This is a genomic window from Mesorhizobium sp. WSM4871 (assembly GCF_055811295.1).
This window is the reverse complement of record NZ_JBVVPU010000002.1, coordinates 114,146-227,156: the sequence shown is the minus strand read 5'-3', so window position 1 is coordinate 227,156 and position 113,011 is coordinate 114,146. Positions and strand designations below refer to the sequence as shown.

The 113,011-nt window shown below is 63.2% G+C and carries 105 protein-coding genes and 1 tRNA gene (1 of these 106 only partly in view); 47 read left to right on the top strand and 59 right to left on the bottom strand.

Going from position 1 to position 113,011, the window contains the following annotated elements; genetic code table 11:
- From AC0L2H_RS04495 to AC0L2H_RS04460, 8 genes are all read left to right on the top strand, one after another.
- Window positions 1–310, top strand: the 3' end of a protein-coding gene (locus AC0L2H_RS04495; protein WP_473589076.1) for a putative bifunctional diguanylate cyclase/phosphodiesterase. Its footprint begins 2,003 nt before the window's first position; 310 of the gene's 2,313 nt are visible here — the last part of the coding sequence; the start codon falls outside the window, past its left edge; it ends in the stop codon at window positions 308–310.
- A gap of 146 nt (window positions 311–456) precedes the next feature.
- The gene (locus tag AC0L2H_RS04490; protein ID WP_473589075.1) at window positions 457–1,236 is read left to right on the top strand and encodes an N-acyl amino acid synthase FeeM domain-containing protein; all 780 of its coding nucleotides are present in this window, start codon (window positions 457–459) and stop codon (window positions 1,234–1,236) included.
- Window positions 1,237–1,365: 129 nt separating this feature from the next.
- Entirely contained in the window at window positions 1,366–1,515 is a 150-nt protein-coding gene (locus tag AC0L2H_RS04485) for a DUF3096 domain-containing protein (RefSeq protein ID WP_097574483.1), read from the top strand.
- A gap of 146 nt (window positions 1,516–1,661) precedes the next feature.
- Complete coding sequence (locus tag AC0L2H_RS04480) at window positions 1,662–1,886, top strand: aa3-type cytochrome c oxidase subunit IV (protein ID WP_097574484.1); 225 nt, start codon at window positions 1,662–1,664, stop codon at window positions 1,884–1,886.
- Between the two features lie 84 nt (window positions 1,887–1,970).
- Window positions 1,971–3,254 carry a Re/Si-specific NAD(P)(+) transhydrogenase subunit alpha gene (locus tag AC0L2H_RS04475; RefSeq protein ID WP_473589074.1) on the top strand — a complete coding sequence of 428 codons (1,284 nt, stop codon included), beginning with the start codon at window positions 1,971–1,973 and terminating at the stop codon, window positions 3,252–3,254.
- Complete coding sequence (locus AC0L2H_RS04470) at window positions 3,254–3,679, top strand: proton-translocating transhydrogenase family protein (RefSeq protein WP_473589073.1); 426 nt, start codon at window positions 3,254–3,256, stop codon at window positions 3,677–3,679. Before AC0L2H_RS04475 ends, AC0L2H_RS04470 begins: the two co-directional genes overlap by 1 nt.
- Before the next feature lie 7 nt (window positions 3,680–3,686).
- The gene (locus tag AC0L2H_RS04465; RefSeq protein ID WP_473589072.1) at window positions 3,687–5,084 is read left to right on the top strand and encodes an NAD(P)(+) transhydrogenase (Re/Si-specific) subunit beta; all 1,398 of its coding nucleotides are present in this window, start codon (window positions 3,687–3,689) and stop codon (window positions 5,082–5,084) included.
- A 126-nt stretch (window positions 5,085–5,210) separates the two neighbouring features.
- Entirely contained in the window at window positions 5,211–6,710 is a 1,500-nt protein-coding gene (locus AC0L2H_RS04460) for a hypothetical protein (protein ID WP_473589071.1), read from the top strand.
- Between the two features lie 98 nt (window positions 6,711–6,808).
- Here AC0L2H_RS04460 and AC0L2H_RS04455 read toward each other — a convergent pair whose 3' ends face one another.
- On the bottom strand, window positions 6,809–7,726 hold the full coding sequence (locus tag AC0L2H_RS04455) for a hypothetical protein (RefSeq protein ID WP_473589070.1): 918 nt from the start codon (window positions 7,724–7,726) through the stop codon (window positions 6,809–6,811).
- Window positions 7,727–7,955: 229 nt separating this feature from the next.
- On the bottom strand, window positions 7,956–10,427 hold the full coding sequence (gyrB, locus tag AC0L2H_RS04450; protein WP_473589069.1) for a DNA topoisomerase (ATP-hydrolyzing) subunit B: 2,472 nt from the start codon (window positions 10,425–10,427) through the stop codon (window positions 7,956–7,958).
- 249 nt (window positions 10,428–10,676) lie between these two features.
- On the opposite strand from gyrB, the gene AC0L2H_RS04445 reads away from it, so the two are divergent.
- On the top strand, window positions 10,677–12,050 hold the full coding sequence (locus tag AC0L2H_RS04445) for a cytochrome P450 (RefSeq protein WP_473589068.1): 1,374 nt from the start codon (window positions 10,677–10,679) through the stop codon (window positions 12,048–12,050).
- A gap of 19 nt (window positions 12,051–12,069) precedes the next feature.
- Here AC0L2H_RS04445 and AC0L2H_RS04440 read toward each other — a convergent pair whose 3' ends face one another.
- From AC0L2H_RS04440 to AC0L2H_RS04410, 7 genes are all read right to left on the bottom strand, one after another.
- On the bottom strand, window positions 12,070–13,044 hold the full coding sequence (locus tag AC0L2H_RS04440; RefSeq protein WP_473589067.1) for a complex I NDUFA9 subunit family protein: 975 nt from the start codon (window positions 13,042–13,044) through the stop codon (window positions 12,070–12,072).
- 112 nt (window positions 13,045–13,156) lie between these two features.
- Complete coding sequence (locus tag AC0L2H_RS04435; RefSeq protein ID WP_473589066.1) at window positions 13,157–13,609, bottom strand: DoxX family protein; 453 nt, start codon at window positions 13,607–13,609, stop codon at window positions 13,157–13,159.
- A gap of 364 nt (window positions 13,610–13,973) precedes the next feature.
- Window positions 13,974–14,975: an Ldh family oxidoreductase gene (locus AC0L2H_RS04430; protein ID WP_473589065.1), complete on the bottom strand. Its 1,002-nt coding sequence runs from the start codon at window positions 14,973–14,975 to the stop codon at window positions 13,974–13,976.
- A gap of 92 nt (window positions 14,976–15,067) precedes the next feature.
- Entirely contained in the window at window positions 15,068–15,877 is an 810-nt protein-coding gene (locus AC0L2H_RS04425) for an ABC transporter permease (RefSeq protein WP_473589064.1), read from the bottom strand.
- Window positions 15,877–16,542: an ABC transporter permease gene (locus AC0L2H_RS04420; RefSeq protein ID WP_473589063.1), complete on the bottom strand. Its 666-nt coding sequence runs from the start codon at window positions 16,540–16,542 to the stop codon at window positions 15,877–15,879. The genes AC0L2H_RS04425 and AC0L2H_RS04420 overlap by 1 nt, the downstream gene beginning before the upstream one ends.
- Window positions 16,543–16,749: 207 nt before the next feature.
- Complete coding sequence (locus tag AC0L2H_RS04415; RefSeq protein ID WP_473589062.1) at window positions 16,750–17,544, bottom strand: transporter substrate-binding domain-containing protein; 795 nt, start codon at window positions 17,542–17,544, stop codon at window positions 16,750–16,752.
- Between the two features lie 50 nt (window positions 17,545–17,594).
- Window positions 17,595–18,407 carry an ABC transporter ATP-binding protein gene (locus tag AC0L2H_RS04410; protein WP_473589061.1) on the bottom strand — a complete coding sequence of 271 codons (813 nt, stop codon included), beginning with the start codon at window positions 18,405–18,407 and terminating at the stop codon, window positions 17,595–17,597.
- Between the two features lie 229 nt (window positions 18,408–18,636).
- Here AC0L2H_RS04410 and AC0L2H_RS04405 point away from each other — a divergent pair, with 229 nt between their 5' ends.
- Window positions 18,637–20,214 carry a 5-guanidino-2-oxopentanoate decarboxylase gene (locus tag AC0L2H_RS04405; RefSeq protein WP_473589060.1) on the top strand — a complete coding sequence of 526 codons (1,578 nt, stop codon included), beginning with the start codon at window positions 18,637–18,639 and terminating at the stop codon, window positions 20,212–20,214.
- A 175-nt stretch (window positions 20,215–20,389) separates the two neighbouring features.
- Window positions 20,390–21,097, top strand: coding sequence for an SDR family NAD(P)-dependent oxidoreductase (locus AC0L2H_RS04400; RefSeq protein WP_107649167.1), 708 nt, complete (start codon window positions 20,390–20,392; stop codon window positions 21,095–21,097).
- Between the two features lie 77 nt (window positions 21,098–21,174).
- Here the strand turns inward: AC0L2H_RS04400 and rpsA are convergent, their stop codons facing one another.
- The 3 genes from rpsA to aroA all read right to left on the bottom strand — a co-directional run bounded on the left by rpsA (window position 21,175) and on the right by aroA (window position 25,338).
- Window positions 21,175–22,872 (bottom strand): 30S ribosomal protein S1, encoded by a 1,698-nt coding sequence (gene rpsA, locus AC0L2H_RS04395; protein ID WP_097576628.1) that lies wholly within the window; start codon window positions 22,870–22,872, stop codon window positions 21,175–21,177.
- 207 nt (window positions 22,873–23,079) lie between these two features.
- Window positions 23,080–23,730 (bottom strand): (d)CMP kinase, encoded by a 651-nt coding sequence (gene cmk / locus AC0L2H_RS04390; RefSeq protein WP_473589059.1) that lies wholly within the window; start codon window positions 23,728–23,730, stop codon window positions 23,080–23,082.
- Between the two features lie 249 nt (window positions 23,731–23,979).
- On the bottom strand, window positions 23,980–25,338 hold the full coding sequence (gene aroA / locus AC0L2H_RS04385) for a 3-phosphoshikimate 1-carboxyvinyltransferase (protein WP_473589058.1): 1,359 nt from the start codon (window positions 25,336–25,338) through the stop codon (window positions 23,980–23,982).
- Window positions 25,339–25,531: 193 nt separating this feature from the next.
- Between aroA and AC0L2H_RS04380 the strand changes: the two genes are divergently transcribed.
- Both AC0L2H_RS04380 and AC0L2H_RS04375 read left to right on the top strand, forming a co-directional pair.
- A complete protein-coding gene (locus AC0L2H_RS04380) occupies window positions 25,532–25,924 on the top strand; it encodes a TIGR02300 family protein (protein ID WP_473589057.1) in 393 nt (130 codons plus the stop codon).
- Window positions 25,925–26,107: 183 nt separating this feature from the next.
- Window positions 26,108–26,183: transfer RNA gene (locus AC0L2H_RS04375), tRNA-Ala, on the top strand.
- 80 nt (window positions 26,184–26,263) lie between these two features.
- On the opposite strand, the gene AC0L2H_RS04370 is transcribed toward AC0L2H_RS04375, so the two are convergent.
- On the bottom strand, window positions 26,264–26,518 hold the full coding sequence (locus AC0L2H_RS04370) for a hypothetical protein (RefSeq protein ID WP_473589056.1): 255 nt from the start codon (window positions 26,516–26,518) through the stop codon (window positions 26,264–26,266).
- Window positions 26,519–26,968: 450 nt separating this feature from the next.
- On the opposite strand from AC0L2H_RS04370, the gene AC0L2H_RS04365 reads away from it, so the two are divergent.
- Window positions 26,969–28,222, top strand: coding sequence for a hypothetical protein (locus AC0L2H_RS04365; RefSeq protein ID WP_473589055.1), 1,254 nt, complete (start codon window positions 26,969–26,971; stop codon window positions 28,220–28,222).
- On the opposite strand, the gene AC0L2H_RS04360 is transcribed toward AC0L2H_RS04365, so the two are convergent.
- The 10 genes from AC0L2H_RS04360 to AC0L2H_RS04315 form a co-directional block, all read right to left on the bottom strand.
- On the bottom strand, window positions 28,197–28,757 hold the full coding sequence (locus tag AC0L2H_RS04360) for a hypothetical protein (protein WP_473589054.1): 561 nt from the start codon (window positions 28,755–28,757) through the stop codon (window positions 28,197–28,199). The genes AC0L2H_RS04365 and AC0L2H_RS04360 overlap by 26 nt on opposite strands.
- On the bottom strand, window positions 28,733–29,326 hold the full coding sequence (locus tag AC0L2H_RS04355; protein ID WP_473589053.1) for a hypothetical protein: 594 nt from the start codon (window positions 29,324–29,326) through the stop codon (window positions 28,733–28,735). Before AC0L2H_RS04355 ends, AC0L2H_RS04360 begins: the two co-directional genes overlap by 25 nt.
- Window positions 29,323–29,871, bottom strand: coding sequence for a hypothetical protein (locus tag AC0L2H_RS04350; RefSeq protein ID WP_473589052.1), 549 nt, complete (start codon window positions 29,869–29,871; stop codon window positions 29,323–29,325). Before AC0L2H_RS04350 ends, AC0L2H_RS04355 begins: the two co-directional genes overlap by 4 nt.
- Before the next feature lie 219 nt (window positions 29,872–30,090).
- Complete coding sequence (locus AC0L2H_RS04345) at window positions 30,091–30,882, bottom strand: sugar isomerase domain-containing protein (RefSeq protein WP_473589051.1); 792 nt, start codon at window positions 30,880–30,882, stop codon at window positions 30,091–30,093.
- A gap of 20 nt (window positions 30,883–30,902) precedes the next feature.
- Entirely contained in the window at window positions 30,903–31,673 is a 771-nt protein-coding gene (locus AC0L2H_RS04340) for a GntR family transcriptional regulator (RefSeq protein WP_473589050.1), read from the bottom strand.
- Window positions 31,670–32,545, bottom strand: a complete 876-nt coding sequence (locus tag AC0L2H_RS04335; RefSeq protein WP_473589049.1) for an ROK family protein — start codon at window positions 32,543–32,545, stop codon at window positions 31,670–31,672. The genes AC0L2H_RS04340 and AC0L2H_RS04335 overlap by 4 nt, the downstream gene beginning before the upstream one ends.
- Window positions 32,542–33,282, bottom strand: a complete 741-nt coding sequence (locus tag AC0L2H_RS04330; RefSeq protein WP_473589048.1) for a PIG-L deacetylase family protein — start codon at window positions 33,280–33,282, stop codon at window positions 32,542–32,544. Before AC0L2H_RS04330 ends, AC0L2H_RS04335 begins: the two co-directional genes overlap by 4 nt.
- Window positions 33,279–34,148 (bottom strand): carbohydrate ABC transporter permease, encoded by an 870-nt coding sequence (locus AC0L2H_RS04325; RefSeq protein ID WP_473589047.1) that lies wholly within the window; start codon window positions 34,146–34,148, stop codon window positions 33,279–33,281. Before AC0L2H_RS04325 ends, AC0L2H_RS04330 begins: the two co-directional genes overlap by 4 nt.
- Window positions 34,145–35,077: a carbohydrate ABC transporter permease gene (locus tag AC0L2H_RS04320; RefSeq protein WP_473589046.1), complete on the bottom strand. Its 933-nt coding sequence runs from the start codon at window positions 35,075–35,077 to the stop codon at window positions 34,145–34,147. The genes AC0L2H_RS04325 and AC0L2H_RS04320 overlap by 4 nt, the downstream gene beginning before the upstream one ends.
- 25 nt (window positions 35,078–35,102) lie before the next feature.
- Window positions 35,103–36,374 (bottom strand): extracellular solute-binding protein, encoded by a 1,272-nt coding sequence (locus tag AC0L2H_RS04315; RefSeq protein ID WP_473589045.1) that lies wholly within the window; start codon window positions 36,372–36,374, stop codon window positions 35,103–35,105.
- A 316-nt stretch (window positions 36,375–36,690) separates the two neighbouring features.
- Between AC0L2H_RS04315 and AC0L2H_RS04310 the strand changes: the two genes are divergently transcribed.
- From AC0L2H_RS04310 to AC0L2H_RS04300, 3 genes are read left to right on the top strand one after another with little or no spacing between them, the layout of a single operon-like run.
- On the top strand, window positions 36,691–37,983 hold the full coding sequence (locus tag AC0L2H_RS04310; RefSeq protein ID WP_473589044.1) for an ABC transporter substrate-binding protein: 1,293 nt from the start codon (window positions 36,691–36,693) through the stop codon (window positions 37,981–37,983).
- Window positions 37,984–38,041: 58 nt separating this feature from the next.
- Window positions 38,042–38,932, top strand: a complete 891-nt coding sequence (locus AC0L2H_RS04305) for a carbohydrate ABC transporter permease (RefSeq protein WP_473589043.1) — start codon at window positions 38,042–38,044, stop codon at window positions 38,930–38,932.
- Entirely contained in the window at window positions 38,929–39,795 is an 867-nt protein-coding gene (locus AC0L2H_RS04300; RefSeq protein WP_473589042.1) for a carbohydrate ABC transporter permease, read from the top strand. The genes AC0L2H_RS04305 and AC0L2H_RS04300 overlap by 4 nt, the downstream gene beginning before the upstream one ends.
- A gap of 24 nt (window positions 39,796–39,819) precedes the next feature.
- On the opposite strand, the gene AC0L2H_RS04295 is transcribed toward AC0L2H_RS04300, so the two are convergent.
- Window positions 39,820–40,344 (bottom strand): MgtC/SapB family protein, encoded by a 525-nt coding sequence (locus AC0L2H_RS04295; protein WP_473589041.1) that lies wholly within the window; start codon window positions 40,342–40,344, stop codon window positions 39,820–39,822.
- Between the two features lie 206 nt (window positions 40,345–40,550).
- Between AC0L2H_RS04295 and AC0L2H_RS04290 the strand changes: the two genes are divergently transcribed.
- The 12 genes from AC0L2H_RS04290 to AC0L2H_RS04235 all read left to right on the top strand — a co-directional run bounded on the left by AC0L2H_RS04290 (window position 40,551) and on the right by AC0L2H_RS04235 (window position 55,022).
- Window positions 40,551–41,984 (top strand): aldehyde dehydrogenase family protein, encoded by a 1,434-nt coding sequence (locus AC0L2H_RS04290; protein WP_473589040.1) that lies wholly within the window; start codon window positions 40,551–40,553, stop codon window positions 41,982–41,984.
- A 98-nt stretch (window positions 41,985–42,082) separates the two neighbouring features.
- Complete coding sequence (locus AC0L2H_RS04285) at window positions 42,083–42,391, top strand: type II toxin-antitoxin system TacA family antitoxin (RefSeq protein ID WP_473589039.1); 309 nt, start codon at window positions 42,083–42,085, stop codon at window positions 42,389–42,391.
- The gene (locus tag AC0L2H_RS04280; RefSeq protein WP_473589038.1) at window positions 42,388–42,936 is read left to right on the top strand and encodes a GNAT family N-acetyltransferase; all 549 of its coding nucleotides are present in this window, start codon (window positions 42,388–42,390) and stop codon (window positions 42,934–42,936) included. Before AC0L2H_RS04285 ends, AC0L2H_RS04280 begins: the two co-directional genes overlap by 4 nt.
- A gap of 130 nt (window positions 42,937–43,066) precedes the next feature.
- The gene (locus tag AC0L2H_RS04275) at window positions 43,067–43,669 is read left to right on the top strand and encodes an ANTAR domain-containing response regulator (protein ID WP_473589037.1); all 603 of its coding nucleotides are present in this window, start codon (window positions 43,067–43,069) and stop codon (window positions 43,667–43,669) included.
- Window positions 43,666–44,904: a CmpA/NrtA family ABC transporter substrate-binding protein gene (locus AC0L2H_RS04270; protein ID WP_473589036.1), complete on the top strand. Its 1,239-nt coding sequence runs from the start codon at window positions 43,666–43,668 to the stop codon at window positions 44,902–44,904. The genes AC0L2H_RS04275 and AC0L2H_RS04270 overlap by 4 nt, the downstream gene beginning before the upstream one ends.
- A 357-nt stretch (window positions 44,905–45,261) precedes the next feature.
- A complete protein-coding gene (locus AC0L2H_RS04265) occupies window positions 45,262–45,441 on the top strand; it encodes a hypothetical protein (protein ID WP_473589035.1) in 180 nt (59 codons plus the stop codon).
- 46 nt (window positions 45,442–45,487) lie between these two features.
- Window positions 45,488–46,789: an MFS transporter gene (locus AC0L2H_RS04260; RefSeq protein ID WP_473589034.1), complete on the top strand. Its 1,302-nt coding sequence runs from the start codon at window positions 45,488–45,490 to the stop codon at window positions 46,787–46,789.
- Window positions 46,790–46,809: 20 nt separating this feature from the next.
- Window positions 46,810–49,260, top strand: coding sequence for a nitrite reductase large subunit NirB (gene nirB / locus AC0L2H_RS04255; RefSeq protein ID WP_473589033.1), 2,451 nt, complete (start codon window positions 46,810–46,812; stop codon window positions 49,258–49,260).
- A gap of 214 nt (window positions 49,261–49,474) precedes the next feature.
- A complete protein-coding gene (nirD, locus tag AC0L2H_RS04250) occupies window positions 49,475–49,804 on the top strand; it encodes a nitrite reductase small subunit NirD (RefSeq protein ID WP_473589032.1) in 330 nt (109 codons plus the stop codon).
- A gap of 2 nt (window positions 49,805–49,806) precedes the next feature.
- Window positions 49,807–52,764, top strand: coding sequence for a nitrate reductase (locus AC0L2H_RS04245; protein ID WP_473589031.1), 2,958 nt, complete (start codon window positions 49,807–49,809; stop codon window positions 52,762–52,764).
- Window positions 52,765–52,984: 220 nt separating this feature from the next.
- On the top strand, window positions 52,985–53,470 hold the full coding sequence (locus AC0L2H_RS04240) for a hypothetical protein (protein ID WP_473589030.1): 486 nt from the start codon (window positions 52,985–52,987) through the stop codon (window positions 53,468–53,470).
- A 112-nt stretch (window positions 53,471–53,582) separates the two neighbouring features.
- Window positions 53,583–55,022 carry an aldehyde dehydrogenase family protein gene (locus AC0L2H_RS04235; RefSeq protein ID WP_473589029.1) on the top strand — a complete coding sequence of 480 codons (1,440 nt, stop codon included), beginning with the start codon at window positions 53,583–53,585 and terminating at the stop codon, window positions 55,020–55,022.
- A 116-nt stretch (window positions 55,023–55,138) separates the two neighbouring features.
- On the opposite strand, the gene AC0L2H_RS04230 is transcribed toward AC0L2H_RS04235, so the two are convergent.
- The 5 genes from AC0L2H_RS04230 to AC0L2H_RS04210 form a co-directional block, all read right to left on the bottom strand.
- Window positions 55,139–56,707, bottom strand: coding sequence for a glycosyltransferase (locus tag AC0L2H_RS04230; protein WP_473589028.1), 1,569 nt, complete (start codon window positions 56,705–56,707; stop codon window positions 55,139–55,141).
- A 33-nt stretch (window positions 56,708–56,740) separates the two neighbouring features.
- Entirely contained in the window at window positions 56,741–58,870 is a 2,130-nt protein-coding gene (locus AC0L2H_RS04225; RefSeq protein WP_473589027.1) for a glycosyltransferase, read from the bottom strand.
- Window positions 58,871–58,890: 20 nt separating this feature from the next.
- Window positions 58,891–59,541 (bottom strand): bifunctional DNA primase/polymerase, encoded by a 651-nt coding sequence (locus AC0L2H_RS04220; RefSeq protein WP_473589026.1) that lies wholly within the window; start codon window positions 59,539–59,541, stop codon window positions 58,891–58,893.
- A 160-nt stretch (window positions 59,542–59,701) separates the two neighbouring features.
- The gene (locus AC0L2H_RS04215) at window positions 59,702–61,045 is read right to left on the bottom strand and encodes a glucoamylase family protein (protein ID WP_473589025.1); all 1,344 of its coding nucleotides are present in this window, start codon (window positions 61,043–61,045) and stop codon (window positions 59,702–59,704) included.
- Between the two features lie 58 nt (window positions 61,046–61,103).
- Window positions 61,104–61,856, bottom strand: a complete 753-nt coding sequence (locus AC0L2H_RS04210; protein ID WP_473589024.1) for an SDR family NAD(P)-dependent oxidoreductase — start codon at window positions 61,854–61,856, stop codon at window positions 61,104–61,106.
- A 246-nt stretch (window positions 61,857–62,102) separates the two neighbouring features.
- On the opposite strand from AC0L2H_RS04210, the gene AC0L2H_RS04205 reads away from it, so the two are divergent.
- Window positions 62,103–63,380 carry an O-antigen ligase family protein gene (locus AC0L2H_RS04205; RefSeq protein ID WP_473589023.1) on the top strand — a complete coding sequence of 426 codons (1,278 nt, stop codon included), beginning with the start codon at window positions 62,103–62,105 and terminating at the stop codon, window positions 63,378–63,380.
- A gap of 249 nt (window positions 63,381–63,629) precedes the next feature.
- Here the strand turns inward: AC0L2H_RS04205 and AC0L2H_RS04200 are convergent, their stop codons facing one another.
- The 3 genes from AC0L2H_RS04200 to AC0L2H_RS04190 all read right to left on the bottom strand — a co-directional run bounded on the left by AC0L2H_RS04200 (window position 63,630) and on the right by AC0L2H_RS04190 (window position 66,473).
- Window positions 63,630–64,388, bottom strand: a complete 759-nt coding sequence (locus AC0L2H_RS04200; RefSeq protein ID WP_473589022.1) for a class I SAM-dependent methyltransferase — start codon at window positions 64,386–64,388, stop codon at window positions 63,630–63,632.
- 31 nt (window positions 64,389–64,419) lie between these two features.
- Window positions 64,420–65,628, bottom strand: coding sequence for a polysaccharide biosynthesis/export family protein (locus AC0L2H_RS04195; protein WP_473589021.1), 1,209 nt, complete (start codon window positions 65,626–65,628; stop codon window positions 64,420–64,422).
- Between the two features lie 167 nt (window positions 65,629–65,795).
- Window positions 65,796–66,473, bottom strand: a complete 678-nt coding sequence (locus AC0L2H_RS04190) for a sugar transferase (protein ID WP_473589020.1) — start codon at window positions 66,471–66,473, stop codon at window positions 65,796–65,798.
- 535 nt (window positions 66,474–67,008) lie between these two features.
- On the opposite strand from AC0L2H_RS04190, the gene AC0L2H_RS04185 reads away from it, so the two are divergent.
- Window positions 67,009–67,350 carry an exopolysaccharide production repressor exox gene (locus AC0L2H_RS04185; protein ID WP_473589019.1) on the top strand — a complete coding sequence of 114 codons (342 nt, stop codon included), beginning with the start codon at window positions 67,009–67,011 and terminating at the stop codon, window positions 67,348–67,350.
- Between the two features lie 7 nt (window positions 67,351–67,357).
- Here the strand turns inward: AC0L2H_RS04185 and AC0L2H_RS04180 are convergent, their stop codons facing one another.
- The 6 genes from AC0L2H_RS04180 to AC0L2H_RS04155 form a co-directional block, all read right to left on the bottom strand.
- Entirely contained in the window at window positions 67,358–69,238 is a 1,881-nt protein-coding gene (locus AC0L2H_RS04180) for an ABC transporter ATP-binding protein (RefSeq protein WP_473589018.1), read from the bottom strand.
- A 7-nt stretch (window positions 69,239–69,245) separates the two neighbouring features.
- Entirely contained in the window at window positions 69,246–70,250 is a 1,005-nt protein-coding gene (locus AC0L2H_RS04175) for a phosphoenolpyruvate carboxykinase (ATP) (RefSeq protein ID WP_473589017.1), read from the bottom strand.
- Window positions 70,250–72,172 (bottom strand): lasso peptide isopeptide bond-forming cyclase, encoded by a 1,923-nt coding sequence (locus tag AC0L2H_RS04170; protein WP_473589016.1) that lies wholly within the window; start codon window positions 72,170–72,172, stop codon window positions 70,250–70,252. Before AC0L2H_RS04170 ends, AC0L2H_RS04175 begins: the two co-directional genes overlap by 1 nt.
- A 3-nt stretch (window positions 72,173–72,175) precedes the next feature.
- Window positions 72,176–72,550 carry a lasso peptide biosynthesis B2 protein gene (locus AC0L2H_RS04165; protein ID WP_473589015.1) on the bottom strand — a complete coding sequence of 125 codons (375 nt, stop codon included), beginning with the start codon at window positions 72,548–72,550 and terminating at the stop codon, window positions 72,176–72,178.
- Window positions 72,551–72,678: 128 nt separating this feature from the next.
- Window positions 72,679–72,978 (bottom strand): PqqD family protein, encoded by a 300-nt coding sequence (locus tag AC0L2H_RS04160; RefSeq protein WP_473589014.1) that lies wholly within the window; start codon window positions 72,976–72,978, stop codon window positions 72,679–72,681.
- A 168-nt stretch (window positions 72,979–73,146) separates the two neighbouring features.
- Entirely contained in the window at window positions 73,147–73,299 is a 153-nt protein-coding gene (locus tag AC0L2H_RS04155) for a lasso RiPP family leader peptide-containing protein (protein ID WP_473589013.1), read from the bottom strand.
- 478 nt (window positions 73,300–73,777) lie between these two features.
- Between AC0L2H_RS04155 and AC0L2H_RS04150 the strand changes: the two genes are divergently transcribed.
- The 5 genes from AC0L2H_RS04150 to AC0L2H_RS04130 all read left to right on the top strand — a co-directional run bounded on the left by AC0L2H_RS04150 (window position 73,778) and on the right by AC0L2H_RS04130 (window position 79,233).
- On the top strand, window positions 73,778–74,947 hold the full coding sequence (locus tag AC0L2H_RS04150) for a nucleotidyltransferase family protein (RefSeq protein ID WP_473589012.1): 1,170 nt from the start codon (window positions 73,778–73,780) through the stop codon (window positions 74,945–74,947).
- A gap of 99 nt (window positions 74,948–75,046) precedes the next feature.
- Window positions 75,047–76,060 (top strand): glycosyltransferase family 2 protein, encoded by a 1,014-nt coding sequence (locus AC0L2H_RS04145; protein WP_473589011.1) that lies wholly within the window; start codon window positions 75,047–75,049, stop codon window positions 76,058–76,060.
- 311 nt (window positions 76,061–76,371) lie between these two features.
- Window positions 76,372–76,770, top strand: a complete 399-nt coding sequence (locus AC0L2H_RS04140) for a single stranded DNA-binding domain-containing protein (RefSeq protein ID WP_473589010.1) — start codon at window positions 76,372–76,374, stop codon at window positions 76,768–76,770.
- Between the two features lie 228 nt (window positions 76,771–76,998).
- Complete coding sequence (gene exoK / locus AC0L2H_RS04135; RefSeq protein WP_473589009.1) at window positions 76,999–77,820, top strand: endo-1,3-1,4-beta-glycanase ExoK; 822 nt, start codon at window positions 76,999–77,001, stop codon at window positions 77,818–77,820.
- A gap of 81 nt (window positions 77,821–77,901) precedes the next feature.
- Entirely contained in the window at window positions 77,902–79,233 is a 1,332-nt protein-coding gene (locus tag AC0L2H_RS04130) for a UDP-glucose dehydrogenase family protein (protein WP_473589008.1), read from the top strand.
- A 135-nt stretch (window positions 79,234–79,368) separates the two neighbouring features.
- Here the strand turns inward: AC0L2H_RS04130 and AC0L2H_RS04125 are convergent, their stop codons facing one another.
- The 5 genes from AC0L2H_RS04125 to AC0L2H_RS04105 form a co-directional block, all read right to left on the bottom strand.
- Window positions 79,369–79,818, bottom strand: a complete 450-nt coding sequence (locus AC0L2H_RS04125) for a hypothetical protein (RefSeq protein WP_473589007.1) — start codon at window positions 79,816–79,818, stop codon at window positions 79,369–79,371.
- A 13-nt stretch (window positions 79,819–79,831) separates the two neighbouring features.
- Window positions 79,832–81,274, bottom strand: coding sequence for a GMC oxidoreductase (locus AC0L2H_RS04120; RefSeq protein ID WP_473589462.1), 1,443 nt, complete (start codon window positions 81,272–81,274; stop codon window positions 79,832–79,834).
- Between the two features lie 96 nt (window positions 81,275–81,370).
- Window positions 81,371–82,450: a glycosyltransferase gene (locus AC0L2H_RS04115; protein WP_473589006.1), complete on the bottom strand. Its 1,080-nt coding sequence runs from the start codon at window positions 82,448–82,450 to the stop codon at window positions 81,371–81,373.
- A gap of 40 nt (window positions 82,451–82,490) precedes the next feature.
- On the bottom strand, window positions 82,491–83,513 hold the full coding sequence (locus AC0L2H_RS04110; RefSeq protein WP_473589005.1) for a phosphoribosyltransferase: 1,023 nt from the start codon (window positions 83,511–83,513) through the stop codon (window positions 82,491–82,493).
- 37 nt (window positions 83,514–83,550) lie between these two features.
- Complete coding sequence (locus AC0L2H_RS04105; RefSeq protein WP_473589004.1) at window positions 83,551–85,047, bottom strand: lipopolysaccharide biosynthesis protein; 1,497 nt, start codon at window positions 85,045–85,047, stop codon at window positions 83,551–83,553.
- A 164-nt stretch (window positions 85,048–85,211) separates the two neighbouring features.
- Between AC0L2H_RS04105 and AC0L2H_RS04100 the strand changes: the two genes are divergently transcribed.
- The 6 genes from AC0L2H_RS04100 (at window position 85,212) to AC0L2H_RS04075 (ending at window position 92,797) form a co-directional block, all read left to right on the top strand.
- Window positions 85,212–86,384, top strand: coding sequence for a glycosyltransferase (locus tag AC0L2H_RS04100; protein ID WP_473589003.1), 1,173 nt, complete (start codon window positions 85,212–85,214; stop codon window positions 86,382–86,384).
- 25 nt (window positions 86,385–86,409) lie between these two features.
- A complete protein-coding gene (locus AC0L2H_RS04095; protein ID WP_473589002.1) occupies window positions 86,410–87,405 on the top strand; it encodes a glycosyltransferase family 2 protein in 996 nt (331 codons plus the stop codon).
- Complete coding sequence (locus tag AC0L2H_RS04090; RefSeq protein WP_473589001.1) at window positions 87,405–88,355, top strand: glycosyltransferase family 2 protein; 951 nt, start codon at window positions 87,405–87,407, stop codon at window positions 88,353–88,355. The genes AC0L2H_RS04095 and AC0L2H_RS04090 overlap by 1 nt, the downstream gene beginning before the upstream one ends.
- Window positions 88,345–89,313, top strand: coding sequence for a glycosyltransferase family 2 protein (locus tag AC0L2H_RS04085; protein WP_473589000.1), 969 nt, complete (start codon window positions 88,345–88,347; stop codon window positions 89,311–89,313). Before AC0L2H_RS04090 ends, AC0L2H_RS04085 begins: the two co-directional genes overlap by 11 nt.
- A 58-nt stretch (window positions 89,314–89,371) precedes the next feature.
- Window positions 89,372–90,268, top strand: coding sequence for a UTP--glucose-1-phosphate uridylyltransferase (locus AC0L2H_RS04080; RefSeq protein WP_473588999.1), 897 nt, complete (start codon window positions 89,372–89,374; stop codon window positions 90,266–90,268).
- Between the two features lie 150 nt (window positions 90,269–90,418).
- Window positions 90,419–92,797 (top strand): GNVR domain-containing protein, encoded by a 2,379-nt coding sequence (locus AC0L2H_RS04075; protein ID WP_473588998.1) that lies wholly within the window; start codon window positions 90,419–90,421, stop codon window positions 92,795–92,797.
- A gap of 56 nt (window positions 92,798–92,853) precedes the next feature.
- Here the strand turns inward: AC0L2H_RS04075 and AC0L2H_RS04070 are convergent, their stop codons facing one another.
- Window positions 92,854–93,936, bottom strand: coding sequence for an acyltransferase family protein (locus AC0L2H_RS04070; RefSeq protein ID WP_473588997.1), 1,083 nt, complete (start codon window positions 93,934–93,936; stop codon window positions 92,854–92,856).
- Window positions 93,937–94,068: 132 nt separating this feature from the next.
- Complete coding sequence (locus tag AC0L2H_RS04065; RefSeq protein WP_473588996.1) at window positions 94,069–95,976, bottom strand: propionyl-CoA synthetase; 1,908 nt, start codon at window positions 95,974–95,976, stop codon at window positions 94,069–94,071.
- Window positions 95,977–96,494: 518 nt separating this feature from the next.
- On the opposite strand from AC0L2H_RS04065, the gene AC0L2H_RS04060 reads away from it, so the two are divergent.
- From AC0L2H_RS04060 to AC0L2H_RS04050, 3 genes are read left to right on the top strand one after another with little or no spacing between them, the layout of a single operon-like run.
- The gene (locus tag AC0L2H_RS04060) at window positions 96,495–96,782 is read left to right on the top strand and encodes a PqqD family protein (RefSeq protein WP_473588995.1); all 288 of its coding nucleotides are present in this window, start codon (window positions 96,495–96,497) and stop codon (window positions 96,780–96,782) included.
- Window positions 96,782–97,216 (top strand): lasso peptide biosynthesis B2 protein, encoded by a 435-nt coding sequence (locus AC0L2H_RS04055; protein ID WP_473588994.1) that lies wholly within the window; start codon window positions 96,782–96,784, stop codon window positions 97,214–97,216. The genes AC0L2H_RS04060 and AC0L2H_RS04055 overlap by 1 nt, the downstream gene beginning before the upstream one ends.
- Window positions 97,213–98,202: a serine kinase gene (locus AC0L2H_RS04050; protein WP_473588993.1), complete on the top strand. Its 990-nt coding sequence runs from the start codon at window positions 97,213–97,215 to the stop codon at window positions 98,200–98,202. The genes AC0L2H_RS04055 and AC0L2H_RS04050 overlap by 4 nt, the downstream gene beginning before the upstream one ends.
- 26 nt (window positions 98,203–98,228) lie before the next feature.
- On the opposite strand, the gene AC0L2H_RS04045 is transcribed toward AC0L2H_RS04050, so the two are convergent.
- The 14 genes from AC0L2H_RS04045 to AC0L2H_RS03980 form a co-directional block, all read right to left on the bottom strand.
- A complete protein-coding gene (locus AC0L2H_RS04045) occupies window positions 98,229–99,248 on the bottom strand; it encodes a nucleotidyltransferase family protein (protein ID WP_473588992.1) in 1,020 nt (339 codons plus the stop codon).
- A 67-nt stretch (window positions 99,249–99,315) separates the two neighbouring features.
- Window positions 99,316–100,302, bottom strand: coding sequence for a dihydroxyacetone kinase subunit DhaK (dhaK, locus tag AC0L2H_RS04040; RefSeq protein ID WP_473588991.1), 987 nt, complete (start codon window positions 100,300–100,302; stop codon window positions 99,316–99,318).
- A gap of 34 nt (window positions 100,303–100,336) precedes the next feature.
- Entirely contained in the window at window positions 100,337–100,762 is a 426-nt protein-coding gene (locus AC0L2H_RS04035) for a hypothetical protein (RefSeq protein ID WP_473588990.1), read from the bottom strand.
- A 9-nt stretch (window positions 100,763–100,771) separates the two neighbouring features.
- Window positions 100,772–102,373: a phosphoenolpyruvate--protein phosphotransferase gene (gene ptsP, locus AC0L2H_RS04030; protein WP_473588989.1), complete on the bottom strand. Its 1,602-nt coding sequence runs from the start codon at window positions 102,371–102,373 to the stop codon at window positions 100,772–100,774.
- Entirely contained in the window at window positions 102,357–102,659 is a 303-nt protein-coding gene (locus AC0L2H_RS04025) for an HPr family phosphocarrier protein (protein ID WP_473588988.1), read from the bottom strand. The genes ptsP and AC0L2H_RS04025 overlap by 17 nt, the downstream gene beginning before the upstream one ends.
- Before the next feature lie 21 nt (window positions 102,660–102,680).
- Window positions 102,681–103,070, bottom strand: a complete 390-nt coding sequence (dhaM, locus tag AC0L2H_RS04020; RefSeq protein ID WP_006325214.1) for a dihydroxyacetone kinase phosphoryl donor subunit DhaM — start codon at window positions 103,068–103,070, stop codon at window positions 102,681–102,683.
- Window positions 103,067–103,669: a dihydroxyacetone kinase subunit DhaL gene (gene dhaL, locus AC0L2H_RS04015; RefSeq protein WP_473589461.1), complete on the bottom strand. Its 603-nt coding sequence runs from the start codon at window positions 103,667–103,669 to the stop codon at window positions 103,067–103,069. Before dhaL ends, dhaM begins: the two co-directional genes overlap by 4 nt.
- A 29-nt stretch (window positions 103,670–103,698) precedes the next feature.
- Window positions 103,699–104,718 (bottom strand): ABC transporter ATP-binding protein, encoded by a 1,020-nt coding sequence (locus AC0L2H_RS04010; protein WP_473588987.1) that lies wholly within the window; start codon window positions 104,716–104,718, stop codon window positions 103,699–103,701.
- Entirely contained in the window at window positions 104,711–105,817 is a 1,107-nt protein-coding gene (locus tag AC0L2H_RS04005) for an ABC transporter ATP-binding protein (protein ID WP_473588986.1), read from the bottom strand. The genes AC0L2H_RS04010 and AC0L2H_RS04005 overlap by 8 nt, the downstream gene beginning before the upstream one ends.
- 3 nt (window positions 105,818–105,820) lie before the next feature.
- Window positions 105,821–106,027, bottom strand: coding sequence for a hypothetical protein (locus tag AC0L2H_RS04000; protein ID WP_473588985.1), 207 nt, complete (start codon window positions 106,025–106,027; stop codon window positions 105,821–105,823).
- Complete coding sequence (locus tag AC0L2H_RS03995) at window positions 106,024–106,974, bottom strand: carbohydrate ABC transporter permease (protein ID WP_107649268.1); 951 nt, start codon at window positions 106,972–106,974, stop codon at window positions 106,024–106,026. Before AC0L2H_RS03995 ends, AC0L2H_RS04000 begins: the two co-directional genes overlap by 4 nt.
- On the bottom strand, window positions 106,971–107,918 hold the full coding sequence (locus tag AC0L2H_RS03990; protein ID WP_473589460.1) for a carbohydrate ABC transporter permease: 948 nt from the start codon (window positions 107,916–107,918) through the stop codon (window positions 106,971–106,973). The genes AC0L2H_RS03995 and AC0L2H_RS03990 overlap by 4 nt, the downstream gene beginning before the upstream one ends.
- 231 nt (window positions 107,919–108,149) lie before the next feature.
- Window positions 108,150–109,481: an ABC transporter substrate-binding protein gene (locus tag AC0L2H_RS03985; protein ID WP_107649269.1), complete on the bottom strand. Its 1,332-nt coding sequence runs from the start codon at window positions 109,479–109,481 to the stop codon at window positions 108,150–108,152.
- Between the two features lie 230 nt (window positions 109,482–109,711).
- Window positions 109,712–110,401, bottom strand: coding sequence for a PIG-L deacetylase family protein (locus AC0L2H_RS03980; protein ID WP_473588984.1), 690 nt, complete (start codon window positions 110,399–110,401; stop codon window positions 109,712–109,714).
- Between the two features lie 26 nt (window positions 110,402–110,427).
- On the opposite strand from AC0L2H_RS03980, the gene AC0L2H_RS03975 reads away from it, so the two are divergent.
- Complete coding sequence (locus AC0L2H_RS03975; protein ID WP_473588983.1) at window positions 110,428–111,318, top strand: DMT family transporter; 891 nt, start codon at window positions 110,428–110,430, stop codon at window positions 111,316–111,318.
- 49 nt (window positions 111,319–111,367) lie between these two features.
- Window positions 111,368–113,011: ATP-dependent helicase HrpB (gene hrpB, locus AC0L2H_RS03970; RefSeq protein WP_473588982.1), on the top strand; the 1,644-nt coding region annotated here is incomplete at its 3' end.

Here is a 113,011-nt window from a genome sequence, read left to right as displayed (position 1 = left end):
CCACAAGCTGCCGCTCGACAAGATCAAGATCGACCGTTCGTTCCTGATGGATGTCACCCAGAGCACCCGTTCGCTCGAGCTGCTCAAGGGCATCGTCAACCTGTCGCGGCCGCTGGGGCTTTCGGTGACCGTCGAGGGTGTCGAAACCTTCGAACAGCTCAAGATCCTGGCACTGCAAGTCAAGCCCGATCTGGTTCAGGGCTTCCTGTTCGGCTCGGCGCTCAGCGCCTCCGGCATCGAGACCATGTCGAGCACGGTCTGGCCTTTCGCCAAGGATATCAAGACGGCCAGGAAGGCGACGCGTCGCTGATTTTCCCAAAAAACCTCATATTTTAGTCTAATTTTACCGATTGTTAACCTTAATGACCGGTAAACAGCTTCCTACTTATTTTCACCTTTACATCTTTTGACCCTGTCGTAGTGTCTTATGGCGGCGGCAGTACGGGGATTGAGTTCATGAGTGCCCAGTTGACTTCGCTCGGCCATGCGTCGAGCGCGGACGGGAGTGATGCGTCCGACACCATGTCCAGCTTCGCCAGGAATGTTTCGGCGATGCTGGAGCGAACGGAATACCGTCGCTGCGACAAGGGCGAAGACCTCGAGGACATCTATCGCCTGCGCTACAAATCATATCGCTCCAACGATATGGTGCCCGACAACGAGAACCACACCATTCACGACGAGCTGGACGAAGTGCCGAATGTTTTTCGCTTCGGCGTCTACATCGACCAGGAGCTTGTCAGCACGCTGCGCATTCATCACGTCACGGTGGCAACGCCCAAGTCGCCTTCCACCAAGGCCTTCGGTGATATCGTCCTGCCGATGCTGGCCGAAGGGCAGAGCTTCATCTGCCCCAGCCGCTTCGCCTCCGACCCCGAATGGTCGCGCGTCTATCCGCAAATACCTTATCTGACGCTGCGGCTTGCCGGCATGGCATGTTTCCATTTCAACGCGCCTTATTGCCTGTCGACCATTCGCGAGGATCACGCCGGCTTCTACAAGCGGATCTACTATTCCGAGAAGATCAGCGAGGCCCGCGCCTATCCCGGCGTCTTCAACAAGGTCGTGCTCTACCGCGCCGACGTCAACGCCATCCGCGAACGTTCGCTCTCCCGGTTTCCGTTCTTCCGCTCGACGCCGATGGAGCAGCGCATGCTGTTCGACACGCCTCATCTCGGAGAATTGGCGCCGCTGACCATCCTGCCCACGGCCAAATATTTTCGCGAAGCCGCCTGAGGCCCTTCACGGTTTTTTGCGGCGCGGTCGCGGAGCCTTCCGGCTGCTACGGCGTTCTGGCTGGCGCGCCGATGGCACGATGGATGACGTCAATGCCCGTTTCGCGCCAATCGATCGAAAGGATCACACATGACAATCTCCACGCTCGCGTTGACCCCGCTGATTTCCCTGATCGCCGGCGTGCTGATCCTGATCATGCCGCGGCTGTTGAACTATATCGTCGCCCTCTATCTGATCGTCGTCGGCCTGCTCGGCCTGTTTCCGCATCTCGCCGGTTGAGACACCGGGCCTTCGCGGACATCTTTTGCCTGACGACTTCAACTTTCCCTTGAGGCTGTTGTCGCCGGCGATGCGGCAATAGCGCCATTGCCCTCGGCCCGGCTTTTCGCTATGTGCCTGAAAGATGTCTTCGAAGGGGTATTCCTATGGCTGATCACACGCCGACCGGTCCTGTCGAACTGGGCGCGAAGATGGACTATGCCGAGCACGACCGCACCTATGCCGGCTTTGTCATGCTCGCCAAATACGGGTCGCTGTTCTGCGCCGCCGTGCTTGTGGCGATGGCCTTCGGTTTCTTTGCGGGCGGCTTCTTCTCGGCGACCATCCTGTTCATTCTGATCCTCGCCGTCGGCGCCTTTATTCTCCGGTAGATTTTTCCAAAACCCTTGCCGTGACGCCGCCGGCAACCGGCCGGCATCTTTGCGCAAACAGGTTCCAGCCGAAAGGATCATGCGGTGGGACAGACGGTTTTCATCCCTCGTGAGCTCGATGCGAACGAGCCGCGTGTTGCTGCCTCGCCCGATACGGTGAAGCGGCTGGCGGGGCTGGGCTTTGAGGTGGTTGTCGAAAGCGGCGCCGGCACCGCCTCGCGCATTCCCGACGAGGAATTCGCCAGGGCGGGTGCGGCGATCGGCAAGGCCGGCGATGCCGCCAAGGCCGATGTGGTGCTGAAGGTACGCCGCCCGACGGACGCCGAGCTGAAGGGCTATAGGTCGGGTGCGGCCGTCATCGCCATCATGGATCCCTACGGCAACGATGCCGCCGTCGCGGCACTGGCCAAGGCCGGCGTCACCGCCTTCTCGATGGAATTCATGCCGCGCATCACCCGCGCGCAGTCGATGGACGTCTTGTCCTCGCAGGCCAACCTCGCCGGCTACCAGGCGGTGATCGATGCTGCCGCCGAATATGATCGGGCGTTGCCGATGATGATGACGGCGGCCGGCACGGTTCCAGCGGCGAAAGCCTTCATCATGGGCGTCGGCGTCGCCGGCCTGCAGGCGATCGCCACGGCAAGGCGGCTTGGCGCGGTCGTCACCGCCACCGATGTGCGTCCGGCGGTGAAGGAACAGGTGCAGTCGCTCGGCGCCAAGTTCCTGGCGGTCGAGGACGAGGAGTTCAAGGCGGCCGAGACCGCTGGCGGCTACGCCAAGGAAATGTCGAAGGAATATCAGGCCAAGCAGGCGGCGCTGACATCAGAGCATATCGCCAAGCAGGATATCGTCATCACCACGGCGCTGATCCCCGGCCGGCCGGCGCCGAAGCTGGTCTCGGCGGCCATGGTCGCGTCGATGAAGCCGGGTTCGGTCATCGTCGACCTCGCGGTCGAGCGCGGCGGCAATGTCGAGGGCGCCGTGCCGGGTCAGGTGGTGACCACGGCCAACGGGGTGAAAATCGTCGGCCATCTCAACGTGCCTGGCCGTGTCGCGGCCTCCGCTTCGCTGCTTTATGCCAGGAACCTGTTTGCCTTCCTCGAGACGCTGGTCGACAAGACGACGAAGCAGCTCGCCATCAACCGCGACGACGAATTGGTCAAGGCAACGATGCTGACCCACGGCGGCAAGGTCGTGCATCCGGCCTTCGCCAAGGCCGACCAGCAGCCTCATGTCGAGCCGGCCGCGATCCCCGCCACGACCATGGTCGCCGACGCTTCAGGTAAACCCGCAGCTGCAAAGAAGGCCTCGCCCAAGAAGGCGGCCGCACCCAAATCGCCCTCGTCGAAGCCGAAAGGGATCGCGTGATGGACCAGACCTTGCAGAAAGCCCTCGACCAGCTCGACCAGGCCTCCGCCTCCGTTCGTCTCGCGGTGCAAAACCTCGCCACCGGGCCCGGTGGTGCCGACGCGGCGGGTGACGCCGCACATGCGCTGTCCGGCGGCGCCATCGATCCCTTCGTCTTCCGCTTCGCCATTTTCGTGCTGGCGATCTTCGTCGGCTATTATGTGGTCTGGTCGGTGACGCCGGCGCTGCACACGCCGCTGATGGCCGTCACCAACGCCATCTCCTCGGTCATTGTCGTCGGCGCGCTGCTTGCCGTCGGCATCGCGGCCTCCGGCATTGCCGCCGGCTTCGGTTTCGTCGCCCTGATGCTGGTCTCGGTCAACATCTTCGGCGGCTTCCTCGTCACCCAGCGCATGCTGGCCATGTACAAGAAGAAGGACAAGTAAGAGCGCCATGAACGCCAACTTCGCCTCCTTCCTCTATCTGGTCTCCGGTATCCTGTTCATCCTGGCGCTGCGCGGCCTGTCGCATCCGACCACCAGCCGCCAGGGCAACATGTACGGCATGATCGGCATGGGTATTGCTCTTTGCACCACGCTGGCGCTGGCGACCCCTTCCGCAGGCCGCTTCGGCTTGATCGTGCTCGGTCTCGCCATCGGCGGCGGCGTCGGCGCTGTCACCGCGCGACGCATCGCCATGACCTCGATGCCGCAATTGGTCGCCGCCTTCCACTCGCTGGTCGGCCTTGCCGCCGTCATGGTGGCCGCGGCCGCCATCTATGCGCCGGAAAGTTTTGGCATCGGCACCGCGGGCGACATCCATGCCCAGGCGCTGATCGAGATGAGCCTCGGTGTCGCCATCGGCGCCATCACCTTCACCGGATCGGTCATTGCTTTTTTGAAGCTCGACGGTCGCATGTCGGGCAAGCCGATCATGATCGGTGGCCGCCACTTCATCAATGCCGCCCTTGGCGTCGCGCTCATCGTGCTGATCGTGCTGCTGGTCACCACGGAATCGAAGCTGATCTTCTGGCTGATCGTGGCGGCGTCGCTGCTGCTCGGCATCCTCTTGATCATCCCGATCGGCGGCGCCGACATGCCGGTGGTCGTGTCGATGCTCAATTCCTATTCGGGCTGGGCGGCGGCCGCACTTGGCTTCACGCTCGGCAATCTGGCGCTGATCATCACCGGCGCGCTGGTCGGCTCGTCGGGCGCCATCCTGTCCTACATCATGTGCAAGGGCATGAACCGCTCCTTCATCTCCGTCATCCTCGGCGGCTTCGGTGGTGAGACGGCAGCGGCGGCCGATGACGGCATCGAACGCACGGTCAAGCAGGGCTCGGCCGACGATGCCGCCTATCTGATGATGAACGCACAGAAGGTCATCATCGTGCCGGGCTACGGCATGGCGGTCGCCCAGGCGCAGCATGCGCTGCGCGAAATGGCCGACAAGCTCAAGGCCAATGGCGTCGACGTCAAATACGCCATCCACCCGGTCGCCGGCCGCATGCCCGGCCACATGAACGTGCTGCTCGCCGAAGCCAACGTGCCCTATGACGAAGTGTTCGAGCTGGAGGACATCAATTCGGAGTTCGCGCAGGCCGATGTCGCCTATGTGATCGGCGCCAACGATGTCACCAACCCGTCCGCGCGTGACGACAAGTCGTCGCCCATCTACGGCATGCCGATCCTCGACGTCGACAAGGCGCGCACCTGCCTGTTCGTCAAGCGCTCGCTCGGCTCCGGCTATGCCGGCATCGACAACACGCTGTTCTACAAGGACGGCACGATGATGCTGCTCGGCGACGCCAAGAAGATGACCGAGGAAATCGTCAAGGCCATGGATCACTGAGCCGGAATTAGATCCATCCCATCGAAGAACAAGCCCGGCCCCGCGCTGGGCTTTTTCTTGGCCTGTCGCGGGTTTTGAAGCTACAATGACAAGTTCTCGTCGATAGCATCATCGATGGAGGTGCCGGTGCCCGACCCCCGCCCTGCCGCATCGCCGGTCACCAATCCGCCGGCTTCCGCAAAGGCGCCGCGCAAGCCCAGCCAGGCGGTGGTGGTCGTGCATGGCATGGGCGAACAGCGGCCCATGGACACGCTGAGAGCGTTTGCCCAAGGTGTCTGGAGCCATGACTCCGCCCGCGTGCCGTTTTATGCCCAGGTCGCCGATCCGGACGACCCTTCCGGGGCGAAGGTCAACCGGAGTTGGATCACGCCCGACAGCCGGACCAATTCGCACGAACTTCGCCGCATCACCACGCCTTACGACGTCGAAGGTCGCCGTACCGATTTCTACGAGCTGTACTGGGCCGACATCACGCAAGGCACGACGCGGGGCCGGCTTGTGGCCTGGGTGACGGCCTTGTTGTGGCGCAAGCCCGGGGATATTCCGCGCGATGCCCGCAAGCTTTACGTGGTCACGCTTTTGGTCGTCATCATTGTCCTCGCGGCCGCGCTGACGCTCGCGGTGTCGGCCTGGCAAAAGTATATTTCCTGGACTGCCGGCGTGCTGGTCACCATTGCGGCCTCATTGATCATCTGGGCGGTGGATCGCTTTGGCCTGCCCTATTTCGGCGATGTCGCGGCCTATGTGCGTGCCGAAGCGGCAACGGTCGAGAAGCGGGCGCTTGTCCGCGATCGTGGCCTGACGCTGCTGAAGCGCCTGATGATGGACGATGCCTACGACCGCATCGTGCTGGTCTCGCACAGCTTGGGATCGATCATCGCCTATGATCTGCTGCAGATATTGTGGGCCGACTTCAGGCCGCGAAAGCTGGAAGCTGCCCGCGACAAGGCGAGGCTGAAGGCGATCCACGCGATCGACAAGGCCACGCTCAAGTCGGACGGTTCCGCATGGCCCGACCGGCTGGATGCCTTGCCGGCATTCCGGCGCGACCAGTGGCAACTCTATCGGCAGCTTCGCGCCAAGAGTGCCGACCATCCGCTGCCGTGGAAGATCAGCGATTTCGTCACCCTTGGCAGTCCGCTGACGCACAGCGAATTTCTGGTGACCCACAATCTCGCCGAATTCAGGCGCGGCATTGCCGAGCGGCTGTTTTCGGCGTGTCCGCCTGTCGGCGAAGGCGCGGCGGGTACCGTGCTCTATGAGGAAGGGCACAGCCGTTCGGGCAAGCGGCAGCGCGCGGTGCATCATGGCGCTGTATTTGCCGCGACGCGCTGGACCAACATCTTCGACAGGGGCAATGGCTGGCTGACAGGCGACCCGATCTCCGGACCGATGACGGAGAATTTCGGCCCGGGCGTGGAGAATATCCAGGTCGAGCTGCGCGGCTCGCTCGGCCGCGTCTTCACGCACACGCTCTACTGGTCGATGGCGGCGGCCGGGGTTGAGGTCGGTGCATCAGCCGGCACTCAGCCGCGCTCGCATCTCGCCGTGTTGCGCGACGCCGTCGATCTCGGGCGCAAGCTGGAGCCCAGCCAAGCGGCGCCGATGATTGCTGCTGCAAAATAGAGCCGTCCGTTTGGATAATCGGTGCGCGTAATTCACGGCCGCCACGCCAACTGCGTCGATGCCGGGTGCGTTGCCCGGCATCGAGCCTGTCAATCCGATCAGCGGTTGGTCAGGAAGACAGCTTCCTCGTCGTCGCGCTGCCTGCCGCCAAGGGCTGCCGCGGCGCTAGCGATGAAAGCCCCGACGACCAGCGACAACGCGCCCAGCAGAGCGAAGCTGGCGCTCGCCTTCCTGGCGGTATCGGCGGCCTGCTGGGCCTTGACCTTCGCGTCCTGCGCTCGGGCGATCACCGCATCGACGCGAGCCTTGGCGTCGGGTTCCGACAGGCCGGTTCGGGCAGCGACGAGTTGTGAGAGGTAGGTCTTGTCGTCGGCCGACACTTCGCCCGCTGCCGCGCTCGCGATCAGGATGCGCGAAGCTTGCGCGGTTGCCGCCGCGTCGCTTTCCGGGCCGGCGGCAGCGAGCCTGCCAGCATCGGCGGGACGAAACAGCGTGTCGACGAAATAGGACGTCGCATCGTCGACCGAGGCGCCGCCGGCGTTCGCGGAGACGCCAGCGGAAGCACCCATGGCGGCGCCCGACGCAACGGTCGAGGCTGCCTGGACCCCGGTTCCGAGCGCTGCGGAAAGCGCCGAGCCGAGCACGCCGGCAACGAGCAGCGTGGCCAACGCCCAGGCGAGGAAGCCATGAGCGGTATCGCGGAAAAAGACCTCATCGGTGTGGATGCCGACCCATTTGGTGCGCAAGCGGCCGGCAAGATAGCCGCCGACGCCCGATGACAACCACTGCACCACGATCAGCCAGATCGCGGTGGAAACCGCGAAGGTGGTGACTGAAGCGCCCGAGCCTGACCACGGCGAAACCATGCTCAGCCCGAGTCCGGAACCAAGCAGCATCAGGATGAACGTCAGCGTCGAGGCTGCGAAAGCGCCGGCGATGATTGGACCCCAACTGACGGCGGGAGAAGAGGACTCCGTCGGTCCGGAAACGTCGACAGCCGATAGGGTGGCCTGCATCGACGCCTCCTATCGCACGAAAAGCATGATGAGAATGATGATTGGAATCGGAATTCCAAGCAACCAGAGCAAAATACCGCGTCCCATGAAATCCTCCTGTGAGACATTGTGATCGATAGTGTCACAATGTCCCGGAAGGCCTTCTGTTCCGGTCGTTCTCAACTGATTTTCTTGTGGTTCGAACGAGTTGGCACGCCGCAGCGTGCCAATGTCTCAAACAAGGGCAGGTTCAGATATCCAGATTGGCCACCGACAGCGCGTTGTCTTGGATGAATTCGCGCCTGGGTTCGACTTCATCGCCCATCAGCCGCGAGAACAGACTGTCCGCATCCGTTGCGTCATTGACCTTGACCTGCAGCAGCGAGCGCACATTCGGGTCGAGCGTGGTTTCCCAGAGCTGCTCGGCATTCATTTCGCCGAGGCCCTTGTAGCGTTGCATGGTCAGGCCCTTGCGGCCGGTGGCAAAGACGGCATTGAGCAGCGCCAGCGGCCCCGAGATGGTTTCCGTCACATCCTTGCGGCGCAACACCGGCGGCGTCCCGTACACCTCGCTCAGCCGCGGTGCATAGCGGTCGAGCTGGCGGGCGTCGGCCGAGTTGATCAGCCCGAGATCGAGCTGCGCGAACTCCTTGACGCTGCGCACCGTGCGCTCGAACACATAGCCGCCGACGCCTTCGTTCGAAGTCGACATGCGGCCGATCCAGCCGCGCTCGGTGTCCTCGGCGATGATGTCGAGGCGCTTGGCGACACGGTCGGCCATGGCGTTGGCGCGGCCGAGGTCGGCAAGCACATCCGGGTTGAGCGCGCCGGCAATCGCCGCCTGCTCGACCACGCCCCTGTTATAGCGCGTGTGCAACCCGTTGATCAGCTGCCGCACTGCCAGCGCGTCGTCGATGGCGGCGCGCAGATCCTGCCCGGTCCGCACCTCGCCGGAGCCAAGCGACAGCGAGGCTTCTTCCAGCCCTGAACTGATCAGGAACTCCTCGAAGGCGCCCTCGTCCTTGATGTATTGCGAGCTCTTGCCACGCGTCACTTTGTAGAGCGGCGGCTGGGCGATGTAGAGGTGGCCGCGCTCGATCAGTTCCGGCATCTGCCGGAAGAAGAAGGTGAGCAGCAGGGTGCGGATGTGGGCGCCGTCGACGTCGGCGTCGGTCATCAGGATGATCTTGTGGTAGCGCAATTTGTCGGCGTTGAATTCGTCCTTGCCGATCGAGGTGCCGAGCGCGGTGATCAGCGTGCCGATCATGTCGGAGCCGAGCATGCGGTCGAAACGCGCGCGTTCGACATTGAGGATTTTGCCGCGCAGCGGGAGGATGGCCTGGTTCTGCCGCGAACGGCCGCCCTTGGCCGAGCCGCCGGCGCTATCGCCCTCGACGATGAAGATTTCGGACTTCGCCGGGTCGCGTTCCTGGCAGTCGGCCAGCTTGCCGGGCAGCGAGGTGACACCGAGCGAGCTCTTGCGGGTGATGTCGCGCGCCTTGCGCGCGGCCTCGCGCGCTGCCGCCGCCTGGATAACCTTCTCGATCACCACCTTGCCCTCGGTCGGGTGTTCTTCGAGCCAGGTGCCGAGCGCCTCGTTGACCAGCCCTTCCACCACCGGGCGAACCTCGGACGAGACCAGCTTGTCCTTGGTCTGCGAGGAGAATTTCGGATCGGGAACCTTGACCGAGAGCACTGCCGTCAGGCCCTCGCGGCAGTCGTCGCCGATCAGCGATACCTTTTCCTTCTTGGTCAGGCCCGAGGACTCGCCATAGCCGGTGATCTGGCGGGTCAGCGCGCCGCGAAAGCCGGCCAGATGCGTGCCGCCATCGCGCTGCGGGATGTTGTTGGTGAAGGCCAGCACATTCTCGTGGTAGCTGTCGTTCCACCACATCGCCACCTCGACGGTGATGCCGTCGCGCTCGGCCTTGATGGCGACCGGCTTTTCGATCAGCGGCTTCTTGACCCGGTCGAGATATTTGACGAACTCCTCCAGCCCGCCATCGTAGTGCAGCTCGTGGCGCACGATGTCGGCATGGCGCGCATCGGTCAGCACGATGCGCACGCCCGAATTCAGGAAGGCGAGTTCGCGCAGCCGGTGCTCCAGCGTGGCGAGGTCGAACTCGACCATGGTGAAGGTTTCGGCCGACGGAAAGAAGGTGATCTCGCTGCCGCTGCGCCCGTCATAGGTGCCTGGACGCTTGTCCTGTTCGTAGCTGCCGGTGACTTTCAGCGGCGCGTCGGCATTGCCATGCGTAAAGCTCATCTCGAAAATCTGGCCGTTGCGGCGGATCTTCAGCCGCAGCCAGGCCGACAGCGCGTTGACCACCGAGACGCCGACGCCATGCAAGCCCCCGGACACCTTGTAGGAATTCTGGTCGAATTTGCCGCCGGCATGCAGCTGCGTCATGATCACTTCGGCCGCCGAAATGCCTTCGCCGGTGTGGATATCGGTCGGAATGCCGCGGCCATTGTCGATAACCGTCACCGAACCGTCGGGGTTCAGCGTCACCGTGACGAGGTCGGCATGGCCGGCCAGCGCCTCGTCGATGGCGTTGTCGACCACCTCATAGACCATGTGATGCAGGCCCGAACCGTCGTCGGTATCGCCGATATACATGCCCGGCCGCTTGCGGACGGCGTCCAACCCCTTCAAAACCTTGATGGAATCGGCGCCGTATTCGGCCTCAGCGCCGTTGGCGTTGTCGATCTGATCGCTCATGAAAACCTGTCTGACTGATGCCGCTTGTCCAGCGCGAGAATATGGCTGCGAATCGCGCCGCTTTAATGTCCTAGATATAGGCGCAAAAGGCGGTTTTTCCAAGGTTTGCAGGCATTTCCGGCGGGGGGCGGCGGTCGAGCACGATCAGCGCGAGCGAGCCGGCGCGCCCGGTGAAATTGGCGTCCACATTCCGTCACATGGACGCCCGCCTTGCCAGTCACTACATTGAGGTTGCCAGCGGAGTGCGCCATGGACAGTCAGCCCGCCCCCTTCGTCCCGCCGGCGCCGAAGCCGCGCACCACGCCGCCTTCGACGCTGGAGATGATGCGCATCGTCTACCGCAACCCGCTCGAATTGTGGGGCGAGCACACCTACAACGAGCCCTGGATATCGGTGACCGGCGTTGGCGGGCCGTTGGTCGTCGCCAACGATCCCGGCCTCATCCGCCACGTGCTGGTCGACAACGCGAAGAACTACAAGATGGCGACGGTGCGCCAGCTGATCCTTCGCCCGATCCTGCGCGACGGCCTGCTGACCGCCGAGGGCGAGGTGTGGAAGCGTTCGCGCAAGGCGATGGCGCCGGTATTCACGCCGCGCCATATCTTCGGTTTTGCCGGGCCGATGCTGAAACGCACGCTGGAGTTCGTCACCCGCTACGAGGAAGGCGGCACGTCGGATATCGCCCATGACATGACGCTGCTCACTTACGATATTTTGGCCGAGACGCTGTTTTCCGGCGAGATAGCGGGCGAACCGGGCAGTTTCGCCAAGGAGATAGACCGCCTGTTCGAGACGATGGGTCGGGTCGATCCGCTCGACCTGTTGCGGGCGCCCGAATGGCTGCCGCGCCTGACCCGCATCCGTGGCCGCAAGACCATGGCTTATTTCCGCAAGATCGTCGCCGACACCGTCAAGCTGCGCGAAGAGCGGCTGAAACGCGATCCGGACACCGCACCGCAGGATTTCCTCACGCTTCTGCTGCGCGCCGAAGGCCCTGACGGGCTGACGCGCGCCGAGGTCGAGGACAACATCATCACGTTCATCGGCGCCGGCCACGAGACCACGGCGCGTGCGCTCGGCTGGACGCTCTACTGCCTGGCCGAAGCTCCTTGGGAGCGGGAAAAAATCGAACGCGAGATCGATGCAGTGCTGGCGCGCGAACCCGATCCGACGAAATGGCTCGACGCCATGCCGCTCACCCGCGCCGCCTTCGACGAGGCGCTGCGGCTCTATCCGCCGGCGCCGTCGATCAACCGCGAGCCGATCGAGCCCGAGACCTGGAACGGCCTCCATATCCCTCGGCGTGCCGCCGTGCTGGTGATGCCATGGGTCGTCCACCGCCATCGCAAGCTGTGGGACAGGCCCGACGCCTTCATGCCGGAACGCTTCCATCCGGGAAATCGCGAAAGGATCGACCGCTTCCAGTACCTGCCGTTCGGCGCCGGGCCGCGCGTGTGCATCGGCGCCAGCTTTGCCATGCAGGAGGCGATCATCGCGCTGGCCATCATGCTGTCGCGTTTCCGTTTCGACAGCACCGCCGAGACCAGGCCGTGGCCGGTGCAGAAACTGACGACGCAGCCGCAGGGTGGCCTGCCGATGCAGGTGACGCTGCGTGTTTCATAGGCCGGGGACTGAGCCCGAATTAAGCCGCGGACTTGCGCTGGAACTGGCCGGCGGCACGGAAGCGCCAGAGATAGCTCGGCAGGATGGTTCCGATCGACTGTGGCTGGATGCCGAGGCCGGCAAGTGTCCGGCTTTCCTTGACGGCCTCGTCGGAGACGATGTTGTGCTCGCGCAGTTGCAGGACCTGATCCTTGGTCAGCAGCGGGTTGGGCAGAAGGCCGAGGACCGATGCCTTCATGTTCGCCAGCCACCACGGCACCGGCACCAGAAGCCGCCTGCGCTCGATCACGGCAAGCATTTCCTCCATGCACTCCTTGAAGGTCAGCACTTGCGGCCCGCCGAGCTCGTAGATTTGGCCACCCTTGACCTTGCCCTCGACCGAGCGCGCCACCGCCTCGGCGACGTCGCCGACATAGACCGGCTGGAATTTGGTCTGGCCGCCGCCGATCAGCGGCAGCACCGGCGAAAGCTGCGCCATGTTGGCGAAGCGGTTGAAGAAAGCGTCCTCAGGCCCGAAATTGATCGACGGCCTGAAGATGACGGCATCCGCGATCGTCTCCAGCACCGCCTTTTCGCCGAGCGCCTTGGTGCGCGCATAGTCCGATTGCGAATTCAGATCGGCGCCCAGCGCCGAGATGTGGGTGAGGCCGGCGCCGACGGCGCGTGCCGCTTCGGCGACGGCGCGGGAGCCGAACTCGTGCACGGAGGTGAATTTCTGCCGGCCGCCCTCATGCAGGATGGCGACCAGGTTGATGACGTGGTCGGCGCCTTGCACGGCGCGGTCGACCGACCAGCGCACCCGCACATTGGCCTGCACCGGCTGGATCTGGCCGACATTGCCGAGCGGCTGCAGATGACCGGCGAGATCGGGCCGGCGGACGGGAACCCTGATGCGGTAACCGCGCTTGGCCAGCGCCCGCACGACATGGCGGCCGACAAAGCCTGAGCCGCCGAACACGACGACGAGCTTTGGGGTCTGCAGGATTTCGGTCATGGCTGGCTCCGGCGCGCTTTTCCAGATTGGCTAGGCTGAGCCGTTTCATAGTCCGTTTCGCGCCAAAGGCAAAGGGCGACGTGTCGTCGCCCATGCCCCTGGTTTAGCCGTGTCAGAACGCCTTGCCGATGCGCGCGTCGACGGAGTGGCGGTTGCCGCCACGGATGACGAAGAACAGCAGGATCGCCGCCCACAGCAGCGACTTTTCGGCGCCCGAAAATCCCTGGCCCATGGTGACCCAATGGAACCAGACGGTGACCAGGAGCACGAACAGCCCGGCGAAGGCGGCTGGGCGAGTCAGAAAGCCGATGGCGATGAAAATGCCGCCGAAGAATTCGGTGCAGGCCAGAAGCAGCGACCAGAAGGCGCCGGGATAAAAACCGAGGCCCTCGACCATCTCGGCCGCGCCGAACGGGTCGGTGATCTTCTGCGAGCCGTGGATGGTGAGAAAGATGCCGGCCACGACACGCAGCAGCGTTTCGCCGGCATCATGCAAGGCCGAATACAGGCCGCCAAGGGCTGGAATGACGAGGCTCTTGCTGGAATTGTCGCTGGTTGCGGACATTGGGACTCCTCTTTTTGTGGTCCTCGCAAACGCCCGACGGGTCCGGCGATGTCAAATGAACAAAAGTTGACTGAAGACAGCATGTTTTCCGTTTTGGATGCTGAAATGCAGAAAACCCCGCCGAAGCGGGGTTTTCCGGGCAACATTCACGCGGCGTCAGGGTCCAACGAGGCGGCCTGACCTGAGACGGTATCATGGCGGCGTCAGACGCCCGCCCCAGCCCTGGCGACCGGATGTCACCGTCCGGGCAAACCCCACCCCGGACAGGCATTGGTCGCGGCAACGAGCGAAAAGGTTCAGCCACGCGAAAATCTGCCGCCGCGCTGTAGGCGGCGAGACATCTTCTGGAAAGAAAAAGATCTCTTCATGAAGAATAGCGGGCGGCGAATTCCGAGATGCGCTGCACCACGGCCTTGGGCGCGGTGATGCCACGCGCCGCCGCCTTCTCCGCCGCTTCGGCCCGGGCGCGGCCGGGCACATGCACGCCGTAGCGCCGCCGCAAGCGATCAAGCTGGTTCTTCATGCGTTTCTCGAAATCCGGATCGAGCAGTTTCGGTTCGACAGCCAACACGAAGAGGCCGGTTCCGGGACTGTCCGGTCCGCCGCTGAACCACGGCGCGTCGAGCGACCAGTTGGCACCCGACAGGCCGGCCGCCAACACTTCGACCATCAGCGCGATGTTGGCGCCGCGCTGGCCGCCAAAGGCAAGCATGGCGCCTTTCATGGCCGCCGCCGGGTCGGTGGTGGGATTGCCGCTCGCATCCAGCGCCCAGCCTTCCGGGATTTTCTTGCCGTCCTCGGCCGCCTTGCGGATGTTGACGAAAGCGGTGGCGCTCGACGACTGGTCGATGACCAGTGGCGCGCCATCGGCGGCGGGCGCGGCAAAGGACATCGGGTTGGTGCAATAGACCGGCTTGACCGAGCCGGAGCCGGCAAGCACGGCCGGCCCGTTGGTCGCGGCGAACGACACCAGTCCTTGTCCCGCCAGGCGCCCGGTGAAATAGCCGAGCGCGCCGCATGTATAGGCGTTCTTCTGCGAAAAGATGGCGACGCCGAACAGGCGCGCCGCCTTGGCGAGATCGTCGATCGTCCTGTCGAAGCCGGTATGGGCGAGACCGCCGCGCGCATCGGAGAGAAAGACCGCGAGCGCCGGCCTGGTGATAACCGGCTCGGCCTTGCCGTCGATGCGGCCGGCCTCGAGTGCTTCCAGATAATCGATGAAATGCGTCAGCCCGACCGTGGCGAGCCCTTCCGCCTCGGCCGCAACGATGGAGGCGGCAAGCGAGTGCGCCGCTTCCTCATTGGCGCCGGCGCCGAGCGCCGCCATCCGGCACAGTCCTGTTGCCTGGTCGAGACTGAGTTGCATCGGCGTTGCCTCTAGTGAGTGGTGAGTAGGGATTTAGCGAGTAGTGAGAGCGACTGCCTGCGCACTACTCACTACTGACTACTCACTAAATCCTACCCGATTTTGTTCGGAATCCGCGCTTCGATCCTGCCGAAGGCAAAGACCAGGATGCCGGTGATCGCCATATAGATCAACGCCAGCAGCAGCAAGGGTTCGTAGGTCAGGTAGGTGTCCTGCCGCACCTTCGAGGAGACGGCAAATATGTCGATCACGCTGATGGTCGCCACCAGCGGCGTCGATTTCAACTGCAGCACCGTTTCGCCGGTCAGCGTCGGCAGCGCCCGGTAGAAGGCTTGCGGCAGCCAGATGCGCCGGAAGGCTTTCCAGCGGCTCATGCCGAAGGCGCGGGCGGCCTCGATCTGCCCTTTGGGCACGCCGGCAAACGCGCCGCGCATCACCTCCCCCTCGTAGCCGGCGAAGGACAAGGTCAGCGCCAGCACACCGTAGGGCCATGCCTGCCGCAGATACGGCCACATCCAGGATTCGCGTATCCAGGGATACTGCGGAAACAGCGAGCCCAGCCCGTAATAGAGCAGCCAGAGCTGAAGGAGCAGCGGCGTCCCCCTGATGATGGTGCAGAAGACCTTGGCGGGTGCCGCGAACCAGAAGGGACCGGCGGCCTGCGCCAGCCCGAGCGGCACGGCGAGCAGGAAGCCCAGCACGCACGTGACGGCGAGGATCCACAGCGCGCGCCAGATGCCGAGCAGTCCTGCTGCGTAATATTGCGGCAGCCAGTCCCAGCGCATGAAGAAGGCAGCCGCCAGAACCAGTCCGAGCGCGATCAGGATCAGCACGATGCGATGCGGCTGCAGCCACAACGACGTTCGCGCGGCAGCGTTGATGATGGTCGCTTCACCAGCCATCAGCGCGCCTCCTTGAGCGAAGGCATGCCGCGCCGGGCCCTGGCTTCGATACGGCCAATGATCAGGTTGGAGACCAGCGTCACCAGAAGGTAGATCGCGCCCGCCGCCAGGTAGAACGTGAGATAGGCCTTGGTCACGCCAGCCGCTTGCCGCGTGGCCAGGATCAGCTCGTAGAAGCCGACGACCGCCAGCAGCGCGGTGTCCTTGGTGGCGATGAGCCAGAGATTGGCAAGGCCGGGGATCGCGAAGGGCAGCATCGCCGGCAGCGTTATGCGCCGCAGCAGCAGGCCGGGCGACATGCCGTAGGCCCTTGCGGCCTCGATCTGGCCCTGCGGAATGGCAAGGATCGCGCCGCGTATCACCTCGGTCGAATAGGCGCCCTGGACGAAGCCGAGCACGGCGATGCCGGCCGCCAGCCCGCTGATGTCGATGCGCTGATAGCCGAGCCCCGCCAGCACCTGGTTGATCAGGTCGGTGCCGGCGTAATAGAGCAGCAGGATCAGCACCAGTTCCGGCACGGCGCGCACCACCGTCGTATAGACCGCCAGCAGATCGCGCACCACCGGACCGCCATAGAGCTTGCCATAGGCGCCGCCGATGCCGATCAGCAGCCCGAGGCAGGTGGCGCCGATCGCGATCTCGATCGTGTGCAGCAGACCGACCAAAAGCGTTCCGCCCCAGCCTGGCGGCGTGGGCGAGAGAAGCTCGAAGATACTGGCCGCGTCGATTGGCGTCGCCCCCGAATTGCTAGAGCATGATCCCGAACCGAAGGTCGGCGAAGCAAAAAGTTGCAGAGTGTGCGTGGATGAGTTCAGGCGACCACGCGGCGCGCTGTCCGCGCCGCATGGTCGGTTGCTTATGGGTACCGGCCGTCAGTTCGACTGCGGGTCGTCGCCATAGACGTCGAAGTCGAAGTATTTCTTGGTGATCTCGGCATATTTGCCGTTGGCGCGGATTGCCTTGATGCCGGCGTTGATCTTGTCCTTCAACTCGGTGTCTTCCTTGCGGAGGCCGGCGCCGACGCCAGGCCCGAGAACTTCGAGGTCCGGGGCCACGTTGCCCTTCATGTCGCAGCACGCCTTGCCCTGGTCGGATTTCAGAAACTCGCCAAGCGCGATCGCGTCGGCCTGCACCGCGTCGACGCGGCCGGCGGCGAGATCCTGGTTGGCTTCGTCCTGCGTCTGGTATTCCTTGATTTCAGCGGCCCCGGTGAAGTGTTTCTTGGCATAGACGGCATGCACGGTCGACACCTGCACGCCGATGACCTTGCCCTTGAGGTCATCTGGCGTGGCGCCGAACTTCTGGTCCTTCGGCCCGATGATGCCGGTCGGGGTGTTGTAATATTTGTCCGAGAAGGCGATCGTCTTCTCGCGCTCGGCGGTGATCGACATCGAGCCGGCGATGACATCGATCTTTTTGGTCGTCAGCGCCGGGATGATGCCGTCCCAGGCGACGGGGGTGATGACGCAGTCGAGTTTCTCCTCGGCGCAGACGGCGTCGATGAATTCGATCTCCCAGCCGACCCACTTGCCCGAGGCGTCCGGCGAGGCGAAGGGTGGATACGGTTCGGCGGCGACGCCGATCTTGACCGGATCGGCCTTGGCCACGCCCATCGCGGCGACGCCGAGCAGCAGCGCTGCGGCAAATGTTTTGAGAACGGTTTTCATGTCAGATAACTCCCAGTTTGTTGTTGTTCCCGGTTTTCGTCCGCTTCGATCTAGCCGATGTTGCGGATGAACTGCTTGAGCCTTTCGGATTTGGGCGCGCCGAAGATCTGCTCCGGCGGGCCCTCTTCCTCGACCAGCCCGTTGTAGAGGTAGACGACATGCGTCGCGACCTCGCGGGCAAACTTCATTTCGTGGGTGACCAGCACCATGGTGCGGCCCTCGCGCGCCAGATCGCCGATCACTTTCAGCACCTCGCCGACCAATTCCGGATCGAGCGCCGAGGTCGGCTCGTCGAACAGCATGACGCGCGGGTTGATGGCCAGCGCCCGGGCGATCGCCGCGCGTTGCTGCTGGCCGCCGGACAGATAGGCTGGATAGACATCGCGTTTTTCGGCGAGCCCGACGCGGGCGAGCAGCTTTTCGGCCTCGGCGATCGCCACCTCGCGCTTGACGCCGAGCACATGCACCGGAACCTCGATGACGTTCTCGATCAGCGTCATGTGGCTCCACAGATTGAAATTCTGGAAGACCATGCCGAGCTTGGAGCGGATGCGTTCGATCTGCTTGCGGTCGGCCGGAACCGTGTGGCCATGGCTGTCGGCCTTCAGCTTGATCTCCTCGCCATTGACGCGGATGATGCCGCTGGTCGGGTTTTCCAGGCAGTTGATGCAGCGCAGCAGCGTCGATTTGCCCGAGCCTGAGCCGCCGATGATGGCGATCACCTCGCCGTCGCGCGCCGACAGCGAAATGCCCTTCAGCACATGCAGTTCGCCGAATTTCTTGTGCAGGTTCTCGACATGGATGGCTTCGGCGGCGCCGTTTTGCGCCAAATGCTTCAGTGCGGGTGCTGCGCCCCACGCCATCACCTTGCCGGCGCCCCATCGGACGGCCGGACCCGTCGCAGTTGAAATCTTTTACCCATTAACCGTCACTGGACCGAATTCCCATCTCAAGATGGACCGTTCCGCTTGCCTCCGTCAACCATGGTTTTTGGACCATTGATCGCAGCTTGCTGTAGGGTTATTGGCGGCAGGGGACATCGCAGGAGCACTTGGTGGGTAAGACATACGGGTCGCGGAACATGGCCGCGCTATGACGACAGTCGGCGAAGCGCTCATCAATTTGCTCGAAGCTCACGGCGTCGACACCGTCTTCGGCATTCCCGGCGTGCATACGGTCGAGCTCTATCGCGGCCTGGCCCGGTCGAAGATCCGTCACGTCACGCCGCGTCACGAGCAGGGTGCCGGTTTCATGGCCGACGGCTACGCGCGCGCCAGCGGCAGGCCGGGCGTCGCCTTCGTCATCACCGGACCGGGGCTGACCAACACCATTACCGCCATGGGCCAGGCGCGCGCCGATTCGGTGCCGATGCTGGTGATATCGGGCGTCAACGCCACGCCGACGCTGGGCAAGGGGCTTGGCCATCTGCACGAATTGCCCGACCAGCGCGGCATGATGGAAAAGGTCGCGCTGTTTTCGCACCGTGTCACCGGAGCCGACGAACTGCCCGGCGTGCTGGCGCGGGCCTTTGCGCTGTTTTCGTCGTCACGTCCCGGCCCGGTTCATATAGAGATCCCGACCGACATCATGGTCAAGCCGGCCGACAGTCTCGTCGCCGTGCTGAGCAACACAGCGCCGCCCGCACCCGATGGCGCAGCCATTGCCAAGGCGGCGGAACTTGCCGCCGCCGCCCGCCGCCCTGTCATCCTTGCTGGCGGCGGCGCCAGGAAGGCCGAGGCGCCGCTGAAGCGGCTTGCCGAAAAGCTGGGGGCGCCGGTTGTCCAGACGACCAATGCGCGTGGCTTGCTGTATCGCCATCCCCTTGGCGTGCCGGCGAGCCCTAGCCTGAAGGCGGTGCGCGCGCTGGTCGCCGAGGCGGATCTTGTCATCGCCGCCGGCACCGAATTCGGTCCGACCGACTATGATGGCTATGGCGACGGCGGCTTTGTCCCTCCGGCCAACCTGATCCGCATCGATATCGACGCCGACCAGCTTGCGCGACGCCCGGCAATGATTACTATCCAGGCGGATTGCGCCGAGGCGATCGAGGCCCTGCTCGACCGGATCGGCGGATCGGCCGCGTCGGGCGATGGGCAGGCTCGCGCCGCCGCCACACGTAAGGCCGCCCTTGCCGAGGTCAGCCCGGCCTTCACCGCCCAGATACGCGCGGTGGAAATGATCCGCGATGCCTTGCCGGGCGCCATCATCGTCGGCGATTCGACGCAGCCGGTCTACGCCGCCAATCTCTATTACGATCATGACCGGCCCGGCGGCTGGTTCAATGCCGCCACCGGCTTCGGCGCGCTGGGCTTCGGCCCGCCGGCGGCCATCGGCGCCGCGCTCGCCGTGCCCGACGCGCCGGTGGTCTGCCTCACCGGCGATGGCGGCTTCCAGTTCACCTTGCCGGAACTGGGCGCAGCACTCGATGCGGCCGCGCCGGTGATCTTCGTCGTCTGGAACAATCGCGGCTATCGCGAAATCGAAACCTCGATGCTCGATGTCGGCGTCGAGCCGATCGGCGTCTCGCCCGCGCCGCCGGATTTCTGCAAGCTGGCCGAGGCCTATGGCATCGCCGCCGAACGGCTCGTCGAGATCGGGCATCTGGCGGACGCGCTCAAGCGCGCGCGGGCGGCCGGACTGCCATACGTCATCGAAATCACCGTCAATTGAATTTTGACAACGCTGCGTGCGTCCTGCCTTACCTTGGCAAGAGCCCGGCTGGCAGACAGCGAGCGATGCAAAGACGCGACCCAGCCATGTCGAGATTTCAGTTGAGTGATCGGGCGAAAGGCGCGACCTTCGCTACCGGCGCGGCATAAGCATAAGAACACTGGAGCGGTCGACGATGACGGAAACACTAGAGGGCAGGCATATTGTGGTCACTGGCGGCACCGGGGCGCTTGGCGGCGCGGTCGTCGGCAAACTGCTGGGCGAGGGCGCGATCTGCCATGTGCCCAACGCCCATGCCGCCGCGCCCGGGCATTTTCCCTACCCGGCACATGAGCGCGTCAAGCTGGCGCACAATGTCGACCTCGCCGACCCCGCCAAGGTCGATGCGTTTTATGACGGCGTTCCGGATTTGTGGGCATCCATCCATCTGGCCGGCGGCTTTACCGCGGCGCCGGTGGAAAAGATCGAGTCCGCATCCTTCGCCGAAATGATGGACACCAACGCCCGCACCACCTTCCTGTGCTGCCGCGCCGCGATACGCTCGATGCTGGCGGCCGAGACATCCGGCCGTATCGTCAACATCACGGCGCGCGCCGGGCTCGATCCCAGGCGCGGCTCCGGCATGGTCGCCTATGCCGCCAGCAAGGCGGCGGTCGCGGCGATGACACTGGCGATGGCGGAAGAGCTGAAGGGCAAGGGCATACTGGTCAATGCGGTTGCCCCCTCGACCCTCGACACGCCGGCCAACCGGGCTGATATGCCCGACGCCGATTTCGGCAGATGGGTCAGCCTCGAAGCGGCGGCGGAGGCCGTCGCCTATCTCGCTTCGCCGGCTAACCTGGCGATGAGCGGCACGCTGGTGCCGCTTTACGGCAGGGCCTGAGCGCTTACGCACGGGCCAAACAAAAACCCCGCCGGATCGCTCCGGCGGGGTTTGTTTTTTCGTTGGTGCGAAGGCTCTTAGCTGCCCTGCTTCTTCAGCGCGGCGCCTAGGATGTCGCCCAGCGAAGCGCCGGAGTCGGTCGAGCCGTACTGGGCGACCGCTTCCTTCTCCTCGGCGATTTCCAGCGCCTTGATCGAGACCTGCAGCTTGCGGGTCTTCTTGTCGAAGGCGATGACGCGGGCGTCGACCTTCTGGCCGATGGTGAAGCGCTCGGGGCGCTGCTCGTCGCGGTCGCGGCTCAAATCGGAGCGCTTGATGAAGGTCTCGATGCCGCTGTCGACCAGCCGCACTTCCAGGCCGCCATCCTTGACGCCGATGACTTCGCAGGTGACGACCGCATTCTTGCGCAGTTCGCCTGAAGTCGCCGCTTCGCCGACCGTATCCTTGGCCAGCTGCTTGATGCCGAGGGAGATGCGCTCCTTGTCGATGTCGACGTCGAGCACCTGCGCCTTGACCATGTCGCCGCGATTGTACTCTTCGATGACCTGCTCGCCCGGACGGGTCCAGTCGAGGTCGGAGAGGTGCACCATGCCGTCCACGTCGCCTTCGAGGCCGATGAACAGGCCGAACTCGGTCTTGTTCTTGACCTCGCCCTCGACCTGGCTGCCGACCGGATGGCTGCTGGCGAAAGCCTGCCACGGATTCTCGAGCGTCTGCTTGAGGCCGAGCGAGATGCGGCGCTTGGCCGGATCGACCTCGAGCACCACGACGTCGACTTCCTGCGTCGTCGACAGGATCTTGCCGGGATGCACGTTCTTCTTCGTCCACGACATTTCCGAAACGTGGATGAGACCTTCGATGCCCGGCTCCAGCTCGACGAATGCGCCGTAGTCGGTGATGTTGGTGACGGTGCCCTTGATCTTCTTGCCGATCGGGAACTTGGTGCCGATCTCCGACCACGGATCGCTCTCGAGCTGCTTCATGCCGAGCGAGATGCGGTGTGTTTCCTGGTTGATGCGGATGATCTGCACCTTGACCGTCTGACCGATGTTGAGGATTTCGGTCGGATGGTTGACGCGGCGCCATGCCATGTCGGTGACATGCAGCAGGCCGTCGATGCCGCCGAGGTCGACGAACGCGCCGTAATCGGTGATGTTCTTGACGACGCCTTCGACCACCTGGCCCTCTTCGAGGTTCTGCACGATTTCCGAACGCTGTTCGGCGCGGCTCTCCTCGAGCACGGTGCGGCGCGACACCACGATGTTGCCGCGGCGGCGATCCATCTTCAGGATCTCGAAGGGCTGCGGGTTATGCATCAGCGGCGAGACGTCGCGGATCGGGCGGATATCGACCTGGCTGCGCGGCAGGAAGGCCACGGCGCCGTCGAGGTCGACGGTGAAGCCGCCCTTGACCTGGTTGAAGATGACGCCTTCGACGCGCTCGCCCTTGGTGAACTTCTCCTCGAGACGGACCCAGCTCTCTTCGCGGCGGGCCTTTTCACGGGAAAGCATCGCTTCGCCAAGCGCGTTCTCGATGCGCTCGACATAGACTTCGACCGTATCGCCGACCTTCAGGGTGGAGTCCTTGCCCTTGACGCCGAATTCCTTCAGCGGCACGCGGCCTTCAACCTTGAGGCCGACATCGATGATGGCCATGTCCTTTTCGATCGCGGTGATCGTGCCCTTGACGACCTGGCCTTCGCCGGAATGGCCGGCGGTAAAAGATTCTTCGAGCAGGCTCGCGAAATCATCGCGAGTGGGATTTGCAGCTGACATATTTTCTCCTGGAATGCCTCGCATCTCAAGCGGGGCGGGCGCCGTGGGTTAGCGTTGCGTTGGCCTGCCGGCGTTCCGGGCTTTCCAAAAAACCCTTGGCCGCCTGAGCGGCAATTCCGGCGCATGAAGAATGCTGGCAGGCTGGTTCGTGCCCGATATGGGTATCTTTTGCGCTGCCGGCAATCGGCAACAGCGGGAAAACCCGGCTCAGGCGTTGTTTCTTTTGGCGAGAACGTCGTCGATGATCGCTCTTGCCGCCAGAAACGCGGCCTCTATAGCCATTTCGGACGTATCAAGCAAGTGCGCGTCGGCGGCCGGCTTCAAGGGCGAATCCGCACGGCCCATGTCGCGCTCGTCGCGGCGCATGATGTCGGCAAGGATCTCGGCGAAATTGGCGGTGCCGCCAATGCTCTCGATCTCGGCCAGCCGCCGCTGCGCCCGCACCTCGGCGCTCGCCGTGACATAGAGCTTGATGTCGGCGTCGGGGCAGACGACCGTGCCGATGTCGCGGCCATCGAGCACGGCGCCGGGTGGCGCCTTGGCGAAGTCACGCTGCTTTTCCACCAGGATGCGCCGCACGGTCGGGAACACGGCGACTTTCGAAGCAGCCTCGCCGACGGCATGTGCCGACAATATGGCGCGGTCGAGCTTGTTGAGGTCGACCTGCCGCGCGGCAGTTTCCGCCGCCGAGACATTGTCGAGTGGGAGCGCGTGCTGAATCAGCGCATGCGCTACGGCGCGATAGGTCAGGCCGGTGTCGAGCAGGTTCAACCGGTAGTGGTCGGCGAGCCGCCGGGCGAGCGTGCCTTTGCCGGCGCCGGCGGGTCCGTCGATGGCGATGGTGAAGGTCGGGCTCATTGGCCGGCCACCGCAATTGGAACGCGCGATGAATCCGAGCGGCGCGATCCTTCCCACCCCCCTCTGTCCTGCCGGACATCTCCCCCGCAAGGGGGGAGATCAGCCGTCACTGCGGCTTTCGCCAATTGCCAACGCTCCAGAATTGAGCGGAGCGCCAAAGCCGCCAATCTCCCCCCTTGCGGGGGAGATGTCCGGCAGGACAGAGGGGGGTGCTGTCCCGCCAGCGTTCCAGTTCGGCTCATCAACAAGTCACCCGATCTCCGCGCCCAGCCCCTTCATCAGCCCCATGAACTCCGGAAAACTCGTCGCGATCATCGCCTGATCGTCGATGGTCACAGGCTTTTCCGTCGCCAGCCCCATGACCAGAAAACTCATGGCGATGCGGTGGTCGAGATGCGTCTGCACCGTCGTGTCCTGGCCATTGGGGTGTCCGCCGAGGCCCTTGCCCTCAGGCCTGCCATGCACCGCAAGCGAGGCCTCGCCCTCGGCGCAGTCGACGCCGTTGAGCTTCAGCCCATTGGCCACCGCAGACAGCCGGTCCGACTCCTTGACCCGCAGCTCTTCCAGCCCCTGCATCAGCGTTTCGCCTTCGGCGAAGCTCGCCGCCACCGCCAGCACCGGATACTCGTCGATCATCGATGGCGCCCGCTCCGGTGGCACCGCGACACCCCTAAGTTCGGAGTAGCGCACGCGCAGATCGGCGACATCCTCTCCGCCGGCGTTGCGCGGGTTCAAGATGTCGATCTTGCCGCCCATTTCCTGCAAGGTTAGCAAAAGTCCGGTGCGGGTCGGGTTCATCAACACGTTCTCGATCGTGATGTCGGAGCCCGGCACGATCAGTGCGGCTACCAACGGGAAACCGGCCGAGGAAGGGTCGCCCGGCACGGCGATGGTCTGCCCGGTAAGCTTGCCCTGGCCTTCGATGAAGATGTGGCGCACGCCGCGCTCGTCGGTCTCGACCGACAGGTTGGCGCCGAAGCCCTTCAGCATCTTTTCGGTATGGTCGCGCGTCATCACCGGTTCGATGACGGTGGTGACACCAGGCGTGTTCAGTCCCGCGAGCAGCACCGCCGACTTCACTTGCGCGGAGGCCATCGGCACCCGGTAGGTGATGGGCGCGGCGTGCTTGGGCCCCTGCAGGGTGATCGGCATGCGGTCGCCGGGCGTTGCCTTCAGCACCTGCACGCCCATCTGGCGCAGGGGTTCGAGCACGCGGCCCATCGGCCGGCCGGACAAGGACGCGTCGCCGATGAAGGTCGTTTCCATGTCATAGGTGCCGACCAGTCCCATGGTGAGGCGCGAGCCGGTGCCGGCATTGCCGAAATCGAGCGGACCTTCCGGCTGCAACAGCGCGCCATTGCCGGTGCCGCGGATCACCCACTCCGCGCCGCGTTTCTCGATGTGCGCGCCCATCGCCTTCATCGCAGCACCGGTGCGCATCACGTCTTCACCCTCCAGCAGGCCGGTGATGCGGGTCTCGCCGGAGGCCAGCCCGCCGAACATGAACGAGCGGTGCGAGATCGACTTGTCACCGGGCACGCGGGCAGTGCCGGACAGGGCTGGAGATTTGCGGGCGGTGGCCGGCTTGGCGGCGACGGAATGCGACATTGTATTCCCTGGATGAAATGCCGGCGAACCGGCTTTTTTCGTTCGTTGCGGCGGTCTCGTACCATGGTGCGTCGAAATGGTCATCCCCTTGCGCGAGACCGTCCGATGCGGGGTTTTGCGACGCCGGCTTTAGGCTTTGACAGCGCCTTAAACTGCCGCTAAGGGGACCAACCTTTTATCTACGAGGCTTGCTGTGGCAAAACCTGAACTTGGCACCAAACGCATAGATCCGGAAACGGGTCGGAAATTCTATGACCTGAACAAGGACCCGATCGTCTCGCCCTATACCGGCAAGACGTATCCTCGTTCCTATTTCGAGGAAGGCAAGGCCGCCGCCATCGAGGAGGAAGAGGAAGTCGCCGAGAAGGAAGTCGACGCCGAGGAGGAAGAGGGCGTCGAGGTTGTCTCGCTCGAAGACGCCGACGAGGAAGTCAAGGGCGGCGACGATCTTCCCGATCTTGGCGATGACGAGGACGATGTCGACCTCGGCGACGACGAGGATGACACTTTCCTTGCCGATGAAGAGGAAGAGGACGACGACGTCGCCGACATGATCGGCGTCGGCGACGACGACGACGAAGTTTGATATGGGGGCCGGGCGAGTGCGAACGGCATTCGCCGGCTTTCGTTGCGCCGTCGCGAAAAAGCGGTTCTCGACGGCTTGATATTCGGGAAAGGCGGGGTTAGAAGCCGCCAGCACTAACGGCGCGGATTTAGAACCCGCGCCGGATCTCTTCGCCGGCAACGGCGCCGGTTGACTGCCGGGAGTGGGGCCATAGCTCAGTTGGGAGAGCGCTTGAATGGCATTCAAGAGGTCGTCGGTTCGATTCCGATTGGCTCCACCAAACAGTCTTTCACCTTTGCGGTCTGAGCGTGCGCCACGCTATGGAATCTTGCCGAATGCCCGGCCGGGCGCTGATCTTATTCAGTAGAACGCCATGCCAAGCACCACGAGCGCCAAGAGGATGGTCACGCCGACAAATGCGCTTACTTTGACGGACGAAGCCAGGGACCATCCAGATTTTACAGCTTCCACGCGAAGCTCCGGGCGATCTGTTTCCACCATATCGGATTGTGCAATTCCATTGCTCTCGATCGCTGTTGAAACCCTTTTTGCTATATCGCCGCGGATTATCGGATCATCGGACAAATGATCCGTCGTGCTGCGTTTAGATGCCATGTAAAACCCCGCCCCATATTTGCCCCTGGTAAGTAACGCTTCAGCCGGCCAAATGTTTCCCGCCCGTCAGTCGGTCATGCGTCGCCGCAGATGCCCCATGCTGCGGGCCTACAAGACCTCATGGCCGTCCAATCATCCTATACGAAATTCTTCAGTGAAGCGTTTCACAGAGCCTTCCCACAATATGGGCTCCGGAATTGGCATGGTACGGAACTGGCCCTGCCTGGTCATTTGAATGGACAACCGCTGCCTTTGCTGCCTGAGGCCCCTCGCTCCCCCAAGAAGGCCGGCAAATCCGCAAGGCCGGATGCGGTAAACTTGCGTTACCGGCAATCAAATCAGGCACAGGGGGTTTGAACTTGCTTCCAGCATTTGCAGGGATGACGGCGAACATCCGCTGAAAGACAGCGCCCGGAATCCCGGATGGAAGCAGGAAGGCCGCTCGACGCAATGACCACGACGATTGACGACATCCTCCGGCCGCTGGCGCTGACCGTGCGGTTGCTCGCCCAGTGCTGGCCACAGCTTTTGCTGATCGGCTGCATCGGCATGATCGCTCACGACCTGCTGCTTCAGGGCGCCGTGGCCATCGGCCTCCAGTTCCCGCTCGGTGGAATGGTGGTCTTGTCCCTGGTGGTTCTCGCCAGGCTCTCGGTGCTGGTCATGATGTTCGTGATCCTGCGGCCGCATATGCCGGCGCTGGCGGCCCTGCGACAAAAAGCGGCCAAGGGTGCCAGCGAGACCAAGCGCGAGCCGGCCCTTGCCATAACCGCGGCGGCGATCCTGCCGTTCTTCGCCTACTATGCCGCCTGGGGCTTTCTCGGGGATACGGTCCGCGAATACTCGCGCATGGCGCTGGCCCAGGCCGACCTGGGCAAGAGCGTGGACATCTTCGCCATCCTTCAGTCCAGCGGGGTGATACTTTCGATCGTCGTATGCTGGCTGGTGCGTTTTGCCGCCAAGCGATTGAATGCGCGCGCCTCTCATCCCTATTGGCGGCTGCTGATCGTGGCGACCGACGCAACCTGGATCTTCATCGGTCTCTACGCGCTCGGCGTCTGGAAAGACGAGCTCATCCGCTGGCTTGGCGCGGGTGCCGCGCTGCAGCAGATCGGCCTCGATTTGCTTGCGCCGGTAACTTCGGCCGTGGCCGCGGAGTTCGTTCCCGTGGAATTTCGGCCGCTGCCTTTTGGCGAGCAGCTTCAGAACCTGTTCTTCTTCGCATTGCTGCCGATTGTCTGGCTGGTGATGGCGGCGATCATCAACGGCTATGAGCTTTCCGCGCCGGCAGCTGCTACTCCCGCACCATCGCACGCAACCTCCTGGCGCAAGTGGCTGAAGGATTTCGCGGCCCACTTCGTCGGTGGCTACCGCAGCCGCTACGCGCCGGTCTGGACCTGCCTCAAGCTGACGCTCAGTGCCGGTCTTGCCACGCTTGTCACCTTCGTCATCGCCTATCAGGCCATCTCATGGGCCGGAGCCTGGATATGGTATGGCCTGACAAGGTTGATCGGAGCGCATGATCTTGGAACCTGGCAGGTCTTTGCCGACACGATCAGCCTTTTCATCGGCAGCCCAAGCGAGCTCGACGGAGGCATCTTGCTCGACGCGGTCCGGGTCGCCCTGCTTGCAGCCGTGCTCGAGACTGCGGTCGGTGGGGCGGGAGAAGCGAGTGACGTCAGGTCCGCGGTTCGCCAACGCTGAGATAATTCGGCAGCGCCGAACGAAGCGCGATCGACAACGTAAGACTGCTCGCCGCGGGCGGGATCGAAAAGCTGGCAACCATCCGTGCCGGTTGGCCGGGTTCTATCGCGGCGAACGCGACGCCGCCGCACAGCGACCGCTGCTCGGCCTGCGGATATTGCTGCCTGAGCACAGGGTCGGCAAACAGGGTCGGCTGCCATTCGCGGCCGCTTTTGTCGGCAAGCCGCACCTCGCACGGAATGGCGCCGAGCGCCTTCGGGTCAGCGGCAACGGCCTCGAATTCGGCCAGGACGACGGCGTTTCCTCCGCTGCCCACCAGCCTGGCGAAGCGCGTCACGGTCCAGCTTGCACCGGCATAGTCGACCGGTTGCCCCAGGGTCGCGGCCACCGGCTGGCGCACATGCTGGGCGCGCCAGTCCTTGATGCTCCCCCAGGTCTGCGCGGCCAGAGCGGCAGGCACGGCAACCACCAGCGCCGCCATGCTCAGCCAATAGCCTCGCCGCGTCGGCGTCACCTTTGCGGGAGAACTGTCCATGGCGGTCCTTCGTCGTTGCGGCGGATGGTGATCGCCGGCTTGATGTCCTTGCCGGAAACATTCGTGGCGATGCGGATCTCATCGTCGAGCGGCAGCAATTTTGTACGTGCGACCACTACCGTCCCGCCGGCGACGGCATCCTCCGGCATTTCGAACATCAGCAGGATGCGGCGTGGCAGGCCGGGCTGGTAGACATCGCCCGGCATCATCTCGACCGTCGCCGGCACCCGATCGGTCAGCGCGTAGCGCACGCCGCTGCCGCTCAGCCACTCGCCGGATGTCAGGCCCAAGGTCTCGAATCTCGCCTCTGCCTCGCCCTCGACCACAACCCACACGCCCGAACTCGTATAGGTTTTTGACTTGCCGAAGGTTTCGGTGTTGAGAACGCGCGCCACCCTGACGCTGTCCAGCGAAAGCGCGAATGCACTCGCCTCGACACGCTTGTTCATGCCGCCCGAGTAGGCTATCGGCGACGTGATCTTGCTGTAGAGCGGACGCGTATGCTGCATCCCATAGAGCACGAAGGCGGCAAACAGCAGCGCCAGCACTGAGCGCAGCACGCGCATCATGGCGCCTTCTCCACCGGCAGATCGACCCTCACCACGGGATCGCGGTCGTACCAGCCGCTTGCGCCATAGAGGTTGTCGCGCCGCTTGTAGATCTGGCCGGTGACGGTTACCGTAATCTTGTCCGGCACGGGCACATCGGCCGGCCACTCCCAGGCCATCGTCAGGCGTTCCGGCATGTTGGGATTGAAATATCCAGCCAGATATTTGTCGCGATCGAGATAGGCCGTCGGCAGATCGAGCTTTTGCCCCAAAGCGCTGATCGTGGGCGCGCTGATCGTGACGACGCGGTAGAGCACGTTGTTGGGAGTGGCGGAACGGTTCACCACATCCATGTCCACCATCACAAGCTTGACGGGTTGCGACGGGGGAACGCCGGTCGGCGGTACGGTTCCGGTGCGTGCCGTCCGCAATGTCACGAACCAGCGACCGGTATCGATCTGCTGGCCTGCCTGCATGACAGGCACTTGCGGCGGATGGGCAGCCTCGTACAGCGTCATCGAAAACGAGATTGCCGATGCGGCCAGCCCACCCAGGCCAGCAATCATGAAAGCAAAAAGTCTTTGCCGTACTGTCGTTCGTGTCGGTTCCGTCATGCGCGGTACGGTATGCGATGGTCCTCAAGCCCGCCTTATACGATGCAACCGCCGCGCGAGTGGACAACAATTGTTACATTGTTAAACGGCGGTGCCATCCGCCCGCTTCCGACAGACCGGGTTTCAGCGGGCGCGCGTGCTCCGTGCCGCGCCCGCTTCTTGCACGGCTTTCTACTCGCCGCGCATGGTCGCCTGGAAAGCCGGAAGATGTTTCTTCTGCGCTTCCAGCATCCGCTCGCGGTAGACGCCATAGATCACGTCGGTGTCGTGCAGCGTCACCCCGGCGATCGTCGGCGAGGCGAAGACCGGCAGTTCGATGCCGCGCTTCGACAGCGCCTCGGCGGTGCGGGCGATCAGCTCATGCGCCAGGATCATGGCAAGCACCGTCGACGATCCCGAAACCGGCCGGCTCCAGCCTTCGACCGGCACGATCGCATCCTCGATCGGCGAGCAGGTGTCGATGACGAGATCGGCCGCATCGGCAAGCCGCTTGCCGGACGAGTGCGTGGCCGGCTTGTCGAGATTGTTCTTGCTGGTCACCGCGACGACGAAGATGCCGCGCTTCTTGGCATAGAGCGCGGTGTCGATGCCGGATGAGTTGCGGCCGCTATGGCCGAAGATGATGATCGAATCGCCCTTGTTGAGCGGCTGGTGGTCGAGGAACTTCTCGGCATATTTCTCGGTCCGCTCCAGCCACAGAAGCTCGCGCACGCCGCCGGCGCCGAGCACATTGTGCCACATCACGCGCGGGTCGGTCAGCGGGTTGAAGCCGACATAGCTGCCATAGCGCGGAAACACTTCCTGCACCGGCAGCACCGAATGGCCTGAGCCGTAGAGATGGACCAGCCCGCCGCCCTCGAGCGTGTCGGCAAAGCGGCTCGCAGCCTCGCCAAAGGCTTCGGCATTGGCCTTCGATGCCTGTTCGATGAGGGCGGCAAGGCGGGGGATGTAGAGATCGGACACTTGGGTACTCCTGTTATGTGTCAGCTTCGGGTGTTTGGGGAGAGCCGGCCGGCGCGCAGCGTCGAGCGGATCTCGTAGCGGTCGCCACGCATGATGGAGACGGTGAATTCGAAGGGGCCGCGCTCGTCGGTGGTGATGCGCTCGACCACGAAGGCGGGGCTGCCGGCAGGGAGGTCGAGCAGTTCGGCGTCCGCTGCCCCGACGGCGCCGACGCGATAGTTCTCGCGCGCCGCGACCGGCACGATGCCGTAATGGCGCTCCAGCGCCTCGTAGAGCGAGCCCTGCAGCAGGCCGGCATCGAGGAAGCCCGGCACGCGCACCGCCGAAAGCTGCGCCGTCTGGATGCCGATCGGCTCGTTATTGCCGAGTCTCAGCCGCCGAATGCGCACTACCGGGTCGCCTTCCTCGATCTCCAACGCCCCGGCCGCGGCGGCGTTGGCTGATGTCAGGCTGCAATCGAGCAGGCGCGATCCGGCGATCACGCCCATATTGCCCATTTCCTGGGTAAAACTGGTCAGTTCGCGGGTGCCGGCGACAAGCGTGGTCGAGCGCACGAAGGTGCCGCGGCCATGCTCGCGCCGCAGCAGCCCGTGCTCCTCGAGATTACGCAAGGCATGGCGCAGCGTGATGCGGCTGACGCCGAACAGGGCGCAGAGCCGGTCTTCCGCCGGTATCTGGTCGCCCGTCGCCCATTCGCCGCTCTTGACGATGGCGCGGATCGCCTCTTCCACCTGGTACCAGAGCGGCTCGGGCCGACTGCGGTCGGGTTGCTGAAAGCTTGGCTCGCTCATCGTATCTGCCTCCACTGCGGCCCCGCGAGCCCGGCCAGTGCCGCTCCGACGAGGCCGGCGCGGGAGCCGAACGCGCCGGGCCGCAGGACGATATCGCGCATATGCGACGGCAACTGGCGCCGCAGCGCCGCCAGCAGCGGCGGCCCGATCACGTCCACGGCATCCGCGAGACCGCCGGAAATCAGGATCATCTGCGGATCGAGCAGGGCGACGGCGCCGGCCAAGGCGACGCCGAGCCGTCGCGACGGCAGTTCGAGCACCGTGAGCGCCGCCAGCTCGCCGGCCCGTGCGGCCTCGATCAACTGGCCGCCGTCGGAGAGCTCGATCTCGTGGGCCAAGGCATCGAGCGCCCGGCCCGACGCGACGCGCTCCAGCCAGCCGCTGCGCTCGTCGCCTTGATCCTTGATGTCGGCGCAAGCCCAGCCAAACGAGCAGGCGCCGCCATGCGCGCCGGCGACGATGCGGCCATTGGCCAGCACCGCCGAGCCGATGCCGGTGCCGATCGCCAGCAGGATTGCGTCCGACATGCCTTTGGCCGCGCCTTCGACGGCTTCCGCCAGCATGGCGATCTGCGCATCATTGCCGACCGCGACGCGAAGCTCGGGAAGCAAGTTCGCGATGTCGACGCCGTCGAGCCAGGGCAGGTTCGGTATCCAGCGGCAGACCGAGCCTTCGACAAGCCCGGGTACGGCGAGCCCGAGCGCCTCGACCGGGCCGGCCTCGGCCGAGAGCGCGCGGATACGCGCGACAAAGGCGTCGAGACTGTCGGGCGCGGCTTCGCGGCCCAGCATTTCCAGCGCCCGCACATCGCCGGAATGCGCCGCGGCGCGCAGATTGGTGCCGCCGAGATCGATGGCCAGAACGCGCGTCATCGGCCGCGCTTTCGATCGGCCGGCGGCGCGAACAGGCCGCTGCCGGCATTCCACGAATGCGACGCCGCCGCGAAGCCCTGCGCATGGCGCGTGCCGCGCAGGCAGCCGCGCAGCCGGTAGAGCGCGCTGTAGTAGTCGACATAGGGAAAGCTGCTCAGCCCGCGCGCCAGCTCATATTCCTTGACCGCCTCGCTCCAGCTGTCGAACCCGTCGCTGACGTCGATGAGGTGTTCGGGCCGAAAGCCATCGTCATCTTCCCAGTTCTCGCCGAACAGCAGCAGTTGCGGTGTGTGGGCCGGATGTTTACGCGCGATCGTCGGCAGTGCGGCGAAGAAGATGCCGGTCTGCGTCAGCTGGGCGGCGGCGCGATGGTCCTTGTGCCAGCTGCCATGCCAGTGAGTGATGACGATCTCGGGCTTCAATTCGCGGATGACGTCGCAGACCCGCAATGCCGTTTCGTCATCGGCGGGCAGGAAGGCATCGTTCAGTTTGAAGGTTCGCATGCCGACGCCGAGCTGGGCGGCGGCCTTCGCTGCCTCCGCCTCCTTCTGCACGCAATAATGCTCCGGGATGAGGCAGGGGTGACCCTGCTCGCCCATGGTGAGATGCAGGAAGGTGACAGCGGCGCCGCCGCGCACGGCCGCCGCCGCCAGCGGCCCGGCGATCACCTCGGCGTCGAAGGCATGCGCCCCCACCACCAATATCGAACGTGCGGCGTAGACCTTGTCCTCGATCATTTCATGCCTCCCCCGGCGCTGACGCCTTCGCGAATCTGGCGGGCGAGCAGACAATACATGATCAGGATGGGCGCCATGGAGATCGCCAGCGAAGCGAACACCAGGCCCCAATCGGTGCGGAACTGGCCGACGAACACGCTGATCGCCAGCGGCACGGTCTTGTAGCGATCGTCGAAGATGAAGATCAGCGGGAAGAAGAAATCGTTCCACACGGCGATCGCGGTGAAGATGGCGACGATCGACACCGCCGGTTTGACCATCGGCAGGATGATCTGGAACAGGATGCGCGCCTCGCCTGCGCCGTCCATGCGCGCCGCCTCGTCGAGCTCGGAGGGCAGCACGCGCATGAAATTGGCGAAGATGAAAACGGCGAAGGGGATGCGGATCGCCGAATAGACGAGGATCAGGCCGGTCAGCGAATCGAGCAGGCCGAGATTGCGCATCAGGGTGAACAGTTCGACCGAGGCAAGCCGGATCGGCAGCATGATGCCGGACAGGAACAGGCCGAGCATGATGCCGTTCCAGCCGAGCCGGTAGCGGCTGAGCGGATAGGCGGCCATGGCCGAAACGACGATGGTCAGGATCACCGCGCCGCCGGTGACGATCAGGCTGTTGATGAAATTCTGGCCGAGATCGGCGCGCGTCCATGCCTTGACGAAATTGTCGAAGGCGAAGCTTTGCGGCAGGCCGAGCCTGTTGTCATAGATCTCGGCGGTGGTCTTGAAGCAGGAGACGACGAGGATATAGAGCGGCAAAAGCACGGCCGCGGTCCACAAAACCAACACCGTCCAGCCGAGCAGCCGCGCCAGCTTTGGCATTATGGCTTTTGGCGTGATGGCTTTTGGCGTGATGGAGGGCGCAGTCATAGCTGCACCGTGCGGCGGTCGAAGAAGCGCAGCATCAAGAGCGTTCCGATGCTGAGGATCAGGAACAGCATCGTGCCCAGCGCCAGCGCGAGACCGATGTCGGTGATGCCGACCGCGCCCTCGGCGCCGAAGGCGAGCCGGTAGAAATAGGTCACCAGCGTGTCGGTCGAATAGCTCGGATTGCCCTGCACGCCCTGCATCACATAGACGATGTCGAACTGGTTGAAGGTGTTGATGAACGACAGCGTCGTCAGCGTGCCGATGGCCGGCATCAGCAGCGGCAGCGCGACCGAGACCAGCATGCGCGTATTGCTGGCGCCATCGAGCCTTGCCGCCTCGAAGATCTGGCCGGAGATTTGTCTCAGACCCGCCGTATAGATCAGCACCGGCAGGCCCATCCAGTTCCAGGCGTCGACGGCGATCAGCATCGCCAGCGCCGTATGGCTGTTGCCGAGCACGATCAGGCTGCCCTGATGCAGGCCAAGCCCGTTCAGCACCCATTCGACAAAGCCGCCGGGCGCCAGCAGCAGGCGCCACAGCGCGCCGACGATGACGGGGCTGAGCACCGCCGGAAAGAAGAAGACCGACTGGAAGAAGGCCGCACCCCTGTCGCGCAGGAACAGCAGCCAGGCGAACAACAGGCCGAGACCGTTCTGGAACAGCATGATGCCGAAAAACCACGCCGCGTTGTGCCAGAGCGCCCCATAAAGGCGCTCGCCGCTCGGGAAGACGAAGAGGCGCGCAAAGTTCGACAGGCCGGCGAACTCCTGCATGCGCAGCCCCTTCCAGGTGAAGAAGCTGCCCCACAGCGACATCAGCAGGGGATAGAGGACGAACAGCGCATAGACGGCCAGCGCCGGCAGGATGAACAGCACGGCCGTGCGCTGCTGGGTGCGCTGGAGGCTGGTCATGCGGCGAAGGGCGGTCATGCGCTGCTCGATGCCGGTCGTTGTCTTATTGCTTGGGCTTGAACCAGGTGGCGACGGCGGCTTGCATGTCGGCCGCCAGCTTCTCCGGCGTGATATTGCCCTCGACCATGTCGATGATCTCGGACTGCAGCACCGAGGAGGCCGTCGGCGTCTGCCAGCGGAAGCCGACCAGCGTCAGATAGGGCGTCGAATTCTTCGCCATCGCCATCATCTCGGCCAGCACCGGGTCTTTCACAGTGACATCGGTGCGTGCCGGCGGCCAGCCGAGTTCATCGGCGAACAATTGCGCGAATTCGGCCGAAGCCATGAAGTTCAGCACCTTGATCGCGGCTTCCTTGTTGGCGCTTTCGGAGACGAGGCCGTAGGAACCATCCGAGAAGGCCGAGGTGTAGAGCTTGGTCGCGGCATCATCGGCGGGGAACGGGAAGATCGAGAATTTCAGCTTGGGGTTCTGCGCCTTGAAGCTGCCGTTCTCGAACGAGCCGCCGAAGAACATCGCCGCCTTGCCGGAGATGAACTGCTGCGTCGCCGTGGTGTAGTCGACGCCGGCGAAGCCGTCGGAGTAGTACGGCTTCAACTCGGCAAAGCGCTTCAGCGCCGCCACGTAGCGCGGATCCTCGAAGGTCGCCTTGCCGCTCATCATCTCGTCATAGAAACCGGGACCATAGATGGTCGGGCCGACGACGCCGACGCCGATCTCCAGCTCCCAGGCGGAGCCGTTGGCACCGCCGGCGGCGATCGGCGTGATGCCTGCCGCCTTCAATTTCTCGCAGGCGGCGACAAAATCCTTGTAGGTCTTGGGAACCTCGATGCCTTGCGCGGCAAAGATCTCCTGATTGTAGAAGACACCCATCATCGGCACCGAATAGGGCACGCCATAGATCTTGCCGTCGGCGCGGCCGCGTGCACCACCAAGGGCAGCGTCGGGCATGGCCTTCAGTTCGCTCACGCTGTCGTCGAGCGCGTCGAGATAGCCGCCTTCGATGAAGGGCTGCAATTCGCCATAGGCCTTGAGCTGCGCGATATCGGGTCCGCGGCCGCCACGCAGCGCCGTGCTCAGCCGGTTCTGATAGTCGGCATCCGGCGTGAACTGGATGTTGACCTTGACGCCTGGATTCTTGGCCTCGAACGCATCGAAGATGCGGCGCATCGCGGCCTCGTCCTCGGTGCGCCAGCTCCACAGCGTCACGGGGCCGTCGGCTCTGGCCGGGGCGGCGGTGAAGGCACCGGCGCAAGCGGCGGCAAGGCCGCCGATCAGGCCCAACATCATGCGCCGGTGGATTGAAAGCATGCTCATTGCCAGTCTCCCATTTTTGTCTGTCTTGGCGTGTCACGGCGCTTCAGGCCGCAAAGAGAGTCATTCGCTTATTCGCAAAGTCATTATAACGACATGGCTTCGTCCGCAAGAGCCTTGAAAAAGGAGATCAGGAAGAGGATGACGCGGTTGGGCATATCTAAATAACTGGTATTGAACAAATATTTATCGCGGCGCTTTGTCAGGTAGAACTCGCTGCCGGGTGTCCGAAAATTTTTCGTGAAAGATAGTGCTTGCGCCGCTGCTTCAGGTTGTCATAACGTCATTGGCATCGTTATACCCTTTGCGGAGGATCCGGATGTCCCTGACTTGGATTTCGAAACTGGCATTGGCCGCGGGGCTGACCATCATGCCCGTCACCGGCTGGGCGCAATCGGTCACCATCTCCTATCTGACCCATTGGTCGCCGGAGACGGTCGCCTTGCTGGAGGCGGCTGCCAAGGATTTTTCGAAGACCAATCCGGACGTGGCCGTGACCGTCCGCGCCGTTCCCTTCGGCGATCTGCTGACGACGCTGCGCTCCCAGGGCGGCGGCTCGGACGGCCCGACCATCGGCGGCATCTACGATCTCTGGCTGCCCGAACTGGCGCGCGACAAGCTGGTCGCGCCGGCGCCTGAAGCTGTCGCCGGCGAGGTCAAGGGCGCATGGCCGGCGGGCGTCGTCAGTGCCGCCTCGGTCGGTGGCACGCTCTATGGCATTCCCAACGAAATCGACGTCTACGCGCTGAACTACAACAAGGCGCTGTTCAAGCAAGCTGGCATCGCTGCACCTCCCAAGACCTGGGGCGAGTTCAAGGACGCCGCCAAAAAGCTGACCAACAAGGACGCCGGACAACAGGGTTTCGGCATGATCAATTCCTGGGCGGCGGGCGTCGTCCATCCCTTCGCCTCGCTGCTGGTCTCCAATGGCGGCGAGCTGGTCAAGGACGGCAAGCCGGTGCTGGACAGCCCGCAGGCTGGCGAGACCTTCCAGCTCTATGAGGATCTGATCAAGTCCGGCGCCAGTGATCCGGCAATGGCGACCGCGGACGCCAACACCACCGGGCCGTTCCTCGACAATTTCGTTTCCGGCAAGACCGGCATGATCATCATGGCCAATTGGTGGGAAAGCGCGCTGAAGACCGGCATGGGCGACAGGTTCGCGGACATTGCCACAGCACCGATCCCGGTCGGCCCGAGCGGCGACAAACCGCATTCGATCTCCTATTCCTGGATGACCGTCGTCAACGCCAAGGCCGGCGCGGCCGAGCAGAAGGCGGCGTGGGAATTCCTGGCCTGGCTGAACAGCCCGAAGTCGGGCAAGAACGGCGCTTCGGCGATGTCGGACATTCTGATGTCGATGGGCATCCTGCCCTCGCGCGGCTCCGACATCGAAGCGCACGAGGACAAGCTCGGCTCGCAATTCCTGTCCGGCTATGTCAGCGTGCTGGCCGACGCCAAGCCCTTTCCCGTCGTTCCGGGCGGGCAGGAATTCAGCGAATCGCTGCAGCAGACGCTCGAAGCGTTGCAGTACGGGCAGGTCTCGGCCAAGGATGCGCAGGCCAATGCGCAGGCCGACGCCGTCTCGATCCTGGAGCGCGCCGCCAAATAGCCGTGGGTTCGCCAGCCTGCGCTTTTTGCAAAAGCGCCGCGCTTTTGGAACGGAGCAGATGACCAAAACCTATCGTGCCTCGGCGGGCATCATGCTGGCGCCCGCCGTGACATTGATCGGCGTCTTCATCCTGCTGCCGATGCTGCTCACCGTCTGGCTGTCGTTCCAGGACTGGTCGACGCAGACGCCCTTTGCCGAGGCGAGCTTCATCGGTCTCGACAATTTTCGCGAGATTTTCGGGTCGGCCTCGGTCGGACGCGACTTCAAGGGCGCTCTCCTCAACACCGCGCTCTACACCGCGCTCTCGGTCATCCTGATCCTGCCGCTGTCGGTCGCTTTCGGCCTGATGGTCTATCAGCGCGACGTGGCCGGCGGCACGGCGCTGCGCACGGTGCTGTTCTCCACCTATATGGTGCCGATGATCGCCGTGGCGCTGGTCTGGTCGAAGCTCTACTCGCCGAGCGAAGGGCCGCTCAACCAGATGCTTGGTCTCATCGGCATCGGCCCGCAGCCATGGCTGTCCTCGCCGCGCTCGGCGCTGGTCTCGATCGTCTTCCTCAATGTCTGGCAGCAGGTCGGCTATTTCACCGTGCTGGCGGTGGCCGGGCTGACGCAGATCCCGGGCAGCCTCTACGAGGCGGCGATGCTGGACGGCGCCAGCCGGCGCGAGCAGTTCCGCTTCATCACGCTGCCGCTGTTGCGGCGCACGCTTTTGTTCAGCGCCGTCATCGCCATCATCAACGCGGTGCAGGTGTTCGAGCCGGTCGCGCTGATCACGCAAGGCGGGCCGGTCGGCTCGACCAATGTGCTGACCTTCCACATCCGCCGCGTCGGCATCGAGCGCGCACAGGGCGGGCTGGGCTCGGCCATGGCGGTGATGCTGATGCTGTCGCTGGTGGTCGTCGTCTGCGCGCTGTTCGCCCTCGCCAACCGGAAGGACGACGAATGAGCGCGGCAGGATCGCCGAACTGGCTGCCACGCAAGCGCCCGTCTGGACGCCGGGCGCTGCTCGCCATCTTGATGCTGCTGGTCGCCGTGGCGTCCGCCTTCCCGCTGGTATGGATGGTGCTCTCCAGCCTGAAGACGCCGGCCGAGACCATGCAGGTGCCGCCAGTGTGGATACCGCGTGCGCCGAACCTGGAGGCTTACGAGAAGGTGTCCGGCGTCATCAATGTCGGCCGCTCGATGTGGAACTCCTTGCTCATCGCCTCGATCACCACAACCGGCATTCTCGTCACCAGCATGATGGCCGGCTACGCCTTCGCCAAATACAGCTTTCCCGGTCGCTCGCTGCTGTTTTCCGTGCTGATCGCCACCATGTTCCTGCCACCGATCGTGACGCTGATCCCGCTCTACCGCTTGGTCGGCTCGATCGGGCCCAATGCCAGCCTTGCCGGCATCATCGTACCCAACCTCGCCAACGCCTTCGGCATCTTCCTGATGCGCCAGTTCATATCGGGCGTGCCCGACGATCTCATCGACGCCGCGCGCATGGACGGCGCGTCCGAACTGCTGATCCTGTTCAAGATCGTCGCGCCAAGCGTCGCGCCGGCGATCGCGGCACTGGCGCTGTTCGCCTTCGTCTATCACTGGAACAGCTATCTGTGGCCGCTCACCGTGCTGCAGGGCAACGCCGACGACTACCCGATCGTCATCAGCCTCAGCCGGCTGCTCAGCTACAACAGAGGCGCCGTCAACACAGGCCTGGTGATGGCCGGCGCAACACTCGCCGTGCTGCCGCCGCTCATCCTGTTCGTCTTCCTGCAGCGCTTCTTCGTCGACTCCATCGTCGGCTCGGCCATCAAGGGGTGATTGCGGGGGCTCCGCCGAGGCTCGTCAGCCCTTGCGCGGCTTGGCCTCGTCGGACTTAGGCCTTTCCTGTTCATCGCCGATCCCGGTCTTTGCCGCGAAGCTGTAGAGAAGACCCGCCGCGACAAGCACCAGCAGCGTGCCGAGCGCCGCCACCTGCCACAGGCCAAGCCCGCAAGCCACGCCGATCGCGCCGGCCAGCCACATGCCGGCGCCAGTGGTGAGCCCGTGGACCTCGCCTCTCGAAAACATGATGGAGCCGGCAGCCAGGAAGGCGACACCGGCGGTGACCGCTTCGACGACGCGGATGGGGTCGACCTTGACGGAGTCCTGCGCGAACATCGGCGCGTGAACGATTTCGATCGTCAGTATGCCAAAAGTGGCCGCCGCCACGCAGACCAGGATGTGGGTGCGCAGCCCGGCGGGCCGATTGCGCCATTCGCGTTCGAACCCGATCGCGGCGCCGAAGACCGCCGCCAGCAGCAGCCGCGCCGCGATCACCGGAAACGGGACGTAGGTCGGATGGCCGAATTCTTCGAGGAGTTGTTCCATGGATACCCGGGCGTGACCGTCCACAACGTGCTCGGGCGGATCAGGTTCCTGGGAGGTCGCCCGGCCGCCAGCGATTTATCGGGCCGGCGCGCTGGCTCAATCGCGGACACTTGCGTTTCACACTGTTCCTGGCATCGTTATCTCTCGCACGATACGACGACCGATCTCACCATCTGAGAACTTCGGCGGACCGAAGGAGAGAACCCATGTCACACAATCTGCAGTTCTATATCGACGGCGCCTGGGTCGATCCGGTCGTGCCGAACAGTTTCGACGTCATCGATCCGTCCAACGAAGATTCCTTCGCCCAGATATCGCTTGGCACCAAGGCCGATGTCGACAAGGCGGTGGCGGCTGCCAGGCGTGCCTTCAAGACGTTCGGGTTTACGGAAGTCGCCGAGCGGCTTGATCTCCTCAACCGCATCATCGCGGTCTACAAGAAGCGCACTGCCGATCTGGCGCTGGCCGTGTCGCGCGAAATGGGCGCGCCGCGCAAGATGGCGCTGGACAGCCAGGTCGGCGTCGGCCTCGCGCATCTGCAGAAGATGGCGCAAGTGCTGAGGCGTTTCGAGTTCCGCCACGTGAAGGGCAACAACCTCGTCGTCAAGGAGCCGATCGGCGTCGTCGGCCTGATCACGCCGTGGAACTGGCCGCTCAACCAGATCACCTGCAAGGTCGGTCCGGCACTTGCCGCCGGCTGCACCATGGTGCTGAAGCCGAGCGAGATCGCGCCGCTCGACGCTATCGTCTTCGCCGAGATCCTCGACGAGGCCGGCGTGCCGAAAGGCGTCTTCAACCTCGTCAACGGCGACGGCCCGACCGTCGGCCAGGCGCTGGCGAGCCATCCCGATGTCGACATGATGTCGTTCACCGGCTCGACCCGCGCCGGTATACTGGTAGCCAAGGCCGCCGCCGACACGGTCAAGCGCGTGCATCAGGAACTCGGCGGCAAGTCGGCCAACATATTATTCCCCGATGTCGACCTGTCGATCGCCGTCAGCAAGGGCGTCGCCGGCTGCTTCAGCAACAGCGGCCAGTCCTGCAACGCGCCGACGCGCATGTTCGTGCCGCGCGACCGCCACGACGAGGCGGCCGCCCATGCCAAGGCGGCGGCGGAAAAGTTCACCGTCGGTCCGGCCGACGCGCCGGGTTCGAAGCTCGGCCCGGTGGTCAGCCAGATCCAGTTCGACAAAATCCAGGATCTGATCCAGAGCGGCATCGACGAAGGCGCCACTCTGGTGGCCGGCGGCCCCGGCCGCCCCGCCGAACTCAACCGCGGCTACTACATCAGGCCGACCGTGTTCGCCGACGTCACCCCCGACATGCGCATCGCCAGGGAAGAGATTTTCGGCCCGGTGCTGGCGATCCTGCCCTATGACACGGTCGAGCAGGCGATCGAGCAGGCCAACGACACCGTCTATGGCCTGGCCTCCTATATCCAGGCCAAGGACATCCAGAAAGCGCGCGAAGCGGCAGCCCGCATGCGCTCCGGCAACGTCTACATCAACTACCCCCAATGGGACGCCAGCCTGCCCTTCGGCGGCTACAAGCAATCCGGCAACGGGCGTGAGTATGCTGAGTATGGGCTCGAGGACTTTCTGGAGATCAAGGGCATCGCCGGGTACGAGGCGGCGGAGTAGATACCAGCCGGTTAAGGCATGCGGTGACGGGTGGCGAGTCTTCTTGATTTGTACGCCGCAGTGACGTACTTACATATCCCGAGAAACAGGAGGCTGTCATGTCGGCTTTCCATGATGAAGTTCGAGAAATCGAAGAACGCAGCAGCGAGCGGATGAACTTCCGTACGAAGCCTCGTATCAAGAAAGCTATCCAGCAAGCGGCGGCTCTTGCAGGCGTGGACGATTCCGTTTTCGCCATGAATGCTGCGTACAGAGCTGCCATGGAAACGATCCAGGCCAATGAACGCACCACTCTGCAGGCGGTGGATCATGCCGCTTTCTTTGCTGCGATCGACAATCCTCCGCACCCGACAGATCGTATGCGGGCGTCATTCGCCCGGTATAGAGGGACCGTCGTTTCCAAGTGACGCGCCCGGAAGCACCTAACATCATAGAGCCGTTCGATCCTGAAAAGCATGATCGAGCGGCTTTTTCCTGCGGCAATGAGCAGGTTGATAACTTCTTCAAGAAGACGGCCAACAAACTGTCCAAGGCCGATAACATTCGCGTCTTCGTGATGCTCGGTCCTGATGCGGATTTGATCGGCTTTTATGCCATCAATTCGCATGCGATCGACTATGCCGAGCTGCCTGCGAAATACGCGAGAACCAGGCCGGGGCACGGAAATATCCCCGCGGCTTATTTGTCCATGATGGGTGTCGATGTCCGATTTTCCGGCAACGGATATGGCGGCGATCTTCTCCTCGACGCGCTGATACGCATCGCCGGAGCTGCGGAGCAAATCGGAATTGCCGTGGTCATGTTGGACGTCCTGGACTGCGGCGACCCGGTCAAGGTGAGGCGGAGAAAGAAGCTCTATACCGACCACGGCTTCATTGCTCTGCCCTCGAACGAGCTTCGGCTATTCCTGCCGATCAAAACTATTCAAGACATGCTGAAAGCCGCAGTGTAGGGCGCAGGAGATTGAACCGGAGGCTGTGCTCTTTTCGCGTCCGCCTTCACAGACCTCCCATAGGTAGGCATTACGGGCTCACCTCGTCATCCCGCATTGCACAATTCCCCCGCATCGGCAAAATGCATCCATGGTCCGCTCCTCACTCGCCGTTCTGGTGATCGACGAAAACCGCATCCGCGCCTCGATCATCGAGGCGGGGTTGCGCGAGGCCGGGCATGAGCGGGTCACCGTCATCCATGATGTGTCAGGCATTGCGCGGCGCATCGCCGAGATCGAGCCGGATGTCATCGTCATCGATCTCGAAAACCCTAACCGCGACATGCTGGAGAACATGTTCCAGCTGTCGCGCGCGGTGAAGCGGCCGATCGCCATGTTCGTCGACCGCTCCGACCAGGCCTCGATCGAGGCGGCGGTCGATGCCGGCGTGTCGGCCTATGTCGTCGACGGTCTGCGGCAGGAGCGCGTCAAGCCGATCCTCGACATGGCGGTCAGCCGCTTCAACGCCTTCTCGCGCATGGCGCGCGAGCTGGAAGAGGCGCGCAGCGAGCTGGAGAGCCGCAAGATCATCGACCGCGCCAAGGGCATATTGATGAAATCGCGGGGCCTCAGCGAAGAGGCGGCCTACACGCTGCTGCGCAAGACGGCGATGAACCAGAACCGCAAGATCAGCGATATCGCCCAGAGCCTTGTCACGGCGGCCGGGCTGCTCGGACCGGCGGAGGACGAATGAGCAAGACGCACCAGATCACCGCCGGATTCATGCCACTCTTCGACAGCGCCGTGCTGGTGGCGGCCGGCGAGATGGGCTTTGCCGCGCGCGAAGGCATCGAACTCACGCTGCAACGCGAGACGTCCTGGGCCAATATCCGCGACCGCATCGCCATCGGCCATTTCGACCTCGCGCATATGCTGGGGCCGATGCCGCTCGCCTGCAATCTGGGGCTGACGCCGCTCGCCTCCGAGACCATCGTGCCGTTCTCGCTCGGGCTTGGCGGCAATTGCGTCACGGTTTCGAATGCGATCTGGGCCGGCATGGCCGCGCATGGCGCCGTCCCCGACCTCGATCCGGCGCGGACCGGCAAGGCGCTAGGAGCATTGATCCGTGAGCGGGCAAAGGCCGGGCGCGATCCGCTGCGCTTCGCGGTCGTGCATCCGCATTCCGGGCACAATTACGAACTGCGCTACTGGCTCGCCGCCTGCGGCATCGACCCCACCCGGGAGATAGAGATCGTCATCGTGCCGCCACCCTTCATGGCCGACGCGCTGGCCGCCGGCCGCATCGACGGCTATTGCGTCGGCGAACCCTGGAACAGCGCCTCGGTCGCCGCCGGCACCGGCCACATCGTCACCGTCAAGGCGCTGTTGTGGCGCAACAGCCCGGAAAAGGTGGTCGGCGTGCGCAAGGCGTGGGCTGAGCAGAATCCCGACGCACTGGCGGCATTGCTGCGCGCGTTGCATCATTCGGCCCGCTGGTGCCAGGATCCGGCCAACCATGGCGAACTGGCCGCGGTGATGGCGCAGCCCGGCTTTCTCGGCCTGCCGCCGGTGGTGCAGATGCCGATCCTGACCGGACGCCTCGATCTCGGCGGCGGGGCGCAAAAGACCATCGACGACTTCTTCCTGCCCTTCGACAAGGCGGCGAACTTTCCCTGGAAGAGCCATGCGCTCTGGTTCTACACGCAGATGGTGCGCTGGGGCCATATCGCGCACACGCCGGAAAATCTCGCCATCGCCAGGGATTGCTACCGGCCCGACATCTACCGCTCGGCGCTGAAGCCGCTCGGTGTCGCGCTTCCGGGCGCCAATGCTAAGGTCGAGGGCGCGCTGAAAGTGGCGACGCCGGTTGGTTCGGCAGGGGCGAGCCTGGTGCTCGGCCCCGACGGTTTTTTCGACGGCCAGATCTTCGATCCCGACGAGATCGATACCTATATTGCCGGTCAGAAATCGGCCCGCACCGAAACCTGATCATTTCCGCGCCACCCTTGTGCATTGCACAAAAATTGTGCGCGCACATGCGCCAATGAACAAACTTTGGCCTGTCCGGCGTCCGGTCCCGGAGTGTCCCGATCGGCACGTGCCCCTGATTCCATTTATATTTTTGCTCTCACTCGAAACTGGCACGGTTCCTGCTTCGTAATAGGCAGGCTCTTTATGGGTCACGAAACAGGCGTCCAATGGCGGGCGCCACAGGCAAAGCTGCTGCTCAGGTCAATACGCGATCCCGGTCTCCCGGGCGCGAAGACCTGGCCGGCGGCTTTTTTGTTTTGGCCGAACACGCAATCGACGGCGCGGATCCCAGGTCGCGTCCAACCGGAGACGACGATGACGAAACGGATCGGAACTGGAACAACGCTCAGGGATTTCAAGCGCCGCGATTTTCTGGTGAGCAGCGCGCTGACCGCGGCTCTGTTCGCCGCCGCGCTCATGCTGTTTCCCGCCGGCACTAAACCCGGCGGAAAAGGCCTCGAAATGACCGCGCCAAGCCCGGCTTCATCGCGCTGACCGATGCCGTCCCGCTGATCATCGCCAACGAAAAGGCAGTCCAATCATGACCGCAAATCTCCCAGCCGCGTCCAGCCAGGACAATGCTTCCCGGCAGGCGCTTTTGATGTCCACCATCGCCTTCACCGTCTGCTTCGCGGTGTGGACGATCTTTTCAATCATCGGCATCCGCATAAAGCAGGAGCTTGGGCTGAACGAGACGGAATTCGGCCTGCTCGTCGGCACGCCAATTCTCACCGGGTCGCTCGTGCGCATGGTGCTCGGCATCTGGACCGACCGCTATGGCGGACGGCTGGTCTACACCGCGACCATGCTTGCGGCGGCGGTAGCGACCTTCCTGCTCGCCTATGCGCATACCTATGAGCAGATGCTGGTCGCGGCACTTGGCGTCGGGCTCGCCGGCGGCTCCTTCGCCGTCGGCGTCGCCTATGTCTCGCGCTTCTTCCCCGCCGGCAGGCAAGGCACCGCGCTTGGCATTTTCGGCGTCGGCAACGTCGGCGCCGCCGTCACCAAGTTCCTGGCGCCGTTCGTGCTTTTGTCCTGGGGCTGGCAATCGGTCGCGCAGATATGGGCGGCAGCACTTGTCGTCATGGCCGTCATCTTCTGGTTCACCACCGGCGACGATCCGGTCATCCGTGAGCGCCGCGCCGGCAAGGCGGCACCGGCGAGAAGCTTCTGGCAGGAATTCGCGCCGCTCAAGAACCTGCAGGTCTGGCGCTTTGCCTTCTACTACTTCTTCGCCTTCGGTGCGTTCGTGGCGCTGTCGCTGTGGTTGCCGCGCTACCTCATCGGCGTCTACGGCTTCGGGCTCGCCACCGCCGGCATGATCGGCGCTGCCTATTCAATTCCCGCAAGCATCTTCCGCGCCTATGGCGGCGTGCTCTCCGACCGCGTCGGCGCCCGCACCGTGCTCTACTGGACTTTTGCAGTGTCCGCTGTCGCGACTCTCGTTCTGTCTCTCCCCTCGGCAGACTATGTCGTGCGCGGCATCAACGGGCCGATCCCCTTCCATTTCGAGATCGGCCCGTTCGCCTTCATTGCCGTCGCCTGCGTGCTCGGTTTCTTCATGAGCCTCGGCAAGGCCGCCGTCTACAAGCACATTCCGGTCTACTATCCAGGCAGCGTTGGCGCGGTCGGCGGTCTTGTCGGCATGATCGGCGGGCTTGGCGGCTTTGTCCTGCCGATTGCCTTCGGCGCGCTCAATGACCTCACGGGCGTGTGGTCGAGCTGCTTCATGCTGCTCTTTGTCATCGTCGCCGCCTGCTTCGCCTGGATGCATTTCTCCATCCGGCGGATGGAGCGCGCAGCTGCCACCGAGGCTCCAACCCTTTCCTACGCGGCTGAGTGAGACCGGAGCGGATCAGGACCATGACCGAAAAACTCGTCATCATCGGCAACGGCATGGCCCCCGGGCGCATGCTGGAGCATCTCCTGGAAAAGGCGCCCGGCCGCTACCAGGTCACCATCTTCAACGCCGAGCCCAGGGTCAATTACGACCGCATCATGCTGTCGCCGGTGCTGTCGGGCGAAAAGGCCTATGAGGAAATCATCATCCATGGCGATGGTTGGTACATCAAGCATGGGATCACCCTCTACAAAGGCCACAAGATCGTCGCCATCGACCGGACGGCAAAGACCGTCGCCTCCGATCATGGCGTAACCGAGCCCTACGACAAGCTCGTCATCGCCACCGGCTCGGTGCCGTTCATCATCCCGGTGCCCGGCCACAATCTGCCCGGTGTACTGACCTATCGCGATCTCGACGACGTCCGGGCCATGATGCTTGCCGCCCAGTCGCGGGCCAAGGCCGTGGTCATCGGCGGCGGCCTGCTCGGGCTGGAGGCCGCGGCCGGCCTCAACGCGCAAGGCATGGACGTCACCGTTCTGCATGTCATGCCGACGCTGATGGAGCGCCAGCTCGATCCGGCCGCCGGCTATCTCCTGCAGCGCGCGGTGGAAGAGCGCGGCATCAAGGTCCTCACCAAGGCCAACACCCAGGCAATCACCGGCAATGGCAAGGTCGAGCAGGTGGAGCTTGCCGACGGCACGGTCGTTCCGGCGACGCTGGTGATCATGGCGGTCGGCATCAGGCCGAACGCGGCTCTGGCCAAGGAGGCCGGCATAGCCGTCAATCGTGGCATCGTCGTCGATGCCGGCATGCGCAGCAACGATCCCGATATCTTTGCACTCGGTGAATGCGCCGAGGTCAACGGCCAGGTCTATGGGCTGGTGGCGCCGCTCTATGAGATGGCGCGCGTTGCCGCCAGCCAGCTTGCCGGCGACGAAAAAGCGGCCTTCGTCCACATGGACACGCCGACCAAGCTCAAGGTCACCGGCATCGAGCTGTTCTCGCTCGGCGACTTCGCCGAGGGCGAGGACCGCCAGGAGATCGTGCTGCGCGATGCTGCCGCCGGCGTCTACAAGCGCCTGGTGCTGAAGGACGACCGCATCATCGGCACCGTGCTCTACGGCGAGACGGCCGACGGCGCCTGGTTCAACGACCTCAAGAAGAAGCAGACCGATATATCCGAAATGCGCGATACGCTCATCTTCGGCCAGTCCTACCAGGGGGGTGCCCCGCTGGACCCTATGGCGGCCGTTGCAGCCTTGCCGGATGATGCGGAAATCTGCGGCTGCAACGGCGTTTGCAAGGGAAAGATCACCGGAGCGATTTCTTCGAAAGGCCTGACCTCGCTGGACGATGTGCGCGCCCACACCAAGGCGTCCGCCTCCTGCGGCTCCTGCACCGGGCTGGTCGAGAAGCTGATGGTGCTGACCATTGGCGACAAGTACAATCCGGCCGCCGTCCAGCCCATGTGCGGCTGCACCGCGCTCGGCCATGACGAGGTCCGCCGGCTGATCAAGGCCAAGGGCCTGAAGACCATTCCGGCCGTCATGCAGGAGCTGGAATGGACCACCTCCTGCGGCTGCGCCAAATGCCGGCCGGCGCTCAACTACTATCTCGTCTGCGACTGGCCGGACGACTACGCCGACGACTATCAGTCGCGCTTCGTCAACGAGCGCGTCCACGCCAACATCCAGAAGGACGGCACCTATTCCGTGGTGCCGCGTATGTGGGGCGGCGTCACCAATGCCGCCGAACTGCGAGCCATCGCCGATGTCGTCGACAAGTTCGAGATCCCGATGGTCAAGGTCACCGGCGGCCAGCGCATCGACATGCTCGGCATCCGCAAGGAGGACCTGCCGGCGGTATGGGCCGATCTCGGCCAGGCCGGCTTTGTCTCCGGCCATGCCTATGCCAAGGGTCTGCGCACGGTGAAGACCTGCGTCGGCTCCGACTGGTGCCGCTTCGGCACGCAGGATTCGACCGGCCTCGGCATCCGCATCGAGAAATTCATGTGGGGCTCGTGGACCCCGGCCAAGGTCAAGATGGCGGTGTCGGGCTGCCCCCGCAATTGCGCCGAAGCGACCTGCAAGGATGTCGGCGTCATCTGCGTCGACAGTGGCTACGAGATCCACTTCGCCGGCGCCGCCGGCCTCGACATCAAGGGCACCGAAGTGCTCGGCCTGGTCAGGACCGAGGACGAGGCGCTGGAGCACATCGTGGCGTTGACGCAGATGTATCGCGAGCAGGGCCGCTATCTCGAGCGCATCTACAAATGGGCCAAGCGCATCGGCATTCCTGAGATCAAGCGCCAGATCATGGACGATGGCGAAAAGCGCAAGGCCTATTACGAGCGCTTCGTCTTCAGCCAGAAATTCGCCCAGGTCGACCCCTGGTCGGAACGCGTCTCCGGCAAGGACAAGCACGAATTCCGGCCGATGGCTTCGGTTGGGTTTGCGGAAGCGGCGGAGTAGGGCCGATGGAAGCGTTCCTTCGCACCCCCCTCTGGCCTGCCGGCCATCTCCCCCGCAAGGGGGGAGATCGGATGTCATTTCGGCTTTCGCCAATTTCCAACCTTGCAAGATGGGCGCCGTCAGCGAAGCCGCCAATCTCCCCCCTTGCGGGGGAGATGTCCGGCAGGACAGAGGGGGGTGTCCGGGCGCATTCAGATCAAGCAAAGGCCGCCCAATGACCTGGATATCGATCGGCTCCCTCTCCGACATCCCGCGCCGTGGCGCGCGCTGCGTCGACACCCCCCAGGGAAAGATCGCCGTCTTCCGCACGGCGGACGACCAGGTCTATGCCATCGATGACCATTGCCCGCACAAGGGTGGGCCGCTCAGCCAGGGTATCGTGCATGGCGCGGCGGTGACCTGCCCCTTGCACAATTGGGTGATCTCGCTGGAAACCGGCAAGGCGCTCGGCGCCGACGAAGGTCGCGTGCGCACCATCCCGGTGAAGGTCGAGGGCGAGCGGCTGTTCCTGGCGCTCGAAGCGCTGGCCAGCCGCGCGGCCTGAACATGCAGATTGACGAAGCGCGCGAGGTGAGGACCACCTGCCCCTATTGCGGGGTGGGTTGCGGCGTGCTGGCGAAGGTCGCCGCGGACGGGCAGGTGTCCGTCCGCGGCGACCCCGATCATCCCGCGAATTTCGGCCGGCTTTGCTCCAAGGGTTCGGCGCTCGCCGAGACCATCGACCTCGACGGCAGGCTGCTCCATCCCGAGATCCACGGTCGCCGCGTGGGCTGGGACGAGGCGCTCGAGCGCGTTGCCTCGACCTTTTCGCAAACCATCGCCGAGCACGGCCCGGACGCAGTCGCCTTCTACGTCTCCGGCCAGCTGCTGACCGAGGATTATTATGTTGCCAACAAGCTGATGAAAGGCTTCATCGGCTCGGCCAATATAGACACCAATTCGCGCCTGTGCATGGCCTCCTCGGTTGCCGGCCACCGCCGCGCCTTCGGCTCAGACACGGTGCCGGGCACCTATGAGGATCTGGAGCTTGCCGATTTGATCGTGCTGGTCGGCTCCAATCTCGCCTGGTGCCATCCCGTGCTCTACCAGCGCATCGCCGCGGCGCGTGAAAAACGGCCCGAGATGAGGGTGGTGCTGGTCGATCCGCGCCGCACCATGACATCTGACATCGCCGACTTGCATCTGGTGATCGCGCCGGATGGCGACGTCGCGCTGTTCACGGGGCTGCTCGCCTATCTCGGCCAGCACAATGCGCTGGACCGCGCCTATATCACCGCGCATACGACCGGCTTCGGGCAAGCGCTATTCGCCGCCTCGAAGCTCGATCTTGCCGGCATCGCCGCCGCCACCGGCCTGAGCGAGGACGAGCTCGGCCGCTTCTACAGCCTGTTTGCCGAGACCGCCAGGACGGTGACCGTCTACAGCCAGGGCGTCAACCAGTCGTCCTCGGGCACCGACAAGGTCAACGCCATCATCAACTGCCATCTCGCCACCGGCCGCATCGGCAAACCGGGGACAGGGCCGTTTTCGGCGACCGGCCAGCCCAACGCCATGGGCGGCCGCGAGGTCGGCGGCATGGCCAATATGCTGGCCGCCCATATGGAGATCGAAAACCCCGAGCATCGTGACCGCGTACAGCGCTTCTGGAACGCGCCGACGGTTGCCGAAAAGCCCGGCCTGAAAGCGGTCGACATGTTCAGGGCGGTGGCCGACGGACGCATCAAGGCGCTGTGGATCATGGCCACCAACCCCGTCGATTCGATGCCGGACGCCGACGCCGTCGAAGCGGCGATCAAGGCCTGTCCTTTCGTCCTGGTATCGGACGTGTTGGCGAGCACCGATACGGTCCGCCACGCCCATGTCCGGCTGCCCGCCGCCGCCTGGGGCGAGAAGGACGGCACCGTCACCAATTCGGAGCGCCGCATCTCGCGCCAACGGGCGTTCCTGGGTCTGCCCGGCGAGGCACGGCCGGACTGGTGGATTGTCGCCGAGGTAGCCAGGCGGATGGGCTTTGGCGAAGCGTTTTGGCAGACCTCGGCGGTGGAGTTATTTGCCGAGCACGCCGCGCTGTCGGGGTTCGAGAACGACGGCGCGCGCGATTTTGATATCGGAGCGTATGGCGGGATCGATGGAGAAGACTACGACGCGCTGGCTCCATTCCAGTGGCCAGCGCCGGCCTCACCCTCCCCCTTGATGGGAGGGTCGGAGAGCGCGTCGAGCGAAGCGAGACAAGCGAGCCGGGGTGGGGTCGGTGGAGCGTCTCCAACGTCGACACGTCCCAGCCAGGCCGAGCCCACCGCGACCGACCCCCTCTGGCCTGCCGGCCATCTCCCCCTCAAGGGGGGAGATCAGCTATCGCCACCGCTTTCGCCAACCTCGGACGTTGCAGAAATCAGCGGCGCGCAGACGCTGCCAATCTCCCCCCTTGAGGGGGAGATGGCCGGCAGGCCAGAGGGGGGTGCCTGGGCTCGGCGACCAGAGGCCCCCACCCGCTTCTTCGCCAACGGCAACTTCTACACACCCGACCGCAAGGCGCGTTTCATCGCTGTCCGCCCAACGATCGAAACCCTCACCAGCCCGGACTTCCCGCTGGTCCTCAACACCGGCCGCGTCCGCGACCACTGGCACACCATGACGCGCACGGGAAAGAGCCCGCGCCTGTCCCAGCACATCGCCGAGCCCTTCGCCGAAATCCACCCGGCCGATGCTCGGCACTTCGGCATCGGCGACGCCGACATCGTGCGTGTCTCGACCGTTCACGGCGAAGCGCTGCTGCGCGCGCTGGTGACAGCGCGGCAGCGGCCGGGCTCGGTCTTCGTGCCGATGCACTGGACGGATCAGTTCGCCGCCCGCGCCCGCGTCGACGCGCTGGTGGCGCCGGTCACCGATGCGATTTCAGGCCAGCCGGCCTCGAAGAACGTCGCCGCGCGCCTGGAACGCTTCGCTGCCGCTGTCTTCGGTTTCGCGGTGCTCGCCGAACGGCCGGCTTCGATCGACGCCGACTACTGGAGCCTTGCCCGCTGCGCCGCCGGCTGGCGTCTCGAGCTTGCGCTGCAAGCCGGCCGGGACTGGATGATGTTCGCCGCCTCGCTCCTCGGCGACGACGCGCAGGGCGAGACGCTCGCCTATCATGACGCTGCCGGCGGGCACTATCGCTTCGCCCGCTTTGCAGGCAGCCGGCTGGTCGGCGCGCTCTATCTGGCGCCCGGCCCGGTCGCGGTGTCGCGTAGCTGGGTCGCGGAGCAGTTGGGCGCGGATCATGCCGATCGGCGCGGACGGCTGGCGATCGTGGCAGGGCGGCCGGGCGGCAACCACATCGACCGTGGCGCCGTCGTCTGCTCCTGTTTCGGAGTCGGCGCCAACCAGATCGCGGAAGCGGTGCGCGGCGGCTGCGCCAGCGTCGCGGCGATCGGCGCCGCTCTGGGCGCCGGCACCAATTGCGGCTCCTGCCGCGCCGAGATCAGAGCCATTGTCGATGCCCGCCGCCTGCAAGCGGCGGAGTGAGGGCGCGCCTGCCGTTGAATTTCCCGCGGCGGGGAAGGGTTCCGCCATGAAGGCAATTTCCGAAAGCTCTAAAAATCAAAGAGACAGAGCATGATGTCGTCCGAAAACCGCTTCACACTTTTCGGCATCAAGCTCTGGTCACCGCGCTTCCTTGACGCTTACCAGCCATTTACAGACGGTGAGCTACCAACATTCCAGTTCGATTCGCCGGGGACAAGGCATGAGCAAGGCTCTCACCTCATTTGCACTGGTCGCCGTGCTGACGGCTTTGCTGATGGCGCTGAGCCTGGCGGTAGCCAGGCATGGCTATCCCTACGGCGCAATCGGCGCCAAACGCCTGGACGACATTGCCGATGCCGGGATTTTCATCCCGCTTGCCGCGGTGTATTTTTTCAGTGCGCTGCTGATGATGATCCTGCCCATCAGGGCGGCCGGCATCGTTCTGACAAACGCCGCGGACGCCGTCTTCTGGACGGTGATCGCCTTGTTCGCCACCATCGTCGGCTGCCTCGCCGCCAGATGGGCTTTCGGCCAGGCTGGCGTCCTGACGGCGCTGCTGAACTGGCGCTTCCTGTTCGTGGCGGCCGTCGTGGCCTGCCATCTCTTCATGAATGAGCTGCGCCGCAATATCCTGCTGAGAAGCCTGTTCTTTGTCATTTTTGCCGCGGCGACTCTGGCCTGCCTGTTCTGGTCCTTCGCGGTGTGAGATGCGCGGCATATGTCTGCCGAACAGCAGAACTTTACCCGTCCGGCGGTCTTGCCGTGTGGCGGCCGGTGGTCCAGATAGACGGCAACCGAATGGCTAGGAAGACTGCGACATGACCCTGTTTCGAAAGAACCTCATCGATGGCGAGTGGGTGGGCGAGCCCGGCTCCCGCAACATCAATCCATCCAACACCGGCGATGTCGTCGGCGAATATGCTTCCGCCGGCGCCGAGCAGGCCCGTCAAGCCATTGCGGCGGCGAAAGCGGCGTTTGCGGCATGGTCGCGTTCCGGCCCGCTGGTACGCCATGCGGTGTTGAGGAAGGCGTCGGACGAGATCACGGCGCGCAAAGATGAAATCGGCCGGTCCCTGGCGCGCGAGGAAGGCAAGACACTGGCCGAGGGCATCGGCGAGACCGTGCGCGCCGCTCAGATCTTCGATTTCTTCGCCGGCGAGGCGCTGCGCCTGGCGGGCGAGCTGGTGCCGAGCGTGCGGCCGGGTGTCGGCGTCGAGATCACGCGTGAAGCGGTCGGCGTCGTCGGCATTATCACCCCATGGAATTTCCCGATCGCGATTCCCGCCTGGAAGATTGCTCCGGCGCTCGCCCACGGCAACACCATCGTTTTCAAGCCGGCCGATCTGGTCCCGGAGAGCGCTTGGACCATTGTCGATATCCTGCACCGCGCCGGCCTGCCCAAGGGCGTGCTCAACCTCGTCATGGGCAAGGGGTCGGTGGTCGGCCAGGCCATGCTCGACAGCCCGGATATCAATGCCATCACCTTCACCGGCTCGGTCGGCACCGGCAAGCGCGTCGCCGCGGCAAGCGTCGAGCATATGCGCAAGTTCCAGCTTGAAATGGGCGGCAAGAACCCGCTTGTTGTGCTCGACGATGCCGACCTGGCCGTCGCCGTCGACTGCGCGATCAACGGCGCCTTCTTCTCGACCGGCCAGCGCTGCACGGCGTCGTCCCGGCTGATCGTCACCGACGCCATTCACGACCGCTTCGTCGAGGCGCTGAAGGACCGCATGGGCAAGCTGGTCGTCGGCGATGCCCTCGATGCGAAAACCCAGATCGGTCCGGTCGTCGACGACAGCCAGCTGAAACAGGACGAGGATTATATCGCCATCGGCCGCAAGGAAGGCGCCGATCTCGCTTTCGGCGGCGAGCGGCTCGATCGTGAGACGCCCGGCTTCTACCTGCAGCCGGCGCTGTTCACCGGAGCCAGCAACGCGATGCGCATTTCACGCGAGGAGATTTTCGGACCTGTCGCCAGTGTCATCCGCGTCAAGGATTATGATGAGGCGCTCGCCGTGGCCAACGACACGCCTTTCGGGCTGACCTCGGGCATCTGCACGTCGAGCCTCAAGCACGCCACGCATTTCAAGCGCAATTCGGAGGCGGGCATGGTGATGGTCAACCTGCCGACGGCGGGTGTCGACTTCCATGTTCCCTTCGGTGGCCGCAAGGGATCGAGCTACGGTCCGCGCGAACAAGGCCGCTACGCGGCGGAATTCTATACCACCGTGAAAACCGCCTACACATTTGCCGGCTAATCAAATCCGGTAAGTATCACGCACGGATCAGGCAGGCCGGAAGACATTCAAAAAATGCCGGCCTGATCTGGCTCGCCGCACAAGGTGCGCGGCAAGTGTATGTGATCGATCTCCTGTCACCACGGAACATGCAGTATCTCGAGCTTGGGAAGGCCGACCGGCCTGATGCCCAGATCGTTGGCGAGGGCGCCAAAGCCCTCGGTTTCGATTAGGTCGCGATAGGGGATTTCCGGAAACCGCAGGCCGCCGCGGTGCAATGCCGCGTCGACAAGCAGCATGCTTCCGCCGACCCCGTCGAGACCGATGCTTTCCAGATGCCTGACATCGCTGAGATGTAGCCGGCTCATCGAATAGGCAGGCGGCTGGTAGAGGCCGCCGCGTATCTCGCGATAGTAGCGATAGTTCTTCTCGGGTTGGGTGGTGATGAAACTGTTCAGGTCGAAGCTGTCGCCGCCGGCGATCTTGACGCAGTTGGGGACGACGATGCGATGCCCGGCCGCGATCAACCGGTTGACGACGTCGCCCGGGAATCGCCAGACATCGATGTCGATCCACAGCGCCCATGCGTCGTCGGCTTCCAGCCCGCGATCGATCAGATGGTTGCGTATCCTGGCAATGGCGCCCCGTCTTTCGCGCTGCTGCCGCGGTCTTGCCCGCTTGTCGCGGTCAAGGCTTGTGCCAAGGTGTTTTTGCAGCAGGACGACGCCGCGGTAGCTCGCGGCAAGCGGCGCCGTTGCCGCCTTCAGCCTGTCCCAACTGCCATCGGAACTGTCGCCCTCGCAAAAGACCAGCTTGATCCTGTTCTTGGGATAGTCGAGCCTCTGCAAGGCATCGAGAAACGGCTGGATGTGGTCGGCCGCATCGCGAAGCGGCACCAGTATGGCAATGTTCGAGCCCGAAGGGCGCCCCGCTGAAAGCGCCGCCTGGCTTACGCCCGCTTTCGTCGCGGCCTCGTCAAGATGGGCGCCGCGTGTCAGATGGTGCCAGAACCGGTAAGCATGGTTGCGAACCTTGTCCCGCCACCGCGTCGCGGGCCTTGCCGTCCACCATGTGCCCGCCCAGTGATGGATCGACAGCGTCGGCGTGCCGGTTTGCGTCTCCATCCGCTCGGCCGAGTCCTTTGGCGCGAACAAGGCGTTCGGATGAATGGCGAAGGCCGTCTGGTCGCGATAGCCGAGCTGCGCGGAGGTCAGCACGCAAGGGCCGGTCGCGTCGAGCACTTCCTTGGCATGGACCAAGCCCGGCAACAGCGACAAAAGCTGCAGCCAGAAGGGGTGCCGGGGCGGGCTCGCCATCGTGCCGTTGAACAGCAGGTAGGGCAGCCCTCGAAACTTCGCCTGGACGAGTTCGTGCGAAGCCGGCTCGGTGCAGAGCACGATTCGATTCTCGCCCATGATTGGATCGAAAGGCGCGACGCATTCGCAGTCGATATCGGCGTAGACCCCGCCAAAATGATAAAGCAGCAGGTAGCGTGCCGCATCGGCGCGCAGCACCCCGTGCGAATAGCTGCAGAAGGTCGGCAGGAAATCCGGATAGTGCTCGGCGACGAACTCGAGCAGCATCCGGTCGTTCCAGAACATGATCGTCCAGCCGGGATGGTGCCGTTTCCAGCTCTCGACGTAGCCCTGGAAGCGGGCAGGGACGCTGTCGGTCCTCCAGGTCTGGTGCAGGATGGCGGGGATCATCGGCAGCTCATCGATCGGCGATTGGAAAGGGCGTCATGTGCCGGCATCGTCCAGCCCAAATCCCGCACTAACGGCGTTGCTTATGGCTTCCGGGCCAAACCTGGACCATACGCTTTCATGCGCGCGGGCGCGCTGCCTCGCCATGCGCATGCGGTCCAGGCAAAGCTCGATGGCCAAGCCGGCAAGGCCCTCGTCCGTCTCAGACAGAAGCACCTCTTCACCGTCGACCAGATCCAGGCCCTCGACCGCCAGCGGCGTCGCGACCACCGGAATGCCCCAAGCCATCGCTTCCAGGATCTTGATGCGCGTGCCGCCGCCCGCTGAAAGCGGAATGATGCTGAGATGCGCGCGGGCCAGCAGCGGCCTAAGATCGTCCGGATTCGCCGCGAGGTCGACGCCTTGCAGCCCGCTCAGCGCCTTCACGGCCGGTTTGGGGTATCGGCCGGCAAGAACCAGTCTCGCCATCGGAAGCCTTTCCTGGATGCGGGGCAGGATGGTGCGGGCAAGACGCCCGGCGGCATCGATGTTTGGCTGGTATCCGAGATGGCCGATGAAGAGAATGACCGGAAAGCCTTCGGACATTGCTGCCTCCGCCGGCAGTTCAGCCGCAATGTCCTCAACACGAGGGATGCCGTTCGGAACAATATCGATCGGCACCTCGCGCCGGGACAGCTCCGCCAGTTTGTCGTGGTCGAGCCGCGAGCAGACCCAGGCCCTGTCGACGATGCCGAGCGCCTTTCTTTCGAGGCGCCTGACGCCATAGGCGGCAAGCGTCGATCCTGTCATGTCGGCGCCTTGCAACTGCCCCGCCAGATCGGATTCGACATTATGCATGTCGAGGATGAGCTGCCCCGCCAATGGCCGCAAGGGTCGGAGCAGCTTGAACAAGGCAATGCCCTCGACGACGATGCTGTCCGGTCCAAACGTTCGGATAATTGCCTCCAGACGCCTCAGCGCGACGCGCGGAATTCGTTTCTCGGCGCCTGTTCTCCACCAGCCGATCGAGGCCGTGCGGGCTTCTCCCGCGAGCGTCAGGGCTTCCGTTCGAATGCGGGCGTCGGCCGGTTTCGACGGGTCGGCCTGGGGCCGGATCGAGATGAGGCAGACCGGTCCCAGTTCCGCCGCGGCCACCGCGTTGCCATGGTTCCTCAAATCCGCGCCCGAGACAGGGGGGAAGGCTGGATCATAGCATAGCACCAGCGTGCGCCGCTCCTTGCCGCGGTTGGGGTCGGGGCGTGAAAACCGTGTGCCTGGCGTATGCCCCTGAACCAGGTTCCCGAGGTGGATGCGGGCACTGTACTGCAAGGACTTCCAGCTTTGGCCGGATATTTTGTGGGCACGAACGGCGCGCATCATGGCCACCGCGTCGGCGTACATTTTGTGCTTGATCAGCTGCCGTGAAATTCGCTGCGCTATCCAGGCCTTTCGCCACTGAAGCGTATCTCTTTCGACGCCCAGTTCCGCCAGCCGGTTGAGTTCGAGCGCTATGGCAAGGAACGTCGCGCGCGGCGCATGGATGAAGCGCTGCGCCATTCTGGTTTCGTCGTGATGATAGAGCAGCACTGGTGCCGAAATCGTGGCTGCATCGTAGCGCGCGAGCATCGCGACCCAATAGCATGTGTCTTCGTCGAGACCGATCGCCGAGGGAAAGCGGATGGCGGCTGTCGCCGCTGTCGAAATCAGCGCGCTTCCCATGGCGATCGGCCAGAGTTCGTTGCGAAGATATCGCCTGGCGTTTTCGGTTCTGTCGCTTGTGTAGCCATGCGGCGCCTTGAGCTTGTCAGGCCGCCCGCGCGTGCGACGGATGCTGGCCCCGACCGCCAGGCCTGCACCGGGATTGCGTTCAAGCGCGTCGTGCAGCAGCGACAGGCCTCCCCTGATCAACTCGTCATCGGCATCGAGGAAGAATATCGACTTACCCCTGGCTTGCGCGATGCCGACGTTACGCGCGGCGCCGGCACTGCCAAGCCGGACATTCACGACCTCAAGCGGCAATCCGTATCGTCGTGCGCTCTCGGTCGCTTTCGCAGCGGTCCGGTCTTCCGAACCGTCGTCGATCAGAAGGACTTCGCCGATCAGGTCTCTGTCGGGGATCAGACTAAGCAACGCGGCATCGATCGTTGCAGCGGCATTCCTTGCCGGAATGACGACCGTGACCTCCAATCGCGTTTCCCCGGATCTACTCACTGCCGCTCGAAGAATCCGCGGTTCAGCATTCGGTCATAATAGTGTTTGAGCGGCGTGACCGGACGCAATGAAAGACTGGCAAGGCTGTCAATCTGCTGAGGCTCGACATCGAAAGGCGACTGATTCTCCAGCCAGCCGTAGGAGGAGCCGTCCTTGAGCAGCGAGGGGCTGCCCACCACGTAGCCGCCAAGTGCCTTGACGTGGCCGACGCGGCGCATGCCGAAATGCAGGCTCGACGATACCATCGGCTCACGCGTCCTCAGATAGACATGAAAGCCCCTCGGGGATCTTGCCATCGGCGTGCGGCTGGCAAGTTCACCATGCCTGCCTTGCCAGCCTTGATATGCGGCGGCGCTGTCGAAATCCAGGATCAGCAAGTTGGAGAAGCCTCCCAATATCCCGACATTTCCGGTGAACTTGCAAAACCAGCGCTCGATATCCTCGCGGGTCGGCGGTTTCTGCGCCAGTTGGAACGCGATGGAACAGAAAGCGAGTTCCTTCAAATCCTTGCGTCGGTTTCGCAGATGCAGCGGGTCATAGCCCATCGCCTCTAGGTCGAGATGCTTGCCGCCGGTACGAAGTGGCAGGCATATGTAACCCTGTGCCAGAAGCCGGACTGCATAGTCGGTTGTTATGTCAGGCGGCATCCAGCGTATTCCGCGGCCATGCGATTCACTTGGAACTTGTTTTGTCACGGGGAACTTCTTTAGCCGAATGGTGCTTTCGTCAAGCTCTGGCGGCCGCTCAGCATGTGCAAGCCGCTATTGATCCTTGATCAGGCCGCCGTCGCCGCAAAAGCCATGGCCACTATTCGACATAACCAGGCTCTAGAGGGCTCGCCGGCTGCGACAGCCAGCCACCGCTAAATCCGGCTTTTCGCAAGCCGAGACGCAGATGCTGGCTTGATCGCATCAGATCCCAGATCAGGCGCGAGCGGTGGTTTTCAATCATCAGGACGACGATGCCCTGATCCAGGCCATAGTGTCCTTCCGACACCCAGCCGCTCGGGCCGAAGCCTCGCCGGTTCTTCAGAGTCGGATTGAAGCCGCTCGGCATCCTGAATTTTCCGATCACCTCGGGGTGGCGGTCTGTGAGATGCCGCAGCGCCGGCAAGCAGATTTCCGGCGCGAAGGGCAGCGATGCGAGACAGGACCACGGCGCGATCGTCCCGTCGTCCGGGCCGAAGGGCGCGCCGCGCGCCGCGTAGGCGGAAAATCTGCGCGGCCGCTGCTCGATCCGCGCACGGAAGTTGCCGGGTCCATCACCCGCCGAAAGACCCCACAGCACGTCGCCGTAGCCGCCGAAGCCATGGGGGTTTTGCCGCGCATAATCGCGGTGAATGTAGGTCGCGCGCCGGCTGTTTTCGAAATAGTCCGAGCCCTTCTCCCGCATGAATGCGTCTTGAATGCCATCGAAGTCGATCCAGGCATGCGAGAACTGGTGCATGAACAGCGGGCCGCCATAAAGCACCTGGTAGCCATGGATGTTCTCCCACTGATATGTCGCCGTCCATGCGCTATAGCTGTCGTCCGAGGCCGGTCTGTTCGGGGAGGCCATCGCCAGGACATAGAGGATCGTCGCTTCGTTGTAGCCCTCCCAGTCAGAGTACAGAAAGCCACTCTTCGGCCTCCAGCCCTGCCGCAAGGTTGGACGGCGGCCCTGTGCCCAACGCCAATCGACGCGCCGGTAGAGCGCCTCGCTCAGTTCGCGGATTTCGACCTCGTCTTCGCCGTCGCCCTGGAAATAGGCCCCGGCCATCAGCACGCCGGCCATCAGCAGTGCCGTGTCCACCATCGATAGTTCGCAGCGCCAGGCACGCAGGCCGGTCCGCATGTCGAGGAAGTGATAGTAAAAACCCTTGTGGCCGGTGACATCGTCGCCATTGCCTTGCCGGCTGTTCCAGAAGAAGCGCAGTGCGGCAAGCGTCAGCTTCGAGGCGGCATCGCGTGTGACCCAGCCACGCTCGACCCCGACCGGATAGCAGGACAGCGCGAAGCCGACGACAGCGATGCTTGCCGGCCAATTTGGCCGCGAGGTGTCGGCGACCAGCCCGTTCTCCGGATTAACGGTTTCCAGGAAATAGTCGAAGGCTGCGCGCTGGAAGCGGTCGAGCAGGTCCTCGTCGGGCAGGGAAGGTTCAACGTCGGGCAAATGAAGAGGACTCCGGTCGGGCAGCGCGGGCCTGTCGGCGGGTCGCGTCCAGTTTGCCTCAATAGGTGGCGCGGCCGCCCGAAACGTCGAAGACCGCGGCGGTCGTGAACGAGCATTCCTCGGAAGCGATCCATGAGATCAGCGCCGCCACCTCCTCGACCTCGCCAAAGCGCGCCATCGGTATTTTCGACAGCATGAAATCGATGTGCTGCTGGCTCATCTGCTGGAAGATCGCCGTGCGCACGGCGGCCGGCGTGACGCAGTTCACCGTCACCTTGGTCTTGGCCAGTTCCTTGCCGAGCGACTTGGTCATGCCGATCACCGCCGCCTTCGATGTGCTGTAGGCCGACGCGTTGGGATTCCCTTCCTTGCCGGCGATCGAGGCGATGTTGACGATCCTGCCGTAATTGCGTTCCAGCATGTGCGGAACCAGCGCCCTGTTGCAGTAGAAGACGCCGTTGATATTGATGTCGACAACCTGGCGCCAGTCATCGGTGGAATACTCCCACATCGTCATGTTCGGTCCGGTGATGGCGGCGCTGGTGACCAGGATATCGACCGCGCCGAGCGCCTCGATCGTCTGCCGGGCGGCGCCTTCGACCGCCGCGGGATCGGCGACGTCGACCGTCACGCCGTGCAGATTCGCAACGACAGTGCTGGCCCGCTCGATCTGGGCAGGATCACGATCCCAGATCGAAACGCGCCCGCCCTCGTCAACGATCCTTTGCGCCACGGCGAGACCGATGCCGGAGGCGCCGCCGGTGATCACGGCCGAGCGTCCGGCAAACCGTCCCCTGAAACTCATCGGCATGTGATCTTCCTCCCAATCGGCGGCGAATGTGAAGTCAACGGCAGAGAAGTTCAAGCTGGAATGCAGCGCACGGATCGGCCATGGCGGGCCGCCGGTCGGGCTGATCGATAGCAGCCAATGTCTTTTGGGTGACAGATGGCGGAGGTTGGGCTATATTGCACTGCACAATGGAAATGCCCTGAGGGGCGGGGCGGCGAATCGGCGCCGAACTGCGTGGAGTTGAATGATCGGGAATCCGCTACCGAGATGAAGATTCCAAAATCTTTGTTGATCGACCCGGAGAAGAACTCGGTCTACGGCGCATTTGCCGTTGCCGTTTCCGTCTGGGCATTTTCCTATTCCAGCATTTTTGGCCAGATCCTGATCCTGGCCTATTACGCGGTCTGGCTGCCTCTCATCCTGGTGGACTATCGGCGGCTGCTGCGGGGCCTCTCCAGTGCCTGGCTTCCGCTGATTTTTGCGTTCTATGTCTGTTTCTCGGTGTTCTGGTCGGATGCCCCTGGCATCACCGCCAGGACCGCGCTCCAGTATTGTTCCCATATTGCCTGCGCCTACATCGCCGCACGTACCGTCAGCGTCCGCACCTTGACGATCGGCGCCTTGATCGGGATTTTTTTCGTCCTGCTCTATTCGCTCGCGATCGGCGGTTATTCCTATGACGGGCTCGACGGAACATACAATTTCGTCGGCGCGTTCAGCTCCAAGAACCAGCTCGGCTTTGTCGCGTCTCTCGGCATCTACTTTTGCGTTGTCTATCTGGTCTTTCTCAGACGCGGCCGGCTGAGCCTGTTCCTGACGGTGCCGGTCGTCGTTCTGTCAATTTATCTGCTGGTCGCTGCACATTCGGCTACCTCGACGGCCTCGATACCGGCGGTTCTCGCTCTGGTGGCCCTGCTTACCATGTCCAAGACGCTTTCGCTCCGCTATCGACGGGTGATTTTCCTGGTCGGCGCGTGCGGACTGGTCACGGCCGCGTTGGTTGCCGTCAATGCGGGACTTCTGGATTTCGTCCTTGGCCTCTTTGGCAAGGATTCCACGCTCACCGGACGGACCTATCTGTGGCAACAGGGCTGGGAGGCGGCGCAGCGATCACCGATCCTTGGCGTCGGCTACGCGGCCTATTGGGTGCAGGGTTTCGCCGAGGCCGAGCGACTCTGGAACGAATTCTACATCACCACCCGCAGCGGCTTCCATTTCCACAACACCTACATCGAAGCCCTCGTCGAGCTTGGTTATATCGGGGCGACGCTGATTTCGCTGATCATACTGCGCACGCTGTGGGGCCATATATCGGCGCTGATATTCAGGGCATGGCAAGCCGAGTCCGTGATTCTTGCCGGTGTGATGGTGCTTCTGGTCATCCGGTCCTTCGTCGAGATCGATACATTCAATCCCTACATCATGGGCTCCTTCCTCCTGTACTACAGCTACTTCAAGCTGGTGAAGGTGCCTGTTGCCCGGCCCCGGTGGACCGCGGCCAACCTCTCGGAACCAGAAACCGTAGCGGGACAAGCAAGGCCTTAATGTTCTAGGCCGCCACAGTTTCGCGAATTTTTCAGGCAGGATTTCCCGTAACCAGGCTTCGTTGAGAGCACCTTGGGAGCCGCGGACACAGCTCCAATTGCGCTGTGCCCCCGATTTCAACGCCATACAGCATTATTCAAGACGCCGCCTAATAGCGCCAACGCTAAACAATTAATCTCACAGGCAGCTTCTGAAGCGATGGCGAGAGGCAGTTGCCCCGTCACCGTCGCCCGAATTGCTGCCTGTTGGTCAAGCCCTAAGGGTCAGGAGCGCATACCATGCGAACCGCTTCACAAAGGGAAGTGTCAGAACGACTGAATCGACAGCTTTGCCAACTGTATAGACGGTCTCAGAGATGCCTCGCGGCATCAGCGCGCTTCCGACGGAGCAGAGGCCGAAATATTCCACCTGGACATTGCTGAAATAGCGGCGAGCCAACGCGAAGTCTGACGTTAACAAAGGATGTTCATCAGCGGTGCGGATGAGGGGTGTCCGCTTTCTGTAGGCATTCAGGAGAGGATTGTGTCCCATCGGCTCGTAGAACGACGCCACGCCGTTCGGCTTCAGGACGCGGACCACCTCGGAAAAGCACCGGTCCAGATCCAGGTGATGGATGATCCCACGTCCGTAGACCAGGTCGAACTTGTTGTCTTCGAAGGACATGGCTTCAGCATTCATCGCCAGGAATGTGGCGTTCGTGATTCCAAGCTTGCCCGCCCGTTCGTTCGCCTTGTTTACGGCTACGTCCGAAATGTCGATCCCCGACAGAGATCGGCAAAGACCGGGCAGGTGCAGGGAATGCAGGGACCACCCACCATCGGAACAACCGTACTCGAGCACATCAGTGTTTTCCGAAAGGCGCTTTATTTGCCTGTCTTGATGCTCGGCACCGTGGCGAATTGTTCGATACCATTTGTCCAGACTTTCTCTCGGATCCGCCTCCTGGCTAAATCTGAGATTGTGGAATTCTCTTTCTCGATCGACGATTGCGTCCCTTTCAGTATGCATGACAAACCCCCGGGAGTTACGTTTCAGATCATTATTGGATAGCCACTGGCGCCAGTTTCACCTTGATCACGTCTCCGGGCAGCACAGGCGTGTCTTCGCTGGCGCTGATTTCGCTGGTCTTGCCGTCGACCACCCGAACCAGGCCAAACGACAATGTTGGCTCTTCGCCGTCGCGATAGCGTTGCAACGCCGGGTTCCCCGACATGGCTTCGGACATCAGGCCTGTTTGCATGTTCATCTTGAGCATTGTTTCGCTGAGATCGGCTTCCGTCTGCTGCCGGTCGGCGGCCAGTCCCGCATTCTGGGTGTTTTCCAGATCGATGGCGTCCTGGGTGGCCTTGCTGATCGCCTGCTTGGCGGTGAGGATGGCCGTGTCGTAGTCCAGGATCTGGCCTTCCAGGTCGGCAATCGTCTGTTGTGAATTCAGGAGCCGCGTGTTGACGACCAGGCCCTTTTGCGCCAGCGAGCCGATGCCGTTCAGCTGTTCCTTTGCGAGGTCGACCTGCCGCTGCTGGTTGACGATCTTCTTCTGTAGCGATTCGATCTCGCTCTGCAGCAACGCCTTCAGGTCGTCGAGCGCCTGCAGGCGCAGCTTGAGCTTTTTCTGGTCGGCCGTCAGGATCGCCATCTCGTCGGCGACGATGCTCTGAAGCTTTGGATCGTCGGCCACCTCCTTCGGCACCTCGAACGTCGACTTGTCCGCGATCTCCGCTTCGATGCGCGCGCGCCTGACGGTCAGTCGGACCCGTTGGTCCTGGAGAACGTCAAAATCGCCCTTGGCATTGATCATGTCGCGATCGTACCGCTGTCCTTCGGGGCTCCGTCGGACACCGCCGGCGATGCTCATCGCCCTCAGGACGGTCAGGTCCGGCACGTAAGGATACTGGCCGGGCGTCTGGACCTCCCCGGAAATGTAGAACGGCCTGTACTGCGCCATTTCGACGGAGGCTTCCGGCCGGTCCGCCAAAGCGAGCTTGCGCTGGAGCGCCTGACCGATCGCCGCTGCAATCTCGGCCGTGGTCTTGCCGGATGCGGGCATTTCACCGACGAACGGCACCGACAATGTTCCGGCGGGACCAACCGTGTACTCTCCGTTGACGGCCGACCAGTCGCGGAACGTGCCCTCGACCGTCTGCCATTCGGCGACGCGGATGGTCAGCTTGTCCTGTGATCCGAGGCGGTACTCGTCCGCGGCGGCAAATTGGGGAACGGCAGTCGCCAGCAGGAGGCACATGGCCATAAGCCACCTTCGCCGCATGCGATGCGCAGGAATGCCGGCACGGAGGATCTCGAAGATATCTGTTTTCAACTGAACGTTTTCCGATCCGCTTTGGCCCCACCCATTTAGCTTGCTGCAGAATTCTTGCCGTCTAGGCAGGCTCGCCTCTCGATCCTGGCAAGCCCCGGTCAGTAACAACCTCGCGACATCCAGACCGCGGGAACGGTCTTGATGATGATCCGAATGTCCTCGAACAGCGACCAGTTCTCGACATAGTGGCGGTCGAAGGCTACGCGACTGTCATAGGAAACATCGTTGCGCCCGCTGACCTGCCAGAGCCCGGTCAGGCCGGGACGTGATTTCAGATAGTAGACGGCCGAATTGCCGTAGATCTCGAGTTCGTCACGCACCACGGGGCGCGGCCCGACCAGGCTCATGTCACCCTGGAGGATGTTGATGATCTGCGGCAGTTCATCGAGGCTGAGCTTCCTCAGCACGGCGCCGACACGCGTCACGCGCGGATCGTCCTTCAGCTTGCGGGTCGCTATCCATTCGGCCTTGGCGTCCGGATTGGCGGCAAGATGTGCGGCCAGCACCCGTTCGCCGTCCTGAACCATGGTGCGGAACTTGAGGCACGGGAAAATCCGTCCTCCCCGGCCGATTCGGCTGTGACCGTAGAAAATCGGCCCGCCGTCGGAAAATTTGACCAGCAGCGCGACCATCAAAAACAATGGGCTGAGAGCAATCAGCCCAATCAGCGAACCGGCGATATCGAAGCTGCGCTTGATGAGCCCGCCGATCGGCGGCGGAAAATCAATGCCAGCCTCCGAAAAATCCGCATTGGCCGGCTTGGCAATGTCCCTCATGCTTTAGTCTCCATACGTTAACCGGATGGTTTCAGCGCACGATACCAAAAAAATGTTGCAGCGCAACACACAATTTCCCGGCGACTTGAAATAGTCACGTCATGAATTGACTAAATAATAAACTGATCCTGCCCAAAATTTGTTCTTTATGGCACGCATGTGACATTTTGTGGGCAAATTTGAAAAATCTAGTGCCTTTTTGAGGCTGATTTTGGGCGGATCGCCCTTTGTGCAGCAGTTTTGACACTATGCGTGCTTTAAAATTTTGAAAAATGAAGGGTCTTTAACATAAAATACTAATCAATATTGTAGATCTTACTGAGCTTAGTCCATATCCCGTCGCTGGCCTTGACGCCGATGTGTGCGTCGCAGCATGGCAGAGTCGTTCGGGTCGGCTCATTCAAATTTATTTGTGGTTGGCCTTGCCGGCTATTGCACGCAGCAATAGAATTGCAATTGGTTTCTGTCGGAGTGTGGACAGTTTGGGAAAGGCTGGAAGCAACCAGCCGAAAAGCGGGGGCCTCGATAAGCTCGCATGGCGAAGGGAGGCTCGGGGTGGGTCAATCATCGATTTATGCCCGAGCAGATTGACAGGCTGTGGGGTATGTCTCTACCAAAATTCATCATCGGCATGATTTTCGCCCTGGCGATCGTGGTCGCCTGGTCCTATTTGGGTGGCGCCTCGTTCAGCACGACGCTTTTTCGTGTCGTCGGTTGCGCCATTGTCATCCAACTGGGCTACTTTCTGCTGGTTTTCGTCATGATTGCCAGAAACGCTCCGACGCCGGCTGACAAGATTCGCGACGCCGAGCGAAAGCTGGGTTCGGCCGAAGCGGCCGATGGCGAGAAGTTCAGCGCCAGGCGGAGCCTTCGCTGAATTCGCGTCAGTTCGCGATGTTGACAGGACCTTGGACCGCGTCGGCCGGTTCTCTGTTGGGCGGCTCGTCCGACCGCTCGCCCGACAACATCCTGGACAACCGGCTTCCGGATTTTTCCTTCAACCTCTGGTATTGCCCGACCTCGACGATGCGGCCGTTCTCCATCGCGACCACCCAGTCGGCGAAGGCGATCATCGATGGCCGGTGCGCAATGGTCAGTATGGTCATCGCGCCGCGCAGCCCGTCGATCGACTGGGCGATCAGCGACTGATTCTGCCAATCGAGCGCGCTGGTGGCTTCATCCAGAATGAGCAGTGACGGTTTGCGAAGCAACGCCCGCGCCAAGGCTATCCGCTGGCGTTCGCCGCCCGAGAGCCGTACGCCGCGGTCGCCGACCACCGTCTCAAGCTGGTGTTCGAGTCGCTCGACGAAGTCGACCGCCTGGGCGGACCGAAGCGCTGTCCAGAGATCGTCATTGCTGGCTTGCGGCGCGGCAAGGCGCAGGTTTGCTGCGATCGTATCGTGCAGAAGAAACACGTCCTGCGGCACATAGGCAACCTGATCGCGCCAGCGCCGGCGATTGCCTTCGTCGATCTCGACCCCGTCGGCAAGAATTTTGCCTTCCGTCGGCTCGATCAGGCCAAGCAGCATGTCGGCGATCGTGCTCTTGCCCGATCCCGAAGGACCGATAAGGGCGGTGACCTTGCCGGCGGGTAGACCGAAGGTGATGTTGCTCACGACTGCCTTGCCGGCGCCATCTCCATAGGCAAAGCAAACATTGCGGATGTTCAGCTCCATATCGAGCGAGAGCCTGCCGCGCTCCTGCGGCGCGGCATCGGCCGGTTCGCGCTCGGCGTCGAAAAGTGTCTGAAGGTTGCGCATGGAGGCATAGGCAGGCAAGTTGATCAACACCTGCTGGGCTTGCGTCTGCAATTCCATGAAGCGCGGGGCGATGCGCATGAAGACCAGAAGCAGAACAACGATCTCGGCAAGCGACAGGTTGTAGCGAACCAGCGCGACATAGATGAACAGGCTAAGCCCGACGACGCTTGCGATCTGGAACAATGCGGTGCCGATCGTGCTGCTGCGCACGTAATCGATGTTGCCGGCCTTCATCTTTTCGAGGATCGACTGAAGCTGCGCAAAATAGGTAGCCTCGACGTTCAGGCTCTTGGCCACCTTGATGCCACTCAGAAATTCCGAGACCGTCCGGTACTGATCCTGGCGATTGGCCGTCAAAACCCGACCGAATGCGGTGGCCCTGGAACGAAATGGCTGAAGCGCCGCAAACATGATGATGCCGATCGCCACCGCGAACGAGGTCATCACCGGAGAGATAAAGAGCGAGACGACAAGATAGCCCGCCAGAAGCACCGCGGTCTGCACCAGCATCAGGAGCGAAAAAGCCGCGGCCTGTACCCGGTCTATGTCGCCGGTGAGCGCATGATCGAGGTCGGAACTACGCAAGCGCGTGAATATGCCCCAGCGCGCCCTTCCGATGCCCTCGAACAGGTTCACGCGCAGGCGGTTGAGGAAATCATAGAGGAGCTTGGCCATATAGACGGATTTGAAGCGGTTGAAAGCCGCCTGCAGGGTGACGAGCCCGACGAGCACGCAAAGCACCGTCGCCAGTTGCAGCGCCCCGTCGGGAGCCAGCCAGCGCACCAGATCATTGTCCGGAAGCTTGATTGTGAAATTCTGGTCGGAGCGTCCAATCAGATGCAGCAGCGGGATGAGAAGAAGGATCGAGATGCCTTCCGTCAGGCTTCCCAGGATCAGGAAGATCAAGGCGATCCAGGTTCGCCGCCCGCCGATTTGCGCCATGACCGCGCCGAATGCGGCGGCTTCTCGAAACAGCGACAGGCGAAGGATCGGTGATTTCGACATGTTCTGTTCACCGCGAACGGTTGTCGGATGCCAGGTCTCGTTCGATGAGATCCACGGCTTCGCCGATCCTGCCGAGTCCCGTCGGCACTTCGAGGCGGCACACCCCGACATGGTCGGCCAGCCGCGCGCAGTGCCTGAGATGTCTGGCCGCGAGATCGCCGGCCAGGGCCGGGCGGCCGAACCGTGTCACGTAAGAGAATCGGATGATTGCCGACAGGGCGTCGACCGCGGGCAAAGGCAAGATCGCCGCCCTTTCGCCGCGCTCGAGGATGTAGATCCTCGTCGCCGGAACCTTGTCCCGAGAAAAGCCGCCAAACAGGCGCAGCTGTGTCTTGTCGATTGCCGGATGCACTTGCGGGCGCAGTTCGGCCTGCCCTATCGGGATGGCGGCGGCGGCGTCGGCAGCCAGCTTGAGCTGTGGAAAACCCGGCACTATCACCGGCTCGTCCGGGCTGGCCAGATCTAGCACCACGACATCGTCGGTGAGCAACCTATGCCCGGCACGGATCATCGCGCCCGCCGTCGTCGATTTGCCGGCGCCCTTGTCGCCCATGAAGATCGCACTTGTACCGCCGACGGCTATGGCGCTGGCGTGAAGGACTAGCAAGCCGCGCTGATGCAGCAGAAGCGCCATGACAGGTCCCAGCAGCGGGAACGCGATCAGCTGGTCGTCAACGCCTGGAGCCGGGTCCACATCGATCCGGCAGGCATCGGTTATCAGAAATGCGCCGACCGCTTGCCATGCCAGATATTGCTGTTCCAGTTCGAACCGGAAAAAGGCTCCGGCGTCGATCGAGGGTTCTGGAAAATCGATTGGACCAACCGTGATCAGCACGTCGGCCGCCGCCGGCTCGGTGGGCTCAAGTTCAGGCAGCGCCACGTCAGAACGGATTGTCAGGCCATAGGCTTTGTAGAAGCGGCGCGCTCTTGGCGCCCGATCTTCTGGCCCCCTGTCTTCCGGGCTAGACTGACCATGGTCCGGCTCGGAGGCGAGCGGCGTGTTCCAGCTCATCATGCATGTCCCCCGCCGAGTTGGACTTGCCGCAGCCAGAGAGACAGCGAGGTCGAGCGCCAGACATATTGGACATCCAGCGGTGCCGCTTCGTCCGGCCGGCGCAAGATCCGGGCATAGGCCGCGGTCACTTTCGGCAGGTTGACGTAAGGGGCAATGCGGTGGGCCTCCGCGCCGAGGATGCTGTCGAGCAGATCGCGGTGGTTGCCGATCATGCCTTTGACGAGGCTGGGCGTGAAATCGATCTTGTCGCGCCGCCACTGGACCGCGGGTGGCAAAACCCCTTCCATGGCACGGCGCAGCACATGGCGGCCGAATCCCTTGTTCAACTTTTCCTCGCCCGGAAGGGCCAGGCAGAATTCGACAAGCGGTTTGTCCCAGAACGGATAGCGAGGCTCGACGCCGAAATTGGCGGCGGCCTTGTCGAGAACCTCGAAGGCGTGCGGCACGAGGCCGGTCGACAGCATCCAGCGATGGGTCAACGCCTCGCTGGTGCTGACGGAAGGCGGCATGTATCCGGCCCGGTGAAATCGCTCGACAAGATCGGTCCGCCGGGCAAGGTCCGGATTGACCAGGCCGTGCCAGCCCGGACCGCTCACCGCCCCCGCCGGCTGGCGCCGTATCCTGGTCAGAACGCGATTTGCCGCATGTTTGAGTTTTGCGATGCGCCAGGCCGGCCCGTAAGCGACCAGGAATTTGAAATACATGCCCCAAATACCGTCGCCATAAGTGTTGGAGGCGCTGCGGATTTCCCGCCACAGATCCATCCATCTGCCGGCATTGGCAAGTTCGTGCAGGTAGCCATGGCCTTGCGAAACGACTTCGTCGCCGCCATGGCCGTCCAGCAGGATCTTGATGCCCTTCGCGCCTGCGGCCCTGTAGATGCCGCGGGTCAACGTAAGGCCGGGGGCCAGGAAAGTGCCCTCCTGTTCTTGCAAGACGCGTTCGAACTCGGCGAAGGGTGCGTAATTGCCGACCGCAATCAGGGTGCCGTCAACCGCTTGTCGTCCCAGCACCGCGTCGATAAAGGGCCGTTCGTCCATCGACGACCCTCTTTCGAAAACCAGCGAGAAGGTAGGCAGTCTCGGCTTTTGTTGCGCGGCATTGTACAAGCTCGCCACACAGGCGATCGAAGAGGAATCGAGACCCCCGCTCAGCATCGCGCCGACCGCCGGGCTTCCCCGCATCCTGTTTCGCACCGATTGCGAGAACAGATGCGTGAATTCCTCGGCGGCATCCGGGCGCATCGGCCCTGGCGAGGGCTCGATCTGCCAGTAGGGTCGCAGCACCACCTGTTGCGCCGTCACGGTAAGGCTGTGGCGCGCCGGCAAGCGGAAGACATCGGTATAGGGCGTGGATTGCGGATCATCGGGAAGGCCGGCCAGAAACCCTGAAATCTGATGCTCGCTGAGGCGCGCGCCGACACCGTCGACGCTCATGATCGGTCCGATCTCCGACGCAAAGACGAAGCGGCGGTCCGTCGAATGATAGTAGAATGGTTTGACCCCGAATGGATCGCGTGCGCAAAACAGCGCCTGGCGGTCGCTGTCCCAGATGGCGAAGGCGAAGTCGCCTTGCAGATAAACCGGACAGGCCTCGCCCCAATGCAGATAGGCGCGCATCAACAGCGTGGCATCGGCAACCGACCGGTCCCTGATACCCAGCCTTGCCAGCAATTCGTCCCGATTGTCCAGCCGGCAATCAGCCGTGACGGCGAGTTTGCCGCCGGCCATCGTCAGGGGCCCGGGGCCGGGTTCGTCCGTGGTATTGAGCCAGGCGTGACCAAGAGCTGCGCTCGTATCCATCCACCACGAGCTGCCATCACGGGCGCGATGATGCATGCGCGCCAGCATTTGCTGGATATCTGCCGCGGCGGCCGGCGCGCCTCCCTGCCTGAGCAGAATTCCGGCCACGCCGCTCATCGGCTACTGACCGTGATCGACGAGATGGGCAAAATTGCCGATCGAGCCGCCAAGCACGATGTGGTTGCCGCTTATCAGCCAGGCATGGGCTTTCATCTGCGCGCCCGTACCCCGCTCTATGCCTATGCGTATCTTCGAGGCGCTGCCTTGCCGGGCAAGAATGTATTGACCGGACAGCGCCTGGGTAAGGCAGCTTGCACGCGGGACAAGGCGGGCGGCGGCGGCGACGCCCCAGGCGACTTGCCGCAGCTCGGCGATGCTGGCGGACCGTCGCGCACCCAGCCGCGTCACCATGGCGCGAACACGGTTGTAGGAGAGCAGCGTCAGCCCCAGCCGGACTGCCGCGACCACCAGAAGGCAGCGCGTGAGAAAGAGCATCTCCGAACTGCTCAAGGAGAGAACTCTATAGCGCCGGGCGCCCTTTTGGACGCGCAAAAGACGCTGCAACATTTTGGTTTTGGGCATGAACCCCAGCGAAAATCGATGCCGATTTCCGGGATCGTGCATCAGACAGGTTCCTCATGGTGGAGCCGCGCAAGTCCGCAATCGGCCAGGCTCTTCAACAATCCATCGACATCGGCCTTGCAGCGCTCAGGATCGACATTGTAGCGCGCAAGCACGGCGCTATGGATTTCAGAGATTGGCTTCGGCTCCTGGATCAGCTCCCATATGTAGGCCCCGACGCCGTTCAGGCTGTAATAGATGTTGGACCTCAGATTGAGGAGCGCCAGCCCGCCGCCGAATTCGCAAGCCACGGCATCCTTGGTCGCACTGACGTAGTCTTGCCCGGAGCGGTCCCGGTTCATCCTGAACCTCGTTTTGCGATATGCTTCGGCAGTTCCAGGGACTAGAGGGAGAGCCGGAAATTTGTGACCCCGACTCTCCTAATGCTTTTATGCTTTGGCTCCGGAGTGCGAGCCCGTCACTTTTGGCCCGTCAATACAGGGCCCGCCACTCCGGGTAGAAAGACAGGCTCAAGAGAACGTAAGCTGGTCGAAAGGCGTATGTGCGGGGAATGCCGCGTCGAGCGCCGTTATGCCGGCACCGCCTTGCGTGATCGTTTCAATCGAACCGTGAATCGTCAGGCTTGGGGTCTCGTATTCGTGCTTTTCAACATTCTGTTCCATTTTGCTCTCCGATAAGGATTGGAAACGGCCTGTCGAGTGCCGTCAGCATTTTTTTTATGCTGCAATGCAATAGCTGCATGGCGTCATTTATGAGTCAAGCCTGATTTACCAAGTGTTAATAAAGCTTGGGTGCACCCAGCCCCTTCGTCGGTTGCAACGGGATTTCCCGAGTTGAAATCCGGATGCGTGACGCGCGCAAGAGGTGCCTTACTAAGATGCTGATTTTACCGTGAAAAATATTTCTCCAAAGAGCCATCCCGGTCGGGCTCAACCTCGTTGAGCACCGGCAGAAATAATCGGCTCATTTGATATTTTTGCCACGCTTTCCCAGGTGCTCGAAGCCGCGCTCACAACGCTCAGGTCGCGGAACTCTCAGTGAAAAAAGGAAAAACTGGACGGCGCTATCGATTTTGGCGATGCTTTGCTTCGCAGGTGCAGCATATGCGTCGGCAGCCTGTTTTTGGAGACTTTGTGCGGAATGGCCTTGCAGGAAAGTTCCTACGAACGATTGCGCGCCGCCGAATGCGCCTACGAAATCGCCTATGTTCAAGCCTGCCTGAGGTTGTTTTTTGCTCAGGATAGTCGTGCCACGGGCGAGACGGCCATGCCGACCCTCTCCGTTTCCAGTCCAACCTTTTCCGTTTCCAACATTGCCGACATTGCCAGGTTCAACAAAGTCGCGACCTTCGTCCTAAAGGCGTTGTCCCGTGCCCCGGTTGGTGAAAGGCCGTCCGAGCTTTCCGGATGGCCCGCACTTTCCGGATGGCTCGATACCTATCGCAGGCGGACGGTCTCGATGAACTCGTCCTGCATCATGGACGCGATGGCGATCCATGAGGTGCTGCATGACAGGCATATTGATTTCGTCTTTCTGAAGGGCCCGATCCAGCAGCATCTGCTTTATGGCGATCATTTCATGAAGCCTTCCGGCGATGTCGACATCCTGGTCTCGCCGACCGGTTTCTCCGAAGCGCGCGACGCGCTCCAGTCGATCGGCTACCAGGTCGCGGGCAAGTCCCGCTCCGTGTGGTGGGTTCGTTTTCTTGGTGAACAGCACATGATCCGTGAAGGCGGGTCGAAGCCTTCCACCGTCGATCTTCACCACCGGCTCCAGCAGCCCGGTTCGCCGAGCCCACGCGATACCGATGGATTTCTGCGGCGCAAACGCTCGGTCGACATCGCTGGTGAGAACGTGCCGTTCATTTCGGCTTCCGACACCTTGCTTCTTTCCAGCATCAGCGTGGCCAAGGCGCTTTTCAACCGGGAACCCTGCGCAGGCTATGTCTGCGATGTCCGTGCCAGCGCCAGTCGCCTGGGCGAGGCGGATCAGCAGGATGTGCTCGACCATGCGGCGGAGCAGGGGCTGGTCGACACGCTGCTGCTTGGCTTGCGTGCCGCCGACGTGCTTCTTGGCGGCGCCGAAACATTGCTGTCCGAGCGGGTTTCCCGGGTCCTGTCGCGCATCGGTGACGAAGACCTGCTCAAGATGGTCATTGCGCCGTGGCTGTCGTCCTTGAGATGGCCGCAGAGGCGGACAGTATTGTGGGAACTGTGCGGTCGCGAGCCGGTCCGCTATCTGGCTGAGGCAGGCTGGGCCGCTTCGGCCGATCTCAGCCGGCGCATTTTCGAACGGCCGGACAGTCGATGAGCCGGATAGTTGATGAGAATGACAGTCGATGAGAATGAGCGGGGGCCGGGAGAGGGGCGAGGAAATTTGGAGCCACCTGTGCAATCGAGAGGCCAAGCCATGACAGAATCCCAGGTCTGCGTGATCATCGCCGCCCGCAACGCGGCGCGCACAATCCCGGCTGCCATCGCCTCGGCTTTGCGCGAACCGGAGGTGGCGGAAGTCGTCGTCGTCGACGACGCCTCTACCGACGACACGGCGAAAGTCGCTCAGGCGGCCGACGATGGCAGCGGCCGGCTTTGCATCATCCGCTTTGATGTCAACCAGGGCCCTTCCGTCGCCCGCAACGCCGCGATCGCCAGGTCCAAATCGCCGTTCATCAGCATTCTGGACGCCGACGATTTCTTTCTAGCGGGCAGGTTTGGCGAATTGTTCGCTGGCGCCGACTGGGATTTTGCCGCCGACAACATCATGCTGATCCGGGACGATGCGGCGACCGACGTCTCGAAGATCGTGGCCCCACGGTTTTCGGCCGATCCGGAGTTTCTCGATTTCGAGCGCTTCGTCGAAGGCAACATTTCCAGGCGCCGTGTGAAGAGAGGTGAGCTGGGCTTCCTCAAACCGGTGATCAGCCGTGCCTTCCTCGACCGACATGGGCTCCGCTACGACGAAAACCTGCGCCTGGGTGAAGACTACGAGCTCTATGCGCGCGCGGTCGCATGCGGGGCGCGGTTCAAGGTCATCAGGTCCTGTGGCTATGGTGCGATCGTTCGCGCCGATTCGCTGAGCGGCCGGCACAAGACCCAGGATCTCAAACGATTGGCCGATGCGGATCTGGCGCTGCTGGCGATCGACACTTTGCCGGAAGGTTCGAAAGCCGTGCTCAGAAGGCACGAGCGGCATGTGCGCGACAAATACCGGCTGCGGAATTTCCTCGACGTGAAGGCCGAACGGGGCCTGGCATCGGCAGCACGCTATGCGCTGGCCAGTCAGTCCAATCTTATTCCCATCGTTCGCGGCGTGGCTGCCGACAAGCTGGAGGCGCTGTTCCGCCACATCGGCTTCTCGAAGCACCAGCATGTGCCGCCGCGGCGCTTCCTGATGGCCGCAACCAGCGCGCCCAGCGAGAGGTAAGCAATGCATGACGCGCAAAAGTGCGCAGCGGTTTTGCGATAACGACATGCATCAAAACAAGAGCCTAAAGTGCGTCGCATGAACCGGGTTCAAACGCGACGCGCCTTAGGCGTGACGCCTGGGGGCACAGCCGTTCTGCGTGTAAACTACGTAAAAACAAAAGCTTAACGCGTAATATGTGAATTTCTTCAGGCGCGGCACGCTTTAGGTGGTTGCCTACTCGCTCCCGGGATGGCACTGTATGTTGCGGTGCAGCAATTCTGGTTGGCCGGATCGAAACGGCCCCCAATATCTCCCTGTGAGAGGAGCATATGGCTTCGATATTCGGTTTCAGATCAAGGAATCCGGCCCGCGACAGGCAGACCGACATTGCGCGTCTGGATCGCCTGGCAAAGCTTTTTGACCAGATCGCCGCCGAGGTCGACGCGGAAAAGAGCGGACTTGAGAACCGCTACCGGACAAAGGCCACCAACGCGGCCTTTCTGGTCGAGGCGATGGAAAATGGAGCGGCGTCCGCCAGCAGTTCGGCGGAAGTCAGTGAATTGACGAAGTCGATCCTGAATTGCGAGCGCCGGATCGCAGCACTCACCCGTCAAAACGAATTGATGAAGGATATCCGTCATTCGCTGGATGAAATCTTCGACCAGAACGCCCAACATGGCTCCACTACCAAGGCCGCTTTGGCCAAGCCGGCTGCCGGCGCGGGCTGAAAGCCAGGATCCTGGCCGACGCCGCGGGCAACAGGCTGGTGCTGAAGCAAGAGGTCAGGCGGTGCGTTGAGGAAGGGTCAAGATCAGCTTGTTTCATTACGGTTCGAACGGTCGACTTTGGGTTGGGGGCGCACAGCACAAAGGTGATTTGGCATGAGCGCGGATCCTAAAAACACGTCCACCCTGAAAACTGGCACCCGGAAAACTGGCACCCCATCAACCGGCCGAATGCCCTTCCTGCGCTGGATCAGGCAAGGGAGACGGTTATCCTCGATTGGGGCGTTTGTGCTGGTCGCTGTCGGCGGCCTGATTGCAGGCCCAGACCAATCCCGTGCCGAGGATATCCAAAGCGCACCATCATTCGTCGACGATTTCAGCAAATTCGACCGTTCGCGCTGGTATATTTCCGACGGCTGGAGCAACGGCGCTTTTCAAAACTGCATCTGGTCCAAAAACCTGGTCAAGCTTTCCGACGGCATGCTGACGCTCGGCTTCGAAAAGCGCAAACTGAAGGACCGCGACTTTGCCTGCGCCGAAATCCAGACCAAGCAGCGCTTCGGCTATGGCACCTATGAGGCGCGCATGAAGACGGACACCGGATCCGGCCTCAACGCGGCCTTCTTTTCCTATATCGGTCCCTCCGACAAGCAGCCATGGGATGAAATCGACTTCGAAATACTGACCAAGGACACATCCAAGGTTCAGGTCAATGCCTACATTGCCGGCAAGGGCAAGAACGAGAAGCTGGTCGATGTTCCGGGCGGCGCCGACAAGGCCTTCAACGACTATGCCTTCGTCTGGGAGAAGGACAGGCTGCGCTGGTACCTCAACGGCAAGCTTGTGCACACCATTACCGATCCGGCAAAGCTGCCCAGCCATGCGCAAAAGATATTCTTCAGCCTTTGGGGCAGCGATACGATGAAGGGCTGGATGGGCCCGTTTTCTGATCCGGGCCGCAAGCTTACCACGCAAGTGGATCGCGTCGCATTTACCGCACTAGGCCAACCGTGCCAGTTTCCGGAATCGCTGGCATGCGGCATAACGAACTAGTCGTGAAAACAGGCCCTGGAAAATGCATCTGAACCGGCCGGACCGGAAACGGTCCGAAGCCTTGAACAGGAATGAAACCGAATGAATCTGACGGTCTTTGGAATTGGCTATGTCGGCCTCGTGCAGGCGGCGGTGCTTGCGGAAGTCGGTCATCAGGTGGTGTGCGTCGACATCGACGCACAAAAGGTCGAGCGGCTCAATCAGGGCCTGATACCGATTTACGAGCCCGGACTCGAAGACCTGGTCAAGGAGAACCATGCGGCCGGCCGCATCAAGTTCACCACCGACGCCGTCGCGGCGGTCAAGCACGGCGAAATCCAGATGATCGCCGTCGGCACGCCTCCGGGCGAGGATGGTTCGGCCGACCTGAAATATGTGTTGGCCGTCGCCGAGGCCATCGGCCAACAGATGGAGGCCCCCAAGATCGTCGTCGGCAAGTCGACCGTGCCGGTTGGCACCTGCGAGAAGATCAAGGCCAGGATCGCTGCGACGCTGAAGGCGCGCGGTCGCGAGGATCTGGATTTCGATGTCGCCTCCAATCCGGAATTCCTCAAGGAGGGCTCTGCGGTGGCCGACTGCATGAAGCCCGACCGCATCATTGTCGGCACCGGCAGCGAGCGTACCGAGGCGGTGATGCGCGAGCTTTACGCTCCGTTCAACCGCAACCACGAGAGGCTGATCGTGATGGATGTGCGTAGCGCCGAGTTTACCAAATACGCTGCCAATTGCATGCTGGCGACCAAGATCAGCTTCATGAACGAAATGGCTAATCTGGCCGAAGAGCTTGGCGCCGACATTGAGGAGGTCCGCAAGGGTATCGGCAGCGATCCGCGCATCGGCTATCATTTTATCTATCCTGGCCTCGGCTACGGCGGCTCGTGCTTCCCCAAGGATGTGCGCGCCCTGATCAAGACCGCCGAAGGCGTCAAATTCGATGCCAAGTTGCTGCGCGCGGTCGAGGAGCGCAACAACGCGCAGAAGTCTGTTCTGTTCGACAAGGTGAACCGCTATTTCAAGGGCAATCTGAGGGGCAAGACCTTTGCGTTGTGGGGCCTGGCTTTCAAGCCCAACACCGACGACATGCGCGAGGCGCCGGCGCGCGTCCTGATGGAAGCGCTCTGGAAGGCCGGCGCCAAGGTGCAGGCCTATGACCCCGAAGCCATGCAGGAGTGCCAGCATATCTACGGGCACCGCGACGACCTGCTTCTGTGCGGAACCAAGGAGGCAGCGTTGCGTGGCGCCGACGCGCTCCTGATCGCCACCGAGTGGAAGAGCTTCCGCGCCCCGTCCTTCGACGCGATGAAGGATGCGCTGACGACGCCGATCATCTTCGATGGCCGCAATCTCTACGACCCGAAGGTGATCGCTCGCCACGGCATCGAATACCATTCGATCGGCAGGATGGCGGCATGAGGCCTTGCGATAACGGCCGCCGCGACGCGCTTTAATGCATGTCGCGCAAAAGTGTGCAGCGGTCATTCTCGCCTCTCCGGCGAACAATGTCGTAAGACAAGCGCGTCGCATGAATCCGCTCAAACGCGGCGCGCTTTAGGCGTCCTGGCGCACCTCAAAATTGGCGAATGGGTTGGTGCATGGATGCCAGCCGGTAAACCGGATCGGGTCGGTTGGCGAACTGCGCCAGGCGTAGTCGGTCAGCATATGGAATTCGGCAATCACCCAACGGTCGAAATGCCTGAGATCCTGCTTTTTCTCTTCGGGCAGCAACTGGCGTGCGGCGCCCAGTTTCAGCTCCTCAAGCAGAGTGACGGCATCGCCCAGCTTCTCGTTCGGAAATATCCAGGGATTGCGGTTCTGGAATTCCAGGACGAATTGCTGCAGATGTTCGATGCGCATGTTGAGCTTGCCGAAGTATTTTTCGAGCGTCACCCGCACCAGGTCCTCCTCCGAAAGCGAGGAAACGGCGGCGTAGGCGATACCCGACGAAGCAACCCCGCCGGCCAGGATGGCCAGTGCCGCGCGTCGTGAAACTTCGATCATCTGGCGTCTCCCTTCATGCTATCCGGCTCGCCGCCCGCAAGGACAGGGCAGCCGCGGTCAGGCTTGGGTTGACGCAGGAGCAGCTTGGATAGGTGCTGGTGCCGACGACAACCAGGTTCCGCAGCTGGTGGTGGATCATGTCGCTGTCGACGACCGAATCCGTCGGGCTCGAGCCCATCCGCAACGTGCCCTGGACATGCGACTCGGTCGGCCGGATACCGCGATCGAAAATCTGTTCGACCGGCAATGGCGCGAGCAGCGCTGGTAGTTTTTCCAGCGCCCGCGCCATGCCGTCGACGGCATAGTCCGATGGTGCCTGGAAACTGACGAATGCATTGTCGTCCTTGTCGAGGGTGACAAAGTTTTCGGGATCGAGCAGATTCTCGGTCACGATGACGAGAGGAAGCGTCTGGCGGATACGCCCCTTTTCCGGGCGCATCCCGTGCTGCCAGCGATTTTCGAAATAGACGAGGGCTGCCGCATGCTGTGACCTGTGGGGGCCGTCATAGAGGCCGAAATTCAGGCCGGTGGTGATGGTGCTGCCGCCAAAATTGTCGACGCCGTCAAGGTATGCCTCGAAATTCCATCCGTAGGATTCATGCAGTCCGCGGCCGACGAGATCACCCGACAGGCCGGATCGCAGCATGATCGCCGGGCTCTGGATGGCATTGGCGCCGAGAATGAAAAGATCGCCGGTGACCTGGTATTCCTTGCCGTCGTGCATGAATGTGACCGAACGGACCGCTCCGCCGACCTGGTCGAGACGACGCACTTCGGCGCCGAGGCAGACCGAAACGTCGGGATGCTCGAAGACATGCATCAGGCCATTGTTGGCGGTGAATTTTGCATCGACCGGGCATAGACCGCATCGCAAATTGGCGCAGCACGCGGTTCGCTGCGCCGTCGGTACGCGCGCCCGCGCCGTCGGCATGACAAAGTGCTGGTCCGGCTGCGCCGCCTTCATCATCCGGTCCGGCGCCGACATGTTATGTGGCGGCTGCGGAAAAGGCCTGGAGCGCGGCATCATCGCCGCCATGTCGGGATCGCCGGAGATCGACATGACGTCTTCCGCATCGCAGTAGAACGGCTCCAGCTGGTCATAGCCGATCGGCCAGTCGTTGCCGATGCCGTAAAGGCTTTTCAGCCTGAAGTCGTTCGGATGGAAGCGTGGCGTCTGTGCGAACCAGCAATTCGTGCCGCCGCCCAATCCGATTGTGTAGTTCCAGGGCTTGTCGGAATTGGTCTTGTAGGTCGTCTCATCGTCGATGTCGGTGTTGACGTTCCGCTTGAGCTGCCATTCATGCGTGTTGTGCCGGCCCCATTCCAGAACCAGAATGCGCGCCTTTCGCCGCTTCGCGAACCCGTGCAGAAAGAAAGCCGAACCGAAACCGGAACCGATGGCGACGAGATCGAAATGGTCGTTGGCGATTTTGTCCGGCCTGACGTCCAGCACCATCAGATAAAACCCTTTCTTGGACAAGCGCGTTCATCACGGCCTTCGTGCCACTCCTTCGTGCCGCGCCGGTTCGCGTCGCCACGCGCAATCAGGCCCCTATGCGGCTTTTCGTGAAGGCTGTTGTGCGGCCTTGTCGAGCAGCGAGAAGAAAGTCGCGAACTGGCGCTCGGGGTTCAAGGCGGGGCGCTCGGAGAATGTACGCGCGGCCGCCGAGAGGCGTTCATATTCCCGGCTATCGTTCCACAACAGCCTGATCGCAGCCACCCAGTCGGCGAGCGGGGCCTCATAATCCAGCACCATGCCGCCGGCGCCGATCGCTTCGGGCAGGCCGCCGCGGCGCGAGCCGACCACCGGGATGCCGCTGCAATGGGCTTCCGACGCCACCCGGCCCCAGGCCTCTTCCCATTTGCTCGGCGCAAGCAGGATCTTCGTGCGGCCATAGACAGTCTTCATGTCGCTGGTGCGGCTCTCCAGCGTGACATTGCCGAGCGGTGCGATCGTCTGCTCGATGCGCGCCCGATGATCGTCGTCCAGCTTCCAGCTTTCGACGAACAGGAACGGGATTTCGGAGCATGCCTCGGCAATACGCACCGCCAGCTCAAAACCTTTTTCCTCATAGGGGTTGATCAGCGTCACGAAGTCGCCTGTCGTCGGCGTCGAGTAGAACGCCGGATTGATTGTCGGCGGGATGACCGTCGAATCGATGTCGAACCTTTCCTTGTAGGTGCGCGCGGTGAATTCGGAATTGGCGATGTAGTGCGCCGAATGCAGCTCGCGCAGGTCGCCGCCCAGTTCATGGAACTCGACGTTCCTGAGATAGACGACCAGCGGCACACCCTCGGCCTGCAGCGCCCTGCCGATCGGAACCGACTTGTGGCATTGGACCACGGCGACGTCGGGCCTCAATTTTTCGACGGCAAAGCGCGCCGCCTCCCAGGGGAACCAGGCCCGCACCACGGGATAGCCGGGATAGCTGTCGATGACCGCGCGCTGTCTCAGAAGCTTCATCTTGGCGCGCGCCTTGAGCCCGAAAACGCCCTGGCCGAACAGGGCGGCGAGCACCGACGCCTCATGCCCATGCTCGAGCAATTGCTCGGCCAGATGATGGGTGCTGGACTGGACACCGCCGCTGAACTGCGGCGTATAGCCATTGCCGCCTGCAAAAAGGATTTTCATGGGGTAGGCTCCTTGTCGCATCTCACATTTCGAGGAGAGGTCAGGCCGGGCGTTTGACGCGGTTCTTGAGCGTCTCGTAGCCGCGTTCGCCGAGCAGCGTGCGCGCCACGGTCTTGATCGCCGTCTTGCGCTCGTCAGGCGATTTGATCTGCCGCAATCTGGCCGGGAGATTGCGCGCGCTCTGTCCAAGTGCCGGCAGCGAAAGCGCATCGGGATAGTTTACCAGATGCGTCTCGACGCACAGCACCGGCTTGCCGGACAACCTGGCAATCCTAAGGGCCTGTTCGTGCTCGCTTTCGATAAACAGGATGGCGTCGGATTTGCGGTAGAAATCGGCTTTGAAACTGCCATGCACGCCGAGCCGCTGCCGCTCCGCCTTGCTCGGCAGGTCGAGCATGACCAGGTGATCGTATTGGATGTCGTGCTTGGCAAGCCATGCTTCGGTAAGCTTGCGGTATTTCTCGAGCCGGCTGGTGACGAGCCAGCCGATCTTGCGGGTCGGGCCGTGGAGCGGCAGCGCTTCGCTCAGGAATTTCTCATAGGCCGGTCCGTCGTCGTTTTCGGCTTCGGTCGGGTCGAGGCAAAGCACGCCGTCAATGTCGACGCAGCTTTGGGCGAGAAATTTGTGGTGCATGAAGTTCCACTGGAACATCCTTGGATGCGGCACGACTTCGAAGACGAGATCGGTTTCCTCGTACTGCGGCACCAGGCCGAACACCGCGGCATAGGTGAAGTCCGCCTTGATGCCGGCGGCCTCTATCCGGCTGCGTGCGTCGCGCATGGCCGCACCGCCGCTGACGCTGTCGTCGATCACCAGGATCTTGCGCATTTCGGAGGCCTGGCGGTCGAGCGCGGCACGGCGTTTGGTGACGCCCGAAGTATAGATCTTTCCGCCGAGGAAACTGTCCAGGTCGGTCATCGGGATGTTGGCCGTCAGGCTGACCAGCGTGGCGGCAAGGATGCCGCTGCGAGGAACGCCGACCACCAGGTCGATGTCGCGCGGCAGCCGGTGAAGGTTCCTGACGATGGCATCGTTCATGTCGGAGATCGATCGGTAGTGCATGGATTAGACCCGGTCCTCGTATGAATGTCCGTTCATGTCATTTCGCCCCGCTTGTTGCCGCCGCGGGCACCCGTGCCGGCAACAGCTTCAAGGCCTCGCGCAATGCCTCGCGGCCGGAAGCGAATGCCAGCGCGATCACGATGGTGACTGCGTAGGACAGCACCGCCGCGCTCGCCATGGCGAAGATGTGCTGCTGCGGCAGCAGCGGTTTGGCGAACCAGATGACGGCAAGCGCCAGATGCGCGCCAAGCACGAAGGGCGTTGCCGCGCGCAGCACATGGCTTGCCCTGAGCGGCCCAGTCTTGCCGATATAGAGCCACAGGAAGGGTGTTCTCAGATATTCGCTGGCCGCATAGGCGATCGCCACGCCGAGCGCGCCATAGGGCAGGCCTATGATGAAGGCCAGCACCGACGTCAACGCTGTGATGATACCCCAGCGCATGAAATCGCCCGAGCGGCCCTGGCTGACGAAAAGCCATCCCGCCGGATTGTTGAGCGGCTGCAGCAGCCCGGCAAAACCGAGCGCCAGGAAGATACCGGAGCTCTGCCGCCACTGTTCGCCAAGCACGAACGGGATGAGCACGTCGGACATGGCGGTGGCGAAGGCAACGCCAGGAAGCGCCACCAGCAAGATCAGCGGCATGACGCGAAGATAGGCGCTGCGGTAGCGGTCCGGCTCGTCCTTCAGCCTGGAAAGGGCCGGCACCATCACCTTCGACAACGGATTGGTGATCTGGCTCAACGGAAACAGCAGCAGCTTGTAGGCGCGATCATAGAGGCCGAGCTGCCCTTCGCCCCAGTATTTTCCGATCAGCACATTGTCGAGGTTGCGGGCGAAGAAGTTGGCGAAATTGAACCCGGTGATGCCGGCGCCGAAATTGATCAGCGCGCTGATGCCGTCGACCTTGCGCGGCAGGCTGGGGCGCCAGCGCGAACTCGCCCAGAAGCAAAGCGTCGGCAGCACCGCGCCTGTCAGCGTGCCGGCAAAAAGCGCCCAGTAGGAACGGTCGATGAACGTCCAGGCGATCGAGACGGCAAGGCCGGCGACGGCGCTGGCGACGTCGATGACGGCCAGGCGAACGAATTGCATGCGGCGCGTCAGCAGCGCCAGGTGCTGGGCGCCAAGGCCGTAGGCTATGATCTGCAGCCCCAATGCGGCCACCAGGCCCGCCACCCGCGGTTCGCCGTAGAACGCCGCGACCAGGGGGGCCGCACCCGCAAGCACGCAGGCGAGCAACGCGCTGACCGCGACATTGATCCAGAAGAGGTAATTGACCTCCTCATGCCTGATTCCGCTTTTCTGGATCGTCGCCTGGGTCAGCCCGAAATCCTGGAACAGCGCGATGAAGGCAAGCACCGGCGCGCACATCGCCACGACGCCGAAGTCCTGCGGCGACAAAAGTCGCGACAAGACGATGACGGAGACGATCTGCGTCGCAACACGCACCGATTGTGCCAAGGCCGTGACAATAGCGCCACGTCCGACCGATCTGCGGAGAGAACCCTCTGGCGGATCGAATGCATTGGCTTGCAAATTCAGGATCCCTGATCTTGTGCCGGCCCGGTCACCAAACTACGGCAATAATTTTGCAGTGCAACAAAAAAGGTGGATTTCTGCTACGCCGCACCAAAAATGTTGCGATGCAGCAAAAGCTGTACTAGCATCCTCGCGGGCGGGCCAACAGCGGTCGAGTTTTCATGCTGCATGTCTTGTACTTGGTACACGACGTCTCCGACCCGGCGGTACGCCGGCGTATCATAATGCTTAAGGCAGGCGGCGCTGAGGTTACCTTGGCGGGCTTCCGTCGGTCTGTGGGCCCGATTGCCGACGTCGAGGGATTGCGGCCGATCGACCTTGGCGCGACGCGCGATGGCCGATTCGGTCAGCGTCTGGCCGCGGTTGCGAGAGCGGCGGTTTCAATCGGTTCGAAACTTGGTTCGACGTCCAGGCCCGACCTTATCATCGCGCGCAATCTGGAGATGCTGGCGGTCGCCCGGCGTGCCAGATCGGCGTTCCAGGCATCGGTGCCGATTGTCTACGAGTGTCTCGACATCCATCGGCTGGTGCTTCGCCACGACTTGCTGGGCAAGGCGATGCGCGGCGCGGAACGTTATCTGGCCAGGGACGTCAAACTCCTGGTGACGAGTTCACCGGCCTTCATCGCCAATTACTTCAAGCCGTTCGGGCAGGTCGCGGCACCGGTAGAACTGCTCGAGAATAAATATTTCGAGGCTGCCGCGGTGTCGCCGGACGATCATATGGCAGCGGAGGATCCCGTCGCGCCGCCTTGGCGAATCGGCTGGTTCGGCGCGCTGCGCTGCCGTCGTTCCCTCGAGCTTCTGGCCGAATTTTCCCGCCGCCTCGACGGCCGGGTCGAAATCGTCCTCAGGGGGCGTCCGGCATTGTCCGAATTTCCGGATTTTCACGGCTTTGTCGAAGCCGAGCCGTGGCTCTCGTTCGGCGGGCCATATCGGAACCCGGAGGACATGGCGGCGATCTACCGTGAGGTTCATTTTTCCTGGGCCATCGATTTTTTCGAGCAGGGGCTGAATTCCGAATGGCTGCTGCCCAACCGCCTCTATGAGGGCTGTCGCTTCGGCGCCGTGCCGATCTCGATGGGCAACACCGAAACCGGGCGATTCCTCGATCGGCAAGGCATAGGCGTTCTTTTGCCGGAGGCGACGCCCGAGGCGCTTGAAGCTGCCCTCGGCGATATGGAGGAGCATCGTTTCGCGACGTTGCGGGCACGCGTCCTTGCACGCAATCCGCGGACGTGGAGCCATGATCGCGGCGATTGCCGAGCGCTGGTCGAGAAGCTGCGCGGCTTGGCCTCGGTGCCCGATCCCTATGCCGCCGAGGCACTGGCATAGCATGGCTGGGGATGGACACAGGTCGATGACGCAAACCAAAATGCATCCGTCCAGCCTGATCGTGATTCCGTGCCTGAACGAGGCGGCCCATATCGGTGCGCTTCTTCACGCGCTTCGGCCGGCGGCCGAGCGGCTCGGCGCCAGGATCGTCGTCGCCGATGGCGGCAGCACCGACGGCACAAGGGCCATCGTCGAGGAGATCGCCGGCAAGGACCCGAAAGTGATCCTGCTCCACAACGAAAAGCGCTTGCAGAGCGCGGCGATCAATCTCGCCGTCGCCCGTTACGGCGAAGGCGCCGAGTATCTCATTCGCATCGATGCCCATGGCGGCTACCCCCCGGACTATTGCGATCGGCTGGTCGAGGAGGCGCTGGCCACCGGCGCTGATTCGGTCGTCGTCTCGATGCTGACCAGCGGCAGCGGCACCGTGCAGAAAGCCGCCGCCGCGGCGCAGAACTCCAAGCTCGGCACCGGCGGCTCCAAGCATAGGCATCTCTCGGCGGGAGAGTGGGTCGACCACGGGCATCATGCGCTGATGCGGATATCGGCCTTTACCGCGGTAGGCGGCTATGACGAGACGTTCAGCCACAATGAGGATGCCGAACTCGACTACCGGCTCCGCCAGGCCGGCTACCGGATCTGGATCAGCGGCAAGACGCAGATGGTCTACTATCCGCGCTCGTCGCTGAAGGGCCTCTATTTCCAGTATCTCGGCTATGGCCGCGGTCGGGCGAGGAACGTTCTCAAGCACCGCATGATACCGAAGGTCCGGCAGATGATACCGCTTCTGGTGTTTCCGGTGGTGCTGCTCGCGGCCTTCTCCTTCGTCCATTGGCTGGCGGCCGTGCCACTTCTGCTGTGGGCGTCGGTCTGCCTCGGCTATGGCGTGTGGACCGCCGTCGGCCAGCGCAATCCCGATGTTGCGCTGGCCGGGGTCTCGGCGATGGTCATGCATTTCGGCTGGTCTGTCGGCTTCTGGCTGCAGCTTCTTGGACCTCGATCGCAGCGCGGGGTGGCGTGATGGGCAACACCGTCAAAAACAGAGGCATCGACATTTGCGTCTGCACGTTTCGGCGGCCGGAGCTCGCCGACACGCTCCGTTCCCTGGCTGCCATGGACATGCCTTTGGGATTCGATATCAGCATCATCGTCGCCGACAATGACGATGCGCCGACGGCCGAGCCACTGGTGGCAAAGCTGGCGGAGGAGCTCAAGCTGCCGATCCGCTACCGGCATGCGCCGGCGCGCAACATCTCGATCGCCCGCAATGCCTGTCTCGAAGCCAGCAGGTCGGATTTCGCCGCCTTCATCGATGACGACGAAACGGCGTCTTCGCGCTGGCTGGCCGAGCTGGTCGCCACGGCCGAGGTGAGTGGCGCGGCCGCTGTGCTCGGCCCGGTGCGGGCGCTCTATGCGCCGGACGCGCCCGACTGGATGCGCAAAGGTGATTTCCACTCGACCTTGCCTGTCTGGGTGCGCGGCGAGATCCGCACCGGCTACACCTGCAACGTCCTGCTCAGGATGAGTGCCTCCAGTCTGCGCGGTCGGCGCTTCAGCCTGGCGCGTGGCCAGACCGGCGGCGAGGATACCGAGTTCTTCGACCAGATGGTCAAGGCCGGCGGCCGTATCGCGTTTTCGCCCGAGGCCTGGGTCGACGAAGTGGTGCCACGCTCCAGGGCGGAATTCGACTGGCTGAAACGTCGCCGCTTTCGTTTCGGACAGACGCACGGTCATCTGCTCGGACACAACGCAGGCGGTGTGCGGCGCGCGAAAGAGATCGGCATCGCCTCGGCAAAGGCCGCCTATTGTTTCGCCATGGCGCTTCCCGTCGCCATTAATCCGGTGCGCAGGAACCGCAGCGTGCTTCGCGGCATCATGCATGTCGGCGTCGTCAGCGGTCTGGTCGGCGTGCGCGAAATCCGCCAGTACGGCCTGTCCTCGCCGCGGGAAAGGGGCAAGCATGCAGCCTGACGTCAGCTTTGTCATTGCCGCCTACAATGCCGAGGCGACCATCGACCGGGCGATCAGCAGCGCCATGGCCCAGAGCGACGTCTCCGTCGAGGTCATCGTCGTCGACGACAAGTCGCGCGACCGGACCCTCGACCTGGCGAATGCCTGGCCGCAGGATGTCGTGCGGGTCGTCGTCCTTCCCGCGAATCGCGGTCCAGGCGGCGCCAGGAATGCCGGCCTCGAACATGCCCGCGGCCGGTGGGTCGCGGTGCTCGATTCCGACGACGCGGTCTATCCCGGACGGATCCGCGCCATGATTGCGCGCGCCGAGAAAGCCGGTGCCGAGATCGCCGTCGACAATCTCCAGGTCGTTCGCGAGGACGGCGTCGCCGAAGAAACAATGTTCCCGGTCGACTATCTCGAAGGCCTGAGCGAAATCTCGCTGGCGGACTACATCGCCGGCAATGTTGTCTTCGAGTCCCGGTTCAATCTCGGCTATCTCAAGCCGATCTTCCAGCGCCGGTTCCTGAATGAGAACGGGCTTCGCTATGATGAGGACCTGATCATCGGCGAGGATTACATCCTGTTGGCCAATGCGCTGGCCAAGGGCGGCAAATGCGTGGTCGAGCCGACGACCGGCTATGTCTACCATATCCGCACCGGCTCCATTTCCCGCGTGCTCGAGCTTCATCACGTCGAGGCGATGCGCAAGGCCGACATCGTCTTCGCCAGAACGCATTCGATGGACGCAAAGGCCGAGGCCGCTTTCGCCAGGCGCACGCGCAGCCTGCGCAAGGCGGCGTCGTACCTGTCGCTGGTCCAGCACATCAAGGCGCGGTCCCCGCTCAAGGCGGTATGGACGGCGCTCAGCGATCCGGCGGCGGTCAGGCATATGGGCATGCCGATCGCCGTCCGGTTACGAAGGGTTGCGGCGCAATTTGCCGTGGGTGCGGGGGAGGTGAAGGATGCGGGCAGGTGAAAACGGTTTTCACAGGCCTGGGACAGGTTGAATTCGATCCCCTCAGAAGGAACATGCGATGAAGAAAGTCAGGAAGGCAGTCATACCGGTGGCGGGGCTTGGGACGCGATTCCTGCCGGCGACGAAATCGATGCCGAAGGAAATGCTGCCGGTCGTCGACAGGCCTGTCGTGCAATATGCGGTTGACGAGGCGTTCGAAGCCGGCATCGAGCATATCGTCTTTGTGACCGGCCGCAACAAGGCGGTCATCGAGGACTATTTCGACCTGCATCCCGAACTGATCGGCACCCTGGAGCAGACCGGCAAGAAGGCGCAGCTTCGGTCGCTCGAAAGCCTGCTTCCGGTGGCCGGCGCCACCAGCTTCATCCGCCAGCAGTCGCCGCAAGGTCTTGGCCACGCCGTATGGTGCGCGCGCGAGGTCATCGGCGACGAGCCCTTCGCCTTGCTGCTGCCGGACATGGTGTCCTTCGGTGGGCGCGGATGCCTTGCCGAAATCGCCGACCTTTATGCCGAGACCGGTGGAAACGTCATCGCCGTCGAGCGCTGCGACCCGACTGAGACCAGCAAATACGGTATTATCGGCTGCGGCGCCGATGTCGGTTCGGGCTTCGAGGTGACGGCCATGGTCGAGAAGCCGGCTCCGGCCAATGCGCCGTCGAACTACTACATCAACGGCCGCTATATCCTGCAGCCTGAGATTTTCTCGCTTCTGGGCAATCAGCAACGAGGCGCCGGCAATGAAATCCAGCTCACCGACGCCATGGTCCGTCTCTCGCAAAGCCAGGCCTTCTTTGCCCAGCCCTTCAACGGCCGCATGTTCGATTGCGGTTCCAAAGAAGGGTTCATCCAGGCCAATATTGCCTTCGCGCTGGCGCGTGATGATATGAAGGAGCCCGTCTTCGACATGCTTCAGGAGTTCGTCCGGTCACATGAGCGCCGGGTCGAAGCCGCATAATGCCCATTTTTTGGGAGCATCAGCGTATGGATGGCGACGCAAGGATAAGCGAAGCGTTTGGCTGCCAGGTCTTGCTGTATCTGGCATGACGTTTGCATCGCGTATTCGCTGATGCTCCGATCGCATCTGCAAACTGGAATTGGACCGAAGATGAATTATGCCAACTTTCCTCTCGACAAGAGGAAGCCATTGCCGAATTCCGACGCGGTGAACGCTGAAGACTTCATCGATGTCGAGCGCCTGCTCGCCATGGCGGCAAGGCAGGCGAAGGTGGTTGCGGCATGTGCCACGATCGGTCTTTTCCTGGGCGTGCTCTATTTGCAGACCACGCCTCCCACCTACATAGCGACGAGCAGCGTGCTGATCGACGAAGGCTTGAACAAGGTCGTCGACGATATTTCGGCGGCGTCGGTCAGCATGCAGACTGACTCGGCCATTCTGAGCCAGCTCGAAATTCTCCGGTCGGCGAGACTGGCGGCGGTGGTCGTCGACAAGCTGAAGCTTGATCACAACGACGCTTTCATGAACCCTCCGACATCGGCCGCGGCAAAGGCCGTCGGCTTTGTGCGTGGCGTGATCCGGTACTTCCGCCCCAACCCTGTCGCGGGCGACGCCGACATCAGCCAGCTCGATCCGGCGACACGTGACGCGATGATCGCTTCATCAGGCCGCGATTACGCAATCCTCAAACTGCAAAACGAGGTGCAAGCCGAGCGCAGCGGCCGAAGCTTCGTGATCTCCATCGCCTATCCGGCGAAGGATCCGGCGCTTGCGACCGCGATCACCAAAGCCTATGCCGACGCCTATCTGGCCGATCAGCTCGATGCCAGCTTCGATGCGACCGAGCGCGCGGCGGTCTGGCTGCAAGGCCGGCTGACGGAGCTTCGCGAAAGTTCGCAAGCCGCGGCGCTCGCCGTCGAGAAGTTCAGGGCCGAGCATGGATTGGCGGTCAATGACGGCCAATTGATCAGCGACAAGCAACTGGCGGACCTCAATGCCCAACTCATCGTCGCGCAGGCCGATACCGCTCGCGCCAGCGCCCGCTACCAGCAATACAAGACGATTGTCGAAAACGGCTCGGAAAACGCGTTCAACGATGCGGCCATATCAAGCGACCAGCCGAGCAGCTCGGTCATTGCAACGCTCAAGACCCGCTATCTCGCGGTCGCCAAGCGGCAGCAGGATGTTGAAGCCAATTACGGGGCTCAGCATCCCCAGGCGGTCGCGCTTGCCAAGGAAAAGGCCGATATATCGGCGCAGATCTTCGGCGAACTGAAGCAACTGACCGAAGGCTATCGCAACGAATACGAGGTCGCCCTCGCGCGTGAGACGGCGCTCCGCGCAAATGTCGCATTGGCGGCCGGCAAGAGTTCCATCGACAACCAGTCGCAGGTCAAGCTGCGGGAACTGGACCAGAAGGCCACGGCGCTCGCCACGCTCTATCAGACGTTCCTCGGCCGCTATGAGGAAGCTTCCCAGCAGCAGTCCTTTCCGGTCGGCAAGATCCGCGTCATTTCGGATGCGTCGATGCCGCAGTCCGCGGCAGCCCCGCGGACGTCCATCGTGCTGGGGCTGTCGCTTGTGCTTGGCATGATGCTGGGAGCCGGCGTTGGCGGGTTGAACGAATTCAGGGAACGGTTCTTCAGGACCGGCGAGGACGTTCGCGATCGCGTCGGTCTCAAATTCCTTGGCTACCTGCCGATCATCGGCAGCAAGGCCGCCAAGGACGACAAACGCGTCGACGGGCAGGCGGACAAAACCGCCAAATCACCCTCGAGCGCTGAAAAACGTGCGCGCATGCGGGTGAGTGTCGACGCCCCGGCGTCGATGTTCTCCGAAACGCTGCGCAGCGCCAAGATCGCTTTCGACGTGGTGATGGAAGGGCAAGGCAGCCGGGTTATCGGCATGATTTCGGTCCTGCCCGGCGAGGGCAAGTCGACGGTCGCGGCCAACCTGGCCGGATTGCTTGCCGCCAACGGATCGAGGACGCTGCTGGTCGATGGCGATCTGCGCAACCCCGGTCTCAGCCGCGGCCTTGGCATGGAGGCCGAGCAGGGGCTGATGGAAGCAGTGGTCAGCGGCCAGACCTGGCAGTCCGTCGGCAAGATCGACCGGCAGACGAAGCTGGCGATCGTCCCCTCGGTCCTGCGTGGTCATTTTTCGCATACGAGCGAGCTGCTGTCGTCGGTCGGCATGCGGCGCTTCATCGACAACGCCAAGGAAACTTTCGAATACATCATCGTCGACTTGCCGCCACTCGGCCCCGTGGTCGACGCCAAGGCCTTTGCTCCGCTCGCCGACGGTTTCGTCCTCGTCACCGAATGGGGGCGCACGCCACGTGCCATGGTGCAGTCCATGCTGAGCTCGGAACCCTATATCGCCAACAAGATCGTCGGCGTGGTCCTCAACAAGGTCGATCTGAAGAAGCTGGCGAAATATGGATCGATGGGCGGATCAGAAAAATTCTTCGATAGATATTCAAGCTACTATCTGGAAAAGTCGGAAGCGCGGACGAAGACAGACGCCTGAGGCTGGTACAGTTGAAAGCGCCGCCCCGCGGCAGCCGGCTTAAACAAGCCGGCGCGTTACGCCGCCCTGAGACGGTAGCGGAAAATGGTATGGTCGAGCAGCAGGCGTATTCGCGGTTCTGCCTCGATCGCGACCAGCCAGCTCGCCGCGATCATGGTTGCTCCGACAACCATCATCGACAGCAGGTATGGCACCCCCGCACGCACCAGGGCGCCGAGCAGGGCTGCGCCGACCACGTCGTGGATCAGGTAGAGGGGATAGGTCATCAGGCCGATCCGGCGCCAGCCGCTCCAGGAGAGATCAAGCCGTAACGACCATGCCATCAGCCCCATGGCGGCGAGAAACAGGACGATCGGCGGCGCGTAGGGCATCGCGGCTTCGACCTTGACGCTGCGGACGTCGACCGCGCTGATGATCTGCAGCAGGCCGCCGGCCAGGAACAGGGCGCAGAAGACAAGGCGGGCGGGCGTTACGGCCTTGAAACGCATCAGCCAGAACAGCACGCCTGTCGCAAAGAAGCATCCGTGATGCACCAGGAGAAGGTCGAGCCATCGCGCCTCTGCAAGGTTCGACCAATCAAAAAGGAAATACAGGCACCAGAAAAGCGTGCTCATCGCGCCGATCGCGATCGCCACCGTTTCCATCAGGTCGAAGCGGCTGAGCCGCAGCAGAATCCAGACGACGGCATAGAAGGCTATCTCGATGCCGAGCGTCCAATAGACGCTGTCGACCCAGGGATTGAAAGGGACGAACAGAGCGGTGCGCATGAGCCTGATGACCGCATCCGTCGGCCAGCTCAGATCGACGAAAAGCAGCACCATCGCGGTGATTGGCGCGCAGATCCAGACCGCCGGCGCCAATCGTTTCACCCTTGCCTCGAAAAACCGCAACGGCGTCGAATGCTCTGCACTGAAGGCTATGACGAAGCCGCTGATGACGAAGAATATCTGGACGCCGACCCATCCGAATTGGACCAGCCCGCCTATCTCCGGCTGTGGCGGCACGCCACCCGTCGCGCGCGCCGAAACGCCCTCGGGGAACGCCCACACCCAGAAGCCGTAGTGGTAGAACATCACCATGACGGCGGCGAGAAAACGCAGGATGTCGACGCCGCCGAATGTGGTTTTTTGCTGAGCCATGCCGCGCCTTCGGAATGGCCCCCCAACGCAAAGTCTAGGGTCTATTGCTGCATTGCACAACAGTCGATTGCAATGCGGGATGAATTCGGGAATTCATCCGACGCCGTGATCGCTTGCCGGGCTCCAGAGTTGCTAAAGCCCGATGCCGCGTCCTTTCAGTGCCGCCGTGATCTCGTCAAGGATGACGGGATCGTCGATCGTCGCCGGCATTGCCCATTCTTGCCTGTCGGCGATCTTCTGCATGGTGCCGCGCAGGATCTTGCCGGAACGCGTCTTGGGCAGGCGCTTGATCGTCACCACCGTCTTCAAGGCGGCGACCGGACCGATCCGCTCACGCACCAGGGCGACCACTTCGCTCTCGATGGCGCCGGTGTCGCGCGCGACGCCCGCATTCAACACGACGAAGCCGAGCGGAACCTGGCCCTTCATCTGGTCGGCGATGCCGATGACGGCGCATTCGGCAACGTCGGGATGCGCTGAAAGAACCTCCTCCATCGCGCCCGTCGACAGCCTGTGGCCGGCGACATTGATGATGTCGTCCGTGCGGGCCATGACGAAGAGGTAGCCATCGTCGTCCATCATGCCGGCATCGGCCGTCTTGTAGAAGCCAGGAAACTCGTCGAGATAGGCTTGCCGGAACCGGGCATCGGCGTTCCATAGCGTCGGCAGGCAGCCCGCCGGCAGCGGCAGCTTCACCACCACATTGCCCAGCGTGCCGCGCGGCACTTCATGGCCCGCATCGTCGAGCACACGAATGTCGAAGCCCGGCATCGGCACGCCGGGCGAGCCGTATTTCACCGGCAGCAGGCCCAGCCCCGCCGGGTTTATCGTCATCGGCGAGCCGGTCTCGGTCTGCCACCAATGGTCGATGACCGGCACGTTCAGCTTCTGCTCCGCCCATTTGACGGTTTCCGGGTCGGCGCGCTCGCCGGCCAGGAACAGCGTGCGGAATTTCGACAAATCGTATTTCGGAATGAATTCGCCTTTGGGATCCTGTCCCTTGATGGCGCGGAAAGCGGTCGGCGCGGTGAACAGCGCGACGACGCCATGCTCCGCTATCACCCGCCAGTAGGTGCCGGCGTCGGGCGTGCCGACCGGCTTGCCCTCGAACAGCACAGTGGTGCAGCCATGCAGCAGCGGCGCGTAGACGATATAGGAATGGCCGACCACCCAGCCGACATCGGAGGCCGCCCAGAACACCTCGCCCGGCCTGACGCCGAACTCGTTCTCCATCGTCCATTTCAAGGCGACCATGTGGCCGCCATTGTCGCGCACGATGCCCTTGGGTTGGCCGGTCGTGCCGGAGGTGTAGATGATGTAGAGCGGGTCGGTGGCGAGCACCGGAACGCAGTCGACATTGGCGCCCGCGGCCCGTTCGCGGGCGACGGCATCGGCATAGTCGATATCGTAGTGCTCTCTCATCTCGCACCGCAACTGCTCGCGCTGCAGGATGAGGCAGGCTTCGGGCTTGTGCCTCGACATTTCGATCGCCTTGTCGAGCAGCGGCTTGTAGGCAACGATGCGGCCGGGTTCCAGCCCGCAGGAAGCGGAAATGATCAGCTTCGGCCTGGCGTCGTCGATGCGGGTGGCGAGCTCGTGCGAGGCAAAGCCGCCGAAGACCACCGAATGCACCGCGCCGATGCGGGCGCATGCAAGCATGGCAATCGCTGCTTCCGCCACCATCGGCATGTAGATGATGACGCGGTCGCCTTTTTGGATGCCGCGATTCTTCAGCACCGAGGTCAGCGCCACCACCTCGCGCTTCAGTTCGGCGTAGGTGTATTTCCTCGCGGTGCCGGTAATGGCGCTGTCGTGGATCAGCGCGATCTGGTCGGCGCGCCCGCCCGCGACATGGCGGTCGACGGCGTTGAAGCAGGTGTTGCAGGAGGCGCCGCTGAACCAGCGGCCATAGACGCCGGCCTTGGCATCGAACACGCTATCGAAGGGCGTGAACCAGTCGATGGCCTTGGCCGCTTCGGCCCAAAACCCTACAGGGTCGCGTTTCCAGCCGTCATAGACCTCGTGATAGCGTGATGCCATCCAGCTTCCTCCCCAGAAACCATTTGCCGGGGATAGCCTATGCGGTTTTTCGCAACGATGTGCAATTTCGTCTTTCGGCGACCTCGCCTAAGGGCAAGATGGCGAGGTGGCCTACACGAGGACCAGATCGTGCCCGATTCTAAAACGGCAATGCCGCGAGCATGAGCCCGACTCCGCCGGCGATCAATATGGCTGCCGCCAGCGCCTTGCGATGACGTTCGAGGCTCGTCGGCGCCCGATCCCAATTGTAACGCATCAGCTGTCTCCCAAAAAACCGCCGGCTTCTTACCTTACCCAGGGTAAGAAGCGCAGCACCGTGCCTAGAATCCCTTTGTCAGCCTGACAATGCCGAAGCGCGGCTTGTCATGAGGCTGTCACCGACTATTTCTGGGGGAGTCACATCGGTGCAACTGTTGGAACTGAAGCGATTGCCCTCCTGGGCAACGCCATGCGATAGACAGCGTAACGTTGCCGCGCCATTTGCTTCGCAGCAATCCTGCATGGTCTGGAGCGGGCCCATGGTCGAAATTGCCTCTGAAATGGTTCTGCGGCTGGCGGACGATGCCTCGGTCCAGCATGCCGGCGATGGCGCCGTTGTGCTTTTGGCGCGCAGTGGCCAGCTCTACACTTGCAACGACACCACCGAGGCCTTTCTCGACAAGGTGGATGGGGCGCGCAGCCTCGATCAGATCGTCGGTCTGCTTTCCCAGGAGTTCGAGGTCGACAAGGATACGCTCGATCAGGACATGGCGGCGCTGGCCGAGCAACTGGTGGCGGAAGGCATCCTCGCCGCCCCGGCTGCGTGATGGCTGACGGACCTCTTCTGCGTGCGCTGTTTCGAGCCCACCTGTGGGCAAGCGCGCGGCTGATGCCGGTGCTGATCGGCCAACGCGATTTCGAAGCCGTGCTGAAATGGGCGCCGCTACAGTCATCGACCCCCTACCGCGGCCTGCCGGCGTCCTACATCGTGGCGGCGATCAACCGCACGGTCAGGCATCCCTGGCTGATGCGCGATCGCAGATGCCTGCGGGAAGGCCTGCTCGCCCACCGCTTCCTCCGGCTTGCCGGCTTCGATCCAGATCTGCGCTTCGGCGTCGATCCGAGGTCTATGCAGGCGCCGAGCCTGGCGGCGCATTGCTGGGTCTGCCTCGATGGCAGGCCGGTGGTCAGCGACAGCCTTCCGGGCATGGTCGAGATCTATCGTCACCACGCCGACACGGCGAAGGCGCGTGCCGCTTGACCGGACCTTTGGCTCAGGGTCGCTATGCCCTCAACGGGCAGGTCGTCGGCATATCGGCCGCAAGCCCTGAGCTTTGGCGGGATTTCGACAGGATGCTCGCCAGCCTGCGCACGACGGCGCCGGTCGAGCCGGACTTTCTGATCCGCATCCTCGAGACGCACTCCTTGGCCGAAATGCCCCACGGGTCTCTCGCCTTCGATGGCGAGGTGCCGGAGGACGGCCACTGCCGGATGATCGACGATGGCGCCCTCATCCATCTGATTTTCCCCGGCCGGCAGACGGTGGCGATCCACGCCGGCGAAGGCTGGGCCGAAATCCGCGTCCGCCCGGATACCAGGATTACCTGGACCGCCTGGATGCTGCTCCTCGACGCCGCACTCGATGCGGGTGGCCAGCACATGCTGCACACCGCAGGCCTGACCTTGCCTGATAGCGATGCCCTGGTGCTGATCCACGCGCCGAGCGGCACCGGTAAGACCACGACGTCGCTGGCGCTGGCCTCGCAAGGCTTCGGCCTCTGCTCGGACGACGCCATGATCCTCAACGTTGTGTCTGGGAAGGCCACAGCCTGGGGCCTGCCGCGTGCCGTGAAGATCCATCGCAGGACCGCCGAGATGGTTCCGCTCGTTGCGCCATGCCTCGGCCCTTCATGGGACCGCAATGGCGAGCAGGCGGTCGCGCTCGAACGGCTGGGCGAGATCATACGGGTCGAAGATTCCAGCATCAGACCGGTGGCGGCACTTCTCCACCTCGCGCGGTCGGCGGATGGCCAGAGCAGGCTCCTGGCCATGGCCCGGACCGATGCGATGGTCGCGCTTGCCGCGGACAATGTCAGGACCGGCATGACCGGCCTGTTGCCGTTGCAAAAGCACCGGCTGGCGACGATCGCCGGGCTGGTCTCGACCGTCCCGACCTTTACGCTGGAAGTGGGGTCCACGCCAACCGATGCCGCGCCGCTGATACACTTTGCCTTGGAGCAGGGTTGAAAGGACAACCACGCCGAGCCGTCTTCTCAGGCGAAGTTCGGCTTTGCCCTGGCAAGCCGCTGGATCCAGCGGAAGGCGTCGCGGCTGAGACGCGAACCCATCCTGTTCCTGGAATTGACGTTCAGCAGGGTTTTCCTGGTGATCAGCCGCCTGGCCAGGCGGATGCCCAGATCGGGCTTGATCCGTCCCGCCAGTTCAAGGGCGTGGGCGTCGTCGAACAGGAGGCCGGTCACGTTGAGCACCGTTGCCAGCTCGAGCTCGATGCCCGTCATGCGCGCCGCCTCGAGCAGACGCTCTTCCGATTCCGCTGACTGGAGCGCGCGAACGCCCTGCAGCACGTCCACGCAAAGCTGCAGCCGGTGGAATTTATGCCCGCCGCAGGCGTGGACGATGGCGATGGTGAGAAGTGCCGCCGGCGTGTCGGTTGCCTCGCCGTCGATCGCGCGCAATTCGGCGAAGCCGAGCGACAGGCGTCGCCGCATGCCGGTATCATGCACCAGATTGCCATGCAACTCGATCAGCAGGCTCGAATTCTCCTGTTTGAGCCATTTGAACTCCTGCAACTCCCGCGAGCGCGCTTCATCGCCGGCGAGCTTGAAACCGCATCCCGCGATAACCTGGTTCGCATGGGGCAGATTGGCCGGCTCGACCAGTATGTCGATGTCGGTAAACGGCCTGTCGGTGACATGCCGGTAGAGCTTCCGGGCAAAGACCGGACCCTTGACGATCCGCGCCGGCACACCGTCCGCGGCGAGCGCTTTCATGATGCGATCGCCGTGATATTGCAGCAGCATCGACTGGCCGGTGACGATCGGCGCCTTCTGGCGCAAGCTGGACAATTGCTCCTGCAACGCCGCATCCTGAGGCAGGCGCCTGTCGCCACGCTCCGGCAGCTTGCGCAACATGATCGGCAGCACGCCATGAAACTCGGCATTGGCGAGCAAGGCCGACAGGGTTTTTGCAGCCGGGTCGCCGACAGTCGGCGCCTCGGGATCCGCGTAGTTCAGCAGCAGTTTTTCATCGTCGGGCGTCAGCGGTGGCAGCATCAATCAGGGCAGCGTTTGCAATTGGCGACGATATCCCTGACATGGTCGCAGAAAAGCACCGGCGAAGCTACATGCCCCAGCGCAATGCCGCCGTATGCACCGGTGCATCCCACAATGCGGTCGTCTCGTCGTCCAGCATGGTCAGCGTGATCGAGCAGCCGGCCATGTCGAGCGACGTCACATAGGATCCGACCAGCGAGCGGGTCACCGCCACGCCGTGCTTCTCGAAGATTGTCCGGGCGCTGTTATACATCAGATAGAGCTCCATCAGCGGCGTGCCACCGAAGCCGTTGACGAAGAGCAGCGCCGGGCCCTTCGCCCGGTCGCCGAGATCGCCCAGGATCGCCAGGCAGATCTCCTCGGCGATGGCATCGGCGCTCTTCAGCGTGTCGCGTCGCCTGCCGGGCTCGCCATGGATGCCGACGCCGAACTCCATCTCGCCGTCGCCGATGTCGAAGGTCGGCTTGCCCGCCGCCGGCACGGTGCAACTGGTCAGCGCCACGCCCATCGAGCGCGTCGCGCCGTTGACGCGATCGCCCAGCGCCTTCAGCTCTTTCAGCGCCATGCCTTGCTCGGCCGCCGCGCCAACGATCTTTTCGACGACTAGCGTGCCGGCGACACCGCGCCGGCCGGTCGTATAGGACGAATTCTCGACGGCGACATCGTCATTGGTCACGATCTGCATGACGCCTTCAGACATTTCGGCCGCCATGTCGAAATTCATCACATCGCCCTCGTAGTTCTTGACGATGAACAGGCAGCCTGCGCCGGTGTTGACGGCTTCCGCCGCCGCCATCATCTGGTCCGGCGTCGGCGAGGTGAACACCTGGCCGGGGCAGGCGGCGTCCAGCATGCCGTGCCCGACCAGCCCGCCATGCAGCGGCTCGTGGCCGGAGCCGCCGCCGGAAATCAGCGCCACCTTGCCCGGCTTGAGCAGCTTCCGGCGGACGAATTTATGCTCGTCGCCAAGCTCCAATATGTCGGAATGCGCGGCCACAAAGCCGTCGAGGCTTTCTGTCAGCACCGTATCTACCGAGTTCAGAAATTTCTTCATGGCCGTCCTCCCGAAATAGCCGCTCGACAAGCGGTCAGCCGCCACCCTTGCCGGTGATGCTGGTGATCTTCTGGATGAAATCGTTGACCGCCCGGTCGAGCGCCGCGTTCTGCTTCTCGTCGCCGAAATCGGGCACGATCAGCGAGACGTGCCGCGTCTTGCGCATGCCCGCCGCCACCGACATCTTCCCAGGATGCGCCTGGTGGTAGGCGGTGAGGAAGTGGTCGCGCTCGGCCGGACTGAAATGGCAGACGGAAAAAATAGCCGGCAAATGTTTTGACGGGATCGGGATCGAATAGGCCGGGCTGGAGATCTGGGTGACGAAGCTGCGATGCTTGCCCAGCGCGTCGGCGAGGCGCTGGCGCATACCCGACGGGCGCTGGTCGATGACCTGCGACAGGATCGTCTTGTAGGCGCGGATCGCCTCCTCCGAACCCGGTTCTGGCGTCTTGTCGGCCATACCGGCGCCCTAGACGGCTACGTCCGCGATGGCCGCCTTGGCCATGGCGAGTTGTGCCGGCACCACGGAGAGGTCGCGCAGGCCGGCCTCAAGCAGGGCTGGGATCGAGACCGGATCGCCGCCGGCATCGCCACACAGGCTGACTGGTATCCCTTGCGCCTGACCGAAGGCGGCGACGGAAGCGATCAGCCGGAGCACCGCCGGATGCCGAACGGAATTCAGATGCGCGACCGAGGCATTGTCGCGCGCGGCCGCCATCACATATTGCGTCAGGTCGTTGGAGCCGATCGAGAAGAAGGCGACGCCGGAAAATGCCTCGGGCGCGATCGCCACCGAAGGCACTTCCACCATGATGCCCAGCGGCGGCATTTTGCATGCGACGCCGCGCGCGGAAAGCCCGGCTTGTTCTTCCGCGAACGAGGCGGCGGCTCGCTGATATTCGTCCACGACGGCGATCATCGGGAACATCACCTTGAGATTGCCATGCATGGCGGCGCGCAGCAGCGCCCGGATCTGCACGCGAAACACCTCCGGCCGCGCCAGCGACAGCCTGATGCCGCGCAGGCCGAGGAACGGATTGCCTTCCTCGACGGTGAAGCCCGGCACCGGCTTGTCGCCGCCGGCATCGACGGTACGGATGGTCACCGGCTTTTCGCCGGCCCATTCCAGCACCTTGCGGTAGGCGCGATATTGCGTCTCCTCATCCGGCAGCGTCTTGCCGAACAGGAATTCGGTGCGCATCAGCCCGACGCCGTCACAGGTCGAGATATCGATCCCGTCGACATCGGACGGATCGGCGATGTTGACCTGCACGCGCACCGCCGTGCCGGCTTTGGTCACGGCCGGCTTCTCCAGATAGGTCTGTGCCCTGTCGCGACGGGCCGTGAACGACGACGAAGACCGGCGGAAAGCTTCGATCTCGGCCTTCGACGGCGAAAGCACGATGCCGCCATGCTCGGCGTCGAGCAGTGCGATGCCGGCAAGATGAGCCGGCGAAGCGCCAAGCCCGACGACCCCAAGGCCCACGACCATCGGTACGCCGCGTGAGCGCGCCAGCATGGCGACATGGCTGGCGGCACTACCGGCTTTCAGCGCGATGCCGCCGCCGGAACTCCAGTCTGTTTCGAGGAAACGTGTCGGGGCGATGTCCTCGCCATAGAAGATGGCGCCGGCAGGTGCCGCGGCCTCGCCGTCTTCGGTCAATGCGCGCAGCACCTGGTCTCTGATATCGCGCATGTCGGCGGCGCGCGCCCGGAAATAATCCTGGTCCGAGGTCTCGTAGCCCGCGATCTCGGCATTGAGCGCCTGCCGCCAGGCCGCATCGGCAGGCTGGCCGGCTGTAATCGCCGCGAAGGCCGGGCCGGTCAGCGCATCGTCCTCCAGCATGGCCACCTGGAATTCGAGGATGCCGGCCGCCTCGCCGTCGGCTGTTTCCATCAGCCCGGCGAGTCGGCTTGACGCAACGCCGATCGCCGCCGCGAGCGCGGCCTTCTCATCCGCTGACGTCGCCTTGCTGGCGTAGCGCGCGGCAACCGGTTCGAGGTTGAACAGCGGCCCCTCGGCATAGCCGGCCGAGGCTGAAATGCCTGTCAGCCTAAGCGGTTCGGACATGGTCCGCGCCTTCGTCGAAATCGCGCCGCACCAGCTCGACCAGCGCGTCGACCGCCTCGCCGGCGCCGTCGCCCTTGGCCCTGATATGCAGCATCGTGTCTTTCGGCGCCTTGGCCGCCATCACCTTGACGATGCTCTTGGCGTCGAACCACGGCCCGTTGGCGGCGAGCGCCACCTCGATCTCGGCCGAAAATGTCTTGGCGAGCTTGGTGAACTTCACCGAAGGGCGCGCATGCAGACCCACTTCGTGGGTGATCAGGACGGTGGCTTCGGCGGATGCGGACATGCTGTCAAAATTCCTGTTCGTTCACGATGGCGACAATTCATGCGCCGTCGCCACCACTTCCCTTAGCGAAGCGCCGCCGGAAGCCTCCGTCGCCGCCATCACCGCGCCCTCGACGATCGGCGCATTGCAGACGATGATCTTCTGCGCGCGCGGCTCGCCGATCATCTCGACCGCCATCTCGCTGTTGGTCTCGGCGCCGCCGAGATCGACAAGTATGGCGACACCCGCCTCTGACCAGGCCTTATCGATAGCGCCCATGATCGCCTCGACGTTGGTTCCCAGTCCGCCATGGCCGTTTCCGCCGCACCATGCAAGCGGCACTTCGTCGCCGACCATCTGGCGCACCATGTCCGCTGTGCCTTCGGCGACCAGCGGCGAGTGCGATACGATGACGATACCGACATTGCTCATGCGTGCGCCTCGATTGCTTCGGCAACGGCCCGTACCAGCAGCGCGGTCGAACGCGCCCCGGCGTCCATATGGCCGATCGAGCGGTCGCCGAGGAAGGAGGCGCGGCCGCGCAAGGCCTTCATCGGCACGGTGGCCTCGGCCGCCCTGTCGGCGGCGTCAGTGATTTCCGGCCCGGTTTTGCCTTGCAGCAGCGCCTCGTGCACCGGCTGCAGCACATCGAGCATCGTCTTTTGCCCGACCTGCGACTTGCCCCGCGCGGCCACCGCTTCGATTGCCTTGCCGAACGCCGCCGCCAGATTGGCGCGATCGGGCTCTGGGGAAATTTCCTTGCCGAGCGCCATGAACAGCGTGCCGAAGAGCGGCCCCGAGGCGCCACCGACGGTCATCACCAGCTTCGTGCCGATCGCCTTCAGTGCTTCCGGCAGCGGCTTTGCCGCGAAATTGTCTGCCTCGGCACGCACTGCCTCGAAACCGCGCTTCATATTCAGCCCGTGGTCGCCATCGCCGATCGCCTGGTCGAGCGCGGTCAGCTCCTCAGCGTGGGCGGCAATCGTATCGGCGGTGGCTGATATCAACGCCTTCAGCTCAAGTCTGTCCATCGTCCCGGCCTTGTCCATCGCCTCTATGCTCATGGGTTGGCGATCCTGTTGCCGGCCTGGTCGAAGAACAGCGGCGCCCGGTAGCGGATGATCACCTTGTCGCCCTTTTCCAATTGCGTGTCGGGGTCGGTCAGCGTCACCAGCTTCCTGGTCCCGACCGTCACATGCAGATGGTTCTGGTCGCCCAGATGCTCGACCCAGTCAACAACGCCGTCGGCATGGCCGTTCGACGCCTTGCCGATCGACAGATGTTCGGTGCGCGCGCCGATCGTCTTCGTCCCCGCCGGCATGTCGCCATCGGGCAAGAGCCCGGTCGGCAACAGATTGATCGCCGGCTGGCCGAGCCTTGCCGCGACATGCAGGTTCGCCGGCTCCGAATAGATCGTGCGCGGCGTGCCGATCTGCACCAGCACGCCCTCGGCCAGGATGCCGATGCGGTCGGCCATGGTCATCGCCTCGATCTGGTCGTGGGTGACGTAGAGCATGGTGGCGCCAAGCTCGGCCTGGATGCGCTTCAGCTCGAGCCGAAGGTCGGCACGCAGCTTGGCGTCGAGCGACGACAGCGGCTCGTCCATCAGATAGATCGCGGGCTTGCGCACCAGCGCGCGGCCGATGGCGACGCGCTGCATCTCGCCGCCGGAAAGCTTCGTCGAGCGGTTGTCCAGCTTGTGATGGATGCGCACCATCCTGGCCACGTCCTCGACGCGGCGGCGCACCGCATCTTCGGCAAGCCGCCGTGCCGGCGAACGCAGCGGAAAGGCGAGATTGTCGTAGACCGACAGATGCGGATAGAGCGAATATTGCTGGAAGACGAAGGCGGTGTCGCGCTCGGCAGGCGACAGCATCGTCGCATCGCGGCCGGCGATATGGATCGTGCCCGTGTCGGGCCGTTCCAGCCCGGCGATCAGCCGCAGCGTCGTCGTCTTGCCGGCCCCGGTCGGGCCAAGCAGCACGACGAACTCGCCGTCCTTGATATGCAGGTCCAGCCCGTCGACGGCGGCGTGCTCGCCAAAACTCTTGGTCACGCCCTTGATGTGCACGTCAGCCATGGCGCGCCTCCACGGCTGCGTCATGGATTGCGGTTCTCACTGCCCGGCCGGATCCCTTGTCGAACAGCGACAGCCGCCCGCTGCTCAGCGCCAAGCCGACATGGTCGCCCGTGTTGAGCCGGATTTCGGCCGGCACCCGCGCCTTGATGATGCCGTCCGCCGTCTCCACCGCCACGATCTGCGTGGTGCCGAGATATTCGGTGCCATAGATGGCGCCGCGCAATTTCGAAGCATCGTCGAAGCGGATGTGCTCGGGACGGATGCCGAGCGCCATCTCGGCTGGCGCGATGTCCTCGCGCACCTCCGGCACTGCTACTTTGGCGCCTTGCACGACGATCTCCTTCGACCCTTTCGCCAGCCCGCCGCCGAAGCCCAGAAAATTCATCGGTGGCGAACCGATGAAGTCGGCAACGAACATGGTCGCTGGCCGGTCGTAGATCTCACGCGGCGTGCCGAACTGTTCGATGACGCCGTGGTTCATCACCGCGATCTTGTCGGCCATCGACATCGCTTCCATCTGGTCGTGGGTGACATAGACGGTGGTGGCATGGATGCGGTTGTGCAGTTCGCGCAGCTCATGAACCATGAGATCGCGGAATTCGGTGTCGAGCGTGCCGAGCGGCTCGTCCATCAGGAAGCATTTTGGCCGCCGCACGATAGCGCGGCCGAGCGCCACGCGCTGGCGGTCGCCGCCGGCAAGACCGGAGACGGATTTGTTGAGCAGATGATCGATGCGCAACAGCTTGGCCGTCTCTTCCACCCTGCTGCGGATTTCAGCGCCGGGCATGCCTTGCGCCAAGAGCGGGAAGCCGATGTTCTTGCGCACATTCATATGCGGATAGAGCGCGAAAAGCTGGAAGACGAAGGCGATGTCGCGCTCCCGCGCGCGGCGCATCGTGACATCCTCGCCGCCAAGCAGGATCTTGCCGCCGGTCGGCAGTTCCAGCCCGGCGATCATCCTCAGCGTCGTTGTCTTGCCACAACCCGACGGTCCCAGCATGACGAAGAACTCGCCATCGCCAACGACGAAGTTGGAATCCTGTACCGCGACGAAATCGCCGAAGGCTTTCCTCAGATGCTCAACGCGGATTTCGGCCATCGTCTACTCCGGAAACTTCGAGACGATGATGAACATCACCGTGCCGGCCAGCATGGTGATGAAGGAATAGGTGTAGAGCGACAGCGCGAACGGCTGGAACAGCATCAGGAAACCAATGGCGATGATCGCGGTGGCGATATTTTCCATCAGCCCGCGCCGAGCCCAGGCGGGCCAGCGCGATTTGCGTTTTGCGGGCTGGATCGTGCTCATTTGCGCACCGCGCCGAAGGTGATGCCACGCAAGAGCTGCTTGCGCAGCAGGATGGTGAAGACCAGGATCGGCACCAGGAAGATCGTCGTGCCGGCCGCCACCGCCGGCCAGTCCTGGCCGCCTTCGCCGATGATGGTCGGGATGAAGGGTGGCGCGGTCTGCGCCGTGCCCGAGGTCAGGAGTGCCGCGAAGGCGTATTCGTTCCAGGCGAAGATCAGGCAGAAGATGGCGGTCGCGGCAATGCCGGTGGTCGCCTGCGGCAAAACCGTGCGCCAGAAGGCCTGCAGCCGCGTGTAGCCGTCGATCATCGCCGCTTCCTCATATTCGCGCGGGATCTCGTCGATGAAGCCTTTCAACAGCCAAACAGCGAGCGACACGTTGACCGCCGTATAGAGCAGGATCATGCCGAGCGCGGTGTCGGAGAGGCCGAGCTCGCGATACATCAGATAGATCGGGATCGCGACCGCGATCGGCGGCATCATGCGAGTCGACAGGATGAAGAACAAAAGGTCGTCGGCCAGCGGCACCTTGAAGCGCGAGAAGCCATAGGCCGACAGCGTGCCGAGGAACACCGCGCAGAAGGTCGAGCCGAAGGCGATGATCAACGAATTGACGAAGCGCGGCATGAAGTTGGACGGTCCGGCGATCACCATATTGCGCTTGCGCACGGTCTCGTCGCAGAAGCCGGTCGCCGGTCCGAGCGAGTTGATGTATTCCGGCGTCTGCCTTGTCCGCGTCGTGAACAAATTGCAGTAGCCCTCGATACTCGGCTGGAAAACGATCTTCGGCGGATAGGCGATCGAGTCCGGTGGCGTCTTGAAGCTGGTGGCGAAGATCCACAGCAGCGGCACGATCGAGATCAGCGCATAGGCGACGATGATCGTGCCGGCGATGAGCTTCGCGTTTGCCGAAGGTGCAACGACCGAATGGGCTGTGGTCAGGCTCATCTCTGCTTCACCTTGTTCAGCGCCTTGACGTAGATGTTGGCCAGCCCAAACACCGCGACGAACAGGATGATGGCGAACGCCGACGAGTAGCCGGTGCGCCAGCTTTCGAAAGCCTGCCGCTTCAGCGTGATCGAGGCGACTTCCGTGGTCGAGCCAGGCCCGCCGCCGGTCAACAGAGTGACCATGTCGAACATCTTGAAGTTCTCGATGCCGCGAAACAGCACCGCCAGCATGATGAAGGGCAGCGCCATCGGCAGCGTGATTGACCAGAACTGCCGCCAGTTGGAGGCGCGGTCGACCTCGGCCGCCTCATAGATGTATTCGGGGATGGAGCGTAGGCCCGCGAGGCAGATCAGCATCACATAGGGCGTCCACATCCAGGTGTCGACGATGATGATCGACCACGGCGCCAGCGAGACATTGGACAGCATCTGGATATCGGTCGGCGGAATGCCCGACACGAAGGAGATGGCGTAGGCGAACAGCCCGATCTGCGGCTCGTAAAGGAAGCGCCAGAAATTGCCGACCACGGCCGGCGACAGCATCATCGGCACCAGGATGATGGTCGTCCAGAAGGCATGGCCGCGAAACTTGCGATCGATCAGCCAGGCGAGGGTAAAACCGATCAGCGTCTGCAGAAGAATGGTCCAGAACACGAAATGCGCCGTCGTCTGCATGGCGATCCAGATGTCCTGGTCGCCGAGGATGCGCTTGTAATTGGCAAGGCCGACATTCTTCACCACCTCGTTGGGGCGGTTGGCGCGGTAGTTGGTGAAGGAAAGATAGATCGCCCAGAACAGCGGGAAGATATTGATGGCGAGCAGCAATAGGATCGTCGGCGATATGAACAGCCAGGCGAGGCCCTTGTCGCTGATGCCCCGGACCTTGCGGGCCAACGGCTCAGGCGTGGCCTGGGCAACGCTGTCCGCCGTCCGATTGAGCATGGTCAGTCCCGCTTCGGTCACTTCAAGTCGTCTCGACATTGGAATTTATCTGAACTGCGTCCCGTGCCAAGGGCGGCACGGGACCAGAGCATGATGCCGAAAAGTGTTAAGCGGTTTTCGGACGACATCATGCTCACTCGCTCTTGGTCCGGGGCCGAATGATTTCGGGTCTTCCGAAATCATCCGGCTCTGGGGTCGTGGCTCGGGAGGAGCCTTACATCTTGCCCCCGATTACATCTTGCCATCGTCCTGGAAGACCTCGGTCCAGTCCTTGACCAGGCCGTCAAGCGCGTCCTTGGCCGATCCCTGGCCGGCGACGACATAGTCGTGGAAGCGCTTCTGCGAGGCCTGCAGCAGCGGCGCGTAGCTGGGCTCGGCCCAGAAGTCCTTCACGATGGCCATCGAGTCGAGGAAGGTCTGCGCGTAGGGCTGGCTCGCCGGGAAGCTCGGGTCTTTCACCACGGCGTTGAGGCATGAATAGCCGCCGAGCGACCACCATTTGGCCTGCACGTCCTTGTTGGCGAACCATTTGATATATTTGAGCGCCGCCTCCTGCTTGTCGGAATAGGACACCACCGAGATGCCCTGGCCGCCGAGCTGGGCGAACTGGTCGCCGTCTGGGCCCTTGGGATTGACGAAATAGCCGATCTTGTCGCCGCCGACATTCTCGTCCTTCTGCAGGCCTGGCCAGGTGAAGGCGAAGTTCATGTGCATCGCCACCTGGCCGGATTTGAAGGCATCAACGCCTTCGCCCATATAGCTGTTCGAGGCGCCGGGCGGGGTGCAGCAATCATAGAGCGCCTTGTAGAATTCCAGCCCCTTCACCGATTTCTCGGAATTGACGAAGCCTTCCATCTCGTAGGGCTTCTTGGGGTTCTCGTACTGGAAGCCGAAGCTGTAGAGCACGTCCATGGCGCCCATGGTGATGCCTTCGGAGCCGCGCTCGGTATAGATCGAGGCGCCATAGACGGTCTTGCCGTCGATCTCGCGCTTCTGGAAGAACTCGGCGATCTGCTTGAGCTGGTCGAAGGTCGTCGGCGCGGCGAGGTCCCAGCCATACTTCTCCTTGAATTCCTTCTGCAATTCCGGCTTGGAGAACCAGTCCTTGCGATAGGTCCAGCCGACGACGTCGCCCATCGCCGGCAGCGCCCAGTAGTTCGGCGTGTTCTTCGGCCATTCCGAATAGCCGACGACGGTCGCCGGCACGAAGTCGTCCATGCTGATCTTCTCCTTGTCGAAGAAGTCGTTCAGCTTGACGTAGTGGCCGTTCTCGGCCGCGCCGCCGATCCACTGGCTGTCGCCAATGATCAGGTCGCACAGCTTGCCCTTGGAGTTAAGCTCGTTGAGAAAACGGTCGGCATAGTTGGTCCACGGCACGAACTCGAACTTCATGCCGATGCCGGATTCCTTGGTGAAGTCCTTGGACAATTCCACAAGCGCGTTGGCCGGGTCCCAGGCTGCCCAGCAAAGCGTCAGGTCTTCCGCATGCGCGACGTTCGAGACGGCTGTCGACGCCAACATCGCCGAGGCCAGACCCAACGTCAGTTTCAAGGTCGATTTCATGCCTTCCTCCCATTTGCGAAACGCGTCCGGATGACGGTTTCAAAAAACCACGAACCCCCCTCCTCAGGGGCCCAAACACGGCGGCGCGATCGCGTGGCCAATGTTTAGTAATTTGTTTAGTGATGCAATTTTTACTAAACAAGGCAAGCGAATTCGTTGCTGCGCCGCAGCATATGCGCGGAACGTTGGTGCCGGCTAAGGAGAGTTGGCTGTCAGCGCGTTCGGCCGGCTCAGGTCACCGCCCTGGTGCTCACGGTTACAGGCCGGATCGCAGGCGCCGGCGGCAACAGGGCGCGAATGTCGGCGAAGGGGTAGGTAGGCTCGAAGCGAAACGCCTCGGCGAAGCAGCCGGCCGCGCCATTGCATTGGCCGGCGCGAAAGGCGTTCTGCGTACGCGCCGCTTCGACGAAGCGCTCGGGATCCTGCGACTGATGCGCCAGGATCGCCTTGGCTTTGAGGTCGAAATGCCCTGATATGTCGACATAGTGCGTCGGCGAAAAACCGGTGCCGCCGAGCGTATCGGCATGCAGGACCGGGACTGCGAAAGACGCCGCGATGCGCACGCCATCCGACAGCGCGCGGTGGTCGCCATGATAGTCGTTCGGCGCATGGGTGATCGCCAGATCCGGCTTCAAATCGCCGATCAGCGCCCTGAGGGCCGCGATCAGGGCGGCATCGGCAATCAGCGCACCGTCCGGGAAATCGAGAAAGTGCGGCGTGGCGCCAAGCAGGCCCGCCGCGGCAGTGGCTTCCTCGCGGCGGACGCGGGCGAGCGCTGCCGGATCGCTCCTGCCGCCCCTGGCCCCATCCGTGGCTATCGCAAAAATCAATTCCGCGCCTTGCGTGGCATAGGCGGCCATCGTACCGAACATGAAGATCTCGATGTCGTCGGGATGCGCACCCAGCGCCAATATTTTCACTGCTCTCTCCCCGGAAATGGAAGAACGTGACGAACGGAATCCTGCTCGCCCTGATCGCCTATGCAAGCTATTCGTGCAACGACGCCGTTGTCAAAAGCCTGGGCGGGCAGTTCACCGTGTTCGAGATCGGCTTCTTCTCGACGCTGTTTGCCGGCTTTTTCATGCTCTTCACCCGGCCGAATGGTGAGCGCTGGCGCGATTTCTGGCGCACCAAGCGCCCATGGGCGGTGCAGGCCCGCGCCTGGGCGGGCATATTTTCCGGCGTGCTCAGCGTCTATGCCTTCACCACCATCCCGCTGACTGACGCCTATGCGCTGATCTTCCTGGCGCCGCTCTGCGTCACCATCCTCTCCACCGTCATCCTCAAGGAGAAGGTCGGGCCCTGGCGCTGGCTGGCGGTGGTCGCCGGCTTTGCCGGCGTCATGCTGGTGGTCAGGCCTGGCTTTCGCGAACTGCATCTCGGCCACCTTGCCGCCTTCTGCGTCGCTTTCCTTGCCGCCGCCAGCATCATCCTGATGCGCTCGCTTGCCCAGCAGGAGAAGCGCACGACCATACTTGGCGTGCTGATCGGCTATGGCCTGGTCTTCAATGGCGTCGGCGCCGCGGCCACTTCGTTCACGCTGCCGGACGCCAGGCAATTGATATGGTTCGTCATATCGGGCGCCTTCACCTCCTGCGGGCAATTGCTGCAGCTGCTGGCGGTCAAATACGCGCCCGCCAACCGCATCGCGCCGACGCATTATTCGCAGATCGTCTGGGCGGTGATCCTCGGCGCGCTGTTCTTCCAGGAGTATCCGGACGCGCTGTCGCTGGTCGGCCTGGCGATCGTCGGCGCTTCCGGGCTGCTGACCATGGTGCGCGAGGAGGTGCGGCTGGGTACGGTGCGCTGGAATCCGTTCACGCGCACGAGGCTGTAAGTTACCCCGCCGGTTGCGCGCCGGCCATCGCCGCTGATATGCGGGCGCGATGAAGATGAGAGCCTTGCCGGAACTTCCGGTGTCCGCCGTGCTGCCGGCGCTGAGCGAAGCGCTCGGCAGCGGCAACGCCGCCGTGCTGGTGGCGCCGCCCGGCGCCGGCAAGACGACGCTCGTGCCGCTGGCGCTGCTCGATGCGCCATGGCCCGGCACGGGCAAAATCGTCCTGCTCGAGCCGCGCCGGCTCGCCGCCCGCGCCGCCGCCCGCCGCATGGCCGAGCTTATCGGCGAGGAGCCTGGCGAAACCGTCGGCTATGCCATGCGCATGGAAAACCGCATTTCGGCGCGGACAAGAATCCTCGTCGTCACCGAAGGCGTCTTGTCGCGCATGATCCTCGATGATCCGGAGCTACCCGGCGTCTCGGCGGTGATCTTCGACGAATTCCACGAACGCTCGCTCGACGGCGATTTCGGCCTGGCGCTGGCGCTCGACGTGCAGGGCGCGCTCAGGCCCGATCTGCGGTTGCTGGTGATGTCGGCGACGCTCGATGGCGCGCGTGTCGCGAAATTGTTGTCCGCCGCGCCGGTGATCGAGAGCGAGGGCCGCGCCTTCCCGGTGGAGATCCGCTACGACGAGCGACCGGCCGGCATCGCTATTGAGGACGCCATGGCCAAGGCGATCCGTTCGGCACTTGCCGAGGAAAGCGGCAGCGTGCTCGCCTTCCTGCCCGGCCAGCGCGAGATCGAGCGCACCGCCGAGCGGCTGGCGGGCAGGGTCGGCGCCCACACCGACATCGTGCCGCTCTATGGTCAGCTCGACGGCAAGGCGCAGGATGCGGCGATCAGGCCGGCGCCGCCAGGCCGCCGCAAGGTGGTGCTGGCAACGTCGATCGCCGAGACCTCCATCACCATCGACGGCGTGCGCGTCGTCATCGATTCCGGCCTGTCGCGCCTGCCGCGCTACGAGCCGGCCAGCGGCCTGACGCGGCTGGAGACGGTGCGTGTTTCGCGTGCATCGGCCGAACAGCGCGCCGGCCGCGCCGGCCGCACGCAAGCTGGCATCGCTATCCGGCTGTGGCGGGCCGAGCAGACATCGGCACTGCCCGCCTTCACCCCGCCGGAAATCCTCGAGGCCGATCTTTCCGGCCTGCTGCTCGATTGCGCCGCCTTCGGCGTTGCCGATCCGGCAAGCCTCGCCTTCCTCGATCCGCCGCCGGCCCCGGCGCTCAACGAGGCAAGGGCGCTGCTTCATGCGCTGCACGCCATCGACGAGGCAGGGCGCCTGACGGACGCCGGGCAGGCGATGCGCAAGCTGGCGCTGCCGGTGCGGCTGGCGCACATGGTTGCCGAGGCCGCCAGGACCGGTCAAGCCTATGAGGCGGCCATGCTCGCCGTGCTGCTCACCGAGCGCGGCCTCGGTGGCGACGGCGCCGACCTCGAGCGGCGGCTGATGCGGTTTCGCACCGAAAGATCGCCGCGCGCCACATCGGCGCGGCAGCTTGCGGAACGGCTGGCGAAACAGGCTTCACCCTCTTCACCCTCCCCCTTGTGGGGAGGGTCGATCCGCGAAGCGGAGCGGGGTGGGGGTAGGTCGAGCGCGGCGGGGGGGGGGGGGGGGGGGGGGGGGGGGGGGGGGGGGGGGGGGGCGGGGGGGGGGGGCGGCGGGGGGGGGGGGCGCCGGCCCGGCCGGGGCGGG

What these genes read in the sequence shown, in the direction of transcription:
- AC0L2H_RS04370 (WP_473589056.1), bottom strand. Translation starts at nt 26,518, where the DNA reads ATGGCATCTAAACGCAGCACGACGGATCATTTGTCCGATGATCCGATA.
- AC0L2H_RS04335 (WP_473589049.1), bottom strand. Translation starts at nt 32,545, where the DNA reads ATGACGCGCGTTCTGGCCATCGATCTCGGCGGCACCAATCTGCGCGCC.
- AC0L2H_RS04285 (WP_473589039.1), top strand. Translation starts at nt 42,083, where the DNA reads ATGTCGGCTTTCCATGATGAAGTTCGAGAAATCGAAGAACGCAGCAGC.
- AC0L2H_RS04300 (WP_473589042.1), top strand. Translation starts at nt 38,929, where the DNA reads ATGAGCGCGGCAGGATCGCCGAACTGGCTGCCACGCAAGCGCCCGTCT.
- AC0L2H_RS04470 (WP_473589073.1), top strand. Translation starts at nt 3,254, where the DNA reads ATGGACCAGACCTTGCAGAAAGCCCTCGACCAGCTCGACCAGGCCTCC.
- AC0L2H_RS04085 (WP_473589000.1), top strand. Translation starts at nt 88,345, where the DNA reads ATGCAGCCTGACGTCAGCTTTGTCATTGCCGCCTACAATGCCGAGGCG.
- AC0L2H_RS04305 (WP_473589043.1), top strand. Translation starts at nt 38,042, where the DNA reads ATGACCAAAACCTATCGTGCCTCGGCGGGCATCATGCTGGCGCCCGCC.
- AC0L2H_RS04415 (WP_473589062.1), bottom strand. Translation starts at nt 17,544, where the DNA reads ATGAAAACCGTTCTCAAAACATTTGCCGCAGCGCTGCTGCTCGGCGTC.
- AC0L2H_RS04265 (WP_473589035.1), top strand. Translation starts at nt 45,262, where the DNA reads ATGACGAAACGGATCGGAACTGGAACAACGCTCAGGGATTTCAAGCGC.
- AC0L2H_RS04055 (WP_473588994.1), top strand. Translation starts at nt 96,782, where the DNA reads ATGGCTGACGGACCTCTTCTGCGTGCGCTGTTTCGAGCCCACCTGTGG.
- AC0L2H_RS04465 (WP_473589072.1), top strand. Translation starts at nt 3,687, where the DNA reads ATGAACGCCAACTTCGCCTCCTTCCTCTATCTGGTCTCCGGTATCCTG.
- AC0L2H_RS04310 (WP_473589044.1), top strand. Translation starts at nt 36,691, where the DNA reads ATGTCCCTGACTTGGATTTCGAAACTGGCATTGGCCGCGGGGCTGACC.
- AC0L2H_RS04195 (WP_473589021.1), bottom strand. Translation starts at nt 65,628, where the DNA reads ATGGCCATGTGCCTCCTGCTGGCGACTGCCGTTCCCCAATTTGCCGCC.
- AC0L2H_RS04025 (WP_473588988.1), bottom strand. Translation starts at nt 102,659, where the DNA reads ATGTCCGCATCCGCCGAAGCCACCGTCCTGATCACCCACGAAGTGGGT.
- AC0L2H_RS03995 (WP_107649268.1), bottom strand. Translation starts at nt 106,974, where the DNA reads ATGAGCCTGACCACAGCCCATTCGGTCGTTGCACCTTCGGCAAACGCG.
- dhaM (WP_006325214.1), bottom strand. Translation starts at nt 103,070, where the DNA reads ATGAGCAATGTCGGTATCGTCATCGTATCGCACTCGCCGCTGGTCGCC.
- AC0L2H_RS04070 (WP_473588997.1), bottom strand. Translation starts at nt 93,936, where the DNA reads ATGGCTCAGCAAAAAACCACATTCGGCGGCGTCGACATCCTGCGTTTT.
- AC0L2H_RS04445 (WP_473589068.1), top strand. Translation starts at nt 10,677, where the DNA reads ATGGACAGTCAGCCCGCCCCCTTCGTCCCGCCGGCGCCGAAGCCGCGC.
- AC0L2H_RS04230 (WP_473589028.1), bottom strand. Translation starts at nt 56,707, where the DNA reads ATGATCCCCGCCATCCTGCACCAGACCTGGAGGACCGACAGCGTCCCT.
- AC0L2H_RS04355 (WP_473589053.1), bottom strand. Translation starts at nt 29,326, where the DNA reads ATGATGCGCGTGCTGCGCTCAGTGCTGGCGCTGCTGTTTGCCGCCTTC.
- AC0L2H_RS04245 (WP_473589031.1), top strand. Translation starts at nt 49,807, where the DNA reads ATGCAGATTGACGAAGCGCGCGAGGTGAGGACCACCTGCCCCTATTGC.
- AC0L2H_RS04480 (WP_097574484.1), top strand. Translation starts at nt 1,662, where the DNA reads ATGGCTGATCACACGCCGACCGGTCCTGTCGAACTGGGCGCGAAGATG.
- AC0L2H_RS04485 (WP_097574483.1), top strand. Translation starts at nt 1,366, where the DNA reads ATGACAATCTCCACGCTCGCGTTGACCCCGCTGATTTCCCTGATCGCC.
- AC0L2H_RS04115 (WP_473589006.1), bottom strand. Translation starts at nt 82,450, where the DNA reads ATGAAAATCCTTTTTGCAGGCGGCAATGGCTATACGCCGCAGTTCAGC.
- AC0L2H_RS04185 (WP_473589019.1), top strand. Translation starts at nt 67,009, where the DNA reads ATGGCGAAGGGAGGCTCGGGGTGGGTCAATCATCGATTTATGCCCGAG.
- dhaK (WP_473588991.1), bottom strand. Translation starts at nt 100,302, where the DNA reads ATGAAGAAATTTCTGAACTCGGTAGATACGGTGCTGACAGAAAGCCTC.
- AC0L2H_RS03990 (WP_473589460.1), bottom strand. Translation starts at nt 107,918, where the DNA reads ATGCTCAATCGGACGGCGGACAGCGTTGCCCAGGCCACGCCTGAGCCG.
- exoK (WP_473589009.1), top strand. Translation starts at nt 76,999, where the DNA reads ATGCCCTTCCTGCGCTGGATCAGGCAAGGGAGACGGTTATCCTCGATT.
- ptsP (WP_473588989.1), bottom strand. Translation starts at nt 102,373, where the DNA reads ATGTCCGAACCGCTTAGGCTGACAGGCATTTCAGCCTCGGCCGGCTAT.
- AC0L2H_RS04325 (WP_473589047.1), bottom strand. Translation starts at nt 34,148, where the DNA reads ATGACTGCGCCCTCCATCACGCCAAAAGCCATCACGCCAAAAGCCATA.
- AC0L2H_RS04295 (WP_473589041.1), bottom strand. Translation starts at nt 40,344, where the DNA reads ATGGAACAACTCCTCGAAGAATTCGGCCATCCGACCTACGTCCCGTTT.
- AC0L2H_RS04160 (WP_473589014.1), bottom strand. Translation starts at nt 72,978, where the DNA reads ATGAACCGGGACCGCTCCGGGCAAGACTACGTCAGTGCGACCAAGGAT.
- AC0L2H_RS04350 (WP_473589052.1), bottom strand. Translation starts at nt 29,871, where the DNA reads ATGATTGCTGGCCTGGGTGGGCTGGCCGCATCGGCAATCTCGTTTTCG.
- gyrB (WP_473589069.1), bottom strand. Translation starts at nt 10,427, where the DNA reads ATGAGCGATCAGATCGACAACGCCAACGGCGCTGAGGCCGAATACGGC.
- AC0L2H_RS04220 (WP_473589026.1), bottom strand. Translation starts at nt 59,541, where the DNA reads ATGCCGCCTGACATAACAACCGACTATGCAGTCCGGCTTCTGGCACAG.
- AC0L2H_RS04095 (WP_473589002.1), top strand. Translation starts at nt 86,410, where the DNA reads ATGACGCAAACCAAAATGCATCCGTCCAGCCTGATCGTGATTCCGTGC.
- AC0L2H_RS04315 (WP_473589045.1), bottom strand. Translation starts at nt 36,374, where the DNA reads ATGAGCATGCTTTCAATCCACCGGCGCATGATGTTGGGCCTGATCGGC.
- AC0L2H_RS04290 (WP_473589040.1), top strand. Translation starts at nt 40,551, where the DNA reads ATGTCACACAATCTGCAGTTCTATATCGACGGCGCCTGGGTCGATCCG.
- AC0L2H_RS04145 (WP_473589011.1), top strand. Translation starts at nt 75,047, where the DNA reads ATGACAGAATCCCAGGTCTGCGTGATCATCGCCGCCCGCAACGCGGCG.
- aroA (WP_473589058.1), bottom strand. Translation starts at nt 25,338, where the DNA reads ATGTCGCATTCCGTCGCCGCCAAGCCGGCCACCGCCCGCAAATCTCCA.
- AC0L2H_RS04435 (WP_473589066.1), bottom strand. Translation starts at nt 13,609, where the DNA reads ATGTCCGCAACCAGCGACAATTCCAGCAAGAGCCTCGTCATTCCAGCC.
- AC0L2H_RS04170 (WP_473589016.1), bottom strand. Translation starts at nt 72,172, where the DNA reads ATGAGCGGCGTGGCCGGAATTCTGCTCAGGCAGGGAGGCGCGCCGGCC.
- AC0L2H_RS04205 (WP_473589023.1), top strand. Translation starts at nt 62,103, where the DNA reads ATGAAGATTCCAAAATCTTTGTTGATCGACCCGGAGAAGAACTCGGTC.
- rpsA (WP_097576628.1), bottom strand. Translation starts at nt 22,872, where the DNA reads ATGTCAGCTGCAAATCCCACTCGCGATGATTTCGCGAGCCTGCTCGAA.
- AC0L2H_RS04200 (WP_473589022.1), bottom strand. Translation starts at nt 64,388, where the DNA reads ATGCATACTGAAAGGGACGCAATCGTCGATCGAGAAAGAGAATTCCAC.
- AC0L2H_RS04430 (WP_473589065.1), bottom strand. Translation starts at nt 14,975, where the DNA reads ATGCAACTCAGTCTCGACCAGGCAACAGGACTGTGCCGGATGGCGGCG.
- AC0L2H_RS04360 (WP_473589054.1), bottom strand. Translation starts at nt 28,757, where the DNA reads ATGGACAGTTCTCCCGCAAAGGTGACGCCGACGCGGCGAGGCTATTGG.
- AC0L2H_RS04405 (WP_473589060.1), top strand. Translation starts at nt 18,637, where the DNA reads ATGACGACAGTCGGCGAAGCGCTCATCAATTTGCTCGAAGCTCACGGC.
- dhaL (WP_473589461.1), bottom strand. Translation starts at nt 103,669, where the DNA reads ATGGACAGACTTGAGCTGAAGGCGTTGATATCAGCCACCGCCGATACG.
- AC0L2H_RS04150 (WP_473589012.1), top strand. Translation starts at nt 73,778, where the DNA reads ATGGCCTTGCAGGAAAGTTCCTACGAACGATTGCGCGCCGCCGAATGC.
- AC0L2H_RS04410 (WP_473589061.1), bottom strand. Translation starts at nt 18,407, where the DNA reads ATGGCGTGGGGCGCAGCACCCGCACTGAAGCATTTGGCGCAAAACGGC.
- AC0L2H_RS04425 (WP_473589064.1), bottom strand. Translation starts at nt 15,877, where the DNA reads ATGGCTGGTGAAGCGACCATCATCAACGCTGCCGCGCGAACGTCGTTG.
- AC0L2H_RS04180 (WP_473589018.1), bottom strand. Translation starts at nt 69,238, where the DNA reads ATGTCGAAATCACCGATCCTTCGCCTGTCGCTGTTTCGAGAAGCCGCC.
- AC0L2H_RS04320 (WP_473589046.1), bottom strand. Translation starts at nt 35,077, where the DNA reads ATGACCGCCCTTCGCCGCATGACCAGCCTCCAGCGCACCCAGCAGCGC.
- AC0L2H_RS04005 (WP_473588986.1), bottom strand. Translation starts at nt 105,817, where the DNA reads ATGGCCGAAATCCGCGTTGAGCATCTGAGGAAAGCCTTCGGCGATTTC.
- AC0L2H_RS04490 (WP_473589075.1), top strand. Translation starts at nt 457, where the DNA reads ATGAGTGCCCAGTTGACTTCGCTCGGCCATGCGTCGAGCGCGGACGGG.
- AC0L2H_RS04045 (WP_473588992.1), bottom strand. Translation starts at nt 99,248, where the DNA reads ATGCTGCCACCGCTGACGCCCGACGATGAAAAACTGCTGCTGAACTAC.
- AC0L2H_RS04330 (WP_473589048.1), bottom strand. Translation starts at nt 33,282, where the DNA reads ATGATCGAGGACAAGGTCTACGCCGCACGTTCGATATTGGTGGTGGGG.
- AC0L2H_RS04125 (WP_473589007.1), bottom strand. Translation starts at nt 79,818, where the DNA reads ATGATCGAAGTTTCACGACGCGCGGCACTGGCCATCCTGGCCGGCGGG.
- cmk (WP_473589059.1), bottom strand. Translation starts at nt 23,730, where the DNA reads ATGAGCCCGACCTTCACCATCGCCATCGACGGACCCGCCGGCGCCGGC.
- AC0L2H_RS04120 (WP_473589462.1), bottom strand. Translation starts at nt 81,274, where the DNA reads ATGGTGCTGGACGTCAGGCCGGACAAAATCGCCAACGACCATTTCGAT.
- AC0L2H_RS04400 (WP_107649167.1), top strand. Translation starts at nt 20,390, where the DNA reads ATGACGGAAACACTAGAGGGCAGGCATATTGTGGTCACTGGCGGCACC.
- AC0L2H_RS04165 (WP_473589015.1), bottom strand. Translation starts at nt 72,550, where the DNA reads ATGCTCTTTCTCACGCGCTGCCTTCTGGTGGTCGCGGCAGTCCGGCTG.
- AC0L2H_RS04010 (WP_473588987.1), bottom strand. Translation starts at nt 104,718, where the DNA reads ATGGCTGACGTGCACATCAAGGGCGTGACCAAGAGTTTTGGCGAGCAC.
- AC0L2H_RS04260 (WP_473589034.1), top strand. Translation starts at nt 45,488, where the DNA reads ATGACCGCAAATCTCCCAGCCGCGTCCAGCCAGGACAATGCTTCCCGG.
- AC0L2H_RS04210 (WP_473589024.1), bottom strand. Translation starts at nt 61,856, where the DNA reads ATGCCGATGAGTTTCAGGGGACGGTTTGCCGGACGCTCGGCCGTGATC.
- AC0L2H_RS04175 (WP_473589017.1), bottom strand. Translation starts at nt 70,250, where the DNA reads ATGAGCTGGAACACGCCGCTCGCCTCCGAGCCGGACCATGGTCAGTCT.
- AC0L2H_RS04190 (WP_473589020.1), bottom strand. Translation starts at nt 66,473, where the DNA reads ATGAGGGACATTGCCAAGCCGGCCAATGCGGATTTTTCGGAGGCTGGC.
- AC0L2H_RS04365 (WP_473589055.1), top strand. Translation starts at nt 26,969, where the DNA reads ATGACCACGACGATTGACGACATCCTCCGGCCGCTGGCGCTGACCGTG.
- AC0L2H_RS04155 (WP_473589013.1), bottom strand. Translation starts at nt 73,299, where the DNA reads ATGGAACAGAATGTTGAAAAGCACGAATACGAGACCCCAAGCCTGACG.
- AC0L2H_RS04275 (WP_473589037.1), top strand. Translation starts at nt 43,067, where the DNA reads ATGGTCCGCTCCTCACTCGCCGTTCTGGTGATCGACGAAAACCGCATC.
- AC0L2H_RS04080 (WP_473588999.1), top strand. Translation starts at nt 89,372, where the DNA reads ATGAAGAAAGTCAGGAAGGCAGTCATACCGGTGGCGGGGCTTGGGACG.
- AC0L2H_RS04440 (WP_473589067.1), bottom strand. Translation starts at nt 13,044, where the DNA reads ATGACCGAAATCCTGCAGACCCCAAAGCTCGTCGTCGTGTTCGGCGGC.
- AC0L2H_RS04240 (WP_473589030.1), top strand. Translation starts at nt 52,985, where the DNA reads ATGAGCAAGGCTCTCACCTCATTTGCACTGGTCGCCGTGCTGACGGCT.
- AC0L2H_RS04060 (WP_473588995.1), top strand. Translation starts at nt 96,495, where the DNA reads ATGGTCGAAATTGCCTCTGAAATGGTTCTGCGGCTGGCGGACGATGCC.
- AC0L2H_RS04340 (WP_473589050.1), bottom strand. Translation starts at nt 31,673, where the DNA reads ATGAGCGAGCCAAGCTTTCAGCAACCCGACCGCAGTCGGCCCGAGCCG.
- AC0L2H_RS03985 (WP_107649269.1), bottom strand. Translation starts at nt 109,481, where the DNA reads ATGAAATCGACCTTGAAACTGACGTTGGGTCTGGCCTCGGCGATGTTG.
- AC0L2H_RS04235 (WP_473589029.1), top strand. Translation starts at nt 53,583, where the DNA reads ATGACCCTGTTTCGAAAGAACCTCATCGATGGCGAGTGGGTGGGCGAG.
- nirB (WP_473589033.1), top strand. Translation starts at nt 46,810, where the DNA reads ATGACCGAAAAACTCGTCATCATCGGCAACGGCATGGCCCCCGGGCGC.
- AC0L2H_RS04140 (WP_473589010.1), top strand. Translation starts at nt 76,372, where the DNA reads ATGGCTTCGATATTCGGTTTCAGATCAAGGAATCCGGCCCGCGACAGG.
- AC0L2H_RS04065 (WP_473588996.1), bottom strand. Translation starts at nt 95,976, where the DNA reads ATGGCATCACGCTATCACGAGGTCTATGACGGCTGGAAACGCGACCCT.
- AC0L2H_RS04270 (WP_473589036.1), top strand. Translation starts at nt 43,666, where the DNA reads ATGAGCAAGACGCACCAGATCACCGCCGGATTCATGCCACTCTTCGAC.
- AC0L2H_RS04100 (WP_473589003.1), top strand. Translation starts at nt 85,212, where the DNA reads ATGCTGCATGTCTTGTACTTGGTACACGACGTCTCCGACCCGGCGGTA.
- AC0L2H_RS04090 (WP_473589001.1), top strand. Translation starts at nt 87,405, where the DNA reads ATGGGCAACACCGTCAAAAACAGAGGCATCGACATTTGCGTCTGCACG.
- AC0L2H_RS04130 (WP_473589008.1), top strand. Translation starts at nt 77,902, where the DNA reads ATGAATCTGACGGTCTTTGGAATTGGCTATGTCGGCCTCGTGCAGGCG.
- AC0L2H_RS04455 (WP_473589070.1), bottom strand. Translation starts at nt 7,726, where the DNA reads ATGCAGGCCACCCTATCGGCTGTCGACGTTTCCGGACCGACGGAGTCC.
- AC0L2H_RS04075 (WP_473588998.1), top strand. Translation starts at nt 90,419, where the DNA reads ATGAATTATGCCAACTTTCCTCTCGACAAGAGGAAGCCATTGCCGAAT.
- AC0L2H_RS04000 (WP_473588985.1), bottom strand. Translation starts at nt 106,027, where the DNA reads ATGAGCACGATCCAGCCCGCAAAACGCAAATCGCGCTGGCCCGCCTGG.
- nirD (WP_473589032.1), top strand. Translation starts at nt 49,475, where the DNA reads ATGACCTGGATATCGATCGGCTCCCTCTCCGACATCCCGCGCCGTGGC.
- AC0L2H_RS04110 (WP_473589005.1), bottom strand. Translation starts at nt 83,513, where the DNA reads ATGCACTACCGATCGATCTCCGACATGAACGATGCCATCGTCAGGAAC.
- AC0L2H_RS04035 (WP_473588990.1), bottom strand. Translation starts at nt 100,762, where the DNA reads ATGGCCGACAAGACGCCAGAACCGGGTTCGGAGGAGGCGATCCGCGCC.